Raw genomic sequence first — 92,991 nt, forward strand, 5'->3', positions numbered from 1 at the left:
CACGGTTCTGGGCAAGCAAGGTACGGGCGCGATTGTCAGCCTGGTTGAGAGAAAAAGTAAGCTGTACCTGATACGCAAAGTGCCAGCGAAAAGCGCAGTCGATGTGGCCCGGGCAATGGTTGGCATGCTGTGGAAATATCGAAGTTATGTTCGAACTATCACAGCGGACAACGGCAGCGAATTCTGTGACCACGAACAGGTCGCAGAAAAGCTTAAAACGGATGTCTACTTCGCTAACCCTTATTCGTCCTGGGAACGCGGACTGAATGAAAACTTCAACGGTTTGCTGCGGCAATACATACGGAAAGGCACCGATTTGCGGACGGTAACAGATAGGCAAATTAGTGAGATTGAACGGGCATTAAATGCCAGACCGAGAAAGTGCCTCGGCTTCAGGCAACCTATTGCGGTATTCAATGAATTACGCAAGGCAGCCTAATTTAGCGAGTGGTGCACTTCGGAGTTGAATTCGCGGGTAATATTTAGGTTAAGTGTTTATTGTGTTGGAATATATTATTGTTTATAGAGCCAAGGTTGAGGCTTTCAATGTTGGATGTATAAGGCTGAATCAGTCAGGGTGTGGCCGAGTTTATTAAATGTTAATCTGTTATGTGTTGAATGTAGTTTAATGAGAATCCAATAGCAAGCTGAGGCGTTGTCGCGTCCAGTTTTTATAGGTCGATATTATTTACAAGTGTATTTTTTATAATGTAAGTATGGTTATCGGTTTGTGATTTGTGAGAACGTTGAGGTTCAATTGTTGTTTTTTGAATTTATACTGAATTATTTTGTAACTGTAGAGCTTGATAGGGCTTCAATAACACCTTTTTATGAGTTAATGACTTACAATGAGTAAAGGACGGTGGGATTGTGACAGGCAGTGCGGAGCCATGCTCATGCGTTATCTGAGCTGTTGATATTCCACATTTGTCATCTTGGTCTCCTTAGAGGCATAGTGTGTAACTTATGTTTGGCATGAGAAGAAAACAGTGAAAATTGACGACCTCAGATTATTTTTATCGGTTGTGGATCTAGGCAGCTTTGCCGCAGCCGCCAGTTCCATAGGTGTTCCAAGAGCCTATGTCAGCCGCCGTATTGGTGAGTTGGAGGCTGACTTAGGTAGCAAACTCTTTACCAGAACCACACGTAAGCTGACTCTGACGCCAACCGGAGAAATCTACTATCAGCAGTTGCTGGAGATTATTCCCAGATTAGAGTCGTTAAATGAGTCGATAAAGAACCAAAGGAATATGCCAACGGGCTCGGTCAAACTGGGTTTAATTGGCGATGCCGATATTGTCGCCCACAACCTGTTGCAGGAATTCCTTCGAACCTATCCTTTAATCACTTTGGAAACTCATGTCAGTAACTTGGGATACCACGATATTTTGACCTATGGTCTGGATGCCTGTGTTCATATCGGTGAGATGAAAGACAGCTCCTTTGTGGCCCGCCCTTTGATGAGAGGATTGCGAAAACTCTATGCCAGCCCGGATTATATCGCGGAGCATGGCATGCCCACATCGATAGATGATCTGGATAATCACGCCTTGATCATTCACCGTTTGGCTAACGGTGAGCTGGAAGATAAATGGATTTTTAATCAGGGCGAGTACCGCACCCATAGCCGGCTGATTTCCAACAATAGTTCCTACGTAAAACATGCTGTTATGAATGGTGCAGGTATCAGTTTGTTGGCTGAACTGAGCGCTGCAGAACACGTTAAATCGGGCGAGTTGGTAGAAGTACTGCCCGAGTGTGAAGTTTATGTTGATGACGTTTGGTTGGTTTATCCCAGCCGCAAGGGGATGACCCATGCGGCCAGGTTATTGATTGACAGTATTATTGAAGAAGCACGTAAGTTGGATCTGTAGATTGTCACGAATTTCATGACATTGATGTGTAAATATATGTTATTGTTTTAAATATGGCTCGGCATTACTCTGTGCCGCAATTGATTCAAGTAGTTAGGAAATTGCAGTGACAAGAGTAAAACCGACCGGGCTTAAGTTAAGCCTGCTATGCAGCAGCGTGGTATTCATGCTGTGGGGTTGTGGCAACAGTGAGCAGCCACAGGCGGCCTCGACCGCGCTTCCACTGGTTCAGGTGATGGAGCTTCCGGCTCCGGTCAGTGATAGAGTGCATCAGTTCAGTGGCATTCTGGAATCAGACAAAACGGCTGAGCTGTCTTTTAGGGTGCCGGGCACACTGGAGCAGATCTTGGCTGATGAAGGCAGTCAGGTTAAAAAGGGCCAAGTCATCGCTCGTCTGGATCCCCATGACTTCCGGGTCAGTGTGATGGAGCTTGAGGCCAGACTCAGCGAGGCCGAGGCTGCACATCGTTTGGCAGCCATTGAACTTAAGCGGGTTCGCGCCGCTATTAATGATAAGGCGATAGCCGGGGTCAAACTGGATCGGGCTATCAGCGCCGAAGCCCGCGCCAAGGCGGGTGTCGAACTGTTGAAGCAATCTTTGAAAAAGGCCCAGGACTCTCTGGCCTATACCTCTCTCAAAGCTCCCTATGACGGCGTCATAGGTAAGCGCTTTGTCGACCGATATGAGCTGGTGGATGTTGGCACTCAGATAGTCACCATACATCAACCCACCACGCTTAATGCCGTGGTCGATGTCTCTGAAAGTCAAATTTGGAATCTACGCCAGGGCGCAAACGGTGAAGTCTCCTGGTTCAATGCTGAAGGTTCGGTTGCGGCCGAGATCACCCAGATTGCCAGTGTTCCCGATAGGCTCAAACGCACTTATGAAGTGACCTTTGCCCTGAAACAAGCACCCAAGCAGTTGGTCGCCGGAAAGGCGGTCAATGTGGCGGTGAGCTTACCTTACGCCAGCAAAACACCGGTGTTTTGTATTCCGGCGATGGCGGTATCCAGTCAAAAGAGTCAGCTGTATGTTAATCGGGTGGTGAATGAGCATGCCAAGGCGGTAGCGGTTAAAGCCATGAGTCAAACCGACGACTCTATCTGTGTTTCCGGCGATCTCCAGCAAGGTGAACGTATCATTTTGGCCGGTGGTGCCTTTGTGGAAAATGGACACAAGGTGGAGGTATTGGGCGAGGCGCAGGTTAAGTCATGAATCTGTCTACCTTTGCACTGAGACAAAAAACCTTTGTCATTTTTTTCACGATTCTTGGCATGATCGCCGGGATCTACTCCTATTTTGATCTGGGGAAGTTGGAAGACCCTTCATTTACGGTTAAAAGCGCGGTTATCGTGACTCTCTATCCAGGAGCCGATGCCAAGGAAGTGGAACAGTTGGTGACTGACAAGGTCGAGACCAAGTTGGAGGAGATGGAGTCGCTGTGGAAACTGCGCTCACTGTCCCGTCCCGGTAGCTCGATGATCTTTGTTGATCTCAAAGAGAAGGTGAACTCTGACGAACTGCCGCAGCAGTGGGATTTGCTGCGCCGCAAAGTGGAAGATGTGAAGCTGGAGCTGCCGATGCAGGCGCAGATCAGCATAGTCCAGGATGAGTTTTCCGAAGTCTACGGCATGTTGTTTGCGGTCTATGGCGACAACATGAACATGGCGGAGATGAAAGACCACGCCAGGGAATTACAGCGGCGGATCAAGGCAGTTGATGGCGTGAAAAAAGTGCAACTGCACGGCATTCACGAGCAGGAGGTCAATATCCGCATCTCGGAAGAACGTCTGAGCGAAACCGGCCTGACCATGCTGCAACTGATCGATCAGTTGCAGAGCCAGAATATGCCAGTGACCGCCGGTGACTTTGATCTCGGGATTGAAAACCTGCGGGTAGAGCAGGGCGGCAGTTTCCAAACTGTGGATGATATTCGTAACGTCAGTATTCAAACCGGGATCAATGGTTTGAACTCGGCGGTGATCCGCTTGGGCGATATCGCCGATATCACGATGGACTATCAGGATCCTGCCACTACTTTAAGCCGTTTTAATGGCCAACAAGCGGTTACTCTGGCTGTGAGCCCGGTTAACGGTATCAATGTGGTTAGCATAGGCGACACCCTTAAACAGGTGCTGGCAGATTATCAGGCCGAATTGCCTGCGGGTGCCGGTATCGGGGTTATCGCTTATCAGCCGGAAGAGGTGCAGAAGTCGGTCAATAACTTCATCAGTAATCTTATTGAAAGTATTGTGATAGTTGTGGTTGTGCTGCTGATCTTCATGGGCTGGCGCAGTGCTTCGATTGTCGGTGCCAGTTTGTTGCTGACAATTCTCTTTACCCTGGTTTATATGAATTTGACCAATGTGGATCTGCAGCGGGTCTCCTTGGGTTCCTTTATTTTGGCCTTGGGGATGCTGGTGGATAACGCCATTGTGATAGTGGATCTGTTCCAGGCCAAGATTAAACAAGGGATAGAGCGTACCCAGGCGGTTATCGATAGCATCAAGGAGATGGCGGTTCCGCTGCTGGCGGCGACTGTGATTGCCGCTATGGGTACGGCGCCGGTATTGCTGTCACAAACCGACTCGGCCGAGTTCTCCTTGTCCATCGTCCAGGTGCTGTGCAGTTCACTGCTGCTTTCCTGGGTAATCGCCATGATAGTCACGCCGCTGATGTGCTGGTTCTTCCTCGGCACGGCCGTTGATGAAGACAAGGCGAAAGCCCCTTCTCGTTATTGGCTGATGTATGAAAATGCAGTTGATTGGGTAGTGGAAAACCCCAAGAAAACCTTACTGTATGTTGTCCCTTTACTGGTCGGCACCCTGTTGGCCGCACCGCTGCTGAAGGTGAACTTCATGCCGTCATCGGACCGGGCGATAGTGTTTTTGGATTACTGGTTGCCCAACGGTGGCCGCATAGAGCAGACCTCTGCCGATATGCGCAAGGTCGAAGCCTGGTTATTGCAGCAGCCAGAGGTGGAAAGTATCTCCAGCTCGGTCGGCGAGAGTGCACCGCGTTTTTCGGTGACAGTTGAACCCGAGCCGCTGGACTCCAGCTATGGTCAGATACTGATCAACACTCGCAACTATGAGGATATTGAGCCCCTGGTCAGTCGTGGTGATGCCTGGTTAAAGGCGCAATTCCCCTATGCCGAGCCGAGATTCAGGGATCTCAAGCTGGCGACCAAGGATAAGTATTCGATTGAAGCGCGCTTTATTGGCCCGGATCCCGAGGTGCTGCATCGCCTGGCCGATGAGGCAAAGGCTGTGATGGTCTCACACCCCAATCTCAAATATGTTCGCGACGATTGGCGCCAGGAAAGCAAGGTGATGACGCCTATGGTGGACCTGCATGCGGCGCGCCTCGCCGGCGTGACCCGAACCGATATTGCCAATGCCATCAATCGGGTGACCGAAGGCAGCCAGGTGGGCACCATGAGGCATGGGGATGACCTTATTCCTATTAAGCTGCGCAGCGCCAACGCGACTTTGGAGCATTTTGAGAATATTCCGGTGCGCTCTTTACTGGGCACTCACAGCGTGCCTATGGGGCAAGTGGTTGAGAGCATAGAGATCAAGGGTGAAGAAAGCATGATCTGGCGTCGCAACCGGCTGCCGGCTATTACGGTTCAGGCCGGAGTTAGCGGCGACACCGCATCCAATGTTCGTCAGCAGATTGCCGCCGAGATTGAAGCCATTGCCTTGCCGGCCGGTTATAAGATGGAGTGGGGTGGTGAATACTATGACGAGCAGCGCTCTATTGATGACTTGCTGGAACAAAACCCCAAGGCCACCTTGCTGATGCTGATCATTCTGGTCGCCATGTTCAATGCCTTCCGCCAGCCTTTGATCATCATGATCACCTTGCCACTGGCCTCCATCGGCATTGTCTGGAGCTTGTTGTTGCTGGATAAACCCTTCGGCTTTATGGCGATAGTCGGCATGATCTGCCTCTCGGGCATGATCATCAAAAACGGCATTGTCCTGATGGATCAGATAGAGCTTGAGCGTCGTAACGGTTCGGGCATCGCCGAGGCGATCAAGGCCGCGACCTTGAATCGAACCATGGCGATCTCAATGGCGGCGTTGACTACGGCGCTGGGGATGATCCCTCTGCTTACCGATCGCCTGTTTGATCAGATGGCGGCCACCATTATTGGCGGTCTCACCGCCGCATCCGTGCTGTCACTGTTTGTAATGCCGGCCCTTTATCGCCTGTTTTATCACAGGGATGAACAAAGAGAAGCCGAACAAATTGAGTTGGCAGCCCCATCACAGCCTGTATTGACAGCCAAAGAGGTGAAGTAATGAAGAAGCATATTTTGGCTGCCATTGTCGGTGTAACCCTGGTCAGTGGTTGCAGCATGGCACCTGATTATCAGTTGCCGAGCGTGAAGGTCAGTGAGCTGTATTTCAATGCCGATACCCAAGGCGTGGCGGCTCAGGCCCTTGACTATCAAGAGTGGTGGCGGCAGTTCAATGATCCGCAATTGGATGCCTTGGTAGCCGCGGCCCAGCAGCAAAACATCAACCTGAAAATCGCCGCCGAGCGGATCCGTTCGGCCCAGGCCTACGAAACAGCAGTGTCATCTTTGAAGTTGCCTTCGGTTTCTCTGGGCGGTGGGTATATGGATCTGCGGATCAGCGAGAACGATCCCATGATGGGGGGCGCCGTTTCCGGCGTCGCCTTGCCCGATGCCCTCGGTGGCGGCAGCGTCAAACTGATGGACCGAGACCCCAATAGCAGCTTTCTCGGGGCGACGATAGCCTGGGAGGCCGATCTGTTTGGTCGTATAGATAGCCTGAGCCGGGCCGCCGAAATTCGGGTTGAGCAGGCAAAAATACTGAAAGCCAACCTCACCACCCTGATGACGGCCGAAGTCATAGATAACTATCTGCAATATCGCGGCGCCGAGGAGCGGATGCTGATCGCGGCCAAGAATATCAAGGAGCAGACAGAGGTGCTGGCACTGGTGGAATCGCTGGAGCGCCATGGTTATGGCTCCAGCCTGGATGTAGCCAATGCCAAGGCGGCGCTGGCGACGACCAAGGCGATGCTGCCCATGCTGGACTCGGCCAAGCAGGCGCATCTGCATCGGTTGGCGTTGCTGCTTGGGGAGAATATCAACCAAACCCAGGCGCGTTTGACTGATGCCGCATTGCCGCAGATGCAGCAGTTGATCCCGACCGGGGTGCCTTCTGAATTGTTGACCCGGCGTTTGGATATCGCCTTGGCCGAGCGGGAAATTGCCGCCAAGAACCAGGAGTTGGGGGCTGCCATTGCCGCCAAGTACCCCAGCTTTTATCTGACCGGCGCCCCGGGGATATCGGCAGATCACTTTGACGATCTCTTCTCCTCTGGCTCCACCACTTGGGCGCTGGCGGCAGGGTTCAACTGGAATATCTTCGATGCCGGTCGGACTCAAGCCATGGTTGATATCCAGGAGAGTGGCTTCAAGACCGCTGTGATGAGTTACCAACAGACGGTCAATAACGCCATCAATGAGGTGGAAACTGTACTGAGACTCTACGGCAATAGTCAAGAATATCATAAGCATATAGTCAAAGCTGAGACTCAGGCCGAGACGGCGGTGACCAAGGCCACCTCCCTGTATCGAGCCGGGCTTGAGAACCACTTGAGTGTGTTGAATGCCCAGAACGTCAAAAACAACATTCAGGATGCCGAAGTGGTGGCCAGGCTCAATACCGCCTCTACTGTTGTCACTCTGTATAAGGCGCTCGGGGGCGACTGGAGCTTGGAGCAAACCCAGTCGCAACAATAAGGCGTTGATCTTAGGTGCAGGGACTTTGTGTGAGTCTATCCCTGCACCCGCTTTTTCCTGAGTGAACCGCTGAGTCTGGTCACACTGAAAATCACAGGAGTTATTGTGAAGCCGTTAAATACCCCGCCGGAAGATGCTGGCCGCCAAGGGCAAAATACCCAGTTGCAGGCCTGTGAAGAGTGCGGTTTGGTGAGTGCTTTTAGCGAGCCCAAACCCGGCAACAAGGTGAGCTGTCCTCGCTGTCATCACGGCTTACAGTCAGCCTTGAAGGCACCGTTTCAGCAGGTTTGGGCCTACGGTTTGGCAACCCTTATCCTGTTGGCCTTGAGCCTGGGGTTTCCCTTTTTGTCTTTCAGTGTCCAGGGCTTGTCGCAAAAGGTCAGCCTCTGGGGCGCCTTGGTCAGCATGCATTACGCCAGCAACAGCATATTGGCGTTGGTGATCTTACTGTGCGTGGTGATCTTACCGCTGATCTATATCCTTTTTGCCATGTGCATCTATCGCCTGGGTTATCTGGCGAGCCTGGGGAGAGCTGTATCTTTAGGTTGGGCCCGAGTGGGCAGCAAGCTTATTTTCAAGTTTGAATCCTGGTTGATGGCCGATGTGTTTCTGGTAGGGATCTTGGTGGCCATGGTGAAGATCATCGCCTTGGCAGATGTCGGTTTCGGGCCATCTTTCTGGGCTTTTTGCCTCTACAGCATGCTATTGGTGAAGTTTGTCTCCGTCATCGACAGCTCGTGGATCTGGGATCGCTTGTCACCCAGAGAAGAGATTGCCAAGGTTCATAGCGGCGACAGTCATCTGAATCATAACCATGATTCCTGCCATATCTGCGGTCAATTAAATCTGGTGTCGAGTAAAAACTGCTGCCGCTGCGGCGCCGGGGTTCAGCCCTATATTCCGCTGCAAAGTATGCAAACCGCCTGGGCTTTTTTGCTGGCCGCCGTGGTGTTTTATATACCGGCCAACTTCTATCCCATCATGTATACCACCAGCGTTGGGCAGACCGAGGCCTCGACCATAATCAGCGGTGTGGTCTTGCTTTGGCATCTGGGTTCCTATCCTGTGGCTTCGGTGATTTTTCTGGCCAGCATAGTGATCCCTACCGCCAAGATCCTGTCTCTGGCTTATCTGTTTCACCAGGCGGGCAAAGGGCGGGTAAAGGGCAAAGAGAGTCGCAATCAGTCGCTGTACCGGGTAACCGAATTCATTGGCCGCTGGTCCATGATAGATATCTTTGTGGTGGCTTTGTTGACCGCTCTGGTTCAGTTGGATGAGCTTATGGCCATCAAGCCGGGACCCGCGGCACTCTCCTTCGCCATGGTGGTGATTTTGACCATGCTGTCTGCCATTAGTTTTGATTCCAGGGTGCTTTGGAGTCAGTCAGGGCTTAAAAAGTCTACCCATGAATAATATGAGTGAATCTATGTTAAATGACGAATATGTCCGGGCCGAAGAGTCCCCAGCCACCAAGGTGTCGGCCGTTTGGTTGATACCTATAGTTGCACTGGTGATCGGTTGCTGGATGCTTTATGACTACTTCGATCAACTCGGCAGTGAGATCAAGCTACACCTCAAGACTGCCGAAGGCATTGAGGTGGGTAAAACCTTTCTCAAGTCACGTAATGTCAATGTTGGTGTGATTGAGAGCATTAAATTGAGTGATGATTACAGCGCGATTATCGCGACGGCAAGAGTGTCGCCGGACGCCGAGAGAATGCTGACCACAGACGCCCGCTTCTGGGTGGTGAAGCCCAGAATAGGCAAAGAGGGGATCACAGGACTGGATACCTTGTTGTCCGGTGCCTACATAGAGTTGGAGCCGGGAAGATCTGCCGTTGCCAATTATGAGTTCAATGTACTGGAGAACCCTCCGGTGGCCTCGGCCGATGAACAGGGCATCAGGGTAGTGCTTAATAGCCGTCAGGCGGGCAAGCTTGGCGTTGGCGACCCTGTACTCTACGAAGGCTTCACAGTCGGCAGAGTGGAAAGCACCGGCTTTGATACCGATAAACGCCAGGCGTTTTACCAGCTGTTTATCAATAAACCCTATGATGAATTGGTGCGCAGCAACAGCCAATTTTGGCTGGCTTCGGGGCTGAATATGCAGCTGTCTGCCAAGGGGCTGGATCTGCAGGTGGGTTCATTGGAGTCATTGCTCAGAGGAGGCGTCAGCTTTGGCTTGCCTGAGGGGCGTTTGGCCGGGGAAAAGGTTGAGGATGGTGAGGATAATTTCCCTCTCTATGATTCGCAAGAGCTGGCCAGTCAGAGCCTTTACAGCCAGTATTTGGAATATGTCATGTTGTTTGATGAGTCGGTGCGGGGGCTGCATGAAGGCGCCAGCGTCGAATTCCGCGGTATTACCATAGGTAAAGTGGTCAAGGCACCGCTGACGTTGCAGCAGTATGGTGTCCATGGTGCAGGACTCAGCAATGGCACCATTCCTGTATTGGTCAGAATTGAGCTGGCACGAGTATTTGAAAACGCCGAGTCGACGGGGCTTGAGCAGCTGCGCTCAGAAATAGAAAGAGACTTGGGGGCGGGCCTGAGAGCGAGCCTCAAGACAGGGAGTCTGTTAACCGGTGCGCTGTTCATCGACTTGGATCTGTATCCGGATGCCGAGCCATACCAGGCCGGGACTTTTATGGAGTATCCACTGTTTCCTACCAAGCGTGCCGGAGTGGCCGAAATACAAAAGCAGGTGGGGCAACTGATCAGCAAATTAAATAACTTACCACTGGAGAGCACTTTCCAGGGGGTCAACCATACCCTGGAAAACACCAGTGCCGCTTTGGCGCAATGGGACAAGGTGGGGCAAAAATTGGAGCAGTTGCTTAAGCAACAGGAGATGCAGGCGTTACCGGGTGAACTGCAAAACACGCTGCGGGAATTTCAAGGGATGGCGCAGGATTATGGCCAGGACTCGGCCATGTACGCCGAATTGCAATCCAGCCTGAAACAGCTTAAGGCTGTGATGCGGGAGTTGCAGCCCTTGTCACGGCAACTGAATGAAAAACCCAACCTCTTGATCATGGGGGCAGATACTGCCGCCGATCCGACACCGAAAAAGGCCGATTGATATGCGAATTATCCTGTTTTCTCTACTGCTGGTATTGGCCGGCTGCTCCAGCCAACCCCAGGTAACCACTTACTTCTTGGGTAAAGCGCCGCAGGCAACTTCTGAAGCGAGAGTAAAGCCCCCTCTACGCCAGTGCCAATGGCGCCTCGCCGGGGTGGAAATGGCCGACTTTCTGGCGGGTAATGGTTTGGTTTATCAGGTCTCAAACCATGAATTGGCTATCGCCCGTCAGCATCTGTGGGCCGGCGATATCAGTGAGCAGATAAAGGTCAAGATGGCGTCTTTATTGGCCCATGAATGCCCGCGTGAGGCCTCGGTCAATATACCAGCGCAGCAGCCATTAACCCTGACTTTAGGTTTCAACGAGTTTCACGGACGATACAGCGGCGATGCTTTGATTGGGGGCGATTGGCGCATCAGTAACTCTTCCGGTGAACAAGTACTGCAGGCCGACTTTCATTATGACGTGCCCCTGGCTTCAGACGGATACCCGGCGCTGGTCGAGAGCCTCTCCCAGGGGCTTGAAAAGCTGGCGCGGGATATTAATGCCGGGATTGCGAGCCTGAATCTCACTAGCGAACAGAGTTTGGCCTCCACGCGCTAAAATACGGTTGAACGCGGCCAACTTGCTGACAAATGCCAGAGGCTTGCTGATGGTTTTTGCCTAACGCTATTTGGCTGGCGGCAGCTATGTGGATAAGCATAAAAATGCCTGCAATTGATGCAGGCATTTTTATCATCCTTAAACCACCGCCTTTGGCGGTATTGAGGGTTTCGGTTTAAGGTTTCATCGCCCAGGCGCGGAATGACTTGCCTTTGAGCTTGCGCTCACTCAGTAATTTGACCGCAGTATTGGCGCACTCGCTGCGCACCGCTACATAAGACCAGATATCCTGAATTTGTATTTTGCCCACATCGGCGCCGGTCAGGCGGTTGTCGGCTGTGATTGCTCCAAGAATATCCCCCGGGCGCAGCTTATGCTTCTTGCCGCCTTCAATGCGGATGCAGCGCATGGCCGCTCTTATCGGCGCAGAGGAAAAACTGCCGGGCTTTGGCAGTTCACTCATGGTTTGCGGGCCAAAGATATCCTCCAGCAGCGCCATTCGCATGCCATCTTTGGGGCCTACCAGGCTGACGGCCTGGCCCGAGGCACCGGCGCGGCCGGTACGACCGACCCTGTGCACATGCACTTCGGGATCGAACGCCAGTTGATAGTTGATCACCAGATCCAGGGCTTCGATATCCAGGCCCCTGGCGGCAACATCTGTGGCTACCAACACCACCACGCTCTTGAGGGCAAACTGCACCAGCGCCTGATCGCGCTCACGCTGATCCAGATCGCCATGGAGTGCTCGCACGCTGAAGCCCTGCTGCTCCAGGTTGTCGGCCAGCTCCTGGGTTTCTCTTTTGGTATTGCAAAATATCACGGCACTCTCAGGCCTGTGGGCCAGTAGCAATGCTTCCACCGCTTGCAACCTGGAGGCGGTGTCTGTCACTTCGATAAACTGCTGCGCTATGCTGAGTTGATCATGTTGCTGCTCCAACTTGATGCTGAGCGGCTTATCCATCATGGCGCGGGCCAATTCGGCAATCGGTTCCGGGAAGGTGGCGCTGAACAGCAAACTTTGGCGCTTGTCCGGCATATAGGCGCTTATCTGCTCCAGTGCATCGGCAAAGCCCATCTCCAGCATACGGTCGGCTTCATCCAACACAAGTTGCTGCAATTCGCTCAGATCCAGACGCCCCTTCTGCAGGTGGTCCAGTACCCGCCCCGGTGTGCCAACTATAATGTGCGCGCCATGTTCCAGCGAGCCTATCTGTGGCCCCACAGGCACACCGCCACACAGGGTCAGGATCTTGATGTTGTGAATGCCGCGGGCAAAACGGCGCAGTTCCTTGGCCACCTGATCGGCCAGTTCCCGGGTGGGGCAGAGCACCAGGGACTGCACCCGAAAACGTTTCACATTGAGTCGATTCAACAGCCCAAGACCGAAGGCCGCCGTTTTGCCCGAGCCGGTTTTCGCCTGAGCCAGTACATCGCGGCCCTCAATAATGGCCGGCAGGCTGGCGGCTTGAACCTGGGTCATGGCGGTGAAACCAAGATCGTTCAGGGTGGCCAGCAGGGCGGGTTTCAACGGCAGGCTGGAAAAGGGTAAATCACTCAAGCTGTGTCCTATGGGCTCGCAAATGGAGCAAAAATGGTAAAGGGGTATTGTAACAGGCGGGGATGGTTTTTAGGCAGACTAATCTTGCGGCATTGAAAAAGCCCACTCGGGTGGGCTTTCAATCTCAGGCTTGATTGAGCTTAGCGCTCATTTCTTTGCCGGGAGCCGCGCGCTTGTGAGTCGCGTTGCTGTGCCTGGTTGTTGCGCTGCTGGTCTGAGCCGCTATTGCCCTTGCCGGCGCCTTGCGGCTTACTCTCTTGGGAGCGACCGCCCTGAGGCTTGGCGTTCGCGGGTTTGCGTCTGGCACTTGAACCTTCGGTCTTGGCGCCCTGAGCCGGACGACGATGGCGGTTTTCAGCATTGGCCGGCTTGCTGCCACTACTTTTATCCAGGTTGCTGCTACGCTGGCCATCCTGATGCCCCTCTTTGGGCTTTTTCGGCTTCTTGGGCTTTTTCGGGCCTATCTTGTTCGGGTTGAGCCGCGATTCCGGCAAGGCTTCCTGAGGTTCGAAGCCATTGACGATTTCACGCTCGATAGTCTTGCCGATCAGCTGCTCTATGTCTTTGAGCTGCTTGAATTCTTCCGCACTTACCAGAGACACTGCCTGACCACTGGCACCGGCGCGGCCGGTACGGCCGATGCGGTGCACATAGTCTTCGGCCACATTGGGCAGATCGAAGTTAACCACTTGCGGCAACTGATCTATATCCAGGCCGCGGGCGGCAATATCTGTGGCAACCAACACCTTGACCTTGCCACTCTTGAAATCGGCCAGTGCCTTGGTTCTGGCACCCTGGCTCTTGTTGCCGTGGATGGCGGCGGCGCCAATTCCTTTGCCATCCAGGTGCTTGGCCAGACGGTTGGCGCCGTGTTTGGTGCGGGTAAACACCAGTACCTGTTGCCACTTGTACTCTTTGATAAGCGAGGTCAGCAGCGCCGATTTCTTTGACTTGTCTACCGGGTGCAACTTCTGGCTCACCCGTTCGGCGGTGCTGTTGGCCGGCGCCACTGAGATCTCGGCGGGATCGTGCACCAAGCCCTTTGCCAGGCGACGAATGTCGTCAGAGAAAGTGGCACTGAACATCAGGTTTTGCCGCTTGGCCGGCAGCAAAGCTAGAATTTTTTTGATGTCGTGAATAAAGCCCATATCCAGCATGCGGTCGGCTTCGTCCAGCACCAGCACTTCCAACTGGCCGAACTTGACGGCATTTTGTTGGTACAGATCCAACAGGCGTCCCGGTGTGGCCACCAGGATATCGACCCCTTTTCTCAAGGTCTGCATCTGTGGGTTAATGGAAACACCGCCAAAGACCACTGAGCTGCGCAGATCCAGATGTTTGCCATAGAGACTGACGCTTTCGGCCACCTGAGCGGCCAGCTCACGGGTGGGGGTCAGCACCAAAGCGCGGATATGGTTGCCCCGCGGACGAATACCACCATTGAGACGCTCCAGCAAAGGCAAGGTAAAGCCGGCGGTTTTGCCTGTCCCTGTCTGGGCGGCAGCCATCACATCCCGTCCCTGCAATACTGCGGGAATGGCCTGGGCTTGAATGGGGGATGGAGTGGAGTAACCTTGTTCGGCGACAGCGTTCAAAATCGGGGCCGACAGGCCCAGGGAGGCAAAACTCATGCAATCTTCTCAATTGACAGCGCGGAGCTGAGATATGGGAGCCGCAATGCACAGCGTTGCGGCGAAGGCGGCAAGCTTACAGCATTTGCGGCTAAAGTGCTAATTGCAGCCAACTTGAACCCTTTTATTTTACGCTTGTCTTAACTTTAACTGTTGCAAAGCAGCCGCTTAACCTATCTTGGAAAAGCAAGAGCCAAATTCAGGCCTCGACTCGGTGAGGTGTATGGGGGCAATAGAGCATATACAGGCGCAGGCCCTGCATCGCAGGGAGTATGCCCTGAGCGTGATCAAGAATGTGCAGTCGATGTCCGCCATCGACACCGCACGGCTCTCTCTCGGGCTGAATATGCTGGCTCAACATGGCCGTATCGCCTTTCATTTCCACCCGGATAGAATCGACTCCCGCGGCTGGCCTGTGTTGGCCGGTATGCTGGCCGATGGTATTTACAAGACCCAGTTTGAAACCCGGGTATCCAACGGCAAACTCTCGCCTCAGGTTGGTGGTCCGCGAGATCATTGGGAAAACCAGCTATTCGGCGACTGTTATCGCGGCGCCAGAGGGCGCCCCAAATACGGCGCCCTGGATCTGGGCATGCATCAAAACGGTCCCTCGGCCCGTTTCGGCAGCTGTTATCTGTTGTCATCACCTGCGTTGCTGCATCGCTGCACATTCAGTTATCTGGACTCCTGCCGTGAGCCCAGGGAAAAAGGCACCGCGGCCTGCTTTGAAGATATTTTTGCCGCGCTGTTCAATGAGTGCTTTGAGCGTAGTTCGGCATTGGGCGTAGGTCAGTTGCGCCCGGCGGCCTTGGTCGATTATCTAGTTGATGCCTTGCCTTTGGGGGTGGCAGCCAGGTTTGAGCGCCCCATGAGCGGTGATCTGGATCATTACATTGAGGCTCAGTGCCACGGTGAGCTGGTGATAGCTGAGGATCTGACTCACTTGGTGGCCGATCCGGCATTCAAAGGCACAGAGATGGAGATTTTGATGCAGCGCTTGTGTGACAAGTACCGACTGCAGCTGTGTTGGCATCAGGGCTATCAAATGCCGGTTGATGAGGTGCCGCCGGACTTTCGCGGCGCCGCCATGCCCAAGCTCGCCGCCTTGGTGGCACGGGATGGCCTGCTCGATGCCCGTCTGATAGGGGAAGCGGCGCTGGCACTGCATAAAGATCCGCAGCAGTGGCGCATGCTTGGCAATGAAACCGAGCTCAAGCAGCAGCTCAAGTTGCTGTGGCATGTGCTGGTGCGTTTTGGTCATAGTCGTTGAGGGCACTCCATCTCTGGTCGGTCGTCTCAATTGAGCGGGGATTACCCGTGAGTATGCACTGTGTGCTCACAGCGGTAGCTGCGCCATCGAAGCGAACCTCTAACGTTAGTAGATCTAGCATTAAGTAGATTGTGGGGAGGGCGTTAACTTGGGGTTAAGCTGCTTGGCTTATGGTGCGTTTTTTTGATCTGGCGCAAATTTTGTGAGTCCGGTAACAGTTCCTGGGCAACGGGTTTCTTCCCTTGGCAATGCCTGCGATACTGCTTGCCTACCGAACGATTCGCCTTAGGTCAAGCTATTACCTTGCTGCTTTGGCAGCAACAGCGTCATTAGCTGATTTTGCAGTAGGATCCCATGGACAAATCCTTAGAGAAACAACTCGGTCGCTGGCTCAAAGCGCAACAATCTGCCTGTGGCCCCTTCCTTAAACTCTCTGTGTTGTTGGGCGTGCTCAACGGCTTGGCGCTGGTGGGCCAGGCCTGGGTGCTGGCCACTGTGCTGCAGGGGCTGATCATCGACGAGCTTGATAGGCAAGCATTTATTCCGCATATGTTGGCCTTTGCGACTCTGGTGTTGCTGCGAGCAGTTATCGCTTGGCTCAGAGAGCGGGTCAGCTTCGAGGCAGGCAGACGCCTCAGAGAGCAGATGCGCGCCGCCGTGCTCAATAAACTTGAACGCCTGGGGCCGGCCTTTGTCAATGGCAAGCCTGTCGGCAGCTGGGCCAGTATAGTGCTGGAACAGATAGAAGATTTGCAGGATTTCTATGGCCGTTACCTGCCGCAGATGAGCCTGGCGGCCTTTATTCCGCTGATCATCTTGGTATGTGTGTTCCCCATCAACTGGGCCGGTGGCCTGATTTTGCTCGGCACCGCTCCCCTTATTCCACTGTTTATGGTCTTGGTCGGCATGGGTGCCGCCGATGCCAACCGCAAGCATTTCGGTGCGCTGCAGCAATTGAGCGGCCACTTTATGGATCGCCTCAAGGCCTTGCCGACACTCAAGCTTTTCTATCGCGCCGAAGCGGAGCAGCGCGCCATAGGCAAGGCCTCGGAAGATTTTCGTGAGCGTACCATGGCAGTGCTCAGAATGGCGTTTCTCAGCTCCGCCGTGCTGGAGTTCTTCGCCGCGGTATCCATCGCTATTTTGGCGGTATATTTCGGCTTCAGTTATCTGGGGCACCTGGACTTTGGTCATTACGGCATGGGTATCAGCCTGTTTACCGGCATGTTTGTGCTGATTTTGGCACCTGAGTTTTATCAGCCGCTGCGCGACATGGGCACTCACTACCATGCCAAGGCCCAGGCGGTGGGCGCCGCCGAATCCTTGATGGCACTGCTGGAGTTGCCTGAGCCGCTCAAGCGTGGTGAACAGCCCCTCCCCGGTGAGGGCATTGAACTGCAGGCCCGGGATCTCAAGGTATTGAGCATAGACGGCGTGCCTTTACTGGGGCCGCTGAGTTTTAGCTTAGCGGCGGGCGAGAAGCTGGCCTTGGTGGGCCCGAGTGGCGCCGGTAAAACCAGCCTGCTCAACGCTCTGCTGGGTTTTCTGCCCTATGAGGGCAGCTTAAAGCTCAATGGTATTGAACTGGCCGAGCTGGATCCTGCCGCCTGTCGCAGCCGTATCGCTTGGCTTGGCCAGAATCCGCAGCTGTTCCACGGCTCTATCGCCGATAATCTGCGTCTCGGCCAGCCCGAACTGACCGAGGCGCAATTGTGGGATTATCTGCAACAGGCCAAGGTGGCCGACTATGTTCGCGCCTTGCCGGATGGGCTGGCGCACCAATTGGATGAATACAGCGGTGGCCTGTCTGTGGGGCAGGCGCAGCGGCTGGCGTTGGCCCGCGCCCTTGGGCGTCAGGCGCAGCTGTTTGTGCTCGATGAGCCCAGCGCCAGCCTCGACAGCCAGAGTGAACAACTGGTGCTTAGCGCGCTGTGGCAGGCGATGGCTGGCAAGAGCTGCCTTATGGTGACCCACAGATTGGATCAACTGGATCGGATGGACAGAGTTCTGGTGCTGGATCAGGGGAAACTGGTGCAGCAGGGCACTTTTGCCGAACTCAAAGCGCAGCCGGGCTTACTGGCGCAGATGCTGGATGAGCTGCCGCTGGCGGTTTCCCTCGATGATGCGCCAAAGGCATCGGCGCCGCCGATTGCCGCGACCGCTGAGGCGGAAGCCGTGCCCGAGTTAAAGTCAGAATCAAAACCAGAGTCAAAGTCAGAGTCAGGGGAGGAGCGTTGAGATGAAGCTGTTACTGCCCTTTATCCGGCTATTCCGCCGCCAGTCTTTGATGATGTTTGTCGGCCTGCTGCTGACAGTAACGACCCTAATGGCCGGTATTGGCCTGCTGTCGCTCTCCGGTTGGTTCTTATCTGCTACCGCAGTGGCCGGTCTGGCTTTGGTGACGGCGGAAGCCTTCAACTACTTTACTCCGGCGGGCGGGGTGCGTTTCCTCTCCATTGCCCGCACGGCAAGCCGCTACGGTGAAAGGCTGGCTACCCATGAGGCCACCTTCAGGATCCTGACCGATCTCAGGTTGTGGGCCTGGCGCTCTTTGCTGCCTTTGAGTGAACGTAATCTATCCGGGATGCGCCGCGGCGATCTGCTCAACCGTTTGGTGGCCGATATCGACACGCTGGATCACCTGTATCTGAGGTTGTTGACGCCGCTGACGGCCTTCTTGCTGATGCTGCTGGCATTGACCGCCTTTATCGGTTGGTTTGATCTCAACTTGGCTATCCTGCTTTGTACTGGCCTCTTGCTCAGTTGGTTGTTGTTGCCGAGTGTGTTCTATCTGCTTGGCAGGCGACCCGGGCGCGAGCTGATTGAAGCGCGGCGCAGCTACCGGGTTCGGCTGCTGGAATGGTTGTCCGGTCAGGCAGAGCTGAGTCTGTTTTCCGATGCCAAAGGTGGCGCTGCTGAAAGCTTTCGGGCGGAACTCGACCGCGCCGAGCAGAGCTGGTTTGCCAGTCAGAAGGCGATGGCGGCGATCACAGGTCTGAGCCAGGCAATGTTGATCCTCTGTCACGGCTTGCTGGTGTTGCTGCTGCTCTGGTTTGCCGCCGCAGGTGTTGGTCCGGCCGTGCCCCCCGGGCCTTTGCTGGCCATGGTCTTGTTTGCCACTCTGGCCTGTATTGAGATGATGATGCCGTTGGCCGGTGCCTTTCAACATCTGTCTTCTGTGCTCTTGGCTGCCAAGCGGGTGTCCGAGTTGACAGAGCAGCGCTCCGACATTGAATTTCCTGCCGTCTCGGCAACTGGGCCCGAGAGCGGCGCCCTTATCATCAAAGATCTGCATTTCGGTTACACGGACACCCAGCCAGTGCTGCAAGGCTTGTCGCTGCAGGTCCCTGCGGGCAACAAGGTGGCACTCCTGGGTAAAACCGGCTCGGGTAAGTCCAGCCTGCTGGCCTTGATAACCCGTCAGTGGCAGCCGCAGCAGGGTGAGATACTGCTGGGCGGTGTGCCTGTGGCCTCCTTGGATGAAAAGACCTTGCGGGCTTCCATGACAGTGGTCAGTCAACGGGTACAATTGCTCAGCGCCAGTCTCAGAGATAACCTGCAGCTGGCCTTGCCGGAAAAAGTCACCGATGACACGCTAGCCGAGGTGCTGCGCCAGGTTGGGCTGGAGGGGTTACTTGCGGGTGAGGGCCTCAACGCCTGGATAGGTGAAGGCGGGCGTCAGTTATCCGGTGGTGAGCAACGCCGGATCGGCGTGGCTAGGGCGCTGCTGCGGGATGCGCCGTTGCTGCTGCTTGATGAACCCACCGAGGGGCTGGATCGGCGTACCGAGCAGGAGATCCTCAGGTTGCTGCTGCAGTTTGCCAAAGACAAGACGCTGGTGATGATAAGTCATCGCCTAACCGGTATGGCGCAGATGGATGCCATTCACCTGCTGGATGAAGGCAAGATAGTGGCCAGTGGCAGTCATGAGCAACTGCTGCAGGAGTCGACCGCCTACAGCGCCCTGTATCAGAGGTTACACTGAGCCGCAGAGGTTTAAAAACCGACTCAATAAGAGGCTCAAGTTAGACTTATTCAAAGGGATGCTCAGCATCCCTTTTTCTTTTAAAAGCGCTAAATTCTCGCCTGGATCACAGATCCCATACGGGTTCAAAGTCAGAATAGAGTTATTGGCATATGCCAATAACTAATAAGGATACTCCCATGCCCAGACCCAGAAAATGCCGCCGCCTGCAGCATGGCACGCCCTGCCGCTTCTACAAACCCAACGGCATTCCGGCCTCAGCCCTGGAGGCAGTCGCCTTGGCGGCCGATGAGTTTGAGGCCCTGGCGTTGGCCGACTTTCGCGGTCTGGCGCAACAAGAGGCCGCCGAGCAGATGGGGATATCCAGGCAGACCTTTGGCAACTTGATTAAGCAGGCCCGCCATAAACTGGCCAAGGCCCTGATAGAGGGACAGATGCTGGAGTTGCCCCACACTGAGGAACAGAGATGATAGTGATACCCATGAGCCGGGGCCGCTTGGCCGGGCATTTTACCAAGGCCAAAGAGCTGGCCTTTTATGATAACGAGCACAACCACTGTTTTACCCTGGATAATCCGGCAGCCGCAGGCGGCAATTGCGCCGCCAAAAAGGCGATGCTGCAACTTATCAAGGACAAAGGCGGCCGCATTGTGTTGGTGGATCAAATCGGCGAGCGAATGTTGGGTAAGCTGCTCGATGGTGGCATCAGCGTTTGTCGGCCCGGCAAAGAGAGCCGCGATATCGCCGCTTTGCTGGTTGCGGCCAGTGATATTCAGTTACGGCTGACCAGTGCTGCGGCTGGACGCCCGTCACTCAAACATCAAGCCAAAGGCGGTTGTGGTGGCGGCTGCGGTTGTCATGGTCATAATGAAACCGGCGCAGCTTGTCATGGTGAAGATCATGGCCATGAGGGGGAGGCGAAAGGCGGTTGTGGTGGCGGCTGTGGCTGTAAGAGCCGCACCGAGGCCAAACTAAAACCCCTTGGTGATTCGCTAAACCAGCAAGGCAAGTTGAGTTACGCAGGCTTCAGGCCTTTGCGATAAAGCCGTCTGCAGAAAAAAAAGAGTGCCGACAGAAAGCCGGCACTCTTTGTTCATCTTGTGTTATCAATCATCCAGGCGGCACTGGCTCAGCAGTTCACCACTTAAGTGGCATTCCAGCTCGACCCTTTTGCCAATATGAGGCTTGAGGCTTTCATCGCTGGCCTTATAACCCCAGAGGCTGGCGCCTTGGCCGTCATCATTGACCAAGCCCTTGAGCTCTATATCTGCTTCCTGGATCTCAGGTTCGATCTCCATCACCAGGAATTGACCATTTTGCTCAGAGCCTTCAACCTGTACCCAGGTACCGTTGAGGCTGGCTTGGTTCAAACCATCTTCAAAACGAGTTTGAGGTGTCAGTGTCAGTACTATGCCGTTGATGCTGAATACACCGGCGTCATACACAGCCTTGCCTTCAACTTCAAAAGCGTGGCTTGCAATTACTGGTGGCTGACTCTGTTTTTCAAAGTCAATCTCGGTGGCCTGCAGCTCTTGAGTGTCGTCTTGCCATAGGCCTTCCACATCGACCAAGGCGCCGGGTTTGAGATCGGCAACAGTACCATCTTCAAAGTGGGTTTTGCCATCCAGGGTCACTTGCCATTTTTGGTTCAAGGTAAAGCGGGTCTGCAACTCGTTGACCCAGGTAACCTGACCTTCGAGTTCCACCTCAGTGCCCTTGTCCAAATCCGGGGCGCGTTCGACTTCCACTTCAGAAGCCAGCAATACTTCACCCTGATATTGACCTTCAACTTCTACCCAGGAACCGTTGGCCAGCGTGTCATCTAGCTGAACGGCATTGGCACCATAGTCCACCTGCATACTACCGAGATAGAACTGCTTCAGATGAGTGTCCAGCTTGCTTACCCGCCCTTCAACTTCCATCTCTTGCCTGTCATTGTCGATAGCAAAATAGGTGGCCTTGAACTGACTATCACTCAGGTTGTAACCACTGAGCTCAACTATGTCACCTGCCTTGACTTTATTGAGGTCAAGTCCAGTTACTTGGTAACCGGCCACAATAGCTTGCTCGCCATCAATTGCGCTCACCGGGGATACCAGCACAGGGTCATAGTCTACGCTGATGGCACTGCTGCCATCTGTCTTGATGTTGAGCTGCATACCGGGCTTCAACTCAGTGATGCTGGCCTTGGTTTCATTGATTTCAACACTGGCCCTAGCCGCTGGGATTGCTACACCATTGACCCAAAGCGTATCCGTATCGACCTTTTGCAGGGTACCTTGGATAGTCTTGGCCAAAGTGGCAACCGGCGGTTGGGGATCGGGATTGTTCGACTCATTGGAATCTGAACCGCCACAGGCGCTCAGTCCGGCAACGAGAGGAACCAGCCATATGCTTCTTTGCATTCTGTTCTCCTTAGGGTCTTGGTTTTTAAAGCGGCGGCAGGATAAACAACTGTAGATGAGGCTAAGATTAGGGCGGGATGAAAGTTTATTAATGATCGTATGCAGCCGTTAAAAAATAGAGGGTTACTTTGAAAATCTCCGTGCAGATGTGTTTGGTTTTTGAATTTAGTTAAGGTTTAAATCAGCATGATTTACTGCAATCGGCAGACAAACATGCTGTCTGCACGCTTTTTGTTCAAATCCCAAGCCAACTTAAATGGGAAATAGTATGATTTTTAGAGGATTTGTAAGGGAGGTATACAGGCAGTTGGAGAATCTGAATAGCTAAAAAAGAGAACAAGTTACTACTTGGCTCTATGCTTTTTTATAGCTAAAGTTATCAGTGTTATAAAAGTTGTGACAATGACGTCCCCACTAATCAGGAAGATACTATGACCCCCACCAAAGAGCGCTCCTTGGATTTGGAAGTGATCAGTCTACTGGAAGACCGGCAGACGATTCATGCAATTAAACTCCTGCGAGAACGAGACAACCTGAGCCTGAAAGAGGCAAAAAAGAAGGTGGATGACTATTTGCAGGGGCATCCTGAACTGGAATTGGCCGACAAAGAACCCGGAAGCGGTAATGCCATTGTCTGGATAGTGCTGGTAGGGTTGGCTGCAGCAGCAGCCTTGGCTGTCTCGACTCACTTATAGTTGTTGAGATATCTCTATTTTAAGCCGTTATAAGGCGAGTTTATTTAAACTTTTCTCATTTAAAGGCTGGGGAAATTGAATATTTTAAATTCTCTTTGCATCTTTTGCCATTTTTGACTAATTGTTGAGCCTGAGTCGAGAAAACTCACGGAAGCGATTGGCTTGAATGTGGTACCTTTGCCCGCTTTGATTTTGACAAGATGACGCCCTTGTGCGGCGGAGACATAACAATGAATAACAAACACTGGATTGGCAATATCGGCGTGCAAGTCGTGATTGCCATGTTTTTGGGGGCGGCTGTAGGCTGGTGGTTAGGTGAGGATGCCAGCATGTTTGCCCCATTGGGGACTATTTTTATCCATTTGATCAAGATGTTGGTCATACCGCTGGTATTGGTGGCTATCATCTCTGGTGCTGCCAGTTTGGGGGACACCCCTTCGGCTGGGAAAATCGGTCTAGGAACATTCGGCTTCTTTATTGTGACTTCGGGTATCGCAGTCACCTTGGCACTGGTGCTGGGAAACCTGTTTCAACCGGGTAAGGGAGTTGATTTTACTGCCCACAGCATGACTGACCTAATGGAAGTCACCAAAGAACAGGGCGATCTCCCCGGGGTGATGGATACCTTCATCGGCATGATACCAACCAATGTATTTGAGTCGCTGACCGGAGGGAATATTTTACAGATCCTGGTGTTCAGTATTTTCTTTGGCATAGCACTGACCAAGGTCAAGGGCGATGGCGCCAAGCCGATCCTTGGGGCGCTTAATGCCATCACAGAGGCTATGGTCTGGATGATTAACTGTGTCATGTTGGTGGCACCCATAGGGGTATTCGGTCTGATGGCCGACTCAGTCGGTACTTTTGGTTTTGATGCTCTTGAGGTGGTATTCAAGTTATTCATCGTCTTCGTTGGTGCAATTTTGATTTACGCTTTCATCTTCTTCCCCTTGATGGTGCAGCTGTTTTCCAAGGTGTCGGCGGCGCGCTTCATCAGTGCAATGAAAAAGCCCCAGGTGATGGCCTTGTCTACGGCTTCCTCCATGGCGACCTTGCCGGTGAATATGGAAACCTGTGAGCAGGAGTTGAAGGTCTCAAAAGCCACGGCTTCTTTCGTATTGCCGTTGGGCGCCACCATCAATATGAGCGGCAACGCCATCTATTATGGTTTGGTCGCCATGTTCTTTGCCCAAATGTATAACATTGATCTGAGCCTTGCCGCCTATGCGGCTATCATCTTCACCTCTACCTTGGGTGCTATTGGTCAGGCCGGGGTGCCTGGGCCTTCTTTCCTGGTGGTGGCCGTATTACTGGCGGCCAAGATCCCTATTGATGGACTGCCACTGCTGTTTGCCCTCGACCGGATTTTCGACATGATACGTACATCGCTGAATATTACCGGCGATGCCGCCTGCGCTCTGGTGATGGATAACTTTTGTCCCGAGGAAGCCAAGAGCTGATAGCGTGAGTTTGTTTGCCGCGAGCAGATAATAAAAAGCCAGGAAATAATTCCTGGCTTTTTTCATGGGTGGAGATTATTCCGCATCACCCAGCGACAGCAGAGTAGCATTGCCACCTATGGCTGTGATGTTGTTGGTGCGGGTCTTTTCTGTCATAAAGCGGGTCAGGTAGTGTGGCCCGCCGGCCTTGGGACCTGTGCCGGAAAGCCCCTGACCACCGAAGGGCTGCACACCCACCACGGCGCCAATCTGGTTACGGTTAATATAGACGTTACCTACATTGACTTGGTCGGCAACGCTCAGGGCGTGGCCTTCGTTGCGGCTGTGGATCCCCAGAGTCAGACCAAAGCCTGTGCTGTTGATATCGGCAATCACCTTGTCCAGCTCTGAGGCTTTGAAACGGATAACGTGCAGTATTGGGCCGAAATGTTCTTTCTCCAGCACCTTGATGGAATCGATTTCCACCGCGGTTGGAGCAACGAAATGGCCATCCTTGCAGTCAGCGGGCAGCTCCACCTGTTTGATAAGCTTGCCTACCTGTTTGATGTGCTCGATATGGGCGTTGAGATTGGCTTTGGCGGTGGCATCGATCACAGGGCCGACATCTGTCTTCACTGAACCAGGATAGCCAATGCTGAGTTCATCCATTGCACCCTTGAGGATCTCCAGTACCCGATCGGCGATATCTTCCTGCAGATAGAGTACCCGCAGCGCCGAGCAGCGCTGGCCAGCGCTGGTAAAGGAAGAGGCAACCACATCGTTGACCACTTGCTCCGGCTGGGAGGTGGAGTCCACCACCATGGCATTTTGACCACCGGTTTCGGCGATAAGAGGAATGATGGCGCCTTCGCGGGCAGCCAGAGCACGGTTGATCACCTTGGCCGTGCCGGTCGAACCTGTGAAGCAGACACCGCCGATACGTTCATCGCTGGTCAGTGCGGCGCCGACACTGGCGCCTGTGCCCGGCAGGAATTGCAGCGCTTCTTTGGGGATCCCGGCTTCATGGGCCAGTTGTACGGCGCGGTAGCCCACCAGGCAGGTTTGCTCGGCCGGCTTGGCGATAACTGTGTTGCCGGCAGCAAGGGCTGCTGTCACCTGACCGAGGAAAATCGCCAACGGGAAGTTCCAGGGGCTGATACAGACAAAGACACCGCGGCCTTGAACAAACAGTTCGTTCAATTCACCGGTTGGCCCGGGGAGCAGCTCGGGCTTGCTCATCATCTTCTTGGCCTGCACCGCATAGTAGCGGCAGAAGTCGATGGCTTCTCGGACTTCATCTATGCCGTCCTGCAGGCTCTTGCCGGCTTCACGGGTACAGAGCACTATCAGTTCTTCGCGATTTTCTTCCAGCAGGTCGGCCAGTTTTTGCAGTGCGCTGGCGCGCTGTGCCACCGGCGTGCGACACCAGGCTGGGAAGGCGGCGACGGCTGAACTGATGGCCTGCTCAACGGCTTGGTTGTCGGCAAAAACCACCTGACCGACGGTTTGTGTCGTGTCATAGGGGCTGACAACCGGCTTTGACTCGCCGCTCAGGGTTTCACCATTGATCAGCGGGCCGGCATGCCATTGATGAGCCTTGAACTGATCCAGTGCCGCGAAGAAGGGTTCGGCTTCAGAGAGAATGTTCATATTGAGTCCCTTGGAGTTTTTGCGTTCGCTGCCAAAAATGTCGGCAGGCTTCACTATCTTGTTATTGGCCAGGGTTTTGTATTGTTTGACTGTCACCAGAGGGTGGGTGATCAGTGAATCGATTGGTGTGTTGGGATCCACCAACTTATGCACAAATGAAGTGTTGGCACCGTTTTCCAGCAGACGGCGCACCAGATAGGGCAGCAGATCTTTATGGGCACCTATCGGCGCATAAATTCTGACGGTGCGAGCTCGGCTTTCCGCCAAAATGGTGTCGTACAACTCCTGTCCCATGCCGTGCAGACGCTGGAATTCAAACTCACGATCGCCGGCCATATCGCTGATGGCAGCGACTGTCTGGGCGTTATGGCTGGCAAATTGTGGATAGATGGCACCACGGGTCTTGTCCGATAACAGGAAACGAGCACAGGCCAGATAGGAGAGATCCGTCCCCACCTTGCGGGTGTAGAGGGGATAACCGGCTTCACCTGCCTGTTGGGCCCACTTGAGTTCGCTGTCCCAGTAAGCGCCTTTCACCAGTCGCAACGGGATTTCATCGCCTTGCTCTTTGGCAAGCTTGGTCAGCCACAGGAGTACAGGCAGTGCCCGTTTAGAGTAAGCCTGAACCACTATGCCTAATAGGCCCCAGCCCTTGGCGGCTTCTGAGTTGTATAACTTGCGGAACAGCTTGAGTGACAGCTCGAGACGGTCTACCTCTTCGGCATCGATAGAGATACCGACATTCAGGCTGCGAGCCTGCTCAATCAGCTTGATCACAGTGGCATACAACTCGGACATGACTCTGTCTTCATTGGCCACTTCATAGCGGGGATGCAGCGCCGACAGCTTGATGGAAATCGTCGGTCTGGGCGCCTGGGATTCATCGTACTGCTGGGCTCCCAATTCGCTGATGGCGTGGGAGTAATCCTGGAAGTATTTCTCGGCATCTCTCTGGGTCAGAGCGGCTTCACCCAGCATGTCGTAAGAGTGGGTATAGCCCTGCTTGCGCTTGTCTTCACTGTTTTTCAGCGCTTCTTTAACTGTGCGGCCGAGTACGAACTGTTTGCCCATGATCTTCATGGCGGCATACATGGCTTGGCGGATCACCGGCTCACCCAGGCGATTAACCAAGCGTTTCAGTAAGTTGCTTGGACTGCCATCCAGGTTGCGGTCAAGTTTGACGATTTTGCCCGTCAGCATCAGGCCCCATGTCGAGGCGTTGACCAATACAGAATCACTCTTTGACAGATGCTCGTCCCATTTGGCACCTGAGAGTTTGTCTTCAATCAGGGCATCGGCCGTTTCCGGATCCGGGATCCGCAGCAGGGCTTCGGCCAGGCACATGAGTATGATGCCTTCCTGAGTTTCAAGGCTGTATTGCTGTAAAAAAGCGTCTATACCTACCATCAGACCTTTTTTGTCATATTGACGAACCTTGCTGACCAAGTCGTGGGCGCGACGGGTCACACGCTCTATGGTTTCGTCACTCGACGGGACTAGCTTGATCAGATCGGACAGATATTGCTCTTCGTCGACAATATAGTTGTCACTGATGGCTTTAAAGAGTTCGTCGAGATTGGCGCTATCATAGTGGCCTGCCAGAACTTCACTCGCTTTGAACATAGTTATCGCTTCCATCTAAGCCGGTTGGGGGGCAGTTAATGACTGCTCGAATTACCTGGAATATGTCTGACGCAAAAGACGCTTTATTAATTTTGTATACAATATTGGCGCTTGCGCGCGCCGATTATACAATCAAAATGTGATCTGTGACACCAATCTTGGCGGGAATGTGAAAATTGTTTAATTGGCTTTACGCACCCCAGCTGTAAAGTCACATAAACAAAAGGCCAGTGGTTTTAAACACTGGCCTTTAAGAAGGGAAAAATGTTATTACATCCAACGATCTTTCTTGCGTCGCTGTGGTCTTGGCATGTAAACCAGAATAACCCCGAGGATTAAACCCAGGGCGGCGATGAGTCCGCCTTCTTGCCACATACGGAAACGCTCATTGTCTTTCATCGATTTGAGCTTGGCGATGGCTTCATCGCGTTCTGCACTGGCTTGGGCCAGTTCGGCCTGGGCTTTGCTCAGCTGAGATTTGAGGCTGCCAAGCTCGCCCTTGAAGTCACCATTTTCGCTCTGAAGTCCTGTGAGCTGGCTTTTGGCTTCGACCAACTGGCTTTCCAGTTCTGAGACGCGAAAACGCAGCGACTTGTCCTTGGAGATCATGCTGGTCAGTACCCAGCCTTCACGATCCTTATGGTCGATAATCTTGGTGTAGTCGCCTTGGCGCTCAGGCAACACGCTTATCTGCTGACCGGCTTCGATACTACCCAGGATCCGGTATTGAGTGCCGGGTCCACCATGAATGTAGATGAAGACATCATCCGAAATATAGCGCGTCTGGCCTTGGGCCAATAGGGTGGGAGACAGGAGCATCATCCCTATGAGAGTCAGGAGTCTTAACACTTAGTCATTCTCTGTCGCAAAATACTGCCCACATGCTAGGGATTTGAAGGCTTCAATGCAAGAGGGAAGTCATTCGACTTCCCTCTTATAATCATGATATTTACCGTGATTTCTAATGCTACTTCTGTTAACCGAACACACCTTTGATGGTGAAGAAGAACAGAATAGACAGGCCGGCACCGGCTGGCAGGGTCACTACCCATGAAACTACAATGTTGCGAACCACACCTATATTGATGGCGGCAATACCCCTGGCCATACCCACACCCAATACCGCGCCTACCAGAGTTTGAGTGGTGGAAATAGGTAAACCTGTGCCCGAGGCGATAACCACGGTTGAGGCTGCGGCCAGTTCGGCGGCAAAGCCACGACTTGGGGTCAGGTGAGTAATATTCTTACCTATAGTGGTCATTACGCGCTTGCCGAAGATGGCCAGACCCATAACGATACCAACGGCACCCAGAGGCAGAATCCACCAAACCAGCGGTGCCTTGGCTTCAATGGCACCGCCACTGTTTACCACAGAGACAACTGCAGCCAATGGACCAATAGCATTGGCCACGTCGTTGGAGCCGTGGGCAAAAGCCATACAACAGGCGGTCACAACCATCAGAATGGCGAAGACTCGTTCAACATTGCCGAAGTTGGTCTGGCGATCGTTTTTGCTGCTCATCTTCAGACGGCTGATGGCGATTTTACCCGCAATACCCACCAGAATGGCGATTGCCAATGCCAACAGATAGGCTTCTACAGTACTGAACTTGAGACCAACATGCTTAAGGCCCTTGGTGATGGTAACCAAAGACATTACAAAGCCGGCAAAGGCCATGTAGAAAGGCACATAACGTTTAGCGTTTTCCAAAGGGTTTTCAGTATTGAAAATCAGTTTTTGTACGCTCTGGAAAATCATAAAGGCGATAAAGCCTGAGATGGCCGGGGTGACGACCCAAGAGCCAACGATACCAACGACTTTGCCCCAGGCAACGGCTTCAGTGCCCACACCCACAGCAGCAAAGCCTATGATGGCTCCCACGATAGAGTGAGTGGTGGAAACCGGCCAGCCAAGAGCTGATGCGGCTACCAGCCAGATACCCGCAGCCAATAGAGAGGCTATCATGCCGTAGACCAGTAACTCGGGGCTATCTACGAAGAAAGCGGAATCTATGATCCCTTTTCGTATGGTACTGGTGACTTCACCACCGGCCAGATAGGCACCGGCGAATTCAAAGATCATTGCGATAATAATCGCTTGCTTAATGGTAATAGCGTTTGAACCAACAGACGTACCCATAGCATTTGCTACGTCGTTGGCCCCAATGCCCCAGGCCATAAGAAACCCGAAAACAGCCGCGATACCTATGAGCCATGGGCCATAGGTGACTAATACATCAACCATGTTGTTACCTTGATAACCTTTTGTTTGTTAGACGCGAGCCAGCATCAGCTCAAGGCGGGAACCGACACGTTCGGCAAGATCTGCCAGGTCACCAACCCACTCAATTATCTTATAGAGGAACATGACATCGATAGGATTAAGTTCAGCTTCCATGGCGAACAGCTGTCGACGCACCTGAATTTGCAGATCATCAGTGTCTTCTTCGATAGCATCGAGTTCACTGATCATTTTGGCTACCAAATCCACTTCACGGCCTCTAAAGCCTGCTTCCAGCAGATCATCGAGCTCGTTGATCGCTTCTTTGGCCAGGGCGACTGCATCTAGGCAGCGCTGCAAATAAGCGATGAATGGGGTTTGGATGGTTTGAGGAACAAGCAGTTGGCGGCCGATGATTCGACCGGAAATATCTTTAGCTTTATTAGCGATTTTGTCCTGTTGGGTCAGGAGCTCCAGTAAGTCAGTCCTTTCTACTGGCATAAACAAGCCACCTGGCAGTGTCAGGCGGATTTCGCGTTTAAGAAAGTCAGCTTCTTTTTCCTCTTGGCTGATCTTCTTGCGAATAGTGACCGCACTGTCCCAATCTTCAGCTATGGTCGCTTCGAAGAAGGGCACGAGTAGCGAAGCACAATCGTATACTTTGTCTATATGCTCTTGCAGAGGTTTTATCGGCGATTTTGCAAACACGCCTAAAATAGAGTTTACTGGCATAGCCGTTTACCTATTTAGGTTATTCCACTATTGGAAATGCGGGCGAATGTTAACCCAAGCGTCCGCTTATTGAAACTGTGTTTTTACAGAAAACACGTCAGTTTTTATTCTATCGGGTTATATATCACCCGACAGGATAATCCTAGGTCATTTTTGTGACAACAATATGACATTGTGACCTTTGAATGACGAGATGATGAATTTTTGATGACAAAATGAGCAGTAGCGCACCATGGATGCCGACAATCAACAAAATGAGATAGAACTTAAGCTCTTTTTCCCCGCCACAGAAGTCAGTCAGCTGACCACATTTCTGAACTCTTTACCCGCCGCTACATCCCAGGGATGCCAGCAGTTGAGTAATGGCTATTATGATACGCCAGAGCTGGCACTGCGTCAGCTGGATATGGGGCTTAGAGTCCGCGGATGTGACGGTAAGCGGGAGCAGACCATAAAAACAGCCGGTCGGGTCAGCGGTGGGATCCACAGTCGACCGGAATACAATGTCGATATTGATGCCAACAGCCCTGTTTTATCGCTGTTTCCTGCTGAAATTTGGCCTGAGAATACCGATATCGACGGACTGCAAGCCCGCCTCGGTTGCCTGTTTCATACTGATTTTCAGCGTTGCTGCTGGTTGGTGATTCAGGGGGATAGCCTGATAGAGCTGGCACTGGATACCGGCACTATCAGTGCCGGGGGCCGGAGCGAATCGCTTTGTGAGCTGGAATTTGAACTCAAGCGGGGCCGAGCAGCCGATCTCTTACCGCTGGCACAGCAGGTGGCAGCCAATGTGCCCCTGCGCCTGGGGAAGGCCAGTAAGGCGCAGCGAGGCTATCGCCTGGCGCAGCAGGCCAGTCCACTGGCGTTGGAAGCGCTGCAATATATCAGTCTGCCCTGTGATAATGATATCAAGGCGACACTCTTGGTGGTGCTGGAAACGGCGTTGGAGCGTTGGCAACTGTTGGAGGGCATGATTGCCGAGAGTTTTGATGACCCGGTAGGGCAAGCGCTATTGTGGCAGCGTCTGCGCTCTTGCGTGCGCCTGCTGCGCTTGACTTTGGGGCAGTTCACCCTGGGCAACAGCCAGACCAAAGCGGGATTTTCCTGGCTGGAGCAGCAACTCGCTTTTGTGACAGAAGCCAATTATCTCGGGCGTTTGGCCCAGGATAAGTTGCTGCTTGGTAAGCTGGGCAATGCGGGGGATGTGCGTGAACGGGCATCGCAACAGTTGCAAAATATGGATTTCCACGGCCGTTTACAAACGCTATGGCAGGATTGCCGCTATGGTCAGCTGCAGTTGCAACTGGTGAACATGTTGCTCGAACTTGCCAGTGGTGAAATGCAGATAGTCGTGGCCGGTGGCTTGAAGGGAACCTGTGACGGTCTGCAGGAGGCATCCTGGCAAAAGTTGTTGGCGGCCATGCCGGGGGATGAACTCAGCCGTGATGACTATTTGAAACTGGCAACGCCCTTGGATGAAGGCATCTTGGTGGGGCTGGCTTATGGCAGTCTCTACTCATCCAAGGCTCGCGATAGTTTCCGTGCCCCCTGGCAGGACTTGAGTCATGGGATCATCAGTCTTGGCGCTTATGTCATGGCCGAGCAGTTGGCGCCTGAGTGTGCCGAAGCCTTGACCGACAAACAGCAGAGTTTGATTTTTGCGATGGAGCAATCCCGCAAGATGGCGCTGCAGCAACTCCCTTACTGGCGTTGACGCCTTGAACGCCAATTGCTGTGCAAGCCACTCTACTACAAAAGAGAAGGCCACGAGGACTTATTCGCGCCTTCCCTAAGTTTTCCGGAGGAGTCGCCCGGAAATAAGCACAAAGAAGGACGCCTAGGCGTCCTTCTTGTTGATTGGATTAGTCCCGCTGTTGCTGCGCCAGTTTCTGCTTCAAGTCGGCGATCTCCGTCAGCATCTGTTGTTGGTTAGCTTCCATGCGTTCGAGTACCAGATCCAACTCGCTCTTGATGACCTTGCTTTGGTTTTCCAGGCTCTCTTGTTCATCAGGGGCGACAAACAGCGATGCCATATAACCGGAAATGACCCCGAAGAAACTGACCCCGCAGACGATGACTATGCCACCTATTACATGACCCACAGTCGTCACGGGGTAAAAGTCACCGTATCCGACGGTGGAAATAGTCACAATTGCCCACCAGATAGCGTTTTCGGCGGTTTGAATATTGGCGCCTTCGACGCCGCTTTCCACCAGCAACATCAATACCGAGGCGATAGTGATGATAGTCACCATGGACACCAGTAGGCTGGCGATAGTGGCTTGACGTCTTTGTTTCAGCAGTGGCCCTATCAGCGAACTGCTCATGCGAATGAGCCGCAATACCCGGAGGATCTGGAATAAACGGGCGAAGCGCAGCGCTTCAATCGCCGGAATGCTGGCGACAAAGTCGACCCAGTGAGACTTGATATAAGCGAGTCGATTCTCTGCCTGAACCAAGCCCACCAGGAAATAACTCATAAAGATAAAACAGATACCCGTATCGATATAAAACAACAGCTTATGGGTTTCAGGATCGACAGGGACAAAGGTCATGATCAGGATCACAACCACAGAAATCAGCGACAATAACATCATCGCCAATTCGAAAGGGGAGACTTGAACAGGCGGCTTCAGGAACCAGCGAGGTTTATCCGGCATTGGTTCTTCCATTGAAAAACTTGATATCCTTTCAGGGTAAAAGACTTACCGTTTCCTGTAAATGCGCGCGTTTATTGTTCGTCTACGAATTGTACCAGGTCTTCCAATACCCGTTTTTTGATTTCCAGCTGTGCATCCGGTGCCAAGCCGTATTTTTCGGCGAGCTGAACATAGTCGGCGGGACTGAGCGAAACGGTTAACCGTGGCCGCTTGGGACGCTTGGCCACGGATAAACCCAATATCATGCGGATCTGATCTGACGGGCTTACTCCTGTATCCAGGGCCGCCTTGCGGATGGAGTATTGAAACCTTTCATCCAGATCGAAAGCTACCTGGGTTGCCTTGGCAGCTTTTTGGTTTTGTAACCATTTTTCCGGATAAGGGTGGTTCTTGCTCATGCCGCATTATTCTCCTGGCCAGTAGTCACGAATATCGCTGAGGGGGCGGTAAAGGGTTAGCGCCACATCGGTTTCGCCGCCTTCATAGACTTCGATATCCACAGCGCGAGACTCGTCATCATCCAGCAACTGATAGCTCTCGAAGGCATCACCTGTTGCACCGTCAGCATCCTGAGGAGGCCTGAGCCCACGGTAATCTTCCCGGTGGAAATAGCCAAACTCAGCAAAACTGACCTGATGGTAGTGTTTCCCGAGCCATTGCTCAAGCATCTCAGTCTCGGCGGTGAGCGCCTTGGTACTCAGCTCAGCTTTCCCCGGTTCATCGAAGATGGCGGAGAAATCATCCAGATCGAACAAGGCATCGACCTGAGCACGGCTTATTTTCAGTGAAAAAGCCAGCCAGGTTTCGTCGTCTTCATCCAGCCCCAGATAGATGGCTTCACCGCTGTGCCCCTTGAGTACCCACTCAGTCGACTGACTGCGCTGATACTCATAGGTATTGACGGCTTCGACCCTAAGCTGCTGCCCGCGCAGGTGCGCAGGCAGGGCAAAGCTGTCATCTAGGGAGATCATATCGCCCTTTTGCAGCTCTGACGGATGCTTAAGCTGACGCACTGGAGTTTCTTTTTTGCCAAACAGGCTGCCAAAGAATCCCATAGGTTATCAGCCTTTCTTGGCTTTTAAACGCTCGAGCACATCGCTGGCGTTGCTCTTCTGCTCGCCGATACCGGCTTCAGCCAGCTTGGCTTTCAGCGATTGGTCGCTGTTCTCGGCTTCCAGGTTTTCGGCAGCCTTCAGGCGGTCGTCAAATTGTTGCTGACGGGCCTTGATACGCTCCAGTGAGTCTTTGGCGTTGAGCAGTTTGGAGTTGCTTGACGCGAAAGAGTCGGTAATGGAAGCCGTGGCCTTTTGCACACTTTCTGTGGTCTTGACCATGCTCAGCTGACGCTGATAGTCGGCCAACTGACGTTCGGTTTTCTTCACCAGATCTTTCAGGCGGGCAGCGTGGGCGCTGAAGCTGTCGTTGGCGGTTTGTTGCTCGGCCAGTTCCATTTCCAGCTGGGCAATCTTCTCGGCCACTTCCAGTGCCAGGGTTTCATTGCCTTTTTCCAGTGCCTGAGTGGCATAGCCTTCATGCTCGGCGATAGCACGCTTAATGCGATCGATTTCGCGGCTGGCTTGCATCTCTTTGGCCATCACATCTGTCAGTTCACGCTTGGCCTTGGTGAGGTGTTTCTCGGCGTCACGGATCTCCTGTTCGAAGATGCGGGTTGAATTGGCATCCACTATGCTTTGGCCGACTTCGTTGGCCCCACCGCGGAATGCTGTAAGAATTTTGTTCAGTATGCCCATGATTTGGCTCCTTATTTCAAAAAGTCGACCAGTTCGTCAATGACTTCGAGACAGTTGTCAGACAGGACAGAGAGTTCCTGCTCTATTTCCAGCATGCTCGATTGCAGGGAGAGTGCACCGTAAACCACATACTTATCATCAATCTTGGCGAATGAAGACAGTGGCATAGGGATGTTGAGTTCCAACATGGTTTCAAACATCTCGGCACGGCGTTCCTGCTTGAGTTCATCCTCTCCCCAGAGATAACTGATGCAGAGGATTTGGTTTTCCGTTACCGAAACAAATACGGGGATCTCTTCACGGCCAACCACATTGACCTGCAACACTTCTACATCCCCTTCAATGGGGTAACAGTCAAACTGGAACCCAGTAGAGCTGTTGTCGCCAAGTCCATTTAAATGATTGGCAATAGTGTGAATATTCATATTTGTCCTCTTTGACATATTATGTCTGCGTTTAAAGATAACACCGAGACATAATATGTCAAGCGTTATCTTTGCCTGTTTAAAAGGTTGCTACACCCTGTTCATCTGTCCACGCCTGCAGGTGGTAGTAATACAGCTGCAGCGAGCCTATGGTGTTGGGCTGAACCTGGTCCATCTTAGTGTAAAATTGTTTCGGAAACTCGAAGGCGCCGCGAATAAGCCCAGGCGTCAACCAGTCATCCTCTACCGGCAGTTGCTGCATCTGCTGCAGCCTGCTCTTGGCGTCCTGGCCATTGAGTGTCCCTATGGTCCAGCCCCATTCGCCAAAGCTGGGCACATTGTGGTGATACTGATTCACCTTGAATCCCGCCAGTGCCAGGGTCTTGCCGACTGAGATAAAGGCCTTGGTCGCATGGTAAGGCGAGGTGGACTGTATACTGATGGCTCCATCCGCGCTCAAAAGTTCCCTGAGTTTTTTATAAAACAGGTCTGAATAGAGCTTATTGAGATCCGGATGTGAGGGATCAGGCAGATCCACTATGATGGCATCGTATTTATCACCGCGGGCCAGCAAGCGGTCGACACCGTTAAAGGCATCGTCGAAAACCGTTTCCACCCTGGGATCGGCAAAGGCGTTGTCGTTGAGGCCGAGCAATGCAGTCCTGAGATCTTCCGGTACTTCAGCCCCGGGTTCTTTGAACAGTTTGACCATCTCGGCATCGAGATCCACCAGAGTGACCTGCTTAGGTTGCCATTTCAGTACCTGTTTCAAGCCTAATCCATCACCACCGCCTATGATCAACACCTTGTCGTGACGGGCACTGGCTGCCAGAGTCGGATGTACCAGGAAGGCATGATAGATGTGTTCATCACTGGAGGAGAACTGCAGCCGTCCATTGATATAGAGGGAGTACACCGGCGGCAGATGGTTACCCATCAGGCGCTTGGTCAGTGTCAGTTGCTGAAACCGGGTAGCCTTGGCATAGACGACCTTGTCTTGATACAGGAGGTTGTTGAACCCTTGCTCCCAGGTTGGCCCCTTGATGGCCAGCATCAGCAGTATCCCCGTAGCCAGTACGTGTGCCGCCAGTAACCAGTTGGCGGCGCGGATCCTGTCTCTGAAGCGGATAATAAAGATAAACCCGGCCAAGAGGTTAAAGGCGGCTGTCATGGCGGCAGCCAGCTGGATATCCAGCGCCAGCATAAAGCCGACCCAGAGCGCCGCGCCGACACCTGCGCCTATATAGTCGGCGCCATAGATGGTGCCGGCATTGTGCAGCAGGTGTTCTTCGGAAAGAGCCTGACGCACCCTGGCAATGAGCGGGATCTCCATGCCTATCATCAAGCCGAGCAACACACCCCAGAGATAGGGCAGGTAGCGGGATAACTCCTGAAAACGGCCGATAAAGCCACCCTTAGGCAGATGATCCGGCGGTAGCCCCAGGGTTCGTCCTATCAGTTCCGGCAGCTCGTGGCCAAAGCCGATGACGGCCGCAGTGATCAGAATCGCCAGTGAGCCCAGCAAGGCGACAGTTAATTCCAATACTGCAAAGCCACTGAAGGCGCACTTTATCTTGCGGGCGGCAAAGGCCCCCAAGCCCATGGAGACTATCATCAAGCCTATCATGGTGTAGATGGCTGCCTCGAGGGCGCCCAAAATGCGCCCGGCATAATGAGAAAGCAGGTATTCGTATATCAGACCACAGGCCGCCAGTACCCCCATGATCCCCAAAAGCAGGGCATCATCGAGGGCACCTAAGTGGCGTCTGTTGGGCTCTTGGGTGTTGGTGTGACTACTTAATGCCACGGGATCAGGCCATCAAAGCGGTGAGGATCAGCGCAACCGCTATGCTGATCGCCATTTCAACCGCGGCCAAGCCTATGTTGTGCTGCTTTTCCACCTCATCGGCGAGGTCAATTTTTGCCAGCACCAGGAGTTTGACCAAGGGCAGCAGCAGGCTCAGTACCACCAACATAATGAAGGAGAACACCAGCCAGCCAAGGGCGTTGGTGACATAGGCTTCAGGGCTGAAGACGATAAAGTGACTGGCGGCATTGAAGCTCAGCGCCATGGCGATCATCGCCCCGGCATGACGTATCGCCAGGGCGGTATTTCCCTGTGCCAGCGCTTGCTGCATTGAGCTGTCCTGGTTGCGGGCGGCGTAGCGATTCTCTCTGAGGCGGGTCAGCAACACCAGCATCAATTGAGAGATGGCGAAGGCACTAAGGATGGCAATAAAGGTATCCAGAGTCAGATCTTCGGCCCACAGCAGCACGGCGCGGATAATAATCGCAGTGGCGATAGCGGCCGAGGCATCGACTATGGCAACCGACACATTGCCTTTGAGTACCAGGGCGTTCTTGTCGATATTATTCAAGGCGATTTTATCGTGCAAAAAGCGCCCCATTTTGATCAGCACCAGACCAAACAGGCCGTAGGCGCTCATGCCGATGGCTTCCTGCAGATAACTGTGAGCGGCGGCGCCGGTAATGGCGCCTGTCAGCACTATACCCAGTGCCGCAACAGCGCCGGCGGTGCTGATGCCGAAGGCGAAGTTGTCTCTGACCGCCAGCTCTTCACTGCTGTTTACCCGAATACTCCAGCCTTGCAGGTAGCGGGTCAGAGTGAGCAGTACCACGGCGATAGAAAGGTCGATGGCGAGTATGACGGCCAGTTCCTGAGTGATGCCGAATTCCTGAAATAGAGTCATGTTCATTCCTTAAGTTGTGATCCTGGCTGAGTTATTTGCCCCGGCTGACACCACGGCTGGTGCGACTGCCAGAATTACGGAAACTGCTGTCTTTAGAGTAGTTTGAGCGAAACTTGCTGGCCGATTGTCCACTGCTGGATGGCTTGGGTGCGGCGCTGCTCTGACGAGAGAGGGCGCTGGAGCCGGAGCGGGACTTGGCATAAGGGCTGTCAAAGCGTTTGCCTTGAGAGTCGAAACGTTTTTTGGTGCGCTCATAGACCTGAGTTTGGGCCTTGGCCTGCTTGGGGGAGGTATAGCGATAGCGGCCCACATCATTGTAATAGCTGTAATCCCTGCCTCTGGACCAGTTGTCATAATAAACCGGCCTGTGGAACAGGTTGGAAAACATGGAGTACATGCCATACCAGGCCCAAAAGGACATGCCGTTGGAATCGGTTTGCCACTGGCCATAGGCGGGGTTACCCACCAACTGGCTGCCGGCACCAAAGTCTTCCGAGCCATTGGCCAGGGTTGAAGCCTCGCGGCTGATGGCGTTGACCCTGGCGAGTTTGCCCTCTGACATATCGGCAATCACATTGACGGGATCTGACAGCATGTCGTTGAACAGGCTTGAGTCCAGCGCTTGATAGAGGTTGTTTTCCTCTTCCAACTGTTGGTCAAGATTAACAAAGTTGCTCGCCACCTTGGCGTCTTTCACCCTGCTTTCCAGAGACTTGTACAGTGGTCCTTTACTGGTGGCATCCAGTGTCAGTTGCTCCACCAGCGGTTGTAATTCCGGCCGCTGCTGCGCCAGAATTTGACCATACTGTTTAAGTAAGATGCCGTTGCGCAGCTGGTCTTTGTCCAGCATCTGGCCGAGTTTTTCCAGACGTTGGTCATTCAGCTGTTGCAACTGGGCGATCTGCTCGGGTCTGTCGTCACCGCAGGCTGTCAGTGATAACAGCATTAGCAGACTGAGAATACGGATCAGCATTCCTGCCATGTTTTCTCCATTATGATAAGCACTTGAGACTGGCAAACGGTGCTAAAACCTCTGGTCCCCGTAGGCCGTCAGTGCAAGTTGGTGTAATCTGTGCACAGAGTATCACCCACAAGAATTGGGGTGAAGTCAGAATCACAGGCATCGACTTGGTAACCCTCATGTCGAGCAGAGATACGTGCAGTAAAATGACATAATATGTCTAAATAATCTTGAATACAATCGAACAGGGATAACTATGGAATTGGGGTGTGACAGTCAAAAGCCGTTTTCCGAGTTGCTGTGTAAGCAGGCCGGTAAGCATTGGCATCTGCTGGTGGAGCGCTGGCCTGAGGTGGTCACCGAGCTCAGCCTCATCGAGCAGCAGGAGCTGCAGCGAGTTATGGGCCTGAGTGATTATGTTGCCACTCAGCTGTGCCGCCACCCAGAGTGGATTGCCCCCTTGTTTACCGGCCAGCTCACTCGCCTGGATAGACAAGACTTTGCCGGCGAAATTCAATCCCTGCTCGACTCTGTCACCCAGGAAGAAACCGCCAAATCAGTGCTGCGAAATTATCGCAATCGGCAAATGGTACGCCTCGCCTGGCGCGACTTCATGGGTTATAGCCCGCTGCAGGAGTCACTGCTTGATCTCTCTGTATTGGCTGAGGCACTGATCATCGGCGCCAGAGACTGGCTCTATCGTGAAATGTGCCAGAGTCTGGGAACCCCCTGTGACAGCGACGGCAAGCCACAACCCTTGATGATCCTGGGAATGGGCAAGCTGGGCGGTCGTGAGCTGAATTTCTCATCCGATATCGACTTGATCTTTACCTTCCCGGAACACGGCGAGACCCAGGGCGGTCGGCGCAGCCTGGATAACCAGCAGTTCTTTATCCGCATGGGACAACGCCTGGTCAATCTGCTGGGGCAGGTCACAGTCGATGGCTTTGTGTTCCGGGTCGACATGCGTTTGCGTCCCTATGGCGAGAGTGGCCCGCTGGTGGTCAGCTACAGCGCCCTTGAGGATTATTATCAGGAGCAGGGGCGTGACTGGGAGCGTTATGCCATGGTCAAAGCCCGTGCGCTTGGTCCCTGGACTCAATACTCTGATGAGCTTCACGACCTGCTGCGCCCCTTTGTTTACCGGCGTTATATCGACTTTTCTGCCATAGATTCCTTGAGGCGGATGAAACGCCTTATCGCCCAGGAAGTGCGGCGGCGCCAGCTCAAGGACAACATCAAACTCGGTGCCGGCGGTATCCGCGAAGTGGAGTTCGTGGTGCAGAGTTTTCAGCTTATCCGCGGCGGCCGGGAGCCTGCGCTGCGCAGTCAAAGCCTGTTCGATGCCATAGATACCCTCTTTCGTTTGGGGCAACTTGAGTACCTGGCGGTAGATGAACTCAAGCAAAGTTATCTGCTGCTGCGCCGGGTAGAAAACCTGTTGCAGGCCATAGGAGATAAACAGACCCAGACCCTGCCGGATAACGGTTTGGATTGGCATCGTCTCTGCTATGCACTGGAGATGGCCAATGAAGCAGAGCTGCGCAGTGAGATTGATTCTGCCATGTTCAAAATTCATCGCCATTTTCGCGATACCGTCGGCGGTGATGAAGATAATGAGGAGCAAAGCGATAGCTGGGCCTGCCAGCTCTGGGTCTGTGACAGCGAGGAAGACATACAATCGCTGCTGGCCGAGCGAGGCATAGAAGACAATGAACTCTGGAGCAGTCTGGCCCATTGGCACGAGACGGTATCACGCCGGGCCATAGGCCCAAGAGGGCGGGATACCCTGGATAAGCTGATGCCGAAAATGCTTGAGGAGCTGACGCTGCAGCCCAATCCCGGCAAGGCATTCAAGCCGGTAACCGGCGTACTGGAGCAGATCCTCACCCGCACCACTTATCTTGAACTTTTGTGTGAAAACCCCGGCGCCCGCCAACAATTGGTGAGCCTGTGTTGTGCCAGTCCCTGGATTGCCCAGCAACTGGCGAAATTCCCCATGTTGCTGGATGAGCTGATCGATCCGGCGCAGCTTTATGACACCACTTCTCTGGATGATTACGGCAGTGAACTGCGTCAATACCTGCTGCGGGTTCCGGAAGAGGATATGGAGCAGCAGATGGAGGCGCTCAGGCAGTTCAAACTGTCACAACAGTTGAAAATTGCCGCCGCGGATGTCACCGGGGTCTTGCCTATCATGCAGGTCAGCGATCACCTGACCTTTCTTGCCGAGGCCATTATAGAGCAAGTGGTGCAACAGGCCTGGCAGCAAATGACAGAGCGCCACGGCATGCCGCCTGGCCTGGCTGACGGCGAGATAGGTTTTGCCGTCGTCGGCTATGGCAAGCTGGGGGGCATTGAGCTGGGCTACGGCTCGGATCTCGACCTGGTGTTTCTGCACAATGCGAAGGGCGGCTCGACTGACGGTGACAAGCCGTTGGATGTGGGGCATTTCTATCTCAAACTGGCGCAGCGGATATTACATCTGTTTTCCACCCGCACCATGTCGGGCGAGCTCTACGAGGTGGATATGCGCCTGAGACCATCGGGCGCCTCCGGGCTCTTGGTCAGTGAAATTGGGCATTTCGGTGAATATCAGCAGCAGGAGGCCTGGACCTGGGAACATCAGGCTTTGGTTCGTGCCCGCTTTGTTTTCGGTGACAACGTCCTGGCGCAGGAGTTTCAGACGGTGCGAGACAGTGTGCTGCGCCAAGCAAGAGACAGGAAACAGCTGGCCAGCGAAGTGCGCGAGATGCGCCTTAAGATGCGCGACCATCTGCTCAAAGCGCCGCAGGGAATGTTCGATCTTAAACAAAGCGTTGGCGGTATCGCCGATATTGAATTTATCGCTCAGTATCTGGTGCTGGCCCATGCCCATAAGTACCCTGAGCTGTGTATCTGGTCTGATAATGTGCGGATTTTTGAGGTGTTGGCTGAGCTTGAGCTGTTGCCCTTGATGTCGGCGCAGCATCTGACTCAGGCCTATTGCATGCTGAGGGATGAAAACCACAGGTTAACTCTGGCCGGGTTGCCTGGGCAAGTGGCGCAGGAAAAAGTGGCGGAGCAGGCCGAGCGGGTCAGCAACATCTATGAGCTTATCCTGGGGTAAGAGTTATTTATGGCTGATGGGCATGGCTCGGATACAAGAGGTTGATGTCATCTTTATTCGCGTTTCAATAACCTACCCTTGGCTTGCCGGGAGTTCCCTGCAACATTTCGCTTAAGCGGCTGTAGGTGCGGCGAAACTCGAAGCTGAGGGCGCCGCCCTGATACAGTTGTTCCAGTGGTACTTGGGCATGCAGCACCAGTTGTTTACCCCTGTCATAAAACTCATCTATCAGGGCGATAAAGCGCCGGGCGGCATCATCCTCCGGCGCATAACTGAGCTTTCTATCGCCTGTGCTGACGGCTTCGGCAGCATCTTCGGTGCCACGGGCGCGGATCCAGCCGCGGCGCTCACCGCCAAGTCTGGGCACATGGCTCAGCAGCAGAGTATCCAGTGTTTCGGCCAGCTCCATATAATCCAGAGTGGATCTCGGCCCTTCGCACAGCTGATCGAAGCGAAACCAGGCCAGGGATTGTGTGGCTTCCATGGCTTGGAAAAAAAGCGCTCTGCCCATGATGCTGAGTTGCCCTGGACCCGAGGCGTTTGTTGAAAGCCACTGGCTGAAGTCAGGTTCATTGCCAAGCTGCAGCAGGGGAAGTGCCGCCTGGGCATGGTGCTCACCTTTGGTGAGGCGATGGTCCTGCTCGCCATTGAGGTGCAGCGATTCCATCTTTTGTTGCAACAAGTCGATAGTCGGCAAAAAGCGCTCTCGCTGCAGGCCGTTTTCATAGAGGCGCTCGATTGGCGTATTGGAAGTGCTGACCAGCATAACGCCACGGTTAAACAGGCCTTCGAGTAAACGTCCAAGAATAATGGCATCGCCGATATCCGAGACGAAAAACTCATCGAAGCACAGCAGGCGGCATTCTTTGGCCAGTGTGGCGGCAATCTGATCCAAAGGCTCACGGGTGCCGCTGATGCGGTTCAGATCTCTGTGAACCCTGGCCATAAAGTGATGAAAATGCAGTCTGAGCTTGGGCTGCCCCTCGACGGCATTGAAAAAGAGATCCATCAACATGGTCTTGCCGCGGCCGACATCGCCCCACAGGTAGAGCCCGGGGACTTTGTTTCCCTGACCGAGCGCCTGAAAACGCTTATCAAGCGCTGCCAGCGCAGGCAACTGGGCGGGGTCTTGCTGCCAAGGGCCTTGGGCATAGCGTTCAGAGGGGGAAATTGTGTGCTTCATTCTGGACGTCCCATCCTGTGACTGTTATTTAAGTGCCATATAAGTGCCACGGGCGGCCAGTATAGCAAGGGCTTGAGCCTGAAGGAAAAGTGCCTACCATGCCGCTTCATCTATCCATGGAATAGTGTTCAGTTCCTTTTACGGATAAGATGCGCCTTTTGAACCATAGGTTGAGGAACAAGCCATGACGGCAGAATTGGCAATCATAGATATTGAGGAAGGTCAGGGCAAAGCTGCGGTGAAAGGAGCGCTTATCACGGCTCACTACCGAGGTTGGTTGAGTGACGGTACTCAATTTGATTCTTCCTGGGACAAGGGCCGTCCCTTTCAGTGTGTCATTGGCACAGGGCGGGTGATCAAGGGCTGGGATCTGGGCTTGATGGGAATGAAGGTCGGTGGCAAACGCCGACTCAAGGTTCCGGCACATCTGGCTTATGGCGAACGCCAGGTTGGGGCGCTGATCAAGCCGAATTCGGATCTTGAATTTGAAATTGAACTGCTGGAAGTCCTGACCCGCGACGATTGAGTCCAGGGCTTTTGAGCGCTATTGGCTCAGATGGATTTTGTTTTTATATAAAGCTGATATTATAGCTTTGCCCTTCATTCATCTGAGTCATAAAAGCACTATGAGCCGTTCCCCCTTCGCATCTTTTCAATGGCATTCAGACATTTTTGCCTGCGACAGTACGGATATCGAACATTTCTATGCCCAATTGCAACAGGAAGTTGATCGTCTGCAGTTGGGGCGCAAGAAGCTGGGCGAAATAGGTGATTATCCACTGGAGCTGTATCAGTCGCCCTCAGCGACGGCGGAGCTGCCCTCTGTGTTGATCAGTGCCGGATTTCACGGTGAAGAGGCTGCCGGCCCTTGGGGTATGCTGCATTTCCTCAGTGAACTGCAACAGGATATTTTCGAGCGAATTAATCTAAGCTTGTTGCCTTTGGTCAACCCCACTGGCTTTGCCAAGGGGCACAGATTCAATAAGTTCGGTGAAAACCCCAACCGGGGGTTTTTACAGCCCAAAGAGGGCGAAGCCAGTTCACCTTCGGTTGAAGGCAAGCTGCTGCTGGAATATGGTCAACTGCTGCAGGGCGCCAGCCGCGAAGGCATATTGACCTGTCATGAAGATGTGTTGCAGCAGCACACCTATATCTATTCTTTTGAGCCCAGACAATCACCCGGCCAGTTCAGTTTGCAGCTGCGTGATACTCTGGGGCGTTTCTTTGATATTGCCGCCGATGGCGATATCGATGGCTGTCCGGTGCAAGACGGGGTCATCTTCAACCACTTTGATACTTCGTTCGAGGCCTGGCTGGTTCGCACCGGCGCCAAGGTGGGGGTATGCAGTGAAACACCGGCAACCCAGAACCTGGATCAGCGAATTCTGGCCAACAGCGCCGTGATGCACGCCTTTGTGCAGCAGCAGTTGGCTCCCATCAAGGGGTAACAGCCAATTGCTGTGCAAGCCAGAGTGCCACAAGGACTTATTCGCACCTTCCCTAAGACCCCAGCCTTGGCTGGGGTCTTGCTTTTTAAAGGGTTCAGGGATGGAGGCGGGTAGGAATACCGCTTCTGTCATCCAACAGGCGTTTGAGCACGGTGGAGTCGGTGTCGGCATGGGCGATAAAGCGGCTGATGGCCGGGGTCATCTTCAATACCACAGGCGCGGTGGATTCAAACTCGGCCTCGGTGCGCGACAGTGGCTGATGCACTTCCAGATAGCGACCGCCATCAGGCTCCAGGCTGGCCTTTATCGGCTGATTGACAAACTGTACCCGGGTGCCGTTGGGCACAGTATTGAACAGATGCTCGATATCCTGATTACGCAGGCGGACACACCCCTGGCTGACACGCAGGCCTATACCGAAGCTGGCATTGGTGCCGTGAATGGCGTACAGGTTACCGATATAAAGCGCATACAAGCCCATGGGGTTATCCGGGCCTGCGGGCCAGACCTTGGGCAGGGTAATGCCGTTGGCGGCATACTCCTTGCGGATCCTGGCCGTTGGGGTCCAGGTGGGGTTGGCGCGTTTGCGATAAATCTTGGTCACCCAGTTTTCCGGGGTATCCCGGCCTATTTGACCTATACCTATGGGTAAGACCTGTACCGTATTGCTGTCTTTGGGATAGTAGTAGAGGCGCATTTCGGCCACGTTGATCACTATCCCTTTACGGGGGGCATCCGGCAGGATCAGTTTATGGGGGATCAGCAATGTGCTGCGGGGCTTGGGAAGAAAAGGGTCTACCCCTGGGTTGGCCTCGGTCATGTTGGTCAGCCCCAGTTGATATTCGTCGGCAACACTCTCAAGTGTGCGTTTGTCATCGGGCACTACATAATACTGGTTGTCACCGACGATACTGCTGCCCTCTGGCGGCAGAGGGTATTCAACTGCCTGCGACAGGCAGGCGGGAAGCAACAGGCCCAGTAACAGGGCGAGGCGGGGAATTCTTGTCATAGGATATTTTTCTTCATTAAACGCTGTCAGTCGCCATGGTTTCAGGCATCAGAGTCGAGCAGGCATCCTTACCTTTTCCGGCGCAGATTTCAACAGATTGCGGCAAAAAACTATTTCAGTTGCAGGCGTTTTGCCAGTCGATGCAGGTTGCCCGGGTCGACACCCAACTCGCGGGCACTGGCGGCCCAGTTGTATTGGTGCCGTTCCAGCACACTGCGCAGCAGCTGTCTTTGGAACTCCGCTGTGGCTTGCTTGAGTGTAATGGATTCTGCAGGCACTGTTGTGTCCAACTGGCGCGGCAGCGCACTTGGAGAGGGGCTCTTTGACTGTAACTCACCCAGTTGCAACTGGCATTGGTTATGGTCACTGGCGGCGCGCGCCAACACGCTGGCGCGGTGCAACAGGTGTTCCAGTTCCCTGACGTTGCCGGGCCAGTCGTTGGCCAGCAGCCAGGCTTCCGATTCGGCGGACAGACTGAGGCGCTCCAGCCCCAGCTTGCTGCGGCAACGTTCAAGAAAATGCCCGGCAAGCAGCAGTATGTCGCGGCCCCTTTCTCTCAGTGGCGGCACAAGTAGCGGGAAAACACTTAGCCTGTGGTAGAGATCGGCGCGAAAGCGGCCTTCAACCACCTCGGTTTTGAGATCCTTATTGGTGGCGGCGATAACCCGCACATCCACTGTCAGGCTTCTATCTTCGCCAACCCGTTGCAGATCGCCGTATTGCAGCACCCTGAGTAACTTGGCCTGCAGCGGCAGGCTGAGCTCGCCTATCTCGTCGAGAAACAAAGTCCCCTTGTCGGCCAATTCAAACTTACCGGCGCGATTGCTGATGGCGCCGGTAAAGGCGCCTTTGACATGACCGAAGAGTTCACTCTCGGCGACCGACTCGGGTAGGGCGGCGCAGTTGAGGTACACCAGAGCCTTGTTGCATCTGGGCGAGGCGGCGTGTACTGCCTTGGCAACCAGCTCTTTACCCGTGCCGGTTTCACCGAGGATCAATACGTTCAGATCGCTGGGAGCGACCACGGCAATTTCCCGCTTCAGCGCCAACATTTGCGGGCTTTCTCCCAGGAGTTCACTATGGCCGCTTTCCGGCAAAGGTCGACTCTGGCTCTGTAGCGACAGGCTTTCCAACTTATCCAGCAGCAGGGCATTGCCGAGGGAGGCGGCGGCGATGGCGCTCAGGCTTCGCAGCTCTTCATCGCTGAAATCGTCGAACTGGCAAGGGTCCAGACCATCTATGGTCAAGGCGCCTATCAGTTGTTCCTTGTCCAGCAGCGGCAGGCCGATACAGGCATGCACCTTGAGCTTATCTGTATGGGCGGCTATCAGGCCATCGTAGGGATCCGGCAATTGGCTGTCTGCCGGAAAGCGCACCAGATCGCCGGCGCGGGCGATGGCTTCCAGTCTCGGGTGCTCTGTGATGTTGAAGCTGCGACCGAGTACATCGGCCCTGAGGCCATCGATTGCCAGTGGGATAAAGCGATTGCCCTGAAACCGCAGTAGAGCGGCGGCATCACAATGGAGATTGTCCCGTACCGTTGCCAGCAGACGGCTGAATCTGTCGCTGTTTGGCAAACCTGAGGTGATATCCAGCGCGATACGGGTGAGATCGGAATGGCTGAGTGGCATAAGCTGACCTGAATAAAATCCCTGGGGTGAGTCTACCCCAGGGACAGTGGAATGTCATTTTGACATTGTTTGCAGTGTGAGTGGCTAGTGACTGGTAGCAATGGCCAAGCGTTTGGCCTTGACTGCCTGTCGTAACAATCCCAGCAGGAAGGCGCCCAGCAATAAACCACCGACGGAGAAGATGATATCACCGAACATCCGCATCCATACCAGGCGTTCGACCAGCGGGCTGTGGATCACCTCTGCCGAGCGGGCAAACCAGTAGCCATGATCCAGAACGGCAAAGAACTGCACTATGCCCACCGGCAGCAATGACAGGAACAGCATGGCGGCCAGCCCCAGATTCAGGCTCCAGAATGCTCCCTTGAGCCACTTGTCTTCCCAGCGCAGTTTACCGGCAAGTCCTGACAGGCAGAACAACATCAGGCCTATCCCCAACATGCCGTAGACTCCCATAAAGGCGCCGTGGGCGTGGGTGGCCGTGGTATTCAGCCCTTGAATGTAATAGAGGGCAATCGGTGGATTGATCAGGAAGCCCAGTACACCGGCGCCCACCAGATTCCAGAAAGCGGTGGCAACAAAGAACATGATGGCCCAGTGATAGCGTTGCATCCAGGGAGCGGCCCGGCGCAGGCGATAGCTTTCCACCGCTTCAAAACCGATAAGGGCCAGAGGCACCACTTCCAACGCCGAGAAGATAGCGCCCCAGGCGATGACCGAAGTGGGGGTGCCGGTGAAATAGAGGTGATGCAGTGTGCCTATCAGGCCCCCGGTCAGGAAGATCAGGGTAGAGAAGAGTACCGCACCATTGGCACTGCGGGCACGGATAAGGCCAAGACGCACAAACATCAGGGCGATAACCGAGGTGGCAAAGGTTTCAAAGAAGCCTTCAACCCACAGATGTACTACCCACCAACGCCAGTATTCGGCGATGGCAAGGTTAGTGTGTTTACCCATAAACAGCCCGGCACCATAGAAGAGGCCGATGGCGACACAGGAGGCGTAGAGTACCCAGAGCACAGGCTTTAGCTCAGATTCCTGTTTCAGGGCGGGCAACATGGCGCGGCTCACCAGCGCCAGCCAGATCATCAATCCGGCTAACAGCAGCAATTGCCAAACCCGGCCGAGATCTATGTATTCATATCCCTGGTGACCGAAGAGGAAGTTGTTGTCCAGCGAGAAATATTGTTGTACCCCCAGCCATTCACCGGCCATGGAGCCCAGCACCACTACCAGAAGAGCGACCCACAATAGGTTGACACCGAAGCGTTGATATTTTGGCTCGTGGCCGGAAAGCGCCGGCGCGATATAGAGCCCGGTACCGAGCCAGGCCGTCGCTATCCAGAATACAGCCAGTTGAGTATGCCAGGTGCGGGTCACTGAATAGGGCAGGATCTCACTCAAGGGAATACCGTAAAACTCCTGGCCCTCAACCGCATAGTGCGCCGTGACGCCACCTAGCAGTATTTGCAGCAGAAATAGGCCGATAGCGGTAATGAAGTATTTACCCGTGGCCTTTTGTGAAGGGGTGGGTTTGTGTCTGAACAGTGGATCTTCAGTGGCGGGAGCCGGCAGCGCTTCATGTTTGCCGGCGGCATGATACCAAACCAGGGCACCGATACCGGCCAGCAGAGTCACTATGCTCAGAATCGACCAGACGATATTGTCTGAGGTCGGTGTGTTGCCCAGTTGCGGATCGTAGGGCCAATTGTTGGTGTAGCTGTAATTGGCATCCGGGCGCTCGGTCACCGCGGCCCAAGCGCCCCAAAACAGGAAGGCATTGAGCTGCTGACGGCGATCGGCAGATCCTATGGTATTGGTTTTCATCGCATAGGCTTCTCGCAGCTCATTCAGCGCGGGATCGTCACCAAACAAAGATTGATAGTGCTGACTCACTTGCGCCATGGCAGCGATACGGGTGTCGGAAAGCACCACCCGGGTGTGACCTCTCTCATCTGTAGTGACAGTGTTATGGCGCAAATCGTCCCTTAAAGCTTGCTCCAATGCGGCCTGAGTACTCTTGTCCAGGCTATTGAAAGGCTTGTTGTATGTCTCCTTGGCGCGAATATCCAGCCAGGCTTCGGCCTCACGGTGCAGCCAGTCTGCAGTCCAATCCGGAGCCACATAGGCGCCATGGCCCCAGACGGAGCCCAACTGATGCCCGCCCATGGAGCGCCAAACCAGCTGCCCTTGTTCTATGTCCTTGCCGCTGAAAACCACTTGGCCCTGGCTGTCGCTATAGACATCGGCAATCGGTGGTTTTTCCCGATAGATTTCACTGCCGATACTGAGAAGTACAGTGAAAGAAGCGACCAACACAAGTAACAGTGCGATCAGGGTGAATTTTTGTCTGCTCATTGGCATCCCTCTGACAAAGTCTATTTGATAGGTTTTCCTTCATAGAGCAGCTAATGTGCCAAGTTTTATTCTTGTTTTTAATCAGTGTCTTACTTTTTTGTGTGTTTTTGATTGTGTCATTTTGATTGTATTTTGAATGTCTTTTTAACATTACAAAGTGTCATTATGACACTGAATGTTTGCCCTGAAGCCATCACTGATATATTGATGAGGATTCTTGGATTTCAAATTCTTTAGTTGATTGAAAAAATTAAGTTTTTTTCATTAATTTGAGTTTATGTTTCTTTGGCTTCATATTTGATGTTTTATTGGTAAATTTTCTATTTTTTAAGGGGTTACACGGCTTCTTTTGCTGGTCTTTTTCGCTGAAAGCGAAAATAAGTCAACTGTTTCTACTGAAAAATAACCCTAATTAATGATATAATTCCGTTTGTAACCCACGTGTTTTCCGGAGTCTCATTAGAGTCAGGTTTCTCTTTTATTAGCTTCCCCGCATTTTCAACTGGAGGGTCATTTGAACGCAGATATCATCAACAGCTTTTTCCTTGTCGGGGCCTTGCTTGTCGCAGTCAGTGTATTGCTCAGCCCGGTGTCGTCGCGACTCGGTATTCCTATTTTGGTGGTATTTCTTGCGGTGGGTATCTTTGCCGGTGAAGATGGCCCAGGCGGCATAGTATTCAATGACTATTCAGTGGCTTATTTGGTCAGTAACCTGGCGCTGGCTGTTATTCTGCTCGATGGTGGCATGCGTACCCGGGTTGCCAGTTTCAGGGTGGCATTGTGGCCGGCCTTGTCCTTGGCCACTTTTGGGGTGGCGTTAACCACCACGCTGACAGGTTTATTGGCTGCCTGGCTGTTTGATCTCAGCTTACTTCAGGGCATGTTGGTGGGGGCCATTGTTGGTTCGACCGATGCCGCGGCGGTATTTAGCCTGCTCAAAGGCAAAAACGTGAACGAGCGTGTCGGTTCGACACTGGAAATAGAATCCGGTTGTAATGACCCCATGGCCGTGTTTTTGACCGTGACGCTGATTGCTATTCTCGGCAGCAGTGGCGATGAACTCTCGGGCAGCTATCTGGCTCTGAGCTTTATCAAACAGTTTGGCCTGGGCGGGATCCTCGGTGTCGGCGGCGGTTGGCTGCTCTGGCAGGTTATCAATCGCAATCAATTGCCCGAAGGACTCTACTCCATTTTGGTGCTGAGTGGCGCAATGATGATCTTCGCTATCTCCAATGCCCTGGGAGGCAGTGGTATTCTGTCTATTTACCTGGTGGGTCTGTTTCTCGGTAACAAGGCGACCCGTGGCAAACACTCGATTCTCAACGTCCTCGATGGTATGACCTGGCTCAGTCAGATAGGCATGTTCCTGGTACTGGGACTCTTGCTGACGCCATCGGATCTGAAAGATATCGCCTTACCGGGTTTGGCACTGGCCTTTGGGATGATCTTTCTGGCGCGGCCGATTGCGGTTTGGCTTAGTTTGCTACCGTTTCGCAGCTTCCATGACAGAGACAGATGGTTTATCTCCTGGGTTGGGCTGCGCGGCGCCGTACCCATTATTTTGGCGGTATTTCCCATGATGGCGGGGCTGCCACAGGCGCAGCTTTACTTCAACCTGGCCTTCTTCGTGGTGATGGTTTCCTTGCTGCTGCAGGGCAGTACCTTGTCCAAGGCGGCGCAGCTGGCCAAGGTGGAGTTGCCCCCCAAACCGGCACCCATATCCCGCGCAGGGGTGGAAATTTATCCCACCAGTGAATGGGAGATATTTGTCTATCGCCTCAGCGAAAACAAATGGTGTATCGGTGAACCTCTAAGGCGCCTTGCCATGCCGGCGGGAACCCGGATTGCCGCCGTATTTCGCAATAACGAACTGTTGCACCCTTCGGGGAGTACCAGGCTGATGGCCGATGACATTCTTTGTGTGCTGGGGCAAGAGGACGATTTGGAACCTTTGAGTCAGCTGTTCAGTGAGGCGCCAGAAAAACGCGAGGCGCCCCGCTTCTTTGGTGACTTCTTTATTTCAGTGGATGTGATGCTGGCCGATATGGCACCTATTTACGGCATGCAGCTGGAACCCGAATATGAGCAGATGCGGGTTGCCGACTTACTGCAGCAACAACTCGGCAGTCACCCTGTAGTGGGGGATCAATTCCTCTGGCAAGGGCTGGACTGGATAGTCGCCGAGGTGCAGGAAGGGACTGTCAGCCGGGTTGGTTTGAGATTGCCCTCTGAAGACTGAAAAAAGCGAAGAACGAAGAAATGCCGACCCTAAGTCGGCATTTTTACGGTTATTTTCTTAATAGAGCGAGGGCGTGCTCTCATTGGGGCGGGTCTTGAACCTGCGGTGCAGCCACATGTACTGCGCCGGGTTACGGCTGATCAGCTGCTCGACAATGACGTTGCCGCGTTTGGCGTCTTCCACCTCATTTTCGCCGGGAAAGTTATCCAGTGGCGCTTGGATCTCTATGTTGTAACCCGTATCGTCGGCGTTGCGCTCGACAAAGAAAGGCAGCACCTTGGCTTTACCCAGCTTGGCCAAGGTGGTACCGCCGGTAATGGTGGCGGCATCGGGAACGGCGAAGAAGGGGATAAAGACGGCACTGGAGCGGCCAAAGTCCTGATCTGCTGTATACCAGATGACATCAGGGTTACGCAGGCAACGCACCATCTGCCTAAGATCCCGCTTGGGAACCAGCGCCTTGTTTGAACGCAAACGCCCCTTTACCTGCAGGTATTCCATTACAGGATTGTTATGGGGGCGATACACACCAACCCCGGGCTGAAATTGGCCGAATATTCTTGCGCCCATTTCCAGCGGCAAGCAGTGAACCGCAAACAGAATAACCCCTTGACCGGCAGCCAGTGTCTGCTCTACATGCTCCTGGCCCTTTATCTGCATGTGCTTTTGCACCTTGTCGTTGTTCCACCACCAGGCGTTGATAGTGTCGAAAATGGCCTTGCCGGTTTCTTGAAAGTTACGCTTAAGCAGGTTTTCCCGCTCCGCGTTACTCATTTGTGGAAAACACAGCTCCAGGTTGCGTCTGGCGGTGTTGACCCGGCTTCCGGCCAGCTTCATTGCCACAAGGCCGAAGGTGCTGCCAAGCTTCATTTGCCATTTAAGTGGCAGCAGGAGAGTCAGCCTGGCCAGACCGACAGCAAGCCACAGCAACCAGAATTTAGGATGATACAAGTGAGTGGAAAATTGCGCTTTCTCTACCAAAACGATAAACCCGTTTACTGGAAAAATTACCGCATATTCTAACCCAATTTATTGTGAAAATTAGGTACAATTAGGGTTTATTTGGCCCTAAGAAGACAAGTTCGTTATGAAGGTAACTCTGCCCCCATTTGAAAAAGCCAAGGTTCTGGTCGTTGGTGATGTCATGCTCGATCGATACTGGGGTGGCTCAACCGGCCGCATTTCACCCGAGGCGCCTGTACCTGTGGTGCGAATCAATCAAATAGAGGATAGGCCCGGCGGAGCAGCCAACGTGGCACTAAATATCGCGGCGCTGGGTGGGTCGGTGCAACTGGCCGGTATTGTTGGTGCCGATGAGGCCGCAGCAGCCCTGCATATGGGCATCAGTGCTTTAGGTGTGGAGCCTAAGTGGTTGACGGTCGAAGATAAACCCACGATCACTAAGCTGCGCGTGCTGAGCTGTAATCAACAGCTTATCCGCTTGGATTTTGAAGAGACCTTTGCCCGGGAACAGAGCCAGGCGCTATTGGCGCAGAGTGAGGCTTTGTTGGATGATTGCAAGGTACTGGTATTGTCTGACTACGCCAAGGGGGCCATCTTTGAGCCTCAGGCCTTTATTGCCAAGGCGAGAGCAAAGGGGATCAGTGTCTTGGTGGATCCCAAGGGCAGTGATTTCGGTCGTTATGCCGGAGCCAGCCTGATCACCCCCAATATGAATGAGTTTGAGGCTGTCGTGGGCACTGTTAGTTCGGAGGCCGATTTGGTAGCCAAGGCGCAGGCCTTGATTAGTGAGCATCAACTGGGGGCGATTCTGGTTACTCGTTCGGAGAAGGGCATGACACTTATCACCAGTGAAGGAGATGAGTTGCATATCCCGACTATGGCCAGGGAAGTCTATGATGTGACAGGTGCCGGAGATACTGTGATATCGGCGCTTGCCACTGCTTTGGCGGCTGGCAGCGACCTGCCGCAAGCTTGCGCTATTGCTAATAGCGCCGCAGGTGTGGTGGTTGGTAAGCTGGGGACTTCCACTGTCAGTCGTATTGAACTCATTGAGGCTTTGGCTTTACATCAGGGGGAATCGGGCTTTGGGGTGGTCAGCGAAGATCAACTGCTGTACGCCATTCAGCAAGCCAAGCTCAGAGGCGAACGAGTGGTGATGACCAATGGTTGCTTTGACATACTCCATGCCGGGCACGTTAGTTATCTCAAAGAAGCCAGGGCTTTGGGCGATAGATTGATAGTGGCGGTTAATGACGACGCTTCGGTAAAACGTCTTAAGGGCGAAGGACGTCCGGTCAACAGCTTGGAGCGGCGGATGGCTGTTTTGGCAGGGTTAGCTTCCGTCGATTGGGTAGTGCCTTTCAGCGAAGATACGCCGCAGCGGGTGATTTCCAGATTGTTGCCGGATCTCCTGGTCAAGGGCGGAGACTATCGGGTGGAAGAGATAGCCGGCGGTGAAGAGGTGATCGCTGCCGGTGGCAGTGTCAAGGTGCTGGGATTCGAAGATGGTATCTCCACCACAGCTATCATTCAGAATATTATGACCAAATCCTGATGTTGATGGCGGCGTTGCTATCGGGAAGCTTGTTTTGGACCGATGTGGGTCCAAAACAAGCCTTGATATGTCCGCCATCTGAATTGCCACTGTGTCTGCAGCAACTCCCCGATAGGGTCAAGCGGCAATTGCCCCTGTCTCAACAAGCTTTCTTCGATGCTTTGGGGATGAGAGGCGCCATGTCTCTGCCCGTCGAAGATGACAAAATTGCCGGCATGGTTCTCTGGGCACCGCAATATATCCCTCAAAGTCAAACTGCTATCTGGAATGGTCAAAATCATGAACTGGTGTTGCGGCATCAGCCGCAATTAACTCTCTGGCATGAGTTGGGACATTTGGAAGTAAAGCGTCTGCAAGGAGATGTTTTGCCTGCCGAGTTGTCTGAACTGGACCATGAGTGGTTGGCTGATACTTATCTCGCTTGGCGTTGTGCTAAAGAATGGAACAGTCTGGAACTTGTGTGGCAACAATACCATCGTCGCAACCTGGCCGTCATTTCTGATATCGGCAATTTGTCACACTGGAGCCCATTGTATCTGATACAAGTGTTAAAAAAATATGATCAGCAAGAAATCGCAGGATTTGCTGATTTTGCAACATTTGTGCTCGATTTTTATCCGATCGTCAGTGGTTATTCTCAGGACGAAGTGGCGGAATTTTCCAGCTTACTGCAGTATCTTTTTTCTCGAAACCGTCGGCAAGTCCTTCCCAGCTATATGTTTTGGCGTCGTGAGCAGTTGGGTAGAGTGTTGCAACCCACCCTGGAACAGTTGCTGGGAACCGAAAGCGCCAATATTTTGTTGTTTAAAGAGGGTATGTTGCAATAATGTGAAAAGTAAGCATTTTTTTCAGTTTTCTTAGCTGAACATTTGCTGAACGAAAGTGAAAAACACTGTTAGCACCCCTATTTTTGGCAGTATTCTCTTTATCCCTTTGATAAGCTCGTTGGCAATAAAAACAAAAGGGATAAGAGGCAAACAAGAATGGCCAAGCGTTCAAAGGCTCAGACTGAGCTGACTATCAATCAGATTATGGACGAAGCTCTCAAACAGATCTTAACTATTGGCTTTGAGGCTATGTCTTATACAACACTTTCTGAAGCAACGGGGATTAGCCGCACGGGGATTAGTCATCATTTTCCGCGCAAAATTGATTTTTTAACAAGGTTAGATGTGCGTATTGGTCGACTGTTTCTGGCCGCTCTGGATTTTTCCAGTGTTGGAGCACTCGAGCATTCCTGGATGCAGGCGCTTAATCAAGCAGAGCATAGGGCGGTATTGAGGCTTTTCTTTAGTCTCTGTGGATACAATAATCCAGAGATCACTCTATTTCGTGCCGTGGCCATGGCCAGAGAAAACGCCCAAATAGAGCTGGGGGATAAGGGCGAGCAGATGATCAACGATCTCCTGGGGCGCAGTGCTGTTATGTTGTTGTCCGCTCCGGGTATCTCTTACGCCGCTTAAAATCCCGTTTAAGTGACGCCCATTCAAGCGATTCATAGAGATAATTGAGGCAGCAGGCTTAGGCTTGCTGTTTTATTTGGACGCTCTGTATATCAAGGCCAGCTGTCGCTTAAGCCGTACTCAGTAGTCGGCGCTGCGAAAAGCCGCGCCGCAGATAGCAACTTTTTAGTATCAAAGGCAACTTATATTAGAGCTGGCGGGTATAGGCCTGGCAGATATTCTGCTCACCCGTCTGCTTGGCTCGTTTTAGTGCTACTTCGGCATTGCCGAGGAATTGCTCCAGACTCTGGCCCGGCAGATAGGCGGCTATGCCTATACTGATCCCTTCGGCCAAGCCGTTTTCATTTAGGCTTGCCAGTGCCTTGACCGCATAGTGGTGTGCCTGGTTGGCATCGGTTTCCGGCAATATGATAATGAGTTTTCCCAACTGCCAGTGGGACATTTGATAGCTGTTGGGCAGATCCCTGAGTAGTTGCATCTCCACCTCATGTTGGCGGTTTTCCAACTGGCCAATATCACTCATATGGCTGAGCATGCCCTCTGGGCTGATGTCCATCAGAAGCAGACTGGCCTGCAGTTTTTCCTCTTCGGACATGGACTTGAAGTAGCGATCCAGATCTCTGAGATTCACCAGGATGGTGCTGCGGTGAGGCACCAGATCGCCACTGGCTTCAACTTTACTTCTTGGGGTTGCCTGCTCCAGGGTACATACCAGATACTCAATCTCGCCGTCTTGATCCAGATAGCCCTTGAGCGTGGCCTGCAGGCAACTGCCATGACGCTGGGTACAAAGGATCTGCCCCTGCCACTGGCCTTGCATACTTACCAATTGGCTTATTCTTTGCCACTGGTTACCAAGATCGTTTTCCAGTAGAGCCGCCAGACTATGGCTGATATCGCCATTGAGCTGCATCAGCTTATCGAAGGCGTCGTTGACCTTGAGCAACTGTCCTGATGGCGTGGTTAGGGCGGTGGCAACATTGCTGCCGGTCAACAGCTTACTGAGGAAGGCTTCCTGTTGGGCTTGTTTCAGTTCGCCGATATCCTCGAGGGTAATCAGTAGATAAGTCTGTCGGCTGGCATAGTAACGGCGGATATGCAGTCTGAGTTGGGCGTTATCCAGTGACTCGAGTTGCACCTCACCGCGCCACTCGCCGATATCTGCCAGTTGCTGCTTCATTGATAAGTAGAGCTCATCTTCCAACTGCAGGATCCGCTGCAAACTGCGATCCGGCAGCTCATCCTGTTCGAGTTGCAGAATACGGGCCGCGGTGGCGTTGGCGCTGACGATACGGCCACTGGGATTGACCAGTACACAACCCAGGTTGGAGCGGAACAGGCCACGGGCCAACTCAATGCTGTTTTGCCTGGCACGTTGTTCAAGGCGGAACATATGGGTCAGCAGAATAACCGCGGTCGCCAGAATGGTCAGTATGGCGGCACAGGCCAACAGCATATTGCGCCATTGGAAAAAGCGCGAAGCGATATCGTGATTGCGGATATAGGAAAGCAGCAGATATTCACGTTTGGCATCATTGGGCGAGGCCAACTGCAACTTGAGGTAGACGAAGGTGGCGTCTTCACCGTGGAATTGGCCAAAGTTGCTTGCGGCCATCTTGCTCCACAGTGCCGGGTAGCTCTGTCTTATGCTGCTGCCCATGGTTTCCGGTAACCTTGCCAAGGGCTCCAGATCCGATGCTCCTGCATAGAGCAGGCCTTGATTGTCAAACAGCAATAGCGGTGAGGCATTGCTGGAGAAAGCGGGTTTTATCGCCTGCAGCATTTGCAACATGGAGTTGTAGGTGACCAGATAACCGCGCACAGTCTGATCCTGAGTTTCCAATCGGGCTACTTGATAGATGTAAGGTTCGAGACGCCCGCCAATCGGGGCAAACTCCAATGCCGAGGTATAAATATCCTGGCTTCCGAGGTTATGCTTGTTACCCAAGAGTGCCGGCGGCATCGACATGCTGCCGAAGCTATTACTGGTAGCGATCCGAAACTTGCCGTCGGCATCAAACAGCGCCAGATCCAGCAGCTCGGGGGTGCTACGCTTCAGGCTGTCCCAGCTTGTTAACAGACGCTGATATTCCTTATGCCCCGGATTATCCAGGTACTGTCGCAGATACTCGGACTTGGCAAACATTTGGGTGCGAAACTGTTGGAAGGAGATTTTATCGGCCAGCAGGGCGCCGACGGTTTGCAGCTCGCTGTATCTTTGCACCGCCCACTCTTCCTGAAGACGTCGTTCGCCCAATGTGATTAACACATTGGTAATAAGTATCACAGTGATCACCAGCATGCTCAGCTGACTGGCAACGGCCAGCAAGCGCTGCTGGGACCAGTGAATACCCTGAGCCGAGATAAGCAAAGGCGTGTCTTTGAGTCCGGTATTCTTTTTGAACATGGAACTGTGCTGGCTCCGGAGTGAAAAATTGCGCTCATGTTAACACGAATTAATCCGGCGGGCATCGACGGTGACTGAGTGCTCACCGGGCGGTTAACAATGGGGCCAAGCAAGGCGCAAATCAGTTATGTGACGGCTTTGACCGGGGTTTATGGCATCATCGGCAGGGTTCGGCAGCTAAATTATCCCAGCTGCCCGAGGACCCTGTGCTTGAATTGACAACCGGCGTCTTCCACTATCTTGCGACAGGCGTCGATATCCACCCCTTCCAGGCCATCGAGTGCCGATACCTGTACCTGTTTAATGTAACGGGGCGCTTCGCGGATAAAGGCATTGACCGCATCCCAGGAGCCCGCCAGCCGTGGTCGACAGTGCTTGATGTAGCCCGCTTCAGTGTCGGCATTGAGTGAGACCGACAGGGCATCTACGCTCTCGGCCAGTTCCGGTAATATGTTGCGCCTGTGAAACAGGTTGCCGAGGCCATCGGTATTGACTCTAACCTTGCCGCCGCGGCGTTTGATTTCGCGGGCCACCTCCAGCAAGGTGTCGAGATTGAGCGTTGGCTCACCGTAGCCGCAGAACACATATTCATCAAAACGGGTTACCTCGCCCAGCAGCGGAATGATATCGCTGCCGCGGGGACGAACCTTGAGATCCAGTTGATACTCATGAATACTCTTGCTGCCGTTGTGCTTGGGGCAGAAGCGACATCTCAAGGTGCAGCGGCCGGTAATATTCAGATAGCGGCTGTTGCGGATGTCATAGACGAGTGTGGGTTGCTTTGCGGCTGTGCTGCTCATAACGACTCAATAGGGCATGCAGGATATATCTTCGAGTCTAACCAAGAATCCATGTTGAAAATGCTAGCAGGATCAGAAAACACCCACTTGGTACGGGGCGCGATAGAGTTGAGTTTGTTGCTGGCCGATAAAAAGGGAGCCTTTCGGCTCCCTCCATAACCCAATCAATGTTGAGGATCATTCATCTGGGCCTCTGCCTCTTTCGGGCGCCACCACCACTGGTACAGGGCTCGGCTCTTGTGGGTCAGATCATCGAGAATGATATAGAGCATGGGCACCAGGATCAGGGTCACCAAGGTGGAGAACAGAATACCGAACGCCAGAGAGGTGGCCATGGGGATCACTATCTGTGCTTGCAGGCTGCGCTCCATGATGATGGGCACCAGGCCGACAAAAGTGGTCAGCGAGGTGAGGATAATCGCCCGGAAACGATAACAACCCGAATCTATGGCCGCCTTGACCACAGATTGGCCCTGCTCTCGGGCGCGGTTGACGAAGTCCACCAAAATCAATGAATCATTCACCACTACCCCAGCCAGAGCAACTATGCCGCAGAGACTGAGAATGCTCATGGATAGCCCCAGAATAAAGTGACCAAACAGCGCACCTATCATACCGAAGGGGATCACCGACATGATGATCAACGGCTGGCTGTAGGACTTGAGCGGAATGGCCATCAAGGCATAGATGGTAAATATCGCGAAGAAGAAACCTTGCAGTAAGCCGACCATGGCGGCCTGTTCATCCTGGCTGGCACCGTCGAGGCTGGCGGAAATATGGGGATATTTGCGCTCGAGTTCGGGCATAAACTTCTCCTGGATCTCCTGCACCACCTTGGAGGGCTCCACTTTATCCTTGTTGGCGTTGGCGGTTACGGTAATCGCCCTGCGACCATCCACCCGGGTTATGGAAGAGTAAGATTCCCCCAGCTCCAGTTCGGCCACGGTAGAGAAGGGCACCGCCATGCCGTTTGGCGTGCGGATCATCATGTTCTCCAGGTGGCCTATGGTGCGGCGCTGCTCCAGCGGATAACGCACCATCACCTTGACCTCTTCCTTGTTGCGCAAAATTCGTTGCGCCTCATAGCCATAGAAGCCATAACGCACCTGGCGCGCCAGATCCGATAACGTCAGCCCCAACGCCTCGGCCTCGGGACGAATCTTGAGGCGAATTTCATGGCTGCCGGAGGAGAAGTTATCGGCAATATCATAAACGCCTTCATAGCTGGCAAGCTGCTGTTTCAGTTCTTTGGCGGCCGCAGATAATTGTTCCAGATCGGTGGAGGTAAAGCGGAAAGAGATATCGCCGCCGGCATCATTGGTGCTGGCATTGATATTGAGTTTCTTCACTGCCACCAAGTCCGGCAGCTGTTTGCGCCAGGCCTCGGCTATGGTCACGCCGTCTACGTCCCTGTCTTCACCCTTGGTCAGCTCGGCAAAGATAAATGCCGAGGTGCGGCTGCTCATATTGATAAAGCTGTGCTTCACCACAGGGTAGCCGATTTCGGACTCCATCTGCTGGTTCATGGCATAGAGGGCATTTTCAATTTTCTGCACTGCATCCAGGGTGTTGAGCTCTGAGCTGCCTTCATCCATTTCCAGATTGACTTGGATAAAGTCGGATGGAATATCCGGGAAGAGCACCCAGCGCACCTTGCCACTGGTGACCATGGCGACCGACAGAATAAGCACGCCGATAAAACCCGCCACCAGGGTATATCTGTGGGGGATCATCCGCTCCATAAAGTTGCGGTAACTGTGGTGGATAAAATGCTGCACTTTGTCGTTGAAGGCGCGCTTGAAGCGACCAAATGGCCCTGGGTTGGGATTGGGTTTGCTGGGCTTCATGTGCGCCAGGTGCGCCGGCAGAATGAACTTGGACTCCACCAGCGAGAAGGCCAGGCAGAGGATTACTACTATGCCGATGGATTTCCAGATGATCCCCATGGGACCTGGCACCATCAACATGGGGATAAAGGCGGCAATTGTGGTCAACACCCCGAAAGTGGCGGGCATGGCGACCTTCTTGGCACCGCGGATCACATTGTTGACCGAGTGGCCGTGGCGCTCAACCTCTGTATGGGTACTCTCGCCTATGACTATCGCATCATCCACCACTATCCCCAGCACCAAAATAAAGGCGAACAGAGTCAACATGTTGATAGACATGCCTATAGGTTCCATGGGCATCAGCGCCATAGCGCCGAGGAAACACACAGGCAGCCCCAGCATGACCCAGAAGGCCAGTTTCAGATCCAGAAACAGCGCCAGGATAATGAACACCAGTAAGGCACCCATCAACATGTTGGACAGCATCATGTTGAGGCGGCCCTTGAGATAGTGGGTCAGGTCGCCCCAGTAGTCCAGCTTGGCGCCGCTGGGCAGAGTGGCTTGACGCTCGGCAATAAAACCTTTGACCTGATCGGCAATCGTCAGAGCGTTTTGATCGTCGATGCTGGTGATCTCTATGATGGCCGCCGGCATGCCATCGAAGCGGGTGTACTCGAGCCGCTCCTCAAAGTCATCCTTGATCTCGGCCACCATGGGCAGCATCACCCGGCTGCCATCGGCGCGAGTGCTGACCACTATGTTGGCAAAGTCATCTCCCGTGTAGGCCTGGCCCTTGGTACGCAGCAGTATGTCACCGTCCTGAGCCCGAATTGAGCCACCGGGCAGATCTATCGAGGTGTTTTGCACTGCCTGCGCTACCTGAGTGAAGGTGAGGCCGTACTCTCTGAGCTTATCTTCCGAGACTTCGATACCGATTTCATAGTCGCGTACCCCGGTCACTTCGGCACGGGTCACCGCCGGCAGGTTGGTGATCTCATCGCGGATCTCCTTGGCCAGCTCTTTCATGTCGTGCAGTGTCATGTCGCCATAGACAGACACCCAAATTACGTTGTTTTCCGGCTTGATCCGGTAGATATCAGGCTTTTCGATATTGGCCGGGAAGGTGGCGATGGCATCGACCCTGAGTTTGGCCTCATCCAGCACCTCTTTGGCATCATAGCCGTCTTCCACCTCTATGGTGACTGAGCCCACCCCTTCACTGGCTACTGAGGTAACCTTCTTGATGCCGCTGATGTCCTGAATCGCCTCTTCAATTTTGATGGTGATCCCTTCTTCAATCTCTTGCGGCGCGGCGCCGGGGTAGGCGACCGAGATCCGCAAATAGTTGAGTTCGAAGCTGGGAAACACCTCTTTATTGATCAGAAAGGCGCTGAAGATCCCGCCGATAAGCAAAACCCACATCAAGAGGTTGGCGGCGACATTGTTGCGGGTAAACCAGGCAATGATTCCTTTTTCCTGCTCCATCAGAGTTCACCCGCCGCAGCCAGGCGCTGCTCCTGAGTATCATTATCTTCACTGTGGGAAGCGTCTTTATCTTTGCTGTTGGCAACCCGCACCAACTGACCATTGGTCATATTGTTAAGGTTGGTCTTGGAGATTCGCTCGCCATCCTTGAGGCTGTCCTTGATGTAGACATACTCAAGATCTGTGCGTACCACGTTGACGTGACGCATCTCTATCTTGTTGTCCTTGTCTACCACGGCCACATGCTGATTACGCACCATATACCTTGGCAGTTTCACCAGGCCATCGACGGTGCGGCCCTTGATCACGGCATTGACAAAGCTGCCGAATTTCAGTGGCAGTTGGCCGCTCTGTTTCTGCTTTCTCAGATAAGGATCCTGCACTTCGGCCACCAGATAGACCATGCGGTTATCCGGATCTATCACCCCTTCACTGCGTACTACCTTACCGGTCCAGGTCACGGTTTTACCCGCTAAGGCGGCGCTCAGGGTCACTTGAGTATCAGGGTTATCCACCGACTCCAGATAGGCCAGGTCTTTGTTGGCCAGCGGTAGGCGCACTTCGGCCACGGCTGTGTCGTAAAGCTCTCCCAGGTTGGTGCCGATGGAAACGTATTGCCCCAAATCGACACTGCGGGCACGCACTATGGCATCGAAAGGGGCCCGGATAACTGTGCGTTCCAGGTTGCGTTTGGCTCTGGCGAGTGCCGCTTCGGCATACTTGACGTTGGCTTGCTCTTTCTTTAACTGAGGAACCCGCAAGCCAAGCTCGGGTGGCATGCCGTTGTCATAACCGCTGAATTCTATCTTGGCGACTTCGCCACGGGCGATTTCTTCATCCAATGCTGCCTTGGCCTGGGCCAGAGTCGCCTGGGCCTGCATCAGGTCGGCCTCATAGTCAGAAGGTTCTATCACCGCCAGTTCATCGCCTTGATGCACCACGCCACCGGCCACAAAGGCCGGGGCTATGCTGAGGATTCGGCCCTGAACTTCACTGACCAACTGAGTCTTGTACTTGGGAGTCACAGTGCCGTAAGAGGGCAGATTGAGTGACATTGTCTGTTGTTCGACCTGAGTCACGTCGACCACAGGCAGCGGGATCTCCTCCGCTTTTTGCTCCGGCTCTTGCTTGGTCATCATCAGGAGTTCGGCACCAATTACGGCGACCACTATGATGATCAGTGGTGCTATTCTTCGGAAAAATGTCTTCATAATCTTCTGCATATCCATGCTTGCGGCTTGATCTGAGCCTAAATTACCAGACAAGCAACGGCCAATAAATGTGTTTTTGTAAATAAAATGTGTCAAAAGCTGTTAGTGGTGAGAAGGCTGTGAGGCAGGTAACAAAAAAGGACCCAAAGGTCCTTTTTTGCGATAGCTTAAGCCGCAGCTTATGGCGTTCTTGCAAAAGACTTAGTCCATTTACTGCGAACCATGTCTTGTACTCAGGTCAGTAAGCCTGAGTAGAGCACGCATCGGACTTGTTCGCCCCTTGCTTATTTCTTCTTCTTTTTCTTGCCGTTCTTGGTGCTGGCATCCTTGGTTTTGACCTTTTTCTTGGTCGGCACCTTGGCTTCTTTGTGCTTGGGACGCAGCTCTTCAATGATCCGCCGTTTCAGCTTTTGCTCAATATAGCGCTCAATCTTGTTGAGGATCCGCATATCATGGGCTTCCACCAGAGAGATGGCTGTGCCCTTGGCACCGGCGCGGCCGGTACGGCCAATTCTGTGCACATAGGCGTCGGCAGAGCGGGGCATATCATAGTTGATCACATGGGTGATGCCTTCGATATCTATGCCTCGGGCAGCGACGTCGGTAGCCAACAGTACCTTGACTTCCCCCTTGGTGAAACGCCCCAGCGCCTGGAAACGTTTCTTTTGCTCCATATCGCCGCGCATAAAGGCGGCGGGGATCCCGGCCTGCAGCAACAAGCCTTCCAGGCTGCTGACCACTTCGCGGGTCTTGCAAAAGACGATGGCGCGTTTGGTTTCTTCCTGATTGAGCAGGTGGCACAAGAGAGCAAACTTGTGCTCTCTATTATCGGCCAGGTGGATCCATTGATGGATCTTGGCCTTTTCGCTGCGTGGTGGTTCGGCTTCTACTAACACAGGATCATTGAGCAGCTCGCCGGCAAAACGGCGCACGCCGCTACCTTCCAGCGTGGCGGAGAACAGCATGTTCTGCTTACGTCCCTGTGCTTCTATGGCTATGGTCTGCACCACCTGAGAGAAGCCCATATCCAGCATGCGGTCGGCTTCATCTATGATAAGCAGTTCCACTTCGGTGGCTTCAAACTTACGCTTCTCCAAGTATTCGAGCAGGCGACCCGGAGTCGCCACCAGAATATCCAGGTTACCGGCCAGGGCTTCTTCCTGGGGGGCGTATGGAACGCCGCCTGTGATGATGCCTATGTCCAGCCCAAGTCCGGTCGCCAGATGGCAGGCGTACCTGTGTACCTGACTAGCCAGCTCGCGGGTCGGGGTCAACACCAGTACTCTGGCCTGGCCGGGACGACGACGGGGGAAGTCAATCAGGTGTTGCAGTGCCGGCAGTAGGAAACTGGCGGTCTTACCTGTGCCGGTCGGGGCGTGGGCAAGAATATCCCGCTGCTCCAGCGCCAAAGGCAGAGCCAATTGTTGAATACTGGTCGGTGTCTTGTGGCCCATAGCTTTCAGCGAATCTAAAAGCCTATGGTCCAGATCAAAATCTTCAAATAGCATGGGAAGCATCTCAAACAATAATGCGCGGGAGTATACCTTGTCTGGGTTGCCGTGCACAGCTTGGAGCTTGGGAAGCTGTGAATAAATCCCATCTGTGGTCTGTGGCGGCTTAACGGCTTGGATCCCGGGTTTGGTTGGCAACGAATGCCCAAGTCCTTTACTGTAAGCAATGGTTTAAAGTTTCAGGTAAAAATCCCGGGTCAGTTGTATCATGGCCTCTGAATAACGGCCGTCAGCTTCTCTTATATAAAGGGAAGAATGGGCTTTTGGCTCGGTAACCGCTTCGCCTTCCTTGACATGCTCAAGCAGTAACAACTGTCGGTTACAGGGCTTTTGAGGCGTGCTGCTGACACTGACCCGTGCGGCCAGTCGCAAACCTTGCTCAATTGCGGCGCGCTCAAATCTCTCTAGGCTCTGGATTGGCAGAATAAGACTCGCCTGCCCCTGTGGTTTTAACAACTGCTTTATCGCCAGACACAGCTCGTCAAAGTTCAGCTGTTCCGTATGTCTCGCTGTGGCCCGTTTGGGGTCATTGGAGCGCGGGCCGGTTTCGAAATAGGGCGGGTTACAGAGAATATGGTCGAACAGCGCTGAGTCTGCTAAGGCAAGTTCATCGCAATAGGCCTGAATCGAGCCTTGAAACAGAGCGAGTCTGCTCGACCAGGGTGAAGCCTTGAAGTTGGCATTGCTGGCATGGGCTGCGCTGTGGTCGATCTCAACCGCCAGTATTTCGGCCTCACTGCGCTGCGCCGCCATTAGACTCAGCAAGCCGCTGCCGGCCCCTATATCCAATACTCGTTTGGCCCCGGTTAAGGGCGCCCAGGCGCCCAAGAGCACCCCATCGGTGCTGACCGGCATACCGCAGCCGTGATCTTCGATATGAAATGCCTTGAAACTGAATGCCATTAACTGCCCAACCTCTCAAGCAAAATGCTTGGCGGTGATTTTATCCCGAAAGAGTCATCATTCGCCAAGGCTTTGCCATAGCTTTGTTTCGCTGGAGTTCATACTTTGGCAGGGGATGCTGCTCACTTTAGGTTAGTGATGTCGGGCGAGTGTTAAAGGTCGTACCAGCAGGGAAGTTGGGCCGCCAGTAAATGTTTGCAAAATGCTATGTCTGTTGCCTCGTTTGGGGCTGGGTGTGACCTTGAACAACTTTTTTTCATCCTGAGATTTGCATCTGTTGTGTTTTTGGTCGGCTGTTGGGGCGTGTTATTGCGTACTTTGGTTGGGTCTGGTATTAGTGTTTCCCCTTAATTCGCAGCATTCTGCGAATTAGATCAAGGTAAAACAGTTTTAGGATAAGCAAAGCAGCGAAAACCCCTGCCATTTGTTCATAAACTCGCCAAGAATGGGCCGAATTTACCACGGATACCTGTAATAAAGGCTTTACACTCGAATAGGGCGAGCGCGGCGGCTGTTATTTCAGCTATAGCTAAAAATGTCGCAATCACTTAAGTTTATTAAAAAAACATAACAAGATGGGGCATACAGTGCACAAGACTCAATTGACACTTGGTGACACCCTGGGCCTGGGATTCATGACCTTTGCGTTTTTCCTGGGGGCGGGCAACCTGATTTTTCCTCCTTTTGCCGGACAACTGGCCGGCGACAATATGCCACTGGCCATGATTGGCTTTTTGATTACCGCCGTGGGGTTACCGCTGGCCGGCTTGATAGCTGTCGCCAAGGCGCAGGGCAAAGTGATGAAGCTGTTGCCGGCCTTTGCCGCGACAGCTCTGGCGGTGGCAATTTATATCATTATTGGCCCAGCCTTCGCGGCGCCTCGTACCGGCCTGGTGGCCTATGAGATTGGTGCGCTGCCTTTCATTCAAGACCCAGCATCGGTAGTCAATATCCTTGGACTTGAACTGAATAAGCCGCAACTATTTTATACCCTGGGATTTTTTATTGTGACTATGCTGCTGGCACTGTTTCCAGGCAAGCTGATGGATAGCATAGGCAAGGTGTTGACTCCTGTGCTGATTCTGCTGCTGGTAGGACTGGCGGTCTCGGTGATCTTGCTGCCCGGCAGTGAGGTACCGGCCGCCAGCGGCGACTATATCAAGCATCCGCTGACCAAAGGCATTATCGAAGGTTATAACACCATGGACACCCTGGCGTCCTTGATGTTCGGTATGCTGATTATCGATATTTTGCGTAACAAAGGGGTGTCTGAGCCAGGCTTACAGACCCGCTATCTGGTGCGTGCCGCCTTGGTGGCCGCTGCCGGGCTGGCATTTGTGTATGTGTCACTGTTTTTCCTTGGGGCAACTGCCGGCGATATGGCCAAGGGCGCAGAGAGCGGTGGTCAGATCCTCACCAATTATGTGACTCATGAGTTCGGTGATATGGGGATTATCCTGCTGTCCACAGTGGTGACTCTTGCCTGTTTGACCACGGCCGTAGGCTTGGTGAGTGCCTGCTCTGACTTTTTTCAGGAGTTGATCCCGGGTGCCACTTATCGCTTTCTGGTGGTGCTGTTCAGCGTGATCTGTGCCGTGGTAGCCAACGTAGGTCTAACCCAACTGCTGGCTATCAGTATCCCCGTGCTGATGACCATCTACCCAGTGGCTATTGCTTTGGTGTTGGTGACCTTCCTGACACCGTATTTCCGCAATCCGAAATTTGCCCACAGATTGGCGCTGTCGGTGGCCTTGTTCTTCGGGATTTTTGATGCGCTTAAGGTGACTGTGGCTTCACTCAAGCCGTTGACTGAAGTTGCCGAACCCAATGCTTTGCTGTTGGCATTTGTTTCAGGGGTGGAAAGCCTGGCCCCTGTGATGTCTACCTTGCCGCTTTACGAAGAGGGCATGGCCTGGCTACCGCCAACTCTGACAGTGATGATTATCTGTCTGTTTGTCAGCCCTAAGGCCGCGCAAACGACCTGAGGAAGGTATTCACTCACAAGTTGCATCTATGCTCTGCATTAGCTTACCGGGCTGATGTAAGGCATAGTTCGCAGCAACTAACCTTAAGTCCTTTGCAAGAGCTCTGAGTGGCTGGAGTCTATTTCGAGACGGCGTTATCCTTGATGACGCCGTTTTTTATTGGAGTATTGTTTGTGGCCGCGACTTCTTCATCCGCTTATGTCCTGGATCCCTTGATTGAAGGTTTTCTCGATGATTTATGGTCCAGTAAGGGGTTGAGCGACAACACACTGGCTGCCTATCGCAATGACCTGCGCCATTTTGATCAGTACCTGCAGGGAAGAGGGCTGACGCTCAGCACTGCCGGGCGCGAAGTGGTGCAGGATTATCTCGGTTTTCGATTCGATAAAGGGGGAGCCGAGAGCAGCAGCGCCAGGTTGAAGAGCAGCTTGCGGCGCTTTTATGGTTTTTTGCTGCGTCGGCAACTGATAACGGAAGATCCTATGGCGCGTATCGCCTCCACCAAGCTCAAGCGCAAACTGCCCGGCAGTCTCAGCGAGGCCGAGGTGGATGCCCTGCTGGCTGAGCCCATACGGGAAGATCCGGTCGAAGCCAGAGACAAGGCGATGCTGGAGCTGTTATACGCCACCGGGCTCAGGGTCAGTGAACTGGTGGGGTTGACGCTGGAGCAGGTGAGTCTGCGTCAGGGGCTGGTACGGATCATGGGGAAAGGCGGCAAGGAGCGTCTGGTGCCCATGGGCGAGGTGGCCGTCAGCGAAATAGAGTCCTTCCTCAAGTTGGCGCGCGCCGAGCTGCTCGGCGGTAAACAGAGTGATGTGGTGTTTCCCTCCAAACGCGCCCAGATGATGACCCGCCAGACTTTCTGGCACAGGATCAAGCTCTATGCATTGCGGGCTGGTATCAGTACTGAGTTGTCGCCCCATACCCTGAGGCATGCCTTTGCCACCCATTTGCTTAACCATGGCGCCGACTTGCGGGTAGTGCAGTTGCTGCTGGGGCACAGCTCGCTGTCTACCACCCAAATCTATACCCATGTGGCCAATGCCAGGTTGCAGTCGCTACATCAACAGCATCATCCAAGAGGTTGAATAGGTTATCCCTTGTAAACCATTTGGCTTTAACGCTAATGGCCGAGAGGGGTTTGATGAGAGCAAGCTCTTGTATAAGATGGTATTAGTTGCTTTAACTGACAACAGCCTGTAACTTTTCAGCCTCTGGCCCGGTCTGATGAAAGACGATAAAACCCAATCAGGCCCAAATAAGATAGGATTTCCAATGAAGTTAACCCGTGCATTTTCCCTGTGTCTGGCGCTGGCGGTTACACCCTTTGTCGGTGCCGCCTCAGCGGCTTCCGAGCCGGGTGATCAACTGAAGCAAAAGCTCAGTGACACCTTGGGTATTGAAGTGATCTCTATGGCAGATTCACCTATCCCAGGCTTGTATCAGGCAATCACCAACCGTGGCGTACTCTATATCAGCAAAGATGGTTCCAAGCTGCTGCATGGCAATGTTTATGATCTGAACCAAGGGATGAAAAACCTCACCGAGGCGGCGCTTGCAGGCCCAAGACTCGAGATGCTCAAGCCATTTGAAGACAAGATGCTGGTCTACAAGGCCAAGAACGAAAAGCATGTGGTGACTGTCTTTACCGATATCACCTGTGGTTATTGCCGTAAGCTGCATAACCAGATGCAGGAATACAACGATTTGGGGATAACAGTGCGCTATCTGGCCTATCCCCGTCAGGGCGTGCCTTCACCCAACGCCGAGGAGATGGAAGCGGTTTGGTGTGCCAAGGACCCTCACAAGGCCATGGATGACGCCAAGGCCGGCAAGAGTATCAAAATGGCCAAGTGCGATGCCAATATTCCTGGGCAGTATCAACTGGGGATGAGTTTCGGCATCAATGGTACTCCGGCGGTTATCCTCGAAGATGGCAGCCTGATCCCGGGTTATCAGCCACCGAAAGAGTTGTTGTATAATCTTGAGCGTGCTCAGCAGTAATCGAAAAATCCCATTCAAAAAGGCGAGCAACCCACTCGCCTTTTTGTTATCTTGCCCGGCAAAGCCATTTTCAAGAATAACCCACAGTGATCCACAAAATCGTCCGTCGTCCCAGGGTGGACGACAGCCATTTACCCGCTAATCTGCACCCGCTTTTAAAACAGATTTACGCCAGTCGCGGCGTTCAGGCTCCCGAGTGCGAACTGGTGCTCAAGCGTCTGCTCAGGCCGGATACCATGCTGGGCTTGCAGCAAGGGGCCGAGCTGGTGGCCGATGCCATCGCCGCCAACCGCCGTATTCTGATCATGGGTGATTTCGATGCCGATGGCGCCACCTCCACCAGTGTGTGTCTGTTGGCGCTCAGAATGATGGGAATGGAAAACTGTGATTATCTGATCCCCAATCGTTTCGATTATGGTTATGGCCTCAGCCCTGAAATAGTGGCGGTGGCGCACGGTAAGGGCGCCGAGTTGCTGATCACTGTCGATAACGGTATTTCCTCCATCGAAGGCGTCAGGGCCGCCAAGGCGCTGGGGATGACGGTTGTCATCACAGATCACCATTTGCCGGGCAATGAATTACCCGAGGCCGATGCCATTATTAACCCCAACCAACCCGGTTGCAGCTTCGCTTCCAAGTCGATTGCCGGGGTCGGGGTGGCTTTCTATCTGATGTTGGCACTGCGGGCCGAGCTGAGAAAACGTCACTGGTTTGTTAATCATGCCTTGGCCGAGCCCAACTTGAGCGTATTGCTGGACTTGGTGGCCTTGGGCACTGTGGCCGATGTGGTGTCGCTCGATGCCAACAACCGTATTCTGGTGGACGCGGGTATCAAACGGGTGCGAAACGGCGCCTGTCGCCCGGGGATCACCGCCTTGCTGGAGGTGGCCCGCCGCAATCCGGCGCGTTTGGTGGCCGCCGATTTCGGCTTTGCGGTTGGCCCCAGACTCAATGCCGCCGGAAGGCTGGATGAAATGGCGCTCGGGGTTGAAACTCTCTTGTGCGATGACATGCTCAAGGCGAGAAGAATGGCGGCCGAGCTTGATGGCCTCAACGCCGAGCGCCGCGAGCTGGAAACCGGCATGCAGCAAGAAGCGATGAAGAGCCTGGAGGCGCTGCAGCTCAAAGAGAGTGAACAGCCCTGGGGCATCGCCCTTTATCAGCCGGACTGGCATCAGGGGGTGATAGGCATTCTGGCTTCCCGGATTAAAGACAGGTTCCACCGCCCGGTAATCGCCTTTGCCGAAGCCAGCGACACTGAAATCAAGGGCTCGGCTCGTTCCATCAAGGGGCTGCATATGCGCGATCTGCTGGAGCTTATCAATGCCCGTCATCCCGGGATGATCCTCAAGTTCGGTGGTCATGCCATGGCCGCCGGGCTGTCGTTGCGTAAGGATGCCTTCGAGCAGTTTGCCGCGGCCTTTGACACCTGTGTCCGTGAGCTGCTGACCCTGGAAGATCTCAATGGCGAGCTGTTCTCCGACGGTGAATTGCCGCTTGAATGTTTTACCTTGGATACGGCGCAGCTGCTCAGAGATGCCGGTCCCTGGGGCCAGGCCTTCCCCGAGCCGCTATTTGATGGCCATTTCAGAATTCTGCAGCAAAGACTGGTGGCAGAGAAACATCTTAAACTGGTGCTGGAGACTGAGTGCGGCCGGATCATGGCCGATGCAATCGCCTTCAATGTGGATCTCAACACCTGGCCCGATGCCAGCATCAATCATGTGCGCCTGCTGTATAAGCTGGATGTGAACGAGTTTCGCGGCAACAGTAACCTGCAGTTGCTGGTTGAGCAGCTGGAGCCCCTGTAAAACAAGCAGTAAAACAGGCAGTAAAACCAAGTGCACACCGGGAGTCTATTTAAGATAGAGATAGGCTGAGTAACGGCTCATATGTCGCAGGAGAGCAAGATGAACAATCTGTTTGCCAACTTACCCAAGCAGCTTGATGCCGAGCAGTTTGACGCGCTCTTGGCCACGCCGGATCTTAAAATTGAGCGCATTCTGTCCCACGGTCAGGTAACGCCCGAAGGGCAATGGTACGATCAAGCGCAGCATGAATGGGTATTGTTGCTGCAAGGCGCCGCCCGGCTGCAGTATGAAGATGGTTCAGAAGTGAGCCTGAACCCGGGGGACTGGCTCAATATCCCCGCTCATGTGCGCCACAGAGTCAGTTGGACCGCCGAGGAGCAAACTACTGTCTGGTTGGCTATTTTTTACTCCTGAGCCGACTGTTCTTGCTTTGCTCTTGCCCTGCAATTCGCTCATATTTTCACAAAAAAGCCGCCTGCTGGCGGCTTTTGGCATTTAAGCTTAGGGCTTACTTGATGGTTTTAACCCCTTCTGGGGTGCCCACCAGGAGCACATCGGCGCCACGGTTGGCGAACAGACCATTGGTCACTACGCCCACTATGGCATTAATCTGCACTTCCAGCTCTTTGGGATTCAGTATCTTCAGGTTATAGACATCCAGAATGACGTTGCCGTTATCTGTTACCACACCTTCACGATAGACAGGATCGCCACCCAGTTTAACCAGCTCACGGGCTACGTAGGAGCGGGCCATGGGGATCACTTCTACCGGCAGCGGGAAGTTGCCCAGCACATCGACTTGCTTGGTGTTATCAACGATACAGATAAACTTGTCGGCCACGGCTGCAACTATCTTTTCCCGGGTCAGCGCGGCGCCGCCACCCTTGATCATGTCCATGTGGCCGTTGATTTCATCGGCGCCATCGACATAGACAGACAGCTTATCTACTGAATTGAGATCAAACACAGGGATCCCCAACTGTTTGAGTTTGGCGGTGGAGGCTTCAGAGCTGGAAACCGCGCCTTCAATATCGGCCTTTATCGTAGCCAGAGCATCGATAAAGTGGTTGACGGTAGAGCCGGTGCCTACGCCAACTATGCTGTCTTTCTCGACATATTCCAGCGCCGCCCAACCGGCCGCTTTCTTCATTTCATCTTGGGTCATAATGCCATCCTGTTGATTCTGACAAATTCACTTGAACTTGCCCTAGTATACTCCGAGTTGTAGTGAAAAGTGCCGCTCAATCTTGTCCTGAAGAATAGTTCTTGAAGAACAACATAGGTTAAGCATTTTTTACTGTGGTGGCATGCGCCCATGCGCTACCATAGCCGGCGGGGGAACGGCCAGGCTGATGTGGCAGTACTGCGCTGAAAAAGTGCACTGGTGCCACTTGAATATGTTGCACACCGAACCTATTAAGAGCGCAAAATTGACCTGGTTTAAGGAGATTTAAATGGCTGGAGCGAGTCTACTGACTCTGTTGGATGATATTGCCACCATCCTGGATGATGTGGCGGTAATGAGTAAGGTTGCCGCCAAGAAAACCGCCGGGGTGTTGGGAGATGATCTGGCGCTTAATGCGCAGCAGGTAACAGGGATCAGCGCCGATCGGGAGCTGCCTGTGGTATGGGCCGTTGCCAAGGGCTCTTTTCGCAACAAGCTTATTCTGGTGCCGGCAGCCCTGCTGATCAGCGCCTTTATACCCTGGGCCGTTACACCGCTATTGATGTTCGGTGGTTTGTTTCTCTGTTTTGAAGGCTTTGAAAAACTCTGGCACAAGGCCAGCCATAGCAAGGCTTCTGCCGAAGCAGACGATGAAGCCGTCATCGAAGCTGCCATGAAAGAGGTCGAGGATATTCGCGCCTGGGAGGCACAGAAAGTCAAAGGGGCGATACGTACCGACTTTGTGTTATCGGCGGAAATCATCGCCATCACCTTAGGGATTGTGGCGGAAAAAGCCTTTATGACCCAGTTGGCCACTCTGTCTATCATTGCCGTGGTCATGACTATCGGGGTCTATGGCTTGGTGGCCGGTATCGTTAAGCTGGATGACGCCGGGCTGTATCTCTCAAGGCGTAGAGGCGAAGGTTTTTGGGCCCATAACCTCAGACGCCTGGGACTTGTGCTGGTCAGCGCCGCGCCCAAGCTGATGAAGCTGCTCACCATAGTAGGTACCGCTGCCATGTTTATGGTGGGGGGCGGTATTCTCACTCATGGCCTGCATTGGGTCAGTGAGCAGATAACCCATGTTGCCAACTGGGTAGGCTCTCTGGCTGTGGCCGGCCCTGTGCTGGCAGCGCTGACACCTACCTTGCTCAACGCCCTGTTCGGCATTTTGGCCGGTGCTATCGCCGTGGCCTTGATGAGTATGGTGGCGCGTTTAAGAGGCAAGGGCGAAAGCCACTAAAAAAGCCAAGCTATAGGTTCCGGAATTGTAATAAAAAACGCGGCTCAAGAGCCGCGTTTTTGTGTTAGGTGTGGCTCAGTTAATCACGCCACAGGCCATGCGGGCGCCACCGCCGCCCAGTGGCGCCGGGTGATCTGAATGGTTATCGCCTCCCATGTGGATCATCAGTGCCTTACCTTTGACGTCGGCCAGTTTCAACCTTGGTGCCAGCACAGGTGTGGAAGCCATGCCATCAGCATCGACATAGAGCGGTGGCAGATCACCCTTGTGATTGTCATCTGTCCAGGGATAACCATGCTTGCCGCTGCCATCAGGGTCGAAGTGACCTCCGGCCGCACCGCCCAATACCGTCTTGCCGTCTTTGCTGCTGGTGTCACAACTGCCATTTTGATGCACATGGAAGCCGTGAACGCCGGGTGTGAGTTGCTTAAGATTGGGGGTTAACACCAGGCCGTAGGCAGAATCACTGAGACTGATGCTGCCTATGGGGCTTGGGCCACCTGCCGACAGTAATGAGATGCTGACCTCTTCGGCGGCCAGTTGTGATGCGGCAAACACCAGTGATAAACAACCCGGGATCAGGATGGACTTTTTCATCGCTTGTTCTCTCCTTTGAGTGGAATTCCAAAAACGACAAGGCCGACTCGGCGGCATGATAATGAGCTGCATATATGGCTTTCAGCATAGAAGTCGTTTGGACAGAGTGCCAGCAGGGCGGACGTTATTAACCTGCCCTGAGATTCAAGCCAACGCCATAGGAGGATTTGCCAAGATATTCAGTAACAGCAATAACCACCAGGAGCCAGGTCTCAGTGTTGCTCCAGCTTGGCCTGCCACAGGGCGCTTTGCTCCATGGAAGTCAGTGAACGGCGGGCGCAGTAAAGGCTGATACCACAGCAAAGCGGCACTATCAGGAGATCCGAGGCATGAAAGCGCAGTAACAACCAGAGTGCCAGGCTATAAAGCAGTAGCGTAATCAGTGGAACCGGCAGCAAAAGCTGCCACTCGAAACACTTCCCCAGCCATCTGGCCCCCAGGCCCACAGCCACCGCCGGCAGCATATACAGCCAAACCAGAGTGCTGTTGCTGCTGGCCATAAATAGAAACAGCCACACAGCAAGAATGGCACCCAGCAAGGCGCCGAGCAGCGCCTTGGGTTGTGACTGTTGCCGGCGCATATTTTGATAGGTTTCCCGCTGCATCTGCTGCTTAACCTTGGCCCGCTGGGCACTGTCTGGTTTATCAAGGCTGCGATACTGACGTGCCATACTTGCTTACTCCGCGACTTCTCAGGCTGACGTTATACCATTTTTTCGGGTCAAGACTCAGCCGTCAAAGTGTTGAAGCTATGCAGCTTGTTCGGGGTAACGATAAAGGGCAGCGGGATATCCCAGGGGGCGAGGGGCAGGGAATCCACCTGCTGTAGGGTATGGGCAAAGCCGACTGCCAGTAATGGCACAGTTCTGTCGCCTTGCTGCGCCGCGGCCAGTGTTCTGTCGTAGAAGCCGCCGCCCATGCCCATACGGTTGCCCTGGGCGTCGAAGGCCACCAATGGCGTGAGGATGAGATCCAGTTCAGCCAAGGGCACCAGAGTGCGGATATCCAGCCTGGGCTCGGGGATACCAAAACGGTTGGCGTGCAGTTGACTGGAAAGTTGATAACGCAGAAACAGTAAACGCCCCGGGGCAAAGGGATGAATGATCGGCAGACAAGTGGTGATTCCCCGTTGCCATAGCGCTTCGATAAGGGGAGCTGTGTCCAGCTCGCCGTCACAGCTAAAGTAGAGGGCGACTGTCTTGATGGCTCTGCCCTGGGCGCTCAGTTCATCGAGCAAGGTTAGAAACTGCTCACAGCCCTTGAGGGCGGCAACATGCTGCTCGGCTTCGGGGATGGCCCTGCGGGCATGGCGAATAGCCTGCCTGAGCGTCTTGCAACGCCCATCACGGGTTTGGCTGCTTGAGTCTGTGTGGGTCATAAAGAGGATGCTCCCCAGAATGTCGATGCCGGTGTAGCCCTTGAACCGTAGGTTCAAGGCGGGTAAATGATTACCTCCTAAGGCTTCTCGGTTCGCGCCGAGCATGCACAATGTCAGTAAAACATTCACCCTGAGATTAAAAATATCGGCACAGGGACATTACCAGCTGTCGCACACCCCAGGGAGCAAATTCTGGGTCGAACCTGTGAGGGTTCGTGCTATTTCAGTTTAATCCTCTCTTGCGCTTCGCTCAACCAATGCGTGCTCAAGAGTGGATTGCAGCAAACGGATCCTATCATCCATTTGGCTCATATAATCTTGATTCTTCCGCTGCTCTTCATAGAGCTCATAGCCTATGTTGAGTGCGGCCATCAAAGCCATTTCCTCGCGGCTGATGGCGTTGGTGCGGGCCTTTATCTTGCCCAGTTGCAGCTCCAATTTCTGCGCCACCGCTTGCAGTGCCTGTTCCTGACCCGGGGGACAGGCGATGGAGTAGGTGCGCCCCAACAGGGTGATATCTATGGCACTGTTACTCATCTTCCGCACGGGATCCTTTTCTTTGGCTCTGTGGCGGAATATATCTAGCTCAGCGTTAAAGTGCAAGACAAGCGCCGCTTTGTTGCATCGGATGCTGTTTCTATGAGCTTCCCTGGCACAAAATCCCGGCAGGAGAGCAGGAGATAAACGGCGAAGCCTGGATGCATTGCCAAATGCACGACCTGGCTCGCAGCTTGGGTAAGATTCCAGTCTTGGTCGCCATCCCTAACTCTGCTAGCATGACGGGGGTAAATTCAATACTTGGACAGCTTTATGGCAACCCCACCCTCATTACGTATCGAAAGCCTGCGCAGTGCGCTCGACAACGCCGACATAGGTCAGCATCCGGTTGAAGTGCATGGCGCCTTGGTGGGCCTGATTTGTGGCGGCGTGTCACAGCAGGAGCAGGCCTGGTATCAGCCCTTGCTCGAGCTGATGAACGACGGCCAGCGACTGCCCGACGAACTGACACAACTGATAACCGAACTTTTTGGTGACACAGTCAATCGACTGCAGGATCCCGACTTTGGCTTCACCCTGCTGCTGCCGGAAGAGGAAGAACCTCTGACTGTGCGGGTAGAGGCGCTCTCGCTCTGGACCCAGAGCTTCCTCACCGGTATCGCCATTATTCAACCGGGTTTGAATCAGGCGTCGGAAGATGTCCGTGAAGTGATCAAAGATCTGGCAGAAATTGCCCAGGTAGAGTTCGATGTTGCCGACGATGACGAATCTGAAAGTGCATATCTCGAGCTGCTGGAGTTTGTTCGGATGGCCGCCATTCTCTGCTATTCAGAGTTCGGCCCCGAGTTGCCTGATCTCGACGCCGAAACACCAGACAATAATACGCTGCATTGACAGGGCGCCCGTTCGCCCTGTCATTTTCTGTGACGGCACCCATTGAGCGTGCCTGAGTAGAGGAAAGATGAACCCGCAAGTTGACGCCCAAGCTGTGAGTCAGGAGTGCACTGAGCTGGATATCGCCATTGTCGGTGGTGCCATGGCCGGTGCCACCCTGGCATTGGGGCTGGCCTCCCTGGCCAGGAAACTCTCCCGTCCGCTGAAAATTGCCGTTATCGAGGCCTTCGATCCCGCCAAGCAACATCCTGGTTTCGATGCCCGCTCCATCGCCATAGCCAATGGCTCAGTGTTTGAACTCAAGCGCCTCGGCATCTGGCCTTTGCTGGCAGACCTAGGCACGGCGATAACCGATATTCATGTCTCGGATCGCGGCCATTTCGGCATGACAGAGCTCAATGCCGAGCAGTTTGCGCTGGACTCCCTCGGCCAGGTGGTGGAACTCGAGCGGGTCGGCCAGAGGCTGTTTAGCGCCATCGGCAACAGTGATATCCAGCTTTATTGCCCGGCGCGTCTCGAGAAGCTGCAAACTTCGGCTGCGGGCCATAGTTTGACCCTCAGTAACGGTCAGCGGCTTTCCTGCCGTTTATTGTTGGCGGCAGATGGGGTTAACTCCTCGGTGCGTGCCCAGCAGCAACAGGCGTTGCAGCAGTTTGAGTTTGGCCAGAGCGCGGTTATCGCCAATATTGCTACCGACAAGCCTCATAATGGCATGGCCTGGGAACGCTTCACCGAGCACGGCCCGCTGGCACTGCTGCCTATGGGTGACAGCGACGGCCAGGCCCGGCTCTCCCTGGTGTGGGCCTTGCCCCATGAAGAGGCCGAGCGGGTGCAGGCTTTGCCGCAGGCCGAGTTTTTGCAGCAGCTGCAACAGGCCTTCGGCTATCGAGCCGGGCGTTTTGTGGCCGTGGGTGAGCGTCACCGTTACCCACTGAGCCTCTCTTACATGCCAAGGCCCATCTATCACCGCACGCTTTATTTGGGCAATGCCGCCCAGACTCTGCACCCGATAGCCGGGCAGGGCTTTAATCTGGGGCTCAGGGATCTGGTCACTGTGCTGGAAACGCTGGAGCCGGTATTGGCCGAAGGCGCTGACCCAGGCGCAGCCCAGGTGCTGCATGTCTATAATGTTGCCCGTGAGCAGGACAGACGCCAGACCATCAACAATATCGAGTTTCTGGTGCGCGGTTTTTCCAACAACTACTGGCCGCTGGTGGCCGGACGTAATTTGGGACTCAGGATCCTCTCCTGGTGTCCACCTCTCAAGACCCCGGTGGCCCACAGAGCCATGGGGTGGCACAGGCAATCGGCTGCTTGTTTGTTTTCCAGGAGTCAGTGACGATGAATTTCCAAAGCTATGATGTGGCCGTGGTTGGCGGCGGTATGGTGGGACTGGCAACGGCCTGCGGTCTGGAACAGGCCGGGCTCAAGGTGGTGGTGATAGATGCCGCCGGTGCTGCGCCGGTCGAGGGAGCGCCGCGCCTGAGGGTCAGTGCCATCAATAAGGCCAGCCAGGCGCTGCTCGAACACTTGGGGGCCTGGGCCTATCTGGATAAGTCCCGCCTCGGGCCATACAGTAAGATGGATGTCTGGGAAAAAGACGGCATGGGGCGCATTCAGTTTGATGCTCAGAGCCAGTGTGAGACTTCCCTTGGCACCATAATCGAAAACGATGCCATTCACTACGCCCTGGCCCAGCGGGCCGCAGAGCTGGAACAGCTGACGCTGCTGGAACATACCCGGCTTGAGCGTATCGCCTTTGGTGAGCGTGAAGCCTGGCTGACGCTGGATAACGGCGATAACCTCAGTGCCGCCCTGGTGGTGGCTGCCGATGGCGCCAACTCCTGGGTTCGTCAACAGTGCCAGATCCCACTGACTTTTTGGGATTACGGCCATCACGCCATAGTCGCCAGTATTCGCACTCAATTGCCCCATGGTGACTGTGCCCGTCAGGTGTTCAGTGCCGATGGCCCGCTGGCGTTTCTGCCGCTTTATGAGAGCGACCTCTGTTCCATCGTCTGGTCGGTGCCGCCGCAAAAGGCCGAAGCCTTACTGGCTTTGGATGATGAGGCCTTCTCCCGGGCGCTGACCGCCGCCTTCGATGGCCGCCTGGGCCTGTGTCAGCTGGAGAGTGAACGCCGGAGTGTTCCGCTGCGGATGCGTTACGCGCGCCATTTCGCCCGCCATCGTTTGCTGCTGGCCGGCGATGCGGCGCACACCATACATCCGTTAGCGGGGCAGGGGGTTAACCTGGGTTTCCTCGATGCCGGCGCCATAGTGGAAACCGTGGCGGCATTGCACGGTGAAGGCAAGGATATCGGCGCCTATGGCGAGCTGCGCGCCCTTGAGCGCTGGCGCAAGGCAGAGGCGATGGAGATGATAGCCGCTATGGAGGGGTTCAAGCGGCTGTTTGCCGGCAGTAATCCTCTGAAGAAGGCGATTCGCGATCTCGGTCTCAACTTGGTGGACAATGTCGCTGGGCTGAAAACTGTGTTCATGCAACAGGCCATGGGACACAAATTCAAGCTGCCGCGTCTGTGCCGTCCTGAATAATCTTCATCCTCGGTTAGCCGTATGTGAAGGGAAACGCCCAAAAACAGTCGCTTTTGGGCGTTTTTTATACTCAAGCTGTGATTTGCTGTAAAAAAATTACAGGCAAACCATGAGAAAAATTAATCTATTGTAGTTCGGATTAGAAAAATCACTTATATACAAATTTGTGACGCAGGGTATAATTTCGCTGCATTTTAACTCAGTGTTGCCCCTGGGTGACACTGTAAAGCCCCGACTAGAAGGGATAACAATGGCTAATAAAACTGTACTCTTTAACAAGCACTTGGAAGCCAATGCCAAGATGGTTGATTTTCATGGTTGGGAGATGCCACTCAACTATGGTTCGCAGATAGAAGAACATCACGCAGTGCGTCAGGACGCCGGTATGTTCGACGTTTCCCATATGACGGTTGTTGATGTTAGCGGCAGCGACGCCAAAGCCTTCCTGCGTAAACTGCTGGCCAACGATATCGCCAAACTCAAGGTCTCCGGCAAGGCGCTGTACAGCGGCATGCTGAACCATGAAGCCGGGGTGATTGACGATCTGATCACTTATTATCTCGATGACACCCATTACCGGGTTGTTGTCAACTCAGCCACCCGCGACAAAGATCTCGCCTGGATTGCCGAGCAGTCCAAGCCCTATGATGTCACAGTGACCGAGCGTCCTGAGCTGGCGATGATTGCCGTGCAGGGCCCTAACGCCAAGGCCAAAACCGCTACTGTGTTCACTGCCGAGCAAAACGCGGCCGTTGAAGGTATGAAGCCTTTCTTCGGTGTGCAGGCGGGCAACCTGTTTGTGGCCACCACAGGCTATACAGGTGAAGAAGGTTACGAAATTACCGTGCCGGCAGAAGAAGCCGAAGCCTTGTGGCAAGCGCTGCTTGAGGCCGGTGTTAAGCCATGTGGCCTGGGCGCACGCGATACGCTGCGCCTGGAAGCCGGGATGAACCTCTATGGTCAGGACATGGACGAAACCGTTAACCCATTGGCTGCCAACATGGGCTGGACCATAGCCTGGGAACCGAGCGACCGTGATTTTATCGGTCGTGAAGCCCTGACCGCCATCAAAGCGGCCGGAGCCGACAAGTTTATCGGTTTGGTGATGGAGCAAAAAGGCGTGCTGCGCCACGGCATGCCGGTATTCTTCACTGACGCCAACAGCCAAGAGCAGGAAGGCGTGATCACCAGTGGTACATTCTCACCGACATTGGGCTATTCTATTGCGATGGCCCGGGTACCGAACTCCATAGGGGATACGGCCGAAGTCGAAATGCGCAAGAAGCGCGTCGCTGTTAAAGTAGTGGCGCCAGGCTTTGTGCGTAACGGTAAACAAGCATTCTAAAACACGGGAAAGGAACAAGAATAATGAGCAATATTCCAAGCGAACTGAAGTACGCTTCTTCTCACGAATGGATCCGTAAGGAAGAAGACGGTAGCTACACAGTCGGTATCACTGAACATGCACAGGAGCTGCTGGGTGATATGGTTTTCGTTGAATTGCCGGAAGTAGGCGACACTGTCAGCGCCTCAGAGGATTGCGCTGTGGCCGAGTCTGTTAAGGCCGCTTCAGATATCTATGCCCCTCTGTCCGGTGAAGTGATTGCCATCAACGAAGCGCTGGAAGACAGCCCTGAGCTGGTCAACAGCGATGCATTCGGTGATGGCTGGTTCTTCCGCGTCATGCCTTCTGATCTGTCTGAGCTGGACAACCTGCTGGATGCCGAAGGATATCAGGCTGTCATCGACGAAGAATAAGCGTTGCTGAAAAACGAAGCCCTCCGGGGCTTCGTTTGTTTTACCAATAAAGAGACTGGTACACCGCCTCCCTACGGCAGGATACCGGCGAACATGGAACAAGGTTAATCATGACCAAGCAAACCCTCACTCAGTTAGAGCAGCACGAACTCTTTATCCGTCGTCATATCGGCTCCGACGCCCTGCAGCAGCAAGAGATGCTGAATTATGTAGGCGCCGAGTCACTGGAAGATCTGACGGCGCAGATAGTACCGGAGTCGATTCGTCTGAACCGGGATCTGGCCGTGGGCGAAGCCTGTGGCGAAGCTGAAGGTCTGGCCTATATCAAGGGCCTGGCCAAGCAGAACAAGGTATTCAAGAGCTACATAGGCATGGGCTACTACGGCACTGAAGTGCCTAACGTCATTTTGCGTAATGTGCTGGAAAACCCAGGTTGGTACACGGCTTATACCCCATACCAGCCGGAAATTGCCCAGGGCCGTCTGGAAGCGGTACTGAATTTCCAGCAGATGTCTATGGACCTCTCCGGCCTGGATCTGGCCTCCGCTTCTCTGCTGGACGAAGCCACTGCCGCCGCCGAAGCCATGGCGCTGGCCAAGCGGGTGTCCAAGGCCAAGAAAGCCAATATCTTTTTCGTTGCCGATGACGTATTCCCGCAGACGCTGGATGTGGTCAAGACCCGCGCCGAATGCTTTGGTTTTGAAGTCGTCGTAGGCCCCGCCGAGGAAGCGCTCAATCATGAACTCTTTGGTGCCCTGTTTCAGTACAGCGGCAAGACAGGCGAGCTGAACGATCAGCGTGAACTCTTCGCCAAGCTGCGCGAGCAGAAAGCGGTTGTGGCTGTTGCCGCCGATATCATGTCGCTGGTATTGCTCAAGTCTCCGGGTAGTCTGGGCGCCGATGTGGTCTTTGGCAGCGCGCAGCGCTTCGGCGTGCCTATGGGATATGGTGGCCCGCACGCCGCCTTCTTCGTGACCCGAGATGAGCACAAGCGTTCCATGCCTGGCCGTATCATAGGCGTTTCCAAAGACAGCCGCGGCAACACAGCGCTGCGGATGGCGATGCAAACCCGTGAGCAGCATATCCGCCGCGAAAAGGCCAACTCCAATATCTGTACCGCGCAGATCCTGCTGGCCAACATGGCCTCTTTCTACGCCGTATACCATGGTCCACAAGGGCTGAAGACCATAGCCGAGCGTATTCACCGTCTGACCGACATTCTCGCCGCCGGCCTCAAGGCCAAGGGCGTTGAGTTGGTCAACGCTAGCTGGTTCGACACTCTGACCTTCAAAGTGGCCGACAAAGACGCCGTGCTGGCCCGCGCCATTGCCGCCGAGAGCAACCTGCGTATTGATGCCGAAGGCACTCTGGGTGTCAGCCTGGATGAAACCACGACAGCTGATGATCTGGCTGCCCTGTTCGATATCATCCTGGGCGCCGGTCATGGCCTGGATGTGGCGGCACTGGACGCTGAAATCCTTGCCAAGGGCAGTGAGTCCATCCCTGCGGCGCTGCTGCGTGATGAGGCTATCCTGACGCATCCAACCTTCAACAGCTTCCACAGCGAAACCGAGATGCTGCGCTACATCAAGCGTCTTGAAAACAAAGACCTGGCGCTGAACCACTCGATGATCTCTCTGGGTTCATGCACCATGAAGCTGAACGCCACCGCCGAGATGCTGCCTATCAGCTGGCCGGAATTTGCCAACCTGCATCCATTCTGCCCGTTGGATCAAGCCAAGGGCTATGAAAAGCTGCTCAATGAGCTGTCTGACTATCTGGTGGAAATCACCGGCTATGACGCCATGTGCCTGCAGCCCAACTCGGGTGCATCCGGCGAATACGCCGGTCTATTGGCCATCAAGAAGTACCATGAATCCCGCGGCGAGGGGCACCGCAATGTCTGTCTGATCCCTCAGTCGGCTCACGGTACCAACCCGGCTTCGGCGCAGATGGCCGGTATGAAGATAGTGGTTGTGGCCTGTGACAAGCGCGGTAACGTGGACATGGAAGATCTGCGCGCCAAGGCGGCCGAAGTGGCGGGCAACCTGTCCTGCATCATGATCACTTATCCTTCCACCCACGGCGTGTATGAAGAAACCGTCTCGGAGATCTGTGAGGTGATCCATCAACACGGCGGCCAGGTGTATCTGGACGGTGCCAACATGAATGCCCAGGTGGGTGTGACCACTCCCGGCTTTATCGGCGCGGACGTTTCCCACCTCAACCTGCACAAGACCTTCGCCATCCCTCATGGCGGCGGTGGTCCAGGCATGGGCCCTATCGGCGTAAAAGCGCATTTGGCTCCTTTCGTTGCCGGTCATACTCTGGTTAAGCCGGGCCGCGAAAGCGACAACAACGGTGCCGTTTCTGCCGCGCCATACGGCAGCGCCAGCATACTGCCAATCAGCTGGATGTACATCAAGCTGCTGGGCGCCAAGGGCCTGCGTGAATCAACCCAGAACGCCATGCTCAACGCCAACTATGTGATGAAGAAGCTGTCAGAGCACTATCCAGTGCTGTACCGCGGCCGTAATGACCGTGTAGCTCACGAGTGCATTATCGATCTGCGCCCGCTGAAGGAAGCCTCCGGCGTCACCGAAATGGATGTGGCCAAGCGTCTCAACGACTACGGCTTCCACGCTCCGACCATGAGCTTCCCGGTTGCCGGAACCCTGATGATCGAGCCGACCGAGTCTGAGTCCAAGGCCGAACTGGACAGATTTATCGAAGCCATGGTGGCCATCCGCGGTGAAATCGCCCGGGTCGAAGCCGGTGAGTGGCCTGCGGACAATAACCCGCTGCACAATGCACCACACACGCTAGCCGACATCATGGATCCCGCCTTCGACAGCCGTCCATACGATCGCGAACTGGCGGTATTCCCGAATGCCACAGTCAAGGCCAACAAGTTCTGGCCGACCGTGAATCGTATTGATGATGTGTATGGGGATAGGAATTTGTTCTGTGCCTGTGTGCCCATGTCTGAGTACGAATAACATGGCTACTTGGCCTCGATAATACGGCTTCATCCAATCATTTTCGCTGCTCATTTACTTAAGTAAACTGCGCGGCGAAAATGATCGGCTTCATTGTCTTCTCTTCGGCAGTGGCGCCATTATTGCTGCTTGAGGCTAAGATAATAAGCGAATCTCTGGGTTCGCTTTTTTAATACATTGTATGTGGGCAGCATAAAATGCTGGAACGTTGACCGATTCTGCCGTCATCTTCACAAGCCAAGTTTAAGGCTCTTCCAAGATTGTGTTTATCGGTATTGATGCAACTTTTCTCAAGTAGCTTTTGTGTGCAAAAATACCAGAAATCTTGTTCTATATACCCATCCCAGAACGCTCTACCTCTTCATGCAACTCTTTCCAGTCAGGACAATACTTGGCGACTAGTTTCCAAAAGTTTTTGCTATGGCTTTTTTCTACGGTATGGCATAGCTCATGAAGGATTATGTAATCCATTACCTTATTGGAAAACTCCATGCAACGAGGGTGGAACTCCAGAACATTGTTCTCGGTACAGTTAGCCCAACGTGCATCAAACTTTTTTATGTGGAAAGTTGTGGCTTGCATGCCCGTTTCCTGTTGCCAATAGCGTAAGCGAGAAGCAACTTTCTCTAAGGCTTTCTGTTTGTAGAAACGCTCCAACGCTGGTTTGAATCGCTCACGGCTGACGAAGTGGCCTTCGGGAGAAAGAATTTTAAAACGGCTTTGGTTAAACTTCACTTCTACCGTCGATAACTCTGGCGCAGGGCTCACTTCACAATAGAAAGAGCGACCACGGTAGGGCGCTCGGCTACCCGTGACTATTTCTTCTTTTAACGGTTGATTGACTTCCGCTAAGCGCTCTTTAATCCACCTTGCTCTATAACGAATCAGCTCACGTTGCTCATCCTCAGAGGCACTTGGACCTTTAAGAAGAACAGTCTTGCCTCGCTCTACAGTAACGTAGTGGTGACTGAGTTTTGAGTCGAGTTTAAATTCCCACTCGATTTCAGTTGTACCGTATTGAAAAATTGGCATCTGTTTCTTTCGTCATTAATGAAGCAAAGGATCAGTTGTTCAGCATAATACTGAAAATTTCAGCAGAGTGCTGACGTGCTACTGTCATATCCCAGCCTCCAAGACCACGTAAAATAGTCCTGATAGTTTTCTTGATTTCATTGTGAATATCAGTCTGTTTTTTCCATATCGGTGACAACATGACTTCAGTGATATCAGGGTGGCTAAAGATGCCTTTAGTCCATGCCAAAGCTTCTGCTTCCTCTACCTGCTTTTCCAGGTAGTTGAACACGGCTCGCTCTGTTGCTGTTCCCAAACCCATTTCAGATGGCTTGGCATCTTTATCACGAACACGTTGAGCAAAAAGCTCTAGCTGTTCCAGGAATAGCGCTTGTTCAATACGTCCTTCACGTTCATCTTGAATAAGTTTCTCTAGCTCTTCTTCCAAGTCGCCAAAGAAGGCAGGATCTTTGCCTTTACCTGTCTTAATGGTGTGCTTGAGTTTGTTCTTCATGACCAACGCTGCACTCCCAGCACTTTTTTGTTTGCGGAGTAGATCCATATCCGCAGCATCCAGAATTGAAACTTCACGACCAAGCAAGCTCTTAACTTCACTTGCTTCTATATGCTCGTCGAGCATATTTTTAAGCAGCTCAGATTCAGATGCGGTGATGCGAACCGTATCTGCACTCTCAGGCATTTTGTTGCGCAGTTGGAGTTTTATCTCATTCAGTACTTTGAAGTAAGGCTGATATTTAGATGCGCGTTCGTCGGGTAACACAATATCTAAACGGCTATTGAATCCAGCGAGAGCAACCAGGAAGTCTTCAACAATATCTAGGCGAGTATCTGGGTCTAGGTAAAGATCGGCATCCTCTTTGTAAGGTTCAGGTTGTTTCACTGGGTTGTGCTTTTTCGGAAGAATATCCAACACTTTTGTCAAAGCAGATTGAAGGCGCGGTAGCTCGGCTTCGATGTCCGTCCATACTTGATCGGGGTGTACGTCACCCCCGTAAACTTTCAGTGCTTCATCTAGGTACTCAACCACACCGAAATAATCGACAATGTAGCCTGCCTTCTTGCCTTTTCGAGTTCGGTTTACACGAGCAATGGCCTGAAGCAAAGTATGTTCTTTTAGCGGTTTATCCAAATATAAAGTGCTAACAATAGGCGCATCCCAGCCAGTTAACAGCATGTCAGAAACGATGATTAACCCAATGTTGTTAAACTTGATTTCTTCTTTGGTATTAGCGGATTCATCACCATAAGGTAGCTTAAATTCATCATTCACCAAGCTTGGGATCTTTTCAGACGGTACGGCTATCGGTGTTTGACCTTGTTTGAGTTCCCGTTTGATACGCTCTTCGATAGTTTCAAGTTTTGATGTTGAGCCTGATGCATAGTGAGCTTGTTGTTCACTAATACCTGTGCGCTTATCTGTCATACTACCGAGAGAGATAACCACTCGGCTTTCAAAGGTCGGCAGACCTTTGTTTTGACGCTCCTGCATGATTTGGTTTAGTACGTCTTTATAGCGAACAGCCATATCTCGCCCGTCACATACCAGCATGGCTTTAAAGCCGCGAGGCTTCACGCTTGATAGAAAGTGCTCGACAAGATGGCGAGCATTCTCCTCAATACGACCGATAGCACCACGACGTTTTTTGAGTAATTCTTGCTTTAGCTTTTTCTTACGGGCTAAAGGCTCATTACCAAATTCATCCTCAAAAGCTTGTTTTAGCTTTCCGTCACTACCCCATTGCGCCATACCTTCAAGATATTTAATAGGCAGTGTCGCGCCATCTGCAACCGCCTCGTCGAGGCGGTAAGTATCGATGTACTCCTTACCGCCGAATGTACCCAAGGTTTCTTTATCGTCTTTAAAAAGCGGGGTGCCAGTAAAAGCTATGAACTTCGCATTAGGTAAAGATGCACGCATGAATGCAGCAAGGAATCCATACTGGCTGCGGTGAGCTTCATCAACCATCACGAAAAAGTTTGGCTTGGTACTCAGAACACGAAAATCAACTTTCTCTTCGCTCACGAGTTCCCATTTGGCTTTTTTAGGGTTGCCATTAGCATCGGTTTGACCGTGAAGAACATTGTTCTCCTTTAAAATCCAGCACTGTTCTTGCCCCGAATCATCTTTCCTCAAAACGCGTCTGACGCGACTTTTAGAGTCTGCAATGGAATCCTCATCTTCAGACTCTTTTGCGGCCTGTATTTGCTTACCATCGCTTTCTTGAAACTTTTGAACGGTCGAAGTGAAAATCGTGCCGTAGTCATTGCTGAGCATGGCTTCTAGCCCAGCGACGGAATCTGCTTTAATCGATTCAAGACCGACATTGGTAAAGGTATTGTGGATCTGGCGGTCAAGGTCAGTACGGTCGGTAAGAATCAAGATACTTGGGTTATTGAAACCAGAAATTTCGGCTCGCATTAAACGGGCAAGTAGTGCCATCGTCAGTGATTTACCACTCCCTTGCGTATGCCAAACCACGCCGCCAAGTTCTTGGCCTAATAGCTGCGGGTCTTTACCCTGTAGACGAAGTAGCGTCTTCTCTACTGCACGCCACTGTTGGTAACGTGGCAGCTTCTTGATCATGACACCTTTCTCGATTTCATACATAGGGTAGAAACAGACTAAGCGCACGAAGCGGGAAGGCTCGAATAATGCCCACAGTAGCTTGTCTTGTTCTGTAGGTTTCTTTCCTAATTGGTTCTCTAACTCGGTAAGAACAATGTTCTCGTCAGACTTTTTCGGATCAAATTTGTAAGTCAGATAGAACTGTTCTGGCGCATAGATCGCGCCATACTTGGCTTGGCTGCGATTAATGGCGGCACAAACCATATTAAAGGCAAAGTGTTGAGTGAAAGTGCCTTGGTAGCCATCAATTTGTGCAATGCCTTTGCTGAGCTTAATTGAGCTGTTTTTACACTCAATCAAGCCAAGGGGTAAGCCATTAATGAATAACAATAAATCTGGCTTAAAAAGCTCATCGTTGGCATTTTTGCCGACGTACTGATCAACCACATGGAATAAGTTACCCTCGGCACCCGTTTGATTGATGAAGCGGATACTACGAGGTTGACCATTTTTGTCTTTTTGTTGCAGATTCGATTGAAACAGAACATGCTTCCAGAACGCATGGTTAGCCAGCATTAAGTCGCTGTTATGCTCAAACCATATGTCTCTGAGCTGTTTAATTGCTTTGCTTGCACCGCTTGGAACCTCGGCCAGCCAAGGGTTAAGGGTGTGTAGTCTGTCAGTTAGCACCGATTCCAGAATAACAGGCTCGGTCTTGTGTGTTTGCCCTACATCTCGACCTTTAATATGCTGATAACCAAGAGTTTTTAACCATTCAATCGCTGGGCGTTCTACCCCGACGAGTTCTGGGTTCGATGATTCAGCCTGACCTGACATACCTTATTCCTTTAATTTATTGTTATTCATTTTTATTGTTCATTTAAATTACGTTTTTTGCTTTTTGGATGCCTTCGCTTGAAGGCATCATGAAGCAATCGCTAAGCTGCTTCAGTTTCCTCAACAGAAACTCGCCATTCGCCCGTAAGTAACTTCTGCATTAAGCCTTTTTTTAATTGCTGCGTTTCGGCTTTTTGCTGTTCCAATAGGTCTATTTTCTCAAAAACAGTAGAGATTATTTGAGCAATTTTCTGTTGCTCACCCAAAGGAGGCAAAGGGATAATATACGGATTTATGTGTTTATTGTTTATTTGCGGAATTGTGGATACGTCAGCTATAGATTCAAGTCTTTCAAAAAGTAGGCGATAAAGCATAAAGTCTAGATTCGCGACTTCTTTATCGAAGCTGATTCCCATAACGTTTGTATCAATCTGGAAAGTTCCTTTAGCCAATCTTAGCTTATTTAGGAAGATTGCTGCTCCTCGTTTCGGTAAAAGTAGAAACTCTCCTGTATGGCAAGATGCTTGATTACTTACGTAGTTTCTGGACTTTGTTAGTAGCTTCTTCGAATAGTTGAACTCTTCTACTTTGAAGAATGGGTATCCCTCACTCTCATTCAGGTTTAATTTCGAAGGCGATACCCCCGCAACTATAGAGCAATAAGTGCTGAGTTTGTTGAGATTCCAAATGGCAGGAATCGTCCCAAATGGAGAATCCTGAAACTCAGTATGAGGTTGCCACTCCCCATTCTCGTCCTGAACACCGACACCTTCTGAAAACAGCTTTTGCATTAAGCCTGTTTTTAGCTTTTCGGTTTCTGCAATTTTCTGGTCGATAAGGTTGATTTTCTTATCAACTGTTGAAAGAACTTCTGCGATTTTTTGTTGAATCGCAATATTTGGCAAAGGTATTGAAAATTCTTTTATCTGTTTTGCGCTGATGTGTGGGATTCCACTGCTTGTTTTTACGCTATCAACATAGTCAGTAAAAATCTTGGATCCTATTAGTTGATGTAAAAACGGTAGATGTAAGCCTTCTTTTGCACGAATTCTAGCGACTCGTTGGACGAGTAAACTAGGGAGATCTTTAGGTGATACAAGAGCATAATTTCGGCCCACTTTTGAACCATCCATTGAAATGACTAAGTCGCCTTCCTTAAGGTAGTATTTATCAAGGTCAGTAGATGAGTTAAACCAAAATTTGTCGATAGTATCGTTATTTCTTATAGCATTTTCTGTAATATTGATACCACGAAGCAAGCGTATGTGCTGTTCTGTTGTTGCGACGTCAGAAAACTCATCGCTCTTAAATGCAAACCCGCTTAGTAGATCAATCAATGGACCAATTTTTTTTAGTGTATAAGGAGACTTTTTGAGCATCGATTTACTTCTCCAATCCTAAAATAGATAAGTATTTTGAGATTTGAATTTCAGTATCAAGGAGCTGCTTTTCGATATTTCTTAGATGATTAAGGCATTTTTCTACATCTATAATTTCCTCAACCTCTGACGTGTCGATATAGCGACTGATATTCAAAGTAAAATCGTTTGCCTCAATCTCTTCAAGTTCAACTACTCTTAGGTATTTTTCCACTGAAACTGAGTCCAGTAGATTGGAAAGTCTATCTTCCGTTTGCTCTCCTGCATCAACTAAAGCTTGTTTCGCTTTGCTGTACTCGGTTGTGATACGTTTGATATCACTTTCACGAAGATAGTTCATCGCCTTACCTTCACCAAACTCGGCAGATGCATCAACGAAAATAACCTTGTTCTTCAGTGCGGCTGGTTTGTCTTTATTAATGATTAAAACCGCCGCCGCAATGCCTGTGTTGAAGAAAAGTGCTGGCGGTAAACCAACTACACCTTCGATCAAGTCGCCTTTAAATTCATCGTTGCCGATAAGCATACCTTTACGAATTTTACCCTCATCACCTTCACGGAACAGTACGCCGTGAGGAACGACAACGCCGATGCGACCGTCATCTTTCGTTGAGGCAACCATGTGCTGAACAAAGGCTAGATCTGCTTTAGTCCTCGGTGCAACGCCAAGGCCAAATCGACCATAAGGATCTTTAAGGTCAGTGCTGTATTTAACATTTCTTTCTTTGCCGTTATCGCCAACTATCTTGCCGCCATTCAATTCCAACGGTTCCCACCAGTTTTTGATTGAAAATGGAGGGTTGGCAATCACACGGTCGAACGTTTGAAGGCCTTCGCCATCTTTATGTAATGGGTTTACGAGAGTATCGCCGCGCTTAATGTCACCATCTAGGTTGTGCAGGAACATGTTGAGTTTGGCAATTGCCCATGTTCCTAGGTTCTTCTCCTGACCGTAAAGTTTACAGTTAGGTTTACCCATGATGGTGCCATTCTCGTAGTTCTCTTTGATGTGACGAGCGGACTCAACCAACATGCCGCCACATCCACAGGTCAAATCGTAAATTTCATGACCTGGTTGTGGGTCAATCAGCTTAACAATAAGTTCTACCACTTCGTGGGGGGTGTAGAACTCGCCACCTTTCTTGCCAGCATCATCAGCAAATTTACCAATCAAATACTCGTATGCATCACCAAGTAGGTCGGCTTTGTAGAGGTTTTTATTGCCCAGCTTGTGTTGGTTAAAGTGGCGGAGCAGGCGAGTAAGTAACTCATTGCTGAGCTTCTCTTTATCACCGAACTGAATGGCGGTAAGCACTTTTTCTAGTGATGGGTTTTGGTGTTCGATTTCAGCAAAGGCTTCATCGATGTACTCACCAATATTTTCCGTTCTTTCGATCAGCTTGTTCCAACGTGCATACACAGGAACGAATTGCTCTGGGTTATCTTCCTGAATGAGTGCCATTGCTTCTTCAGCGTTGCAACCTTCCTCTTCCATCACGGCTTCTACACGCTCGTCAAATACGTCTGAAAGACGTTTTAAAAACAGGAGGCCAAAGATATAGTTTTTGAAGTCTGAGCTATCTACTGTGCCACGCATGATGTTTGCGCTGCCCCAAAGCCATGTTTTTAGCTCTTCAAGGCTGATTTTTTCTACGGCGGTATTGGTTGTCATAAGAATCTCTTAAACGTTCACGGCTCGCTCAGAATCTTGGTTTGAGCGAAGAACAAAATTATGGGCATTATAACGCAATAATAGTCAATTGAGATACTTTGGAATGCTAACTGTAACAAGCTGTATTTAATAGGAAAACTAGTTTTTGAAGAAGCCGAAAAGAGTTGTCACAACATGGCTGGTTTTGTTTTGTAAAACAAAGGTGACAGAGTCATTAAAGCCGGCAGCTTCATTAGAGCTGTAAAAAGACGACACCCGGTAGAACCTGTAGAACACAGGGGAAAGGTCAGATTGATGATGTCGTCATTGATGGGATGTTTAAGCGGTTCAATATGGCTGCTGTTGTTGTGGCGGATAATGTATCCGGTATCATCAACCTGTCATTAAATAATCCTTGGCTTCAAAGGGCGTTGTTGCCTAAATAAGCGGAACCTTTTTCGCTTTCCATGAT

At 52.9% G+C, this 92,991-nt stretch carries 70 protein-coding genes and 1 other RNA gene; 35 read left to right on the forward strand and 36 right to left on the reverse strand.

Features of this window, described 5'->3' with window-relative positions; translation table 11 throughout:
• The 8 genes from RC73_RS10040 to RC73_RS19880 form a co-directional block, all read left to right on the forward strand.
• The coding region (locus tag RC73_RS10040) for an IS30 family transposase (protein ID WP_039034511.1) at nt 1-439 on the forward strand (439 nt) is incomplete at its 5' end.
• A 550-nt stretch (nt 440-989) separates the two neighbouring features.
• Entirely contained in the window at nt 990-1,874 is an 885-nt protein-coding gene (locus tag RC73_RS10045; RefSeq protein WP_039034512.1) for a LysR substrate-binding domain-containing protein, read from the forward strand.
• Nucleotides 1,875-1,980: 106 nt separating this feature from the next.
• The gene (locus RC73_RS10050; protein WP_052248122.1) at nt 1,981-3,090 is read left to right on the forward strand and encodes an efflux RND transporter periplasmic adaptor subunit; all 1,110 of its coding nucleotides are present in this window, start codon (nt 1,981-1,983) and stop codon (nt 3,088-3,090) included.
• Nucleotides 3,087-6,185, forward strand: coding sequence for an efflux RND transporter permease subunit (locus RC73_RS10055; RefSeq protein ID WP_039034514.1), 3,099 nt, complete (start codon nt 3,087-3,089; stop codon nt 6,183-6,185). The genes RC73_RS10050 and RC73_RS10055 overlap by 4 nt, the downstream gene beginning before the upstream one ends.
• On the forward strand, nt 6,185-7,660 hold the full coding sequence (locus tag RC73_RS10060; protein ID WP_039034515.1) for an efflux transporter outer membrane subunit: 1,476 nt from the start codon (nt 6,185-6,187) through the stop codon (nt 7,658-7,660). The genes RC73_RS10055 and RC73_RS10060 overlap by 1 nt, the downstream gene beginning before the upstream one ends.
• A 105-nt stretch (nt 7,661-7,765) precedes the next feature.
• Nucleotides 7,766-9,073, forward strand: coding sequence for a paraquat-inducible protein A (locus RC73_RS10065; RefSeq protein ID WP_234501112.1), 1,308 nt, complete (start codon nt 7,766-7,768; stop codon nt 9,071-9,073).
• A 13-nt stretch (nt 9,074-9,086) separates the two neighbouring features.
• Nucleotides 9,087-10,739 (forward strand): intermembrane transport protein PqiB, encoded by a 1,653-nt coding sequence (gene pqiB / locus RC73_RS10070; RefSeq protein WP_039034566.1) that lies wholly within the window; start codon nt 9,087-9,089, stop codon nt 10,737-10,739.
• A gap of 1 nt (nt 10,740) precedes the next feature.
• Nucleotides 10,741-11,343, forward strand: coding sequence for a PqiC family protein (locus RC73_RS19880; protein WP_052248123.1), 603 nt, complete (start codon nt 10,741-10,743; stop codon nt 11,341-11,343).
• A gap of 175 nt (nt 11,344-11,518) precedes the next feature.
• On the opposite strand, the gene dbpA is transcribed toward RC73_RS19880, so the two are convergent.
• Nucleotides 11,519-12,904: an ATP-dependent RNA helicase DbpA gene (dbpA, locus tag RC73_RS10080; protein WP_039034516.1), complete on the reverse strand. Its 1,386-nt coding sequence runs from the start codon at nt 12,902-12,904 to the stop codon at nt 11,519-11,521.
• A gap of 140 nt (nt 12,905-13,044) precedes the next feature.
• The gene (locus tag RC73_RS10085) at nt 13,045-14,535 is read right to left on the reverse strand and encodes a DEAD/DEAH box helicase (protein WP_039034517.1); all 1,491 of its coding nucleotides are present in this window, start codon (nt 14,533-14,535) and stop codon (nt 13,045-13,047) included.
• Nucleotides 14,536-14,758: 223 nt separating this feature from the next.
• On the opposite strand from RC73_RS10085, the gene RC73_RS10090 reads away from it, so the two are divergent.
• The 5 genes from RC73_RS10090 (at nt 14,759) to RC73_RS10110 (ending at nt 20,832) form a co-directional block, all read left to right on the forward strand.
• Nucleotides 14,759-15,805: a DUF3626 domain-containing protein gene (locus RC73_RS10090; RefSeq protein WP_039034518.1), complete on the forward strand. Its 1,047-nt coding sequence runs from the start codon at nt 14,759-14,761 to the stop codon at nt 15,803-15,805.
• Between the two features lie 354 nt (nt 15,806-16,159).
• The gene (gene cydD, locus RC73_RS10095) at nt 16,160-18,043 is read left to right on the forward strand and encodes a heme ABC transporter permease/ATP-binding protein CydD (protein WP_082014293.1); all 1,884 of its coding nucleotides are present in this window, start codon (nt 16,160-16,162) and stop codon (nt 18,041-18,043) included.
• A gap of 1 nt (nt 18,044) precedes the next feature.
• On the forward strand, nt 18,045-19,790 hold the full coding sequence (gene cydC / locus RC73_RS10100; protein WP_039034519.1) for a heme ABC transporter ATP-binding protein/permease CydC: 1,746 nt from the start codon (nt 18,045-18,047) through the stop codon (nt 19,788-19,790).
• A gap of 179 nt (nt 19,791-19,969) precedes the next feature.
• Nucleotides 19,970-20,260: a DUF134 domain-containing protein gene (locus RC73_RS10105; RefSeq protein ID WP_025888568.1), complete on the forward strand. Its 291-nt coding sequence runs from the start codon at nt 19,970-19,972 to the stop codon at nt 20,258-20,260.
• Complete coding sequence (locus RC73_RS10110) at nt 20,257-20,832, forward strand: NifB/NifX family molybdenum-iron cluster-binding protein (RefSeq protein WP_039034520.1); 576 nt, start codon at nt 20,257-20,259, stop codon at nt 20,830-20,832. Before RC73_RS10105 ends, RC73_RS10110 begins: the two co-directional genes overlap by 4 nt.
• 63 nt (nt 20,833-20,895) lie before the next feature.
• Here the strand turns inward: RC73_RS10110 and RC73_RS10115 are convergent, their stop codons facing one another.
• Nucleotides 20,896-22,194, reverse strand: coding sequence for a DUF5666 domain-containing protein (locus RC73_RS10115; RefSeq protein WP_039034521.1), 1,299 nt, complete (start codon nt 22,192-22,194; stop codon nt 20,896-20,898).
• Nucleotides 22,195-22,625: 431 nt separating this feature from the next.
• On the opposite strand from RC73_RS10115, the gene RC73_RS10120 reads away from it, so the two are divergent.
• Both RC73_RS10120 and RC73_RS10125 read left to right on the forward strand, forming a co-directional pair.
• Nucleotides 22,626-22,889, forward strand: a complete 264-nt coding sequence (locus RC73_RS10120) for a hypothetical protein (protein WP_039034522.1) — start codon at nt 22,626-22,628, stop codon at nt 22,887-22,889.
• A gap of 230 nt (nt 22,890-23,119) precedes the next feature.
• Nucleotides 23,120-24,349: a dicarboxylate/amino acid:cation symporter gene (locus tag RC73_RS10125; protein ID WP_039034523.1), complete on the forward strand. Its 1,230-nt coding sequence runs from the start codon at nt 23,120-23,122 to the stop codon at nt 24,347-24,349.
• A gap of 75 nt (nt 24,350-24,424) precedes the next feature.
• Here the strand turns inward: RC73_RS10125 and putA are convergent, their stop codons facing one another.
• The 4 genes from putA to RC73_RS10145 all read right to left on the reverse strand — a co-directional run bounded on the left by putA (nt 24,425) and on the right by RC73_RS10145 (nt 30,554).
• The gene (gene putA / locus RC73_RS10130; protein WP_177192571.1) at nt 24,425-27,616 is read right to left on the reverse strand and encodes a bifunctional proline dehydrogenase/L-glutamate gamma-semialdehyde dehydrogenase PutA; all 3,192 of its coding nucleotides are present in this window, start codon (nt 27,614-27,616) and stop codon (nt 24,425-24,427) included.
• Nucleotides 27,617-27,871: 255 nt separating this feature from the next.
• Nucleotides 27,872-28,450 carry a TIGR04211 family SH3 domain-containing protein gene (locus RC73_RS10135; protein WP_082014294.1) on the reverse strand — a complete coding sequence of 193 codons (579 nt, stop codon included), beginning with the start codon at nt 28,448-28,450 and terminating at the stop codon, nt 27,872-27,874.
• A gap of 127 nt (nt 28,451-28,577) precedes the next feature.
• Nucleotides 28,578-29,846, reverse strand: a complete 1,269-nt coding sequence (locus RC73_RS10140; RefSeq protein WP_039034526.1) for an inorganic phosphate transporter — start codon at nt 29,844-29,846, stop codon at nt 28,578-28,580.
• Nucleotides 29,847-29,873: 27 nt separating this feature from the next.
• Nucleotides 29,874-30,554: a TIGR00153 family protein gene (locus RC73_RS10145; RefSeq protein ID WP_039034527.1), complete on the reverse strand. Its 681-nt coding sequence runs from the start codon at nt 30,552-30,554 to the stop codon at nt 29,874-29,876.
• A gap of 232 nt (nt 30,555-30,786) precedes the next feature.
• Between RC73_RS10145 and RC73_RS10150 the strand changes: the two genes are divergently transcribed.
• The gene (locus RC73_RS10150) at nt 30,787-32,271 is read left to right on the forward strand and encodes a CYTH domain-containing protein (protein WP_039034528.1); all 1,485 of its coding nucleotides are present in this window, start codon (nt 30,787-30,789) and stop codon (nt 32,269-32,271) included.
• A gap of 148 nt (nt 32,272-32,419) precedes the next feature.
• Here RC73_RS10150 and RC73_RS10155 read toward each other — a convergent pair whose 3' ends face one another.
• The 8 genes from RC73_RS10155 to RC73_RS10190 all read right to left on the reverse strand — a co-directional run bounded on the left by RC73_RS10155 (nt 32,420) and on the right by RC73_RS10190 (nt 39,086).
• Nucleotides 32,420-33,217 carry an ion transporter gene (locus tag RC73_RS10155; RefSeq protein WP_039034569.1) on the reverse strand — a complete coding sequence of 266 codons (798 nt, stop codon included), beginning with the start codon at nt 33,215-33,217 and terminating at the stop codon, nt 32,420-32,422.
• Between the two features lie 71 nt (nt 33,218-33,288).
• Nucleotides 33,289-33,615, reverse strand: a complete 327-nt coding sequence (locus tag RC73_RS10160; RefSeq protein WP_039034529.1) for a hypothetical protein — start codon at nt 33,613-33,615, stop codon at nt 33,289-33,291.
• A 6-nt stretch (nt 33,616-33,621) separates the two neighbouring features.
• A complete protein-coding gene (locus tag RC73_RS10165) occupies nt 33,622-34,272 on the reverse strand; it encodes a hypothetical protein (RefSeq protein ID WP_039034530.1) in 651 nt (216 codons plus the stop codon).
• A 6-nt stretch (nt 34,273-34,278) separates the two neighbouring features.
• Nucleotides 34,279-34,968 (reverse strand): PspA/IM30 family protein, encoded by a 690-nt coding sequence (locus RC73_RS10170; RefSeq protein WP_039034531.1) that lies wholly within the window; start codon nt 34,966-34,968, stop codon nt 34,279-34,281.
• An 11-nt stretch (nt 34,969-34,979) separates the two neighbouring features.
• Nucleotides 34,980-35,393, reverse strand: a complete 414-nt coding sequence (locus RC73_RS10175; protein ID WP_025010359.1) for a YjfI family protein — start codon at nt 35,391-35,393, stop codon at nt 34,980-34,982.
• 79 nt (nt 35,394-35,472) lie between these two features.
• Entirely contained in the window at nt 35,473-37,200 is a 1,728-nt protein-coding gene (locus RC73_RS10180; RefSeq protein WP_039034532.1) for a polyamine aminopropyltransferase, read from the reverse strand.
• Nucleotides 37,201-37,204: 4 nt separating this feature from the next.
• Nucleotides 37,205-38,104, reverse strand: a complete 900-nt coding sequence (locus RC73_RS10185) for a DUF350 domain-containing protein (protein WP_039034533.1) — start codon at nt 38,102-38,104, stop codon at nt 37,205-37,207.
• A gap of 31 nt (nt 38,105-38,135) precedes the next feature.
• The gene (locus tag RC73_RS10190; protein ID WP_039034534.1) at nt 38,136-39,086 is read right to left on the reverse strand and encodes a hypothetical protein; all 951 of its coding nucleotides are present in this window, start codon (nt 39,084-39,086) and stop codon (nt 38,136-38,138) included.
• 235 nt (nt 39,087-39,321) lie between these two features.
• Between RC73_RS10190 and glnE the strand changes: the two genes are divergently transcribed.
• On the forward strand, nt 39,322-42,174 hold the full coding sequence (glnE, locus tag RC73_RS10195) for a bifunctional [glutamate--ammonia ligase]-adenylyl-L-tyrosine phosphorylase/[glutamate--ammonia-ligase] adenylyltransferase (RefSeq protein ID WP_039034535.1): 2,853 nt from the start codon (nt 39,322-39,324) through the stop codon (nt 42,172-42,174).
• Between the two features lie 64 nt (nt 42,175-42,238).
• On the opposite strand, the gene zapE is transcribed toward glnE, so the two are convergent.
• A complete protein-coding gene (gene zapE / locus RC73_RS10200; RefSeq protein ID WP_039034536.1) occupies nt 42,239-43,357 on the reverse strand; it encodes a cell division protein ZapE in 1,119 nt (372 codons plus the stop codon).
• Between the two features lie 184 nt (nt 43,358-43,541).
• Here zapE and RC73_RS10205 point away from each other — a divergent pair, with 184 nt between their 5' ends.
• Together RC73_RS10205 and RC73_RS10210 are read left to right on the forward strand one after the other, a co-directional pair.
• Nucleotides 43,542-43,883: an FKBP-type peptidyl-prolyl cis-trans isomerase gene (locus tag RC73_RS10205; protein WP_025890081.1), complete on the forward strand. Its 342-nt coding sequence runs from the start codon at nt 43,542-43,544 to the stop codon at nt 43,881-43,883.
• 100 nt (nt 43,884-43,983) lie between these two features.
• Complete coding sequence (locus tag RC73_RS10210; protein ID WP_025890080.1) at nt 43,984-44,805, forward strand: N-acetyl-ornithine deacetylase; 822 nt, start codon at nt 43,984-43,986, stop codon at nt 44,803-44,805.
• A gap of 94 nt (nt 44,806-44,899) precedes the next feature.
• Here RC73_RS10210 and RC73_RS10215 read toward each other — a convergent pair whose 3' ends face one another.
• The 3 genes from RC73_RS10215 to RC73_RS10225 all read right to left on the reverse strand — a co-directional run bounded on the left by RC73_RS10215 (nt 44,900) and on the right by RC73_RS10225 (nt 49,803).
• Complete coding sequence (locus tag RC73_RS10215) at nt 44,900-45,814, reverse strand: L,D-transpeptidase family protein (RefSeq protein ID WP_039034537.1); 915 nt, start codon at nt 45,812-45,814, stop codon at nt 44,900-44,902.
• A gap of 110 nt (nt 45,815-45,924) precedes the next feature.
• Nucleotides 45,925-47,445: a nitric oxide reductase transcriptional regulator NorR gene (gene norR, locus RC73_RS10220; RefSeq protein ID WP_039034538.1), complete on the reverse strand. Its 1,521-nt coding sequence runs from the start codon at nt 47,443-47,445 to the stop codon at nt 45,925-45,927.
• An 84-nt stretch (nt 47,446-47,529) separates the two neighbouring features.
• Nucleotides 47,530-49,803, reverse strand: coding sequence for a nitric-oxide reductase large subunit (locus RC73_RS10225; protein ID WP_039034539.1), 2,274 nt, complete (start codon nt 49,801-49,803; stop codon nt 47,530-47,532).
• Nucleotides 49,804-50,317: 514 nt separating this feature from the next.
• Here RC73_RS10225 and RC73_RS10230 point away from each other — a divergent pair.
• On the forward strand, nt 50,318-52,042 hold the full coding sequence (locus tag RC73_RS10230) for a potassium/proton antiporter (RefSeq protein WP_039034540.1): 1,725 nt from the start codon (nt 50,318-50,320) through the stop codon (nt 52,040-52,042).
• A 57-nt stretch (nt 52,043-52,099) separates the two neighbouring features.
• Here RC73_RS10230 and lpxL read toward each other — a convergent pair whose 3' ends face one another.
• Nucleotides 52,100-53,023 carry an LpxL/LpxP family Kdo(2)-lipid IV(A) lauroyl/palmitoleoyl acyltransferase gene (gene lpxL / locus RC73_RS10235; protein WP_039034541.1) on the reverse strand — a complete coding sequence of 308 codons (924 nt, stop codon included), beginning with the start codon at nt 53,021-53,023 and terminating at the stop codon, nt 52,100-52,102.
• Between the two features lie 106 nt (nt 53,024-53,129).
• Between lpxL and hldE the strand changes: the two genes are divergently transcribed.
• From hldE to RC73_RS10250, 3 genes are all read left to right on the forward strand, one after another.
• A complete protein-coding gene (gene hldE, locus RC73_RS10240) occupies nt 53,130-54,560 on the forward strand; it encodes a bifunctional D-glycero-beta-D-manno-heptose-7-phosphate kinase/D-glycero-beta-D-manno-heptose 1-phosphate adenylyltransferase HldE (RefSeq protein WP_039034542.1) in 1,431 nt (476 codons plus the stop codon).
• Nucleotides 54,560-55,387 (forward strand): hypothetical protein, encoded by an 828-nt coding sequence (locus tag RC73_RS10245; RefSeq protein WP_052248126.1) that lies wholly within the window; start codon nt 54,560-54,562, stop codon nt 55,385-55,387. The genes hldE and RC73_RS10245 overlap by 1 nt, the downstream gene beginning before the upstream one ends.
• Nucleotides 55,388-55,543: 156 nt before the next feature.
• Nucleotides 55,544-56,023 (forward strand): TetR family transcriptional regulator, encoded by a 480-nt coding sequence (locus RC73_RS10250; protein WP_039034544.1) that lies wholly within the window; start codon nt 55,544-55,546, stop codon nt 56,021-56,023.
• A 187-nt stretch (nt 56,024-56,210) separates the two neighbouring features.
• Here RC73_RS10250 and RC73_RS10255 read toward each other — a convergent pair whose 3' ends face one another.
• From RC73_RS10255 to RC73_RS10280, 6 genes are all read right to left on the reverse strand, one after another.
• Nucleotides 56,211-58,430: a PAS domain-containing protein gene (locus RC73_RS10255; RefSeq protein WP_039034545.1), complete on the reverse strand. Its 2,220-nt coding sequence runs from the start codon at nt 58,428-58,430 to the stop codon at nt 56,211-56,213.
• A 182-nt stretch (nt 58,431-58,612) separates the two neighbouring features.
• A complete protein-coding gene (locus RC73_RS10260; protein ID WP_039034546.1) occupies nt 58,613-59,230 on the reverse strand; it encodes a TatD family nuclease-associated radical SAM protein in 618 nt (205 codons plus the stop codon).
• Nucleotides 59,231-59,394: 164 nt separating this feature from the next.
• Nucleotides 59,395-62,544, reverse strand: coding sequence for an efflux RND transporter permease subunit (locus RC73_RS10265; protein ID WP_039034547.1), 3,150 nt, complete (start codon nt 62,542-62,544; stop codon nt 59,395-59,397).
• Nucleotides 62,544-63,758 carry an efflux RND transporter periplasmic adaptor subunit gene (locus RC73_RS10270; RefSeq protein WP_039034570.1) on the reverse strand — a complete coding sequence of 405 codons (1,215 nt, stop codon included), beginning with the start codon at nt 63,756-63,758 and terminating at the stop codon, nt 62,544-62,546. Before RC73_RS10270 ends, RC73_RS10265 begins: the two co-directional genes overlap by 1 nt.
• Before the next feature lie 281 nt (nt 63,759-64,039).
• Nucleotides 64,040-65,263 (reverse strand): ATP-dependent RNA helicase SrmB, encoded by a 1,224-nt coding sequence (gene srmB / locus RC73_RS10275; RefSeq protein WP_039034571.1) that lies wholly within the window; start codon nt 65,261-65,263, stop codon nt 64,040-64,042.
• 174 nt (nt 65,264-65,437) lie between these two features.
• Complete coding sequence (locus RC73_RS10280) at nt 65,438-66,169, reverse strand: tRNA1(Val) (adenine(37)-N6)-methyltransferase (RefSeq protein ID WP_039034548.1); 732 nt, start codon at nt 66,167-66,169, stop codon at nt 65,438-65,440.
• A 575-nt stretch (nt 66,170-66,744) separates the two neighbouring features.
• Between RC73_RS10280 and brnQ the strand changes: the two genes are divergently transcribed.
• The 5 genes from brnQ to RC73_RS10305 all read left to right on the forward strand — a co-directional run bounded on the left by brnQ (nt 66,745) and on the right by RC73_RS10305 (nt 72,383).
• Complete coding sequence (gene brnQ / locus RC73_RS10285; protein WP_039034549.1) at nt 66,745-68,154, forward strand: branched-chain amino acid transport system II carrier protein; 1,410 nt, start codon at nt 66,745-66,747, stop codon at nt 68,152-68,154.
• Nucleotides 68,155-68,297: 143 nt separating this feature from the next.
• Nucleotides 68,298-69,242, forward strand: a complete 945-nt coding sequence (gene xerD / locus RC73_RS10290; RefSeq protein ID WP_082014295.1) for a site-specific tyrosine recombinase XerD — start codon at nt 68,298-68,300, stop codon at nt 69,240-69,242.
• Between the two features lie 187 nt (nt 69,243-69,429).
• Nucleotides 69,430-70,158 (forward strand): bifunctional protein-disulfide isomerase/oxidoreductase DsbC, encoded by a 729-nt coding sequence (gene dsbC, locus RC73_RS10295; RefSeq protein ID WP_039034550.1) that lies wholly within the window; start codon nt 69,430-69,432, stop codon nt 70,156-70,158.
• A gap of 86 nt (nt 70,159-70,244) precedes the next feature.
• Nucleotides 70,245-71,969, forward strand: a complete 1,725-nt coding sequence (gene recJ / locus RC73_RS10300; RefSeq protein WP_039034551.1) for a single-stranded-DNA-specific exonuclease RecJ — start codon at nt 70,245-70,247, stop codon at nt 71,967-71,969.
• Between the two features lie 99 nt (nt 71,970-72,068).
• Nucleotides 72,069-72,383 carry a cupin domain-containing protein gene (locus RC73_RS10305; RefSeq protein WP_039034552.1) on the forward strand — a complete coding sequence of 105 codons (315 nt, stop codon included), beginning with the start codon at nt 72,069-72,071 and terminating at the stop codon, nt 72,381-72,383.
• Between the two features lie 94 nt (nt 72,384-72,477).
• On the opposite strand, the gene rpiA is transcribed toward RC73_RS10305, so the two are convergent.
• Complete coding sequence (gene rpiA / locus RC73_RS10310; protein ID WP_025008999.1) at nt 72,478-73,134, reverse strand: ribose-5-phosphate isomerase RpiA; 657 nt, start codon at nt 73,132-73,134, stop codon at nt 72,478-72,480.
• Between the two features lie 289 nt (nt 73,135-73,423).
• On the opposite strand from rpiA, the gene RC73_RS10315 reads away from it, so the two are divergent.
• A complete protein-coding gene (locus tag RC73_RS10315) occupies nt 73,424-74,377 on the forward strand; it encodes a DUF808 domain-containing protein (protein WP_039034553.1) in 954 nt (317 codons plus the stop codon).
• A 75-nt stretch (nt 74,378-74,452) separates the two neighbouring features.
• Here the strand turns inward: RC73_RS10315 and sodC are convergent, their stop codons facing one another.
• From sodC to zapA, 5 genes are all read right to left on the reverse strand, one after another.
• On the reverse strand, nt 74,453-74,974 hold the full coding sequence (gene sodC / locus RC73_RS10320) for a superoxide dismutase family protein (RefSeq protein WP_039034554.1): 522 nt from the start codon (nt 74,972-74,974) through the stop codon (nt 74,453-74,455).
• Between the two features lie 212 nt (nt 74,975-75,186).
• Nucleotides 75,187-75,645, reverse strand: a complete 459-nt coding sequence (locus RC73_RS10325) for a hypothetical protein (RefSeq protein ID WP_039034555.1) — start codon at nt 75,643-75,645, stop codon at nt 75,187-75,189.
• A gap of 50 nt (nt 75,646-75,695) precedes the next feature.
• Entirely contained in the window at nt 75,696-76,352 is a 657-nt protein-coding gene (locus RC73_RS10330; RefSeq protein WP_052248128.1) for a 5-formyltetrahydrofolate cyclo-ligase, read from the reverse strand.
• Between the two features lie 7 nt (nt 76,353-76,359).
• Nucleotides 76,360-76,540: non-coding RNA, 6S RNA (ssrS, locus tag RC73_RS20095), on the reverse strand.
• Between the two features lie 40 nt (nt 76,541-76,580).
• The gene (gene zapA / locus RC73_RS10335; RefSeq protein ID WP_039034557.1) at nt 76,581-76,889 is read right to left on the reverse strand and encodes a cell division protein ZapA; all 309 of its coding nucleotides are present in this window, start codon (nt 76,887-76,889) and stop codon (nt 76,581-76,583) included.
• Nucleotides 76,890-77,162: 273 nt separating this feature from the next.
• Between zapA and RC73_RS10340 the strand changes: the two genes are divergently transcribed.
• From RC73_RS10340 to gcvP, 6 genes are all read left to right on the forward strand, one after another.
• Complete coding sequence (locus RC73_RS10340; RefSeq protein ID WP_039034573.1) at nt 77,163-77,744, forward strand: UPF0149 family protein; 582 nt, start codon at nt 77,163-77,165, stop codon at nt 77,742-77,744.
• A 67-nt stretch (nt 77,745-77,811) separates the two neighbouring features.
• Entirely contained in the window at nt 77,812-79,083 is a 1,272-nt protein-coding gene (gene ubiH / locus RC73_RS10345; protein ID WP_052248129.1) for a 2-octaprenyl-6-methoxyphenyl hydroxylase, read from the forward strand.
• 2 nt (nt 79,084-79,085) lie between these two features.
• Nucleotides 79,086-80,297 carry an FAD-dependent monooxygenase gene (locus tag RC73_RS10350; RefSeq protein ID WP_039034558.1) on the forward strand — a complete coding sequence of 404 codons (1,212 nt, stop codon included), beginning with the start codon at nt 79,086-79,088 and terminating at the stop codon, nt 80,295-80,297.
• A 250-nt stretch (nt 80,298-80,547) separates the two neighbouring features.
• The gene (gcvT, locus tag RC73_RS10355; RefSeq protein WP_039034559.1) at nt 80,548-81,642 is read left to right on the forward strand and encodes a glycine cleavage system aminomethyltransferase GcvT; all 1,095 of its coding nucleotides are present in this window, start codon (nt 80,548-80,550) and stop codon (nt 81,640-81,642) included.
• A 23-nt stretch (nt 81,643-81,665) separates the two neighbouring features.
• A complete protein-coding gene (gcvH, locus tag RC73_RS10360) occupies nt 81,666-82,055 on the forward strand; it encodes a glycine cleavage system protein GcvH (RefSeq protein WP_039034560.1) in 390 nt (129 codons plus the stop codon).
• A gap of 110 nt (nt 82,056-82,165) precedes the next feature.
• Nucleotides 82,166-85,054: an aminomethyl-transferring glycine dehydrogenase gene (gene gcvP, locus RC73_RS10365; RefSeq protein WP_039034561.1), complete on the forward strand. Its 2,889-nt coding sequence runs from the start codon at nt 82,166-82,168 to the stop codon at nt 85,052-85,054.
• Between the two features lie 330 nt (nt 85,055-85,384).
• On the opposite strand, the gene RC73_RS10370 is transcribed toward gcvP, so the two are convergent.
• From RC73_RS10370 to RC73_RS10385, 4 genes are all read right to left on the reverse strand, one after another.
• Nucleotides 85,385-86,086 (reverse strand): M48 family metallopeptidase, encoded by a 702-nt coding sequence (locus RC73_RS10370; protein ID WP_039034562.1) that lies wholly within the window; start codon nt 86,084-86,086, stop codon nt 85,385-85,387.
• A 31-nt stretch (nt 86,087-86,117) separates the two neighbouring features.
• The gene (locus tag RC73_RS10375; RefSeq protein WP_039034563.1) at nt 86,118-89,489 is read right to left on the reverse strand and encodes a type I restriction endonuclease subunit R; all 3,372 of its coding nucleotides are present in this window, start codon (nt 89,487-89,489) and stop codon (nt 86,118-86,120) included.
• A 101-nt stretch (nt 89,490-89,590) separates the two neighbouring features.
• Entirely contained in the window at nt 89,591-90,868 is a 1,278-nt protein-coding gene (locus RC73_RS19885) for a restriction endonuclease subunit S (RefSeq protein ID WP_052248130.1), read from the reverse strand.
• Between the two features lie 4 nt (nt 90,869-90,872).
• Nucleotides 90,873-92,540 carry a type I restriction-modification system subunit M gene (locus RC73_RS10385; protein ID WP_039034564.1) on the reverse strand — a complete coding sequence of 556 codons (1,668 nt, stop codon included), beginning with the start codon at nt 92,538-92,540 and terminating at the stop codon, nt 90,873-90,875.
• Nucleotides 92,541-92,991: the final 451 nt, after the last annotated feature.

The organism is Shewanella sp. ECSMB14102, from assembly GCF_000813075.1.
In the GTDB taxonomy this organism is placed as follows: Bacteria; Pseudomonadota; Gammaproteobacteria; order Enterobacterales; family Shewanellaceae; genus Shewanella; species Shewanella indica.

What these genes read in the sequence shown, in the direction of transcription:
- RC73_RS10115 (WP_039034521.1), bottom strand. Translation starts at nt 22,194, where the DNA reads ATGCAAAGAAGCATATGGCTGGTTCCTCTCGTTGCCGGACTGAGCGCC.
- sodC (WP_039034554.1), bottom strand. Translation starts at nt 74,974, where the DNA reads ATGAAAAAGTCCATCCTGATCCCGGGTTGTTTATCACTGGTGTTTGCC.
- RC73_RS10370 (WP_039034562.1), bottom strand. Translation starts at nt 86,086, where the DNA reads ATGCCAATTTTTCAATACGGTACAACTGAAATCGAGTGGGAATTTAAA.
- RC73_RS10350 (WP_039034558.1), top strand. Translation starts at nt 79,086, where the DNA reads ATGAATTTCCAAAGCTATGATGTGGCCGTGGTTGGCGGCGGTATGGTG.
- RC73_RS10385 (WP_039034564.1), bottom strand. Translation starts at nt 92,540, where the DNA reads ATGACAACCAATACCGCCGTAGAAAAAATCAGCCTTGAAGAGCTAAAA.
- hldE (WP_039034542.1), top strand. Translation starts at nt 53,130, where the DNA reads ATGAAGGTAACTCTGCCCCCATTTGAAAAAGCCAAGGTTCTGGTCGTT.
- RC73_RS10110 (WP_039034520.1), top strand. Translation starts at nt 20,257, where the DNA reads ATGATAGTGATACCCATGAGCCGGGGCCGCTTGGCCGGGCATTTTACC.
- ubiH (WP_052248129.1), top strand. Translation starts at nt 77,812, where the DNA reads ATGAACCCGCAAGTTGACGCCCAAGCTGTGAGTCAGGAGTGCACTGAG.
- RC73_RS10265 (WP_039034547.1), bottom strand. Translation starts at nt 62,544, where the DNA reads ATGGAGCAGGAAAAAGGAATCATTGCCTGGTTTACCCGCAACAATGTC.
- srmB (WP_039034571.1), bottom strand. Translation starts at nt 65,263, where the DNA reads ATGCTATTTGAAGATTTTGATCTGGACCATAGGCTTTTAGATTCGCTG.
- gcvT (WP_039034559.1), top strand. Translation starts at nt 80,548, where the DNA reads ATGGCTAATAAAACTGTACTCTTTAACAAGCACTTGGAAGCCAATGCC.
- RC73_RS10215 (WP_039034537.1), bottom strand. Translation starts at nt 45,814, where the DNA reads ATGACAAGAATTCCCCGCCTCGCCCTGTTACTGGGCCTGTTGCTTCCC.
- RC73_RS10175 (WP_025010359.1), bottom strand. Translation starts at nt 35,393, where the DNA reads ATGAATATTCACACTATTGCCAATCATTTAAATGGACTTGGCGACAAC.
- norR (WP_039034538.1), bottom strand. Translation starts at nt 47,445, where the DNA reads ATGCCACTCAGCCATTCCGATCTCACCCGTATCGCGCTGGATATCACC.
- RC73_RS10210 (WP_025890080.1), top strand. Translation starts at nt 43,984, where the DNA reads ATGAGCCGTTCCCCCTTCGCATCTTTTCAATGGCATTCAGACATTTTT.
- RC73_RS10205 (WP_025890081.1), top strand. Translation starts at nt 43,542, where the DNA reads ATGACGGCAGAATTGGCAATCATAGATATTGAGGAAGGTCAGGGCAAA.
- RC73_RS10190 (WP_039034534.1), bottom strand. Translation starts at nt 39,086, where the DNA reads ATGGCAGGAATGCTGATCCGTATTCTCAGTCTGCTAATGCTGTTATCA.
- RC73_RS10060 (WP_039034515.1), top strand. Translation starts at nt 6,185, where the DNA reads ATGAAGAAGCATATTTTGGCTGCCATTGTCGGTGTAACCCTGGTCAGT.
- RC73_RS10340 (WP_039034573.1), top strand. Translation starts at nt 77,163, where the DNA reads ATGGCAACCCCACCCTCATTACGTATCGAAAGCCTGCGCAGTGCGCTC.
- RC73_RS10160 (WP_039034529.1), bottom strand. Translation starts at nt 33,615, where the DNA reads ATGAGCAAGAACCACCCTTATCCGGAAAAATGGTTACAAAACCAAAAA.
- RC73_RS10140 (WP_039034526.1), bottom strand. Translation starts at nt 29,846, where the DNA reads ATGGTTGATGTATTAGTCACCTATGGCCCATGGCTCATAGGTATCGCG.
- RC73_RS10185 (WP_039034533.1), bottom strand. Translation starts at nt 38,104, where the DNA reads ATGACTCTATTTCAGGAATTCGGCATCACTCAGGAACTGGCCGTCATA.
- RC73_RS10315 (WP_039034553.1), top strand. Translation starts at nt 73,424, where the DNA reads ATGGCTGGAGCGAGTCTACTGACTCTGTTGGATGATATTGCCACCATC.
- zapA (WP_039034557.1), bottom strand. Translation starts at nt 76,889, where the DNA reads ATGAGTAACAGTGCCATAGATATCACCCTGTTGGGGCGCACCTACTCC.
- RC73_RS10105 (WP_025888568.1), top strand. Translation starts at nt 19,970, where the DNA reads ATGCCCAGACCCAGAAAATGCCGCCGCCTGCAGCATGGCACGCCCTGC.
- RC73_RS10245 (WP_052248126.1), top strand. Translation starts at nt 54,560, where the DNA reads ATGTTGATGGCGGCGTTGCTATCGGGAAGCTTGTTTTGGACCGATGTG.
- gcvP (WP_039034561.1), top strand. Translation starts at nt 82,166, where the DNA reads ATGACCAAGCAAACCCTCACTCAGTTAGAGCAGCACGAACTCTTTATC.
- RC73_RS19885 (WP_052248130.1), bottom strand. Translation starts at nt 90,868, where the DNA reads ATGCTCAAAAAGTCTCCTTATACACTAAAAAAAATTGGTCCATTGATT.
- RC73_RS10325 (WP_039034555.1), bottom strand. Translation starts at nt 75,645, where the DNA reads ATGGCACGTCAGTATCGCAGCCTTGATAAACCAGACAGTGCCCAGCGG.
- RC73_RS10125 (WP_039034523.1), top strand. Translation starts at nt 23,120, where the DNA reads ATGAATAACAAACACTGGATTGGCAATATCGGCGTGCAAGTCGTGATT.
- dsbC (WP_039034550.1), top strand. Translation starts at nt 69,430, where the DNA reads ATGAAGTTAACCCGTGCATTTTCCCTGTGTCTGGCGCTGGCGGTTACA.
- rpiA (WP_025008999.1), bottom strand. Translation starts at nt 73,134, where the DNA reads ATGACCCAAGATGAAATGAAGAAAGCGGCCGGTTGGGCGGCGCTGGAA.
- RC73_RS19880 (WP_052248123.1), top strand. Translation starts at nt 10,741, where the DNA reads ATGCGAATTATCCTGTTTTCTCTACTGCTGGTATTGGCCGGCTGCTCC.
- RC73_RS10375 (WP_039034563.1), bottom strand. Translation starts at nt 89,489, where the DNA reads ATGTCAGGTCAGGCTGAATCATCGAACCCAGAACTCGTCGGGGTAGAA.
- cydD (WP_082014293.1), top strand. Translation starts at nt 16,160, where the DNA reads ATGGACAAATCCTTAGAGAAACAACTCGGTCGCTGGCTCAAAGCGCAA.
- glnE (WP_039034535.1), top strand. Translation starts at nt 39,322, where the DNA reads ATGGAATTGGGGTGTGACAGTCAAAAGCCGTTTTCCGAGTTGCTGTGT.
- RC73_RS10330 (WP_052248128.1), bottom strand. Translation starts at nt 76,352, where the DNA reads ATGACCCACACAGACTCAAGCAGCCAAACCCGTGATGGGCGTTGCAAG.
- RC73_RS10085 (WP_039034517.1), bottom strand. Translation starts at nt 14,535, where the DNA reads ATGAGTTTTGCCTCCCTGGGCCTGTCGGCCCCGATTTTGAACGCTGTC.
- cydC (WP_039034519.1), top strand. Translation starts at nt 18,045, where the DNA reads ATGAAGCTGTTACTGCCCTTTATCCGGCTATTCCGCCGCCAGTCTTTG.
- pqiB (WP_039034566.1), top strand. Translation starts at nt 9,087, where the DNA reads ATGTTAAATGACGAATATGTCCGGGCCGAAGAGTCCCCAGCCACCAAG.
- RC73_RS10280 (WP_039034548.1), bottom strand. Translation starts at nt 66,169, where the DNA reads ATGGCATTCAGTTTCAAGGCATTTCATATCGAAGATCACGGCTGCGGT.
- gcvH (WP_039034560.1), top strand. Translation starts at nt 81,666, where the DNA reads ATGAGCAATATTCCAAGCGAACTGAAGTACGCTTCTTCTCACGAATGG.
- RC73_RS10225 (WP_039034539.1), bottom strand. Translation starts at nt 49,803, where the DNA reads ATGAGCAGACAAAAATTCACCCTGATCGCACTGTTACTTGTGTTGGTC.
- xerD (WP_082014295.1), top strand. Translation starts at nt 68,298, where the DNA reads ATGACGCCGTTTTTTATTGGAGTATTGTTTGTGGCCGCGACTTCTTCA.
- RC73_RS10145 (WP_039034527.1), bottom strand. Translation starts at nt 30,554, where the DNA reads ATGCCAGTAAACTCTATTTTAGGCGTGTTTGCAAAATCGCCGATAAAA.
- RC73_RS10090 (WP_039034518.1), top strand. Translation starts at nt 14,759, where the DNA reads ATGGGGGCAATAGAGCATATACAGGCGCAGGCCCTGCATCGCAGGGAG.
- RC73_RS10305 (WP_039034552.1), top strand. Translation starts at nt 72,069, where the DNA reads ATGAACAATCTGTTTGCCAACTTACCCAAGCAGCTTGATGCCGAGCAG.
- RC73_RS10170 (WP_039034531.1), bottom strand. Translation starts at nt 34,968, where the DNA reads ATGGGCATACTGAACAAAATTCTTACAGCATTCCGCGGTGGGGCCAAC.
- RC73_RS10255 (WP_039034545.1), bottom strand. Translation starts at nt 58,430, where the DNA reads ATGTTCAAAAAGAATACCGGACTCAAAGACACGCCTTTGCTTATCTCG.
- putA (WP_177192571.1), bottom strand. Translation starts at nt 27,616, where the DNA reads ATGGAAGCGATAACTATGTTCAAAGCGAGTGAAGTTCTGGCAGGCCAC.
- RC73_RS10055 (WP_039034514.1), top strand. Translation starts at nt 3,087, where the DNA reads ATGAATCTGTCTACCTTTGCACTGAGACAAAAAACCTTTGTCATTTTT.
- RC73_RS10120 (WP_039034522.1), top strand. Translation starts at nt 22,626, where the DNA reads ATGACCCCCACCAAAGAGCGCTCCTTGGATTTGGAAGTGATCAGTCTA.
- zapE (WP_039034536.1), bottom strand. Translation starts at nt 43,357, where the DNA reads ATGAAGCACACAATTTCCCCCTCTGAACGCTATGCCCAAGGCCCTTGG.
- RC73_RS10155 (WP_039034569.1), bottom strand. Translation starts at nt 33,217, where the DNA reads ATGCCGGATAAACCTCGCTGGTTCCTGAAGCCGCCTGTTCAAGTCTCC.
- RC73_RS10250 (WP_039034544.1), top strand. Translation starts at nt 55,544, where the DNA reads ATGGCCAAGCGTTCAAAGGCTCAGACTGAGCTGACTATCAATCAGATT.
- brnQ (WP_039034549.1), top strand. Translation starts at nt 66,745, where the DNA reads ATGGGGCATACAGTGCACAAGACTCAATTGACACTTGGTGACACCCTG.
- RC73_RS10165 (WP_039034530.1), bottom strand. Translation starts at nt 34,272, where the DNA reads ATGGGATTCTTTGGCAGCCTGTTTGGCAAAAAAGAAACTCCAGTGCGT.
- RC73_RS10260 (WP_039034546.1), bottom strand. Translation starts at nt 59,230, where the DNA reads ATGAGCAGCACAGCCGCAAAGCAACCCACACTCGTCTATGACATCCGC.
- RC73_RS10150 (WP_039034528.1), top strand. Translation starts at nt 30,787, where the DNA reads ATGGATGCCGACAATCAACAAAATGAGATAGAACTTAAGCTCTTTTTC.